Genomic DNA, 115,343 nt, shown 5'->3' with positions numbered 1-115,343 from the left:
TTCTGGCGGAAGGGTATCTGTTATGGATATGCTTCGCAATTCAGATGAAGAATTGCAGGATGATTCAGAGGAAATAGTACAGGATATTTTAAAGGGACATCAGATTAGACTAACACTTCCTCAGAATGTTACCAGTAAAGGGGTTTCAATAATTAATGACTATGTAAATCGAAATATCGCAATTACGATAAATGGAATTGGAAAAGATTATTTTTCCAAATATCCGATGCGTGGAAACGCAGATAATATTGTTGATGTTATTTACGACAGTGAAAACCTGATAGGTGTTATAGAGATTGCCCTGGATGATGTTAAAGAAGTGCAGATGACATCTGAGGGCGAGTATATTTATTTAGATTTTCTTGACCCACATGATGTATATGATTATGTAGTAGTTGTGGATGCAGGTCATGGAGGAAATGTGCCTGGTGCCACAAAGATGGGTGTAAATGAAAAGGATTTGGATTTACAGTTTGTTCTTCAGCTGAAGCGAATATTCGAACAGAGTGGTAAAAATATTGGTGTGTATTACACCAGGACTGATGACAGTAATCCATCCTTTGAAGCAAGAGTTGGTTTGGCAAATGATTCTGAAGCGGATCTATTCCTATCAATACACAACAATTCTACCGCGTCTGGTAGAATGTCTTCCATTAATGGAACAGAGGTTATGTACAAGGGCGCTGACACCACTGGTGAGTCAAGGCGCTTTGCGGCATTGTGCCTGGATAAGCTTATTAATGCTTTAGGCTCAAAAGCAAAAGGAACAATCGTGGGCGACGAAGTTTACATTATTAGAATGTCCAATGCCCCAGTAGCCTTGGTTGAGGTAGGATTCATGACCAATGCCAAGGAGCTTGAAAAGCTTCAGGACAATGAATATCAGAAAAAGACTGCGGGTGCGTTATATGATGCGGTCGTAGAATATTTATATAATTGAGGTACACATGAAAACTAAAATTATTTTTGCCACAGGAAACAAAAACAAATTAAGAGAGATTAAAGAAATTCTCGGCGAAGAAAAATATGATATCGTCACCATGAAGGAAGCAGGAATCGACATTGATATTGTTGAGGACGGCAAGACTTTCGAGGAGAATTCCTTGATTAAGTCTCGTGCAATCGCAGCAGTTGCCAAGGATGCAATAGTCCTTGCAGATGATAGCGGATTAGAGATTGATGCTTTAAACAAAGAGCCAGGTATCTATTCAGCCAGATATATGGGGGAGGATACTTCTTATGATATAAAAAATGCAAATCTCATCGAGAGACTTGATGGAGTTGAAAAGCAGGATAGAAGCGCAAGATTCGTATGCGCTGTTTCAGCAGTATTCCCTGATGGAAAAGAAGCGGTAGTCCGTGGTACAATCGAGGGGTATATTGGCTGGGAGCCAATGGGTGAAAATGGATTTGGATATGATCCAATTTTCTATCTTTGGGATAAGGATGTGAGCACAGCAAGCATCAGCCCAGAAGAGAAGAATGCCATCAGCCACAGAGGCCAGGCCCTTAGAATGATAAAGGAAGAAATAATTAAGCATGAAAATATTAGTTGTTAGTGATACACATGGACGCTCTGAAAATCTCAGGGATGCAATAGAAATAGAAAAGCCAGATAGAATTTACCATCTTGGCGATGGACAGGGCGTGGAAGACAATCTTTGGATGATGTCAGAAGCTCCTGCAGAATGTGTCTGTGGAAACTGTGATTGGGGCGGAAATCTACCAAATGAGCTTGTCCTTGAAGTTGGAAAGCATGTGATTCTCATTACTCATGGTCATTACTATGGAGTAAGCTATGGCTACGAAAAGATTGCAGAGGTTGCAAAAGCCAAGGGCTGTGACATTGTTTTATATGGTCACACACATGTTCCAACAATTGACCATTATCAGGATTTGATTATCGCAAATCCAGGAAGTATTTCATTTCCAAGGCAAAATTCTCGTGAACACACTTATATGACAATTTTAGTAGATAATAGTGGTGAGCTGACAATGGAACTGCATTCACTTGAGGAATACGATAGGACACATGGAAATTAAAGTTGTAATTGAAGATGTTGTTCCTGAGAAGGAATATATATTGATGACTAAGCCAGATGAGTCCATTACCTTTGTAGAGGTGATGGACCGTTTGGGATTCAAATATTACAGACCTTGCGGAGGCTTTGGTAAGTGCCTTAGCTGTGCTGTAAGGTTTGTGTATGGCGCGCCAGAAATGACCGCCGACGATGAACGAGCACTTGAATTTTGGGAAATGCGAAATGGTTGGAGATTAGGCTGCAAATGTGTTATCTCCCATGATTGCAAAATCCAGGTGCCAAAGAGACTTGTATCTGAAATAAATTCTATAGGAGTTCCTCAAACTACGGAGGAGCTTCCTCTTGATAAGACCAACATAGCTATCGCTGTGGATGTTGGTACCACTACACTTGCCGCTACGGCAATAGATCTTAATACTGGAAAAGTTTTGCGGCAGCATACTTGGACAAACGGCCAGACTAAATATGGAATGGATGTTATGAGCCGAATCAAGGCTGCTATAGATGGTCATGGTGAGGAGCTTCAGCAGTTAGTTGTTGGTGATTTAATGAAAATGGGTGTAAAAATCATTGGTGAAGATTTTCTTACCCATAAAGTGGTTATGTCTGGAAATACGGTAATGACTCATTTGCTTTTGAAGTACCCAGTTGATGGTATGGCTCAATATCCGTTTCATCCTTACACATTAGATGTAGTTAAATTTAGAGAAGAACATCGAGATATCTTTTTTATGCCAGCCATAAGTGCGTTTGTTGGTGGTGATATAGTGTCAGGTCTGTTTTATTTAAAGCAGCAGGCCAAGGCGAGAAAAGAGGAAGATGATATATTTATCATGGTGGACATGGGAACAAATGCAGAAATTGTATTGTTTGATGGGGAGAAATATTGGTGCTCATCAGCATCTGCAGGCCCAGCCTTAGAGGGAGCCAGTCTGAAATGTGGAGTGGCATCTGTACGCGGTGCCATCAACCATCTTTCAATACATGGTCGTGAGGTGAAATATACAACTATCGGCGGAGAGAAGCCAATTGGTCTCTGTGGAAGTGGTGTTATAGATATCATCCATGAGCTTCGTCGAAATAATATTATAGATGAAGGTGGACTTTTAATTGATGAGTATTCTGAGACAGGTTTTCCTGTGACAGAGGATATTGTTGTTACCGGAGAAGATATTCAACAGGTGATTCTTGCAAAGGCGGCAATTCGTTCTGGTATCGAGATGCTTCTTAACGCAGCAAAGCTTAGCTTGGAGCAGATTGACCATTTATTTGTAGCAGGTGGTCTTGGCTCATCAGTAAGTATTTGGGCGGCAGCGGGAATAGGTCTTTTTCCAAAGGAACTGATTCCGAAATTTGAATCAGTAGGCAATGCTTCTCTTCATGGTGATATCGCATTTATCATGAATCCAGATGAAGATGCTTTGAAAGAAATAAAGGAAAATTCGCAAATTGTAATACTTGCAACGGACCCAAAGTTCGAAGAGCTCTTTATTAATAATCTTAATCTTAATTAAGTGTGAATTAATTGAGAACAATTAGTGTATTTCCATGGATAGTGAATAATATGTGCTAAGATGACTTCATAGCCTTCCTGTGTGGGAAGAAAAAGAAAGGAGTCTAGTTATGGCAAAGTATGTATGTCCTGTTTGTGGTTACATTCATGAAGGTGATAATCCACCTGATGAGTGTCCAGTATGTCATGTGAGTGGTGATAAGTTCAAAAAGGTTGAGGGTGAAATTGCCCTTGCGGCTGAGCATGTATTTGGCGTTTATGGCGCTACAGTAAAGAACAATCCTGATATTACTGACGAAGATAAAAAGTACATCTTCGAGCAGCTCAAGGCTAATTTTGAAGGTGAGTGCTCAGAAGTTGGAATGTATCTTTGTATGGCTCGCGTGGCGCACAGAGAGGGCTATCCAGAGATTGGTCTCTATTGGGAAAAGGCAGCCTGGGAAGAGGCTGAGCATGCTTGCAAGTTTGCAGAGCTCCTTGGTTCTGACTTAGAGACAAACATGACTGATTCTACAAAGAAGAATCTGGCATGGCGAGTTGATTGTGAGTATGGCGCTACACAGGGAAAGGTTGATTTGGCAACCTGCGCTAAGAAGAATAACCTTGATGCCATCCACGACACAGTACACGAGATGGCTCGCGACGAAGCCCGCCACGGTAAGGCATTGGAAGGCTTCCTCAACCGTTACTTTAAGTAATAAATATTAATTTCTAGGACACCTAAAATATTAGGTGTCCTTTTTTGTGCAGCCTCAAAAAACTAGGAAAGCGCGAGCAAGAGGGCCCCATGAACACAACAGAGGGGACCCACGCCGGCGGGGAGTTTCTGTTGTGACCAATGGGAGATGGCTTGCGGGAGCATGTAAAGCTTAAAGGCTGCACAGAAGCTTATTTAATGTAGATTATACTTTAATGCTTTATCACTTTAGTACTTCGATTTGCATCCACTTTAAAGTGAATATATAATAGACCAAGTTGTATATTTATAAGGAGAGTAATGTATATTATGAAAGAACAATTCAAACCTTACATTCCAGCGGATAAGGTTACTCCAGAGATGACTCCTACATCTATTATTATGGGTCTTCTTCTTGCGGTAATCTTTGGCGCTGCTAACGCATATCTTGGTCTTAGAGTTGGTATGACAGTATCTGCATCTATTCCAGCCGCAGTTATTTCAATGGCTGTTATTCGCGTTATTATGAAAAAGGATTCTATCCTTGAAAGCAATATGGTTCAGACAATCGGTTCTGCAGGTGAAAGCCTTGCAGCAGGTGCTATCTTTACAATGCCAGCACTTTTTATCTGGGCTAAGGAAGGCGTTATGGACAAGCCTTCACTTATCACTATCACTGTAATTGCACTTTTCGGTGGACTTCTTGGTGTATTTTTCATGGTTCCACTTCGTAGTGCACTTATCGTTCAGGAGCACGGCGTGCTTCCATATCCAGAGGGAACAGCTTGTGCAGAGGTTCTTCTTGCAGGTGAGGAAGGTGGTTCATCTGCTAAGTCTGTATTTGTTGGTATGGGTATTGGTGCAGCTGTAAAGTTCATCGTTGATGGTCTTTGCGCAATCCAGGGCGTATTCACAATTAAGCTTCAGTCTCTTAAGACAGAGTTTTCTGCTCAGGTATATCCAGCACTCGTTTCTGTTGGTTACATCTGTGGCCCACGTATTTCTGCATATATGTTTGCAGGTGGTGTGCTTGGATGGTTCGTACTTATTCCAGCTATTGTTGCTTTTGGTGGCGATATCGTTATGTACCCAGCTAGCGCTTCTGTTGCAGAGCTTTATGCAGCACATGGTGCATCAGCTATCTGGTCAAACTACATCAAGTACATTGGTGCAGGTGCCGTAGCTTCAGCTGGTATCATTTCACTTATTAAGACACTTCCACTTATCGTTAGAACATTTGTGGATTCAATCAAGAGCATCAAGACTGCAGGTTCTACATCTACAGAGCGTACAGCACGTGATATGGACATTCGTTTTGTACTTGGCTCTATCGTAGTTCTTATTCTTGCAATTTGGCTTGTACCAGCAGTACCTGTTACACTTCTTGGCGCAATCATCATCGTTGTATTCGGTTTCTTCTTTAGTGCCGTTTCTTCACGTATGGTTGGTCTTGTAGGTAGCTCAAACAACCCTGTTTCAGGTATGACAATCGCTACTATCCTTATCGCAACAATCTGCCTTAAGGCTATGGGTGATACAGGCGTACATGGAATGACAGGTGCTATCGCAATTGGTTCAGTTATTTGTATCGCAGCTTGTATGGCTGGTGATACATCACAGGATTTAAAGACAGGTTACATTCTTGGTGCTACACCAGTGAAGCAGCAGATTGGTGAAATCATCGGTACTGTTGCAGCAGCTCTTGCAATTGGTGGCGTTATGGTACTTCTTGATTCAGCATACGGATTTGGTTCAGACAAGCTTGCAGCTCCACAGGCTACAATGATGAAGATGGTTATCGAAGGCGTTATGGATGGAAATCTTCCTTGGACACTTATTTTCATCGGTGCTTTCATCTCTATCACAATCGAGATCCTTGGTATTGCAGCGCTTCCAGTTTCTATTGGTCTTTACCTTCCACTTGAGCTTTCTGCTACAATTATGATTGGTGGTCTTATTAGAAAGTTTGCAGATGCAAAATTTGGCAACAAGGAAGACGAGTCAGGAAAGGGTATCCTCTTCTGCTCAGGACTTATCGCTGGTGAAGGTATCATAGGTGTACTTCTCGCTATTCTTAAAGTAGCTGGTATTACTGATAAGATGGATCTTAGCTCAGTAATTCCTACAGGAAATGCACCAGCACTTATTCTTATCGTGTTAATTACAGCTGCAGTATATAAGGCAGCCATGGGAAAGAAGAATGACAAATAAAGAAAACTATTTAGATTTCGTATATGCGATAAATTCTGACCTCATCTGGACTCTTTCCGAGTCCGGAGAGGTCATTGTTGAAATGGAAAATAAAGGATTCACAAACCGCGTGGCTCAGAAGTTCTTCAAGAAACCTGCAGTCAGCAAAATTACCCTGGAGGGCATGGGTTCCTTTATCTGGACCTGCATCGATGGAAAGCGTAATGTGTATGATATCGGTGGGCTTGTCCATGACAAATATGGTGATGAAGCCGAGCCCCTCTACGAGCGCCTCAGTGTCTACATGAAGCACCTTGAGCAGGTTGGGTTTGTGAAGAGAGTAAAATAAAGATGAGTTTAACTCAGAGGTTTAGTCTATGGCTAAACCTCTTTTTTATTTTCACCCTGCTTGATATAGCATATCAGCCCAGTCTCAAAGTCAATGCTCCCCTTCGGCGCTTCGCGGCATTGACTTCTCGACTTTTAGCTGATATGGGGTAATCAAGCAGGGGTGAAAATGGGATTGTGGCAGAGCCACACTACATATTTGGAACTGGGACAGTTATTTATATAAAAAAAATACAGATAGATTTTTAATTTTACTACCTATTGGTAAATATATTGATATAGGTAGTAGGAAAAAATGAGAGTTTTACTACCTGAAAAGATTTTGCTTTTAGAGATAGTAGTTTTTGCTTCATAAACTACTACCTGTGTTGATAATTTCCCTTGAGGTAGTAAAAAGTTACTACCTGTGTTCTTTTCTTTTATATAGGTAGTAGAATATCTAAAAAAAATTACTACCTTATCAAATTAGTAGGTCACAGGTAGTAAATGCAATGGGCTTTGCCACACCCTATTTTTTTTGAGCTTGTTTGCCTAGTATCTGCCAAAAGAGGCCTAGCCTTCACTGACCAAACCTCTGGGTTAAGCTAGTCTTTAATTCAATAGACTCACATATTCTTTAGTGCTATCATAGACGGGCACGATTTTTTAAGGGAAATAATTAAATGAAAAAGAAATATATTATTGGTGTATATACTTTGGCTATACTGGCTTTAGCAGGAGTTGGCGGAAAGCATGGTTATGATTATATCTGTGAGAAACAGTTGGAGGATGCAGCAAAAACAGTTGTGGATGTTGAAGCTATAAAGAATGATCCAAAGACTGTAAAGCTTAAATACAGAGAGCGCTTGAAAGTGGCAGATATTTTTGATTCGGTAGAATACAATGGCTTTTGCAGAACCACATTTGAAAGTGCTGAGGATATAGATTGGAATACTGTTTTGGCTGGTGGAGCTGGAATTTGTGAATATGAATCAGACAGAGAAACAAGGAGTCTGTATGAGCATGTTTATGATGAAGACTTTGAGGGTTATAGAGTTCTGTCTATAGATAAAGAAGAGCTGGAAAAATTTGTTTATCAAAAGTCAGGCAAGCATTTAAAGGATATTAAAGATAACTTAGATTGGTCCTACTATAAACCTACTGGCATATACTTAAGGGAAGATGACTATGACTTTGAATCCTATAATTGTATCAATGCTATAAAAAACGGAAACATTTACATCCTTGAAATGGAGAGTGTATATAGCAACTTCACTTATTACTATAGGCATCCTAACAAGGAAATTGTATTAATTAAAACTCTTAGTGGATACATGGTGAAATCCAGCAGAAATGTCTGGGAGACATCAGATCACTCTTCGAAAGAATTTGATATTGCTTTACCACTTATAGGCGATGATATAAAGGCTTATGCATATAAAAAGTGGGATAAGAATGATGAAGATACAGAAGCATCTGTTGTTCTGGTAAAAGGAAATGATAAATATGATGTTTTTGGTCTTGGTTATTCTTACAATGATGATTCAATTAGTCTTATAGAGGCAAATGCTGTTGAAGCTGTTGATGTAAATGCTGATGGCTTGGAAGATATTGTCGTTGTAGGTCCTGATAAGGATAACAATCTTCAGGCTATTATAGCTATATGTGAGAAGGACATTAACGATGACTATGTATTCTTTACATATGGAAAAGCTTCAGCATGGGTAATGGATATCCTTGATGGTGATATCGGTGTTCAAAATATAAAGAAAGCATTGAAGGTATCAGATGATGGAAAATATGATACATGGCAAGCTGCCTATAAACAATTTGTTAAGATAGATAGTTGTTATTCAGAAAAAACATATTCACTTGCATTAATTGATGAAGATGATATACCTGAATTAATTGTAGATGATGAAATGTGCGAGTATTTATATATCTACAGCTATAAGGATGGCAAGGCAAAAAATAGAGTTTGGGAATGGGATTATTGGGGTGATGGAGAGGAAGAAGTAGAGAAGAATTTGTTTGTAGATTTAAAAGGCCAGTATACAGGCGAAGAATTTATGGTAATTCTTGATAGCGAATAATAGCAAAAATCGACTGTCTATGAGATGGTCGATTTTTTTTATATTTTTCTTTATAATTTTTGTAATATACCAGATGTTTTTCCGTCTATATAGATGTAAGGCTTACAAATTCAACAAAGGGGGAATCTATGAGAGACGAAGAAATCATTGAGCTCTATTTCAAAAGAGATGAGCGTGCAATTGAGGAGACCGACAACAAATACGGGGATTATTGCGCTTCAATCGCCGATAAGATTTTGAAGAATGAGTTGGATGTAGAAGAATGTCTGGATGATACATATCTAAGAGTTTGGAATGTTATTCCACCAACAAGACCAGAAATTTTCCGCATATTTATTGGTAAGATAACTAGAAATCTTGCCTTTGACAGATATGAGAAATTTCATGCCAAAAAGCGTGGCGGCGGAAATATCGAAGAGGTTTTGGATGAATTACAGGAATGTATTCCAGCGAATCACAACGTGGAGCAGTCAATTTTAGCAAATGAACTGTCTTCTATCATCAACGATTTCGTTAAAAATCTTCCAGAGAAAGAGGCCCTCATTTTTGTAGGCAGATATTTTTATACTGAAGACATAAGTGCTATTGGTAAGCGACTTGGAATGACTAACAACAATGTGTCAGTTACTTTAAATCGCATCAGAGCAAAGCTACAAAAAAGACTTTTGAAGGAGGGGTATTTAGCATCATGAATAAAGAAGAATTATATAAAAGCATGGATGGAATTGATGACGAAATTCTCCAGAAATACTACGAATATAAACCTGCAAGTAAGATTATAAATTTCAGGAAAGCTGCAGTTATTGCTGCAAGTATTTGCCTGATAGTTGTTGCTGGAAGTGTCATAAGAATGGCAGGCAATATGACAGTTGAAGATGGTGCAACTGAGGCGATAGAAGAAGCTATGCCAGAGACTGCAGCGGAAACATATACATTAGAATCAAGCCCAGATGAAAAGGGTGATGATATGGATGAGTTTGTAGAGAGTGAACCACCCGAAGAAAGTTTTACCACTAAATTTATGGAGTTGATAGAATCATTGATAGATAAAATAAAGACATTATTGGGATTGGAAAACGACAACTAAGAATATAACGGAGGTAACCGCTATGAAAAAGAGAATAATTAGTACTTTATTAATAGGAATGCTTATGGCAGGAATGTTTGTAGGCTGTGGCAGCTCTGGTGCAGGAGGAAATACAACTCCTGTAAAAGACCCTACAGAGCATAAAAACGTAAATACGGATGTAGAAGTAATTGGTGGAATGGGTGATTTTGATTCGGAGTTAATTAAGTTCCTAGAGACAAAGGATTATGTAAATCAGAATTACATGATTTCGCCAACCTCATATAAGGCAGCTCTATGTCTTGCTATAGCTGGAGCAAATGGAGAAACAAAAGAAGAGCTTCTAAAGGCGGCAGGATTTGAAAATGAGGAGCAGATGAATACCTGGTATTCTCTTGTTTATAATTCAACTGTAGATTTCAATGATTGGCTAGCCGGGGATCAGAAGAATGTGGAAAAAGCAAAAGGAAATGATGATTATTATATAGATGGAGAAGGAACTCCAGATGGAGCCTTTAAAATTGTAAATTCTATCTGGGCTAATGAATCCCGAGGCGGAAAGTTTAGAAAAGAGTATATAGAAAAGGTTGAAAAGGAGTACGATGCCACCGCGGCATCTTTGTCAGGTGAAAAGCTCACAGATGCCGTTAATACATGGGTAAATGATTCCACAAATGGTCAGATTCCAAAGCTTGCTGATGATTTGACAGATTATAAATTAATTCTGACAAACGCCCTATATCTTAGAGCTCCTTGGATAAATGAATTTGAAGAATATCAGACTATGAAGGATGATTTCAAAACCTTCTCTGGAAATAAAGTGACAAAGGATTTCATGAATCAGGTTGATAGGTTCAGATATTATGAAGAGGATGGTGGAAAGCTTATAATCCTGCCACTTAAGTATGGAGTAAATGCTGCATTTGTACTAGGCGAAATCAAAGATATAGACAAGGCTATTGCAAATGCTGAAGTATGGGATGTAGATGTAAAGCTTCCAAAGATGGATATTGATAGCGAATTTGGAAAAGATATTATGATTGGATATCTCAATAGCCGAGGAGCTACATCGGCCTTTGATGGAAGCGCGGATTTTTCAGAGATGACAGATGATGATGTTATGATTGATGAAATTATTCAGAAGACAAAGATTAAGACTGATGAAGAAGGCCTCGAGGCAGCCGCGGTAACAGCTATCATGATGGTGGAATCAGCTATGGAACAGGAAGAACCAGAGATAAAAGAGTTTCACGCTGACGAGCCATTTAAGTTTATCGTATATACGGAACTTGAAAATTCTGAGAATGAGATTTTGTTCTATGGACAGATGGTAGAATAGGTTCAAAAAAGAATTTAAAAATTTTTTGAAATTTTTGTAACGAAAGTCACATGACTGAGTCTTATAGATATAAAACAAACAAAGGAGAAGAAATGTGTGAAGGAATTTGAGGAAATATATAAATTGTATTATCCGCAAGTCTATCGCTTTGTAATGAGTCTTTGTAGTAACTCAGACCTGGCGGAAGAGATTACACAGGAAACCTTCTTCCGAGCCCTAAAGGGTATTGATGGATATAGAGGCGACTGCAAGCTGAGTGTTTGGCTATTCCAGATTGCAAAGAATCTATATTTTACTCAAAGAAAAAAGGAGGAAAGGTTCAGCTCTGAAAACGAAACGGAACTTAGTAATACTCCCGATGTATTGAATGTTGAAGAGATAATTGAAAACAAACAATTAGCTCTAAAAATTCACGAGGTTTTACATCTTATTCCGGAGCCTTATAAAGAGGTGTTTTGGATGAGAGCATTTGGAGAATTATCCTTTGCGGAGATTGGAAAGATACATGGCAAGACAGAAAGTTGGGCCAGAGTTACCTTCCACAGAGCTAAGCTTAAGATTCAGGAGGAAATACAATGAAATATTCATGTGATGTAATAAAAGATTTGTTGCCTCTATTTCATGATGATGTGTGTAGTGATGATACAAAGAAAGTTGTTAACGAACATTTAAATGAATGTGAGGCCTGCAGAGACTATTATAAGAAGATGTGTTCATCGGATGTTGTAGAGCTAGCAGCATTTGATGAAAAGCAGGAAAAGAAAATGGCGGAGGCCATGGAGGCTTCCTGGAAGGGACTTGTAAAAAAAGCTATAAAGGTAATTTTGATTATTTTAGGAGCTATACTTGCAATCCCATCCACTGGGCTGGTTATCTTTTTGCTTGTGCTATTTTTAGTGGACGGTAGAGTACGAACGCATACAGATATTGAGGATTATGAAAAGTATCGTTCAGGCCCTAATGCAGAAGAGGAATATAGGACTCGCTGGGGTATGGATGAAGATATCTGGCCAGGAAAAATCACTGATGAGATGAATGTGGCAGACTATAAGCTGGTTTATTACAATCCATGGGATGCTCAGTATGTAGGATACCTTGTAGTAGATTATGATTCAGAGGCTTATGAAAAAGAGCTTACACGCCTGGAGTCAAAGGAACATGATGATTACTTTGGAATCTATGGTGTGACAGGAGAGAAGGATTATCAGATTCTTGCCATGGATGCTGATGATTATCACGGATTTATTTATGCCATGACAGATGGCAAGGGGCGCATAATTTATGCTGAACAGGTCTTCTGTAATTATTTCATGGATTTGAAATATGAAAAATACATTCCAGAGGAGTACCTGCTGGAGGGCTTTGATGCCTCAGCTACAAATCCATATCACGAGAAGATGAAGAATAAGACATTTGAGCCAGTGGGAACGTCAGGTGTGCATGGTCTTAGTGCCTACGACAAGCAGAAGCTAATCGATGAAAATCATTCTGATTTACATTCTTATTTCATGGTATTTCCAAAGGATGTAAAAAAGGTTCAGGAAGGCTCATATACTGAAAGACTTCATACGGATATTGCCAGCACATCTGGCATTGTGTTCTTAAATGCTACATATAGTGAGAGTGATTACGAGGCTGAGGTGGAGAGACTTTCCAAGATAAGCTGTACAATAAAAACTCAAATTTCTAAAAAAGAGGATGAATTTACTCAGGAAATCATGTATGATGATTCCATGTATAACTATCCTGCATATATTGCAGCAGATGGTAACTGTGGAACATATGAATATGCACTTCTGGATGAAGAGAATCACATGATTACCTATGTATTAGTAAAATATCCTGATGATGAGATATTAAGACGATACAAAGATTATCTGAAAAAAGATAGAAAATCATATGATGACAGTGGAACTAATACATGGGAATATTTTTCAATTTACGCTCATCAGTTTCCAGGAGAAGATGGATTATCAATTTATGGTGGAGAATAATTATGAAGCTTGAGAAATTTAAACTAAATAAAAAAATTTTTAAACAGATAATAATCAAAGCAGCTACAGTTTCAGTTGGTATAAGTTTATTTACTGTGGTAATGGATCTTATTACACAGCATAAGTTTTCATTGAATGATATAGTGATTTCTTGTTTACAAATGTTTGTGATATTGATCATACTGTACGTTGTAGCACCTTGGATGAGAAAAGCTTATGGAATTAACACAGAAAATGAAGAAAATACTTGACTCTAAACCAGGTTCATACTTTAAAATCCTCCTCAAATAGGAGGATTTTTTTATGTCAGAAAGAAAATATTATGAAGCAGAAAGCAGATTAAAAGATATTAGAAGAATGCATGACAGAATGAATTCTGGCATGGTAGATGAGATTACCTGGAACGATCTTGAAATGGATGAAGTGTTCCTTGAAGTGAATCATACAAAAAGTTTTATCGGTGAACAGCTTTTATATCACAGTCTACATTGTGGACAGAATGAATTTGCAGATGATGTGGCAGTGGAAATCTCTCAGAACACCAAATTCAAAAAGAGTCTTACTGATAAAATTCATAGAATAGGAAAATGTCGTGAGAGCTATTATCTTTATGAAATATTACAGGACAGTGAGCTGATGCTTATTGAACATGGATATGTGATTTACCTTTTGCAAGTAACGCTTTTAATATTTGGATTGCTCTCTTTAATCACAGGAAGTAGTTATTTCATTGCGGCACTAGGTGTAAATATAGCAGTGAATTTTGCCTTTTATTTTATGGTGAAGCAGAAATACGAAATCTATTTAAATACTCTTACATCCTTTAAAGACATTTACACTGTTTCAACTCAGTTAAATAAGAATCAGGAAATTCGTAAGTACGTTACTGATAAAGAACGTGAAACTATAAAAGCACTTGGTGGTATAAACAGAATTTTAGTAGGTGTTATTTCAAGACGTCGCGCAAGCATAGCGGGAGATGTAAGTTCTCTTCTGATGGATTACCTATATGGTGTATTGCTTTATGACATAGCTATTTACAACATAGTTATTAAGAAACTGGCTATGAAGAAGGAAGAGATATCCACATTGATGGGGATGATTGGAAGGTTTGATATTGCTTTATCTGTTGCAGAGTACAGAGAAGGACGTAAGTACTGGTGCAAGCCATCAGCATCTGATTACCCTGAAATGAAAAACATGGCACATCCACTTTTGGACGCACCTGTTGGAAATGATTTATCGTTGGAAAACAAGGTAATAATTACAGGCCCAAATGCAGCAGGAAAATCTACATTTATGAAGGCAGTAGCAATTAACGCTATTCTTGGACAGGCTATCAGAACCTGTATCGCCACGGAGTTTGCTATGCCCAAAATGAAGATTATGACCTGCATGGCTCTCAGGGATGATGTGCAGTCTGGGGAGAGCTATTATTACCGTGAGGCAAATTACATAAAGAGAATCATAGATGAAGTCAGGGATTGTGAGGAACCACTTCTTATAGTCATAGATGAAATATTAAAGGGTACAAACACCAAGGAAAGAATCGCCGCATCAAAAGCTATTTTGAAATTCTTGTCAGATAAGAAGGTGCATCTTCTTCTTGCAACTCATGATGTGGAGCTGACAGAAATAGAGGGATATGACAATTATCATTTTGATAGCAAAATAGAGTCTGATGAGAGATTTTTCGACTATAAGATACATTTGGGTATTTCTAGTAGCAAAAATGCCATAGCACTGTTAGAATATTTAAAGTATCCTACGGAAATAGTACAGACAGCAAGGAGTTACGTAGATGAAAATAGGAGAAGCGTCTGAAAGACTTGGGATATCAATAAGCAATATTCGTTTTTACGAAAAGAAGGGGCTTATTGATCCAGTTAGAGATAAAGAAAGTAAATATAGAGATTATACTGAAGCAGATTTAGATGAGATAAAGCAGATAATTGTTTTAAGAAAGATGGGCATGTCCATCGAGACAATTACGGATATTCAAAATGGAGACATCACTGTTGCACAGGCTTTGACAAAACAATTGGAAACACTTGATGAGGAAGAAGCAAAAATCTATGCGTCTAAAAGCCTTTGCCAGAAAGCAATAAGTGATGGAAATAAATCCATGGAGGAAATGGTTAGTCTCTTTGATTATGTAGCTGATGAGGAGAAGCAGGGCGTACAGTTCTCTCCAGCGGAGGAATTTATTGATAATCTTGCTTCGGCATTAAACTACGACAATATTGTCACCACATTACCATGGGGCTTTATGATTTATACCAATCCTGTTTTAAATAAAATAGGAAAGATTATATGGTCTGCATATTTAGTGCTTGTTCCACTTTTGGTGATAATATCTTTCATTATTGCAAAGCCAGATAGTTCTAATGGCATGGTTAAAGCGGGAATTATGGTGGTATGGCTGTTGATGGTATGCTACCAGATGTTTAAGAACTTTAAAACAAAAAGAGACTAGTTTTGATTGGGTGTAATAAATGAAAAATGTATTGATTGTAGAGGATGATGAAATAATTGCAGGGGAGGTGGCAAAGCATTTATCCCTCTGGCAGATGAAATGTACAGTGGTGGAGGATTTCGGAAAGGTCATCGAGACCTTTAATGAGTGTGCCCCTGATATCGTACTTATGGATCTTCACCTGCCGTGCTATAACGGCTTTTATTGGTGTGGAGAGATAAGAAAAATTTCTCAGGTACCAGTAGTATTTTTATCATCTGCTGATGACAATATGAATATTGTTATGGCTATGAATATGGGAGCAGATGATTTTATAGCAAAGCCTTTTGATTTGCAGGTGCTGACAGCAAAGCTTCAGGCAATCCTTAGAAGAAGCTACGGAGAGAGCATCAGTGTTCATAAGCTGGAGGTGGGAAATATTTCCTTAAATCTTGATGACACTACAGCCACCATTGATGGAGACAAGCTGGATTTAACAAAGAATGAGTATCTAATCCTTAAAGCCCTTATGGAGCGCCCAGGAAAGGTGGTATCCCGCGAGAGTATCATGGAGCGCCTTTGGGGAGCAGATGAATTTGTAGATGACAACACACTGACTGTTAATGTCACCAGAATCAGAAAGAAGATAGAGGCCGCAGGAGTTCCTGATTTTATTACTACTAAGAGAGGACTTGGATATATTGTTGGAGAATAGTTTTTGGAAGAATAACAAGACAATAATTATCGCAAATACGATATTAATTATATTATTGTGGATAATAGGTGTTCTCTACAACATAGATAGTGAATTTCTCTTCTACGAGATTGGTTTTGTATTTTTATTAGGAGTAGTTATCTGTGTTCTTAATCATAGGAAAATAATAAGAACCATACAGAATTCATGGCAACCAACAGCCGAAGATACGGATGAGAAGTGGGAAGAACTCAGAGAAAAGGAAGATTTCTTTGCTCTTTGGGCTCATCAAATCAAGACCCCAATAGCAGCTTTGAGACTGCTGCTTCAGAGTGAGGAGATTGATGCAGCAGATTGTCGTCAGGAGCTATTCAGAATTGAATCCTATGTAGAGGTGGCTCTTAATTATCTTCGCTTTGAAGAAATGTCAGGAGATTTGCTTTTGGAAAACTGTCAGCTTGAAAGCATGGTAAAGCAGGTGGTGAAAAAGTATTCCACAATTTTTATTCATCAGCATTTATCTGTAGAGCTGGAAAATCTGGATGGTACAATTCTTACAGATGAGAAATGGTTCTGCTTTGTACTAGAGCAGATTTTATCCAATGCACTTAAGTATACTAAAAAGGGTGGAGTTAAGATTTTTGCCAGAGATTTAAGTGATGCCAGAGAGATAGTCATTCGTGACACTGGCATGGGAATTAGAAGTGAAGATTTGCCACGTGTATTTGAAAAGGGATATACAGGCTACAATGGTAGAATTGATAAAAAAGCTAGTGGTCTTGGCTTGTATCTATGCAAGGGAGTATGTGACAAGCTGGGGCATAAAATTAGCATACAGTCACAAGAAAATAAAGGTACGGATGTAATTATTACAATTTACCAGGATGGACTTAAAAATTCGGACCTTACAAAAATGTAAGATTAGAGTGAGGAAATGTAAGCCAATCAAAAGGTAACGCATTTCCTTTTTTGTTATTCTTATACCATCAGATGAGACAAATAACGTATTTACGGAGGGAAAATAATGTCAGTATTAGAAGCAAATCATGTTAAGAAAGTATATAAAACAAGACTTGGTGGTGAAGGGGTAACAGCTCTTAAGGATGTACATTTCAGCGTGGAGCCAGGCGAGTTCGTAGCAATCATGGGTGAGTCAGGAAGTGGAAAGACAACTCTTTTAAATATTCTTGCCAGCCTGGATACACCAACAGCAGGAAAGGTATTGATAAATGGTAAAGATTATTCAGCTCTTAAAGATGGCGAGCGTGCTATTTTCCGCCGCAATAACCTTGGATTCATTTTCCAGGATTTCAACTTACTTGATAATTTTACTATCGAAGATAATATTAAGCTTCCTTTAGTTCTTGCGGGAGAGGATTACGAGACAATGGATGAAAAGGTTCTTCCACTTGCTAAGGAGCTTGGAATCGAATCACTTCTTAAGAAGTATCCATACGAGGTGTCAGGTGGACAGAAACAGAGAACAGCAGTTGCAAGAGCTCTTATCACAAATCCACATATCTTACTTGCAGATGAGCCAACAGGTGCCCTTGATTCAAAGGCAGCAACAAACCTTATGCATCAGCTTAGAGATATCCATAAGAGTGGCCAGACAATCCTTATGGTAACTCACAGTAATGTGGCAGCAAGCTATGCAGACAGAGTAATGTTCATCAGAGATGGCGAGGTATTTCACCAGATTTACAGAGGAGATCTTAAGAGAAACGAAATGCTTGATAAGATTTGCGATACTGTAACCGTAATAATGAGGGGAGGAGAAGACAATGAATAATCATCTTTTGTCTAAGCTCGCCGTTAGCGGAATTCAGAATAATAAGAAGACTGTATTTCCTTATATCGGAGTTAGCGCAATAACAGTAATGCTCTTTGAAATCTTACGAGCAATGATTCACAGCAGATATATTATTAACGATGGAGTGCCAGCTTTTTACGGTGCCAACTATATCGTAATCTTCCTTATGATTGGAAGCGCTGCAGTAGCTTTCTTTTCAGCAATCTTTTTATTCTACGGCAACCAGTTTGTAATGAAGTCACGAAAAAAAGAGATTGGTTTATACGGAATCTTAGGACTTAGCAAAAAGCATGTCACAGTTGTACTTTTAATTGAGTCGCTTATCGAGGCTCTGGCAAGTATTGGGCTTGGAATTATTGGCGGAGCATTTTTAAATAAGCTGATGGTGATGTTTTTATACAGACTGACACATCAGCAGCCAGCTAAGGGATTTGAATTTCCTGTAGCAGCATTTGTAGAGACATTCGTATTTTTTATGGCAATGTTTGCCTTATGTTTGATTTACAACCTTTTCACTGTCAGAGTAGGCAAACCAATTGAATTACTTAAAAGTGAGAACACAGGTGAGAAGGAGCCAAAGGTAAAAGGTGTATTACTTGTTGTGGGAATTGTTTGTCTTGTTCTTGGATATTACATAGCACTTTCTACAGAAGGTACCTTTGAAGCTATGGGAAATCTTATGAAGAGCATCGCACTTGTTATGATAGCAACATATGCTTTATTTGTAGCAGGTAGCATCTTTGTATTAAAGCTTTTAAAGAAGAATAAGAAGTATTATTTTAAGACAAAAAACTTCATCAGTATTTCAAATTTACTTTTCCGTATGAAGCACAATGCAGTAGGTCTTGCATCTATTTGCATCCTTTCAACAGGAGTTATTCTTCTTATGGTATGCTCTGGCGCACTTATGGCACTTGGAGAGCAGAATATCAATTCAATGTTCAAGCAGGATATTATGATTCGTACATACGGTGATTCTGATTCACTTTCAGAAGATTACTGCATGAATGTAATTGAAAAGGCATTTAACGCCACAGGCATCGAAACTGATGACATTTCATATAGAGAGTATGTCACTACATCATGTCCAGCAGAGACTAATAAACTTTTACCAGTTGAAAATAAAAGTGATATGTACGACTTTGAACATATGAGAGTTGTATATTTCATGACACTTGATAATTACAACCATTATGTTGGAACAAATGAAAAGCTTAATGCTGGAGAAGTGCTGAGATATAGTTCAATAGATAAGTTCGAATGTGATGATGTAGTATCTATCTTTGGAAAAGATTATGTAGAGAAGAATAAGATTGATAAAGATTCTATAGAAAATATTTTCGACCCAACAATGACATTGTTTAGCAAAGAAGTAATCGTTGTGTCCAATGAAGACGTAATGAAACAAATGTCTGAAGACAGTGGATTCTATGGAGAAGAAGGCAAATCAATTTATATGGGATTTGATACTGATGAAAAGATAACTGATTCACAGCTGGAAGTTTTTTCTAATGTAATTAATACAGATTTTGGTATTTATACTGATGTAATGTATAAGGAACAACAGAGAAGTTATTTCTATGGCATCTTGGGTGGTGCCTTCTTCGTAGGAATCTTCCTTGCAATCCTTTTCCTTATAGAGACAGTAATGATTATTTATTACAAGCAGATGTCAGAGGGCTTTGAGGATCAGAAGAGATTCAAGATTTTAAGCAATGCAGGCTTAACAGAAAAAGAAGTAAAACAGGCAATCAGAAATCAGGTAAGAATCATATTCTTCCTTCCGGTAATAACAGCAATTGTACACATGTTGGTAGCCAGCAAGATTTTACGATTATTCATGAACATGCTAGTAATTGTGGATACTCCTACATTTTTCCTTGCAACACTTGTTGTATGTTTAATATTTGTAGGAGTTTACACCTTGGTTTACAAGCTTACATCAAAGCAATATTACAATATAGTTTACGGAGCAGAGGCAGATGAAAAAAGTATTAAAGGTAATCGCAATTATAATAATAACAGTAATTATTCTCAGTGTGATTGGGTTTAATTATAAGACAGTATTAGCCAGTCACAAAATTAAGGATGTAGTTGAAGCGGGAACAACAGTAGAGGAATTTACAATCCCTTCTGATGTAGAAATTGTAGGTGTGGGAGAAGCCACCCACGGAAATAAAGAGTTTCAGGAAATCAAGCTGGAAATATTCAAAAAGCTTGTAAAGGATAATGGTTTTACAGCATTTGCTATTGAAGCAGATTATGGTGATTGCCTGGCTGCCAATGAATATATTCAGGGTGGTGAAGGTGATGCCAGAGAAATTGTAAACAATATGATGTTCACCCTATATCACACAGACGAGATGGCAGATACCTTAGAGTGGATGCGTGACTATAACATGGCTGTAAATGAGAATCAGAAGTTAAGATTCTATGGATTTGATATGCAAAATCCAGATGTGACAGTGCCATATCTTCTTGATTACTTAAAAAAGAATAATATTGATGTAGAAACTTCTGAGCTTGAGAAGTTGACAGATTATGAAGCGGTAGCTAAAGGAGAAAATGTCAAGAAAGAGCTGGCTGATATCAGAACAGAGCTTAACAAGAAGTCAAAAGAATATTTGGATTACGACTTAGAATCAGCTCTTCATATGACTACTACAATTTCTCAGTATATGGATTATGAGAAACCTGACCAGATTGAAATGTTAGATTACAGAGATAAATGTATGGCTGAAAATGTAACATGGATTTTAGATTTGGAAAAGCAAATCGGTGGCGGAAAGGTTATGTTAGGTGCACACGACGGTCATATCGGAAAGATTTCCCAGTTAGGATATCAGAAGACATCAATGGGAGGTGAACTGAAGGAAAAGTATGGAGATAAATACTATTCCCTTGGTACAGATTTCTTCAAAACTACTGATAACATTGCAGTAACCCGTGAAGATGAAAATAGCGAATCTCAGCGTAAAAATTATTCTTTAACATCAGCAGATCCTCTTGCATATCAGGCAAAGTATTTTGATGACAAGCGTTACTGCCTTGATTTTACAACTTTATCTGAAACAGAACAGAAATCAGTTTATGATATGGTTCACTCAGATGTTACTATGGGAAGTATTGGCGAAGGATTCGCAGATGTTTATTGTCTAATGCATTGGGCATACAGAATTGACAAGGTTCCAGCGGATTTATATGACGGAATGGTTTTCTATTACAAGACAAATCCAATAGAGCCAGAGAACTAATATGGAAAAGACTGTAATTGATGAGCATAAGACTCATTGGTAACAGATTTTTTGATTGTTAAAGTGATTTTAAGTCAAAAATTAGATGAAATTAGTAAAAATATGCATCCCATAATTGTTAAATAACAAAATGGGATGCATAAAGATTTTTTATATTAAGTTTTATGCATCCCTAAAAGAAAAAGTCTTGATATGGGATGCTATTTTAAATCAGCTGCGATATCGATATTTTCGCCTGTGATACCAACCCAAGCGCCATCCTTAGCTTCTGCTGACTCAGCGTGAGCAAGTAACCACTTGTTTGTTGCTGTGAGAAGCTTGTCCTCTGTGTTGGCACGAACGAAATCTGGGCAGCCTACATTTGTACCCTTTGGAAGTCCAACAAGTACCTGGAAACCAGCATCCTTGCTAGCCTGGCATGGAGCATAGTGAAGTGCTGTAGCGTAAACTTCAATCATTGTACCTGCTGGGCAAAGGAATGCCTTAACCTTGCTTGAATCAAGCTTGAAATCAACGATTTCTTCTCTCTTAGCAAGAAGAAGGATGAAATCTGTAGAACCAAGGTTGATTTCGCTTGAACGGTGATACTCAAGGCAGTTAAGCTTTGTGTTGTGACCATTGCACCATCCGAACTGCATTGGTGAGCCACCAAATAAAGAATTTGTAATCTTATCTGCAGCAGCTAAGCTCTGAAGAGCCTTCTCCTCAGATACATATTCTGTTCCCTCAGGAATAGGAGTGCTATTCTTAAGTGCCTCCACAATTTCCTTCTTTTCAGCTTCATATCCCTCAATGATTCTACCGTAGTTGGTAAATTCAGGATCTGTTACCTTTAAAATTTTCATTACATTAACCTCCTCTTTAATCGTTATACGATTTTCAATGATAAAATTATACCTTCCCAGGGGCGATTTCTTCTTCCAAATAATTAACTAAAACAAGTTAAAAAATTGCTTTGAGTAAGTATGTACAATAAAATACGCCACAATTTGTACAGTAATGTGTAGGAAATGTGTTAAAATGATAATAGTGGTAGGAATATGAGACTTGAAAATGTTGAGGTTGTTTGTCATAAGGAGGAGCCAATGAAGCTTAGGATTCTGATGGCATTTATGGTAATTGTTTTTGCATTCTGTGTAGCCTGTAGTACTCAAAATATCTCTACCGAAGAAGTACCTAAAGGCGCCCTTAGCGAAGAGGAAATACAACCTTCAAAGGGGATAACAGAAGAAGACAAAAAGCAGATTTTGGATGAATATATGAAGAATATGTTTGCCAAAGATATTACGACAATGCCAGGTGTACTGGGATGTAAGTTGGATGTGAATTTAGATGGCGAAAAAGATTCAGAAAAATCTGTAACAGTAATGTATTTTTATGACCCAGAAACAATAGAAGATGTTGCCTCGTTGGAGGATTCCATACAGGAACACATATCTTCTAGTTATCCTGAAGCAGATAATGTGTATTTAAGAGGGACACCAGTTAGTCCTGATAATGATGGAGAAGAATATGTTGGGCTTGATAATATCATCCAAACTCTACCTGCAGATTTAAATGATAACTGGAATTACATTCCAATTGTTCCTAAAAAATAAGGTTTTTAATTCAGTTTCGATAATATAGATTCAGGTATTAATATGGCAGAATATCGGCATCATGATATTTACACGGAAGATGTCATCATCAGCAGAGATGGTGATATTACCGTGATATTTTTCTACAAGATAGCGTACACTCTTTAGGCCGTAGCCGTGGAGGTGCGCTTCTTCTTTTGTAGAGGCAGGAAGTCCGTTGTGGAAATCCAGCTGGCTGTCATAATAATTTTCAATCAAAATATGAACAAAGTCGTTACGGCGTCGCAGGGTTAAGGAAATCATGCGGCGCTCTTTGTTTTCTAATGACGATACTGCCTCGATTGCATTTGATAAAAGATTTCCAAAGAGGGAATAAATATCAACGGTGTCCATGTGCTCCAAAAGCTGCCCATCCGCCATGCAGGTAAACTGGATATCATTGTTTGCACAGTATAATGATTTCTCTGTAAGAATTGTATCCAAAGCGTGGTTGTAGGTGGCGATTTCAGCATCAAAGGTAGAAAGAAATTTTTCTGCCTGTTGCTGGAAAGAGCCTACCTCATCTGCATTTCTTCTAAGGAAATATTTAAGGTCATGGCAGTACATGTTGAGCATTTCCATGTTCTGCATAGAGTCGTCATAGTGCTGTCTGTCGTTTGCAATAATCTGTTCAAGAACCAGAACTTCCTGCTCCATCTTTGTCTTTTCAAAAAGACCAAGCTGAAGTGCCAGAGAAAGGGCTGAGCAAATAATGGAGTAGATTGATGTGATGGTAATCAGTGCCTTATCTTCTGCAAAGTTCATTCTGTAGGAATTTAAAAATGTGGTGGTGAACATTGCAACAAGAGAAATGATTGTCAGATACACATAGTTCTCTTTTAATTCAAAGTCTCTTCCTAGCTTTCTTGTAAGTAAAAAGTATTCACTAATAAATACTATCGTAAATACGATAATCATAATTATAAGTGAATAAGATAGTTTTGGAACTACACCACCTACAAGAGTCATTACTGAATATCCTAAATGCTGTATTGTAAGTCCAGCTGCGCCCCAAAAAAGTGCAGACAGAAAATTTAGCTTGAAGCATGCTGCGATTCCAATAACGATTAATAAAAACTGAAGAGCGTATGCAACGGTATCAAGCTCTGGAGGGAAAAATCCCCACAGAAAATTAAGTCCTATGACACATGTCAAGGTGACAAGGAGTCTTGGCCAAAAGTAGCTTCTGCGTTCCTGATAAAACAGAAGTATGCCTGTGGTGGCAAAAAGCTGTATTAAAACTATGAAAGGTGATAGATGAAAAGCTATCATAGTTGTCCTCCTAGGTAATTGGTTAATTCATTGATAAATTCTTTCTTGCGAGGTCTGCTGATGGAAAGTACATGTGGACCAACTTTAACATCATTTCCCTGAATACCTGTTACAAATCTAAGATTTACCAGATAGCTGTTGTTGCAGCGTCTGAAATCAAATTTGTAAAGGCTTGTCTCGGCATCAGACATTGTACCGCGAACATCATATACTCCATCCAAAGTGTGATAGTAAAGTCTGTGGGAAAGAACCTCTACGTAGTAAAGTTCATCGGTAGAGAAGGTGTGCATCTGCCCCTTTGACAGAACAGTGATTGTTTTCTTTGCTTGCTGTTGAATCTGAGCCAAAACCTTTGGCATCTTAAGCCTAAAGGCATTTTCCTGAAGTGGTTTTAAAATATAATCAGTAGCATTTACTTCATAACCAGCTATAGCATAGTGCGCTAGATTAGTCAGAAAAATCAGGATGACATTGTTATCTATTTCTCTAAGCTTTCTAGCGGTGTTCATTCCATTTATGCCATCCAGCTCAATATCCATAAACACAATCTGGTACTGTCCCTGATAAGCGTCAAGGAATTCTTCACCGGCTGCAAAAATATCTATATGAAATTCTACTTTTGCATCAATGAAATATGAACTGGCAATATCAGTAAAAAGCTCAGCATCAGTATTATCATTTTCTACAAGTGCAATATTCAGCATCACGCCTCCTGAAAAAATGGCAGTTACTACTAATCATTAGTGACTTTCTAAATCCAATTATAACATATGGAAAAATCGATTTTTGACAAAACAGGGATTCTAAATGACAGGATAGGACATTTTATTGAAATGGATTTTTGCGGAGACTACAATGCAAAACATCAAAGGAATGGAGGAGAAAGATATGTTAAGTATCAACATTTCGGATGTAATCAACGTTGTAAAACTGATTACTCCGCACTTGATTGCACTTGCAGTAATTCTTGTGGCAGCAATTGTTATTACAATCGTTGCAGGCAAGAAAGAAAAGACTACACGCTTCATGATGCGCAGACAGTCTTGGATTGCATTTTTGCTTGCAGTCATCGTAATTGCAAACCTAATCTGCTTTGGCCCTATGTCAAACATGATTACACTTGCAACAGGAAATGGAGAGGTTTCTGACAAGACAATCGATGAAGCAAGAGAGCTTTCAGAAAAGATTGCAGGAGAAGGAATTGTTCTTCTTGAGAACAAAGGAATTCTTCCTTTAACAGACACAAAGAAGATAAATGTATTTGGTTGGTCTTCAACAAATCCATATTATGGTGGTACAGGTTCCGGTGGTTTCTCAGCTGATTTCGAGACAACATCACTTCTTGATGGACTTCACGAAGCAGGCTTTGAAACAAACGATGAGCTTTCAGAGTTCTACACAGCATATAGAACAGACAGACCTGAAATCGGACTTTTCGGTCAGGACTGGACACTTCCTGAGCCAGCACTTTCAACATATCCTGCAGATATGCTTGAGAACGCAAAGAACTACTCTGACACAGCTATGATTGTTATCGCGCGTTCAGGTGGTGAGGGTGCAGATCTTCCAAAGGATGCATCTGACAAGAGCTTGACTTATACACAGAACTCAGAGGATTATAAGGATTTCTCAAAGGGACAGCACATTTTACAGCTTAGCCAGACAGAGAGAGACTTATTTGATAAGGTTTGTGCAGATTACAGCAACGTAATCGTTGTTTACACAGGCGCAAACACATTCGAGATGAACTTCGTAGATGAGTATCCAAGCATCAAGGGACTTTTATGGTGCCAGGGCTTAGGTCAGGGCGGCTTCCCAGCACTTGGTGACATCCTCAGTGGTGAGGTAAACCCATCAGGAAAGACATCAGATACATTCGCTAGAAATATTGCAAACGCACCTTGGTTCAATAACTTTGGTGATTACACATTTGACAACGTTGAAGAGTTTACACTTGATTCAGGTGATCCAATTCTCGGTGTAAGCCAGCCTCACTTCGTAAACTACGTAGAAGGCATTTATGTTGGCTACAGATTCTATGAAACCGCAGCCGTTGAAGGCTTGATTGATTATGACAAAGAGGTTCAGTACCCATTCGGTTACGGCTTATCTTACACAACTTTCGAGCAGAAAATGGGAGATTTAACTATAAACAATGGTACATTATCAGTTGATGTTACTGTTACAAACACTGGCGATGTTGCGGGCAAGTCAGCTGTTGAACTTTACGATACACCACCTTACACAAACGGTGGAATCGAGAAAGCTGCTGTAAATCTTGTGGCATTTGATAAGACAGATTTACTTCAGCCAGGAGAGTCTCAGACAATCACTCTTTCTTTCACAGAGGAGTCACTTGCTTCTTATGATGACAAGAATGAGAAGTCATATGTCCTCGAGGAGGGCGACTACATAATCTCATTAAGAGAGGATGCGCACACAGTTATCGATGAGAAGACATATAAGGTAGGCTCTACAGTAGTATTTAACGATGCTAACAAGCGTACATCTGACCAAGTGGCAGCAACAAATCACTTTGAGGATTCACAGGGTACAGCTACTTACCTTTCACGTGCAGATCACTTCGCTAACTATGCAGAAGCAACAGCTGCACCAACAAATTATTCAATGTCAGACGAGATGAAGGCAAATTACATTTGCAATCTCAACTACAATCCAGAGGATTACAATGATGCTTCTGATGAAATGCCTACAACAGGCGCTAAAAATGGTATGAAGCTGGAAGATTTAAGAGGCGCTGATTACGATGATGAAAGATGGGAAACACTTTTAGACCAGCTTACAGTACCAGAGATGGTTTCGCTTGTAGGTCTTGGTGGATACCAGACAATGGAGGTACCTTCAGTAGAAAAGGCTAGAACAACAGATTGCGATGGCCCAGCTTCTATTACAAACAACTTTACAGGAAAGTTTTCAATTGGTATGCCTTCTTCAGTGACACTTGCTTGTACATTTGACAAAAATCTTGGCTACGAGTATGGCCATATCATGGGTAAGATGTGTGATGAAATGGACGCCTCAGGTTGGTATGCACCAGCTATCAACACACACAGAGCAGCCCTAGGGGGACGTGAGTTTGAGTATGTATCTGAGGACGGATTACTTTCAGGAACACTTATTGCTCAGGAAGTAATTGCGGCTAAGGAATTTGGTGTTTACAGTTATGTAAAGCATTTCGCAATGAACGATCAGGAAACAAACAGATGGAACATGGTATCAATCTGGGCGCCAGAGCAGGCTATCAGAGAAATCTACCTTAAGCCATTTGAAATCGCTATCAAGGATGGCGGCGCACAGGCAGTCATGAGCTCATACAGCTACATCGGACCACACTGGTCAGGTGCAAATGACAGCCTTCTTAATAAAGTACTACGCGACGAGTGGGGCTTCAGAGGAATGGTTATCACAGATTACTTCCTTGGAGCAAACTTTATGGATGCAGATGCATGTATCAGAAACGGTAACGACCTTATGCTTGTAGCATATGAGATGGGAGATAACACAGTTAACGACCAGACAAGTGCAACAGGAATTAAGGCACTCCGCCAGGCATCAAAGAACATTATGTACACTGTTGTAAACAGCCGTGCATACGAGCCAGAAAACCTTCACACAGGTCTCTACCCATGGCAGATTGCATTTATAGTTGTTGATGTTCTTCTTGCAGGATTACTTATCCTTCTTGAGGTTAAGACAATGAAAAAATTCAAGGAAATATAGGGAGGATTTTACTAATGAAGAAAAGAAGTATTGTTTTACTAATGGCATCTATTATGGCCATGAGTGCAGTAGGCTGTGGCGCCTCTTCTGCAAAGGCTGATGAGCATCCAAAGGAGGAGCCAGTTGCACCTGTAACAGAGCTTTCTGGTACACAGACAGTAGTTGTAATGGGTGATGATTGGGGCCCTGCAGTTACAAAGACTATTCTTCATTTAGACAAAGAAGTAGAGTCTGATTCGGTTGCAGCAGACGCTTTTAGTGTTGCGGAGACTAAGGAGCAGTTCAATTTTGCTGCATTAGCAGAGGACTCAGAGGAGGACCCAAGCAAGCACATCGAGGTAACAGCAGACAGACAGGTTACAGATGCTTACACATGCGACGCACAGGGAAATAAGTCAGATGATTCAGAGTATGTAGCACTTGAAATGTACTACAGCCCTAATGATGGAAGCCCATTCTGCTATGATATTTTCACATCACAGAATACAGTATGTGATCCATACACACTTGCTGTTTCTTTAAATGATGGAAAAACTATCTCTACAACAGATGGTTCTGAAATTACAAAGATTACTGTAGATGACAAGATTGATCTTTCACTTGATGCTGCTATTTATCCACAGCTTGAGGGTGCAGATTTGAGCGGAACATACACAGGTGAGACTGGTCACACAATCACATATGGTTCCTTCAAGCCAGCAGAGGATGGCAAGAAGCATCCACTTGTAATTTGGTTACATGGAGCAGGTGAAGGTGGAAACAAAAACGAAGTAGCTGTTTTAGGTAATGAGGTATCGGCTTTATATGGAGAGGAATTCCAGAAGGTAATGGGAGGCGCATATGTCCTCACACCTCAGACAGAGACATTCTGGCTTCAGTACAAGGAAGATGGAGAATGGGGAAGTAACCCAGGAAAAGATTCAATCTATCTTAAGGACGTAAAGGGACTTATCGATCAGTACGTTGCAGAAAACGAAGGTGTTGACCCTAATAGAATTTACATCGGCGGATGCTCAAATGGTGGTTTCATGACAATGGATATGATTCTCAACTATCCAGATTATTTTGCAGCAGCATTCCCAATTTGCGAAGCTTACAAGGATTCTGGTATCACAGATTCACAGCTTAAGGGAATCAAGGATTTACCTGTATGGTTTATCTATGCAGCAAATGATGACACTGTAGTTCCTGATCAGTTTGAGATTCCAACAATCAAGAGATTACAGGCTATTGGAGCAAATGTTCACACATCAGTATTTGATGATGTTCATGATAATTCTGGTCGCTTCAAGGGCGAAGATGGCAAAGCATATCAGTACATGGGTCACTGGTCATGGATTTACTTCTTCAACAATGAATGCGAAGAGGATGGTGTAAATCTTTGGAACTGGCTCGCTGAGCAAAGCAGATAAGATTAACCATTGATTCGAGTTTTTTCGTCTCTGTATTTTTTAGGACTCTTTCCATACTCCTTAGTGAATGCTCGATAAAAAACAGAGTAATCGGAAAAACCATAAGCAGCGGCAACAATAGAAATATCCTGACCGCTAAGAATTGCGTCTCGGCACATGTCGAGGCGCTTTTTTGTTATGTATTTGTGGAGTGGAAGACCATTTGTATCCGTAAATACGTGTGAGATGTGATACTTACTTACATGGAGTTTTTCCGCTAAAGTATCTAAGGATAAATCTTCATCAATGTGAGTTTCGATGTACTGAATGAGACTCTGATAAAGGGAATCTGTGTCTGGAGCAATCACATTTGGATTCTGATTTTCAAAAACCATTCTATTGATGCTGATAATGAAATCGCTGACGGCAAGCATAATCTTGGCATCTCGTCCAAATCTGTTGGCGTGGATTTCGTCAATCAAAGAAAACACCTTTCCCTGAATGGTGTTGAATTCAATCTCATTAAATTTATTAATTGAAAAGTTTCCAGATGACTTGGCCTTGTTTGTAAGATAAAGATAATCTTCTGAAAAATCTCCAAGTGTCTTTAAGAAATCTTCTGTAACCCAGAATACAAATCTACGGTAAGGAACATCACCATCTATCAACCTTGCAAAATGAGGCAGATTAGGTGGAATAACTATCATAGTTCCGGGTGTGGGAACAAACTGTTTTCCATCCATGTACATGATGATATTTCCTTCTATGAAGAAGAAAAATTCGAAGTAATCATGGGTGTGAGCAGTAACGTTTGGAAGGACTCTGTCACTGTAATAGTAAATCTCAAAGTCCTGAGAAAGCATATATTGTCTTGTGGTAAATTCTGTTTTTAAATTCTTTTTCATCATAATCCCCCGATAAATTATATTTCACGTATAACATAAAACCGCAACTTTTGCAATATGCACGACAACCCTCACAATACTAATCGTTAAATTACTATTTTATTATCTATGTATATTAAAGCATTTAGATTGAGTAAATTCTGACAGACTATTTACTTTGCAATGTATATAGGCTGTCAGAATTTACAGGGTAAAAAGGAGATAGTAATGTACGAGGAATTAAAAACTAAGTTTGAAGAAATAGGAATTATCCCTGTTGTTGTTTTAGAGGATGCAAAAGATGCTCACGCACTTGGCCAGGCTCTGATGGACGGTGGTCTTCCAGCAGCAGAGGTTACATTTAGAACAGATGCAGCAGAGGAAGTCATTAGGATTCTTTCACATGATTTCCCAGATATGCTTGTGGGTGCAGGTACAGTTCTTACCTGTGAGCAGGCAGATAAGGCTATTGCAGCAGGTGCAAAATTCATCGTTGCACCAGGCTTTAATCCACATGTGGTTAAGCATTGCATTGAGAAGGGATATCCAGTAACACCTGGTGTGCAGACTCCAGGTGAGATGGAGCAGGCAATGGAGCTTGGTTTGGACTTTGTAAAGTTCTTCCCAGCTGAGCCAGCAGGTGGCCTTTCAATGATTAAGGCTGTAGCTGCTCCATATACAAAATTAAAATTCATGCCAACAGGCGGAATCAATAAGGAGAATGTAAAAGACTATTTAGCATATAACAAGATCGTAGCCTGTGGTGGCACTTGGATGGTTAAGGGAGACCTTATATCTGATGGCGATTTCGAGAAAATAAAGGAATTGACACACGAGGCAGCGGAAATCGTTAAGGAGGTTAGAGCATAATGGAAATGACACTTAGATGGTACGGAAAAGATTTTGACACCGTGTCATTGGAGCAAATCAGACAGATTCCTGGTGTAACAGGGGTAATCACAACACTCTACGACACAAAGCCAGGAGAGGTTTGGAGCCGCGAGAGAATCAAGGCAATGAAGGACGAGGTTGAGGCAGCAGGTCTTAAGGTAGCAGGTATCGAAAGCGTAAATGTACACGAGGATATCAAGCTTGGAAAGCCAACCCGTGAGCAGCTTATTGATAACTATATCGAGACATTGAAGAATCTGGGTGAAGAAGATATTCACCTTGTTTGTTACAACTTCATGCCAGTATTTGACTGGACTCGTACAGAGCTTGCCAGAAAAAGAGCAGATGGTTCTACTGTACTTGCATATAATCAGGCAGCTGTTGATGCACTTGTTCCAGAGGAGATGTTTAATTCAATCGCTGGTGATACAAATGGCGCTGTAATGCCAGGCTGGGAGCCAGACAGACTTGCTCATGTAAAGGATCTTTTCGACGAGTATAAGAATATTACAGACGAGGATTTATTTGAGAATCTTAAGTATTTCTTAGAGAGAATTATGCCAGTTTGTGACCAGTATGACATCAACATGGCTATTCATCCAGATGATCCAGCTTGGCCAGTATTTGGGCTCCCTAGAATCATCATCAATAAAGAAAACATTCTTCGCATGATGAAAATGGTAGACAATCCTCACAACGGCGTCACCTTCTGTACAGGTTCATATGGTACAAACTTAGAGAATGATTTACCAGATATGATTAGAAGCCTTAAGGGAAGACTACACTTTGCACATGTTCGTAATCTTAAGTTTAATTCACCAACAGATTTCGAGGAGGCAGCTCATCTTTCTTCAGATGGAAGCTTCGATATGTACGAGATAGTAAAGGCTTTATATGATATTGGATTTACAGGTCCTATCAGACCAGACCACGGTCGTATGATTTGGGGTGAAAAGGCAATGCCAGGTTACGGTCTTTATGACAGAGCCCTTGGTGCAACATATATTAACGGACTTTGGGAAGCAATAGATAAGAGCAATAGATAAGCCTTCCCCTTGAGGGGAAGGTGGTCCGAAGGACCGGATGAGGTGTTAAAGGAGAAGAATTATGAAGCTTTCAAATGAAGGATTGAAGGATAGAAAATCATGGGAGGAGAAAGGCTACAAGCTCCCAGAGTACGACAGAGAAAAAATTATCGCAAATACGAAGGAGAATCCAGTATGGCTTCACTTCGGTGCAGGAAATATATTCAGAGCATTTCAGGCAAATGTAGTTGAAGAGCTTTTGAATCAAGGCGTAATGGACAAGGGGCTTATCGTTGCTGAGGGCTATGACTATGAGATTATAGAGAAGTACAACAGACCATGTGATGATCTAAGCATTCTTGCAACACTTAAGGCTGATGGAACTGTTGAGAAAAAAGTTGTGGGTTCAATTGTAGAATCCTGCATTTTAGATGAGGAAAACGAAAAGGAAATCTCAAGACTTCGTGAGATTTTCCGTGCACCATCTCTTCAGATGATTTCATTTACAATCACTGAGAAGGGCTATAAGACACGTGCCTACATGAATAAGGTGGTAGGACTTCTTCTTGAGAGATTCAAGGCTGGCGAATTACCACTTGCAGTTGTAAGTATGGATAACTGTTCACACAATGGTGACAAGCTTAAGGAAGCAGTTCTTGAAATTGCAAAGGAATGGTTCAAGGATGGAAAGTGCGAGATGGATTTCGTTGATTATCTTGAGGATTCAGCAAAGGTAGCATTCCCACTTTCTATGATTGATAAAATCACTCCTCGTCCAGATGACACTGTTAAGCAGATGCTTATTGATGATGGTGTTGAGGACGCTGAGCCTATCGTTACAACAAAGAATACCTATGTTGCCAATTTCGTAAATGCGGAGGAGACAGAGTACTTGGTTATCGAGGATTTATTCCCTAATGGTCGCCCAGCTCTTGAAAAGGGTGGAATCATTTTCACAGATAGAGAGACAGTAGATAAGACAGAGAAGATGAAGGTGTGCACATGCCTTAATCCGCTTCATACAGCACTTGCTGTTTTTGGATGTCTTCTTGGATATAAGACAATCCATGATGAGATGGATGATGAAGATTTAAAGAAGCTTGTTACAAAGCTTGGTAAGGAAGAGGGAATGAAGGTAGTGGTAGACCCTAAGGTATTATCACCAGATAAATTCCTTGATGCTGTTCTTACAAAGCGTCTTCCAAACCCATTTATGCCAGATACACCACAGCGAATTGCCTGCGACACATCACAGAAGCTTCCAATCCGTTTTGGTGAGACTATCAAGGCTTACAGAGGAAATTCATCCCTTACAACAGAGTCGCTTAAGGTAGTGCCAGTTGTATTGGCTGGTTACTTAAGATATTTGGAAGGCGTTGATGATCAGGGAAATGTTTTCGAGCAGAGTCCTGATCCACTTCTTAATGAGCTTAAAGAGCTTCCAGCTAAGGATGTATTAAAACGTAAAGACGTATTCGGTGTTGATTTGTATGAGGACACTATGGCAAAGCGTGTTCTTGAAATCTACTCAAATATGAAGGGTGTTGGCAATGTAAGAAAGGAATTGGAGGCAGTATGATGAAATTTATGGACGAAGATTTCCTTCTTCAAACTCCTACAGCCAAGGAACTTTTTGAGGCTGTTAAGGAAGAGCCAATAATTGATTTTCATAACCATTTGAATCCTCAGGAAATTTATGAGGACAAATGCTTTGACAATATGACTGAGGTTTGGCTTGGTGGTGACCACTACAAGTGGCGTGCCATGAGAGCCAACGGTATTTCAGAAGAGCTTATTACTGGAGATGGGGCTCCGTTTGATAAGTTTGTGGCATGGGCAGATACTGTGCAGAATTTGATTGGTAACCCTCTATACCACTGGACTCATTTAGAACTTCAACGATACTTTAATATAACCACACCATTGAGCCCAGAAACAGCTAAGGATATTTGGGAAAAGTGCAATGAGAAGTTGCACACTCCAGAGTTCTCAGTACGTAACCTCCTAAGAATGCAAAATGTATCTGTCCTTTGCACCACAGATGACCCCGCAGATGATTTAGAGTGGCATAGAAAGCTTAGGGAGGATGGATTTGAAATTAAGGTTCTTCCATCCTTCAGACCAGAGAAGGCTGTTGGTATTGAAAAGGAAGGCTTCGCTGATTATATTTTCAAGCTTTCTATGGTTACTGGCAGAAGAATCTATGATGTGAAGACTTTGCTTGAAATTCTTGGAGAGCGCCTTGAATTCTTTATTGAGAATGGATGCCGAGTTTCTGATCACAGTCTGGAAAATACATTTTATGTTCCTGCTACCTATGAAGAGGTTAATGAAATCTTCATGGACAGAATCAACGGAAAGAAGGTTTCAGAAGAGGCAGCCGGCAAGTATCATGGATATATGTATACAGAGCTTGCTAAGCTTTATGCCAAACACGACATTGTTATGCAGCTTCATATCGGTGCCATCAGAAATAATTCTGAACGTTTCTTTAAGAAGCTTGGTCCAGACACAGGCTTTGATGCACTTAACGATTTTAATTATGCTCCACAGCTTGCAGCACTTTTGTCAGCTATGGATTTAAATGACGAATTGCCAAAGACAATTCTTTACTGCCTTAATCCTAAGGATACAGAAATGCTTGCAGCAATGGCAGGTACATTCTGTAGCAATGAAAAGGGGATTAAGGGCAAGGTACAGCTTGGCGCTGCTTGGTGGTTCTGCGACCACAAAAATGGAATGGAGCGTCAGATTGAGGCAGTCAGCGATGCAGGTCTAATCGCAAACTCTGTCGGAATGCTTACGGATTCACGTAGTTTCCTGTCATTCCCACGCCACGAGCTCTACCGTCGCATCCTTTGTAACAAGATTGGTTCGTGGGTGGAAGCAGGCGAGTACCCTTCAGACTTATCGTATTTACGTAGCATGGCGATACGTATATGCGGTAAAAATGCAATAGATTATTTTAGATTTTAGGAGATATAAAATGGACTTAAAGCTTAGAGACAAAAAGGATTGTAAGTATGATGCAGTATCGTTAGGCGAGGTTATGCTCCGCTTCGACCCAGGCGAAGGACGCATCCGCACAGCCAGGGAATTTAAGGTATGGGAAGGCGGCGGAGAATACAATGTTATTCGCGGACTTCGCAGATGCTTTGGTATGAACACAGCAGTTATTACTGCTTTTGCAGATAATGAGGTTGGTCATCTTGTGGAGGATTTCATTCTCCAGGGTGGTGTGGATACTTCACTTATCAACTGGAAGAAGACAGATGGTATTGGTCGTGAGTGCAGAAATGGACTTAACTTTGTAGAAAGAGGATTTGGTATCCGTGGAGCACTTAGTGTTTCTGATAGAGCAAACACAGCTATCTCTCAGGCTACAGATAAGGACTTCGATTTTGATTATGTTTTTGGCGAGCTTGGTGTTAGATGGTTCCACACAGGTGGAATCTATGCAGCACTTTCAGAGCAGTCAGCTGAAACTGTTGTAAAGGCAATTAAGACTGCAAAGAAGTATGGCACAATTGTATCTTATGATCTTAACTATCGTGCTTCTATGTGGTCAGCTATCGGTGGTCAGAAGAAGGCGCAGGAAGTAAATAAAGAAATTGCAAAGTACGTTGATGTAATGATTGGTAACGAAGAGGATTTCACTGCATGTCTTGGTTTTGAGATTGAGGGCAATGATGCAAACCTTAAGGAGCTTAATATTGAAGGCTACAAGAAGATGATTGATGAGGCTGCTAAGGTTTATCCAAACTTTAAGGTAGTAGCTACAACACTTCGTACTGTTAAGACAGCAACAGTAAATGACTGGTCTGCACTTTGCTGGGCAGATGGACAAATTTTCAAGGCAAAGGATTATAAGGGTCTTGAGATTCTTGACCGTGTTGGTGGTGGAGATTCATTTGCTTCAGGTCTTGTTTATGGTCTTATGACTACAGGAGATGCAGCAAAAGCTGTAGAATACGGCACTGCTCATGGTGCACTTGCCATGACTACACCTGGTGATACTACAATGGCAACATGCGCTGAAGTAGAGGCCATTATGGGTGGAGCAGGCGCCAGAGTTAAGCGATAAAATAGACAACTAATATAATTATTCCATATATAAAAAGTACTTGTGTCAAAATGACACAGGTACTTTTTTAATTTATAGAAAAACAATTGCCTGAAATTAGTTTCCATTGAATGCCAGTATATCAAGCATTTGACATACTGTCAGGCGCAACCGGTTTCCGAAAACGTTTTCACAGAATTCACAAATTGTTCACAGTATTTGTATAGACAAATCCCTATTTAGCGCCTATTATAAGGATGTTCGCGGGACAACTTACATAGAATGGGCGAGCAAAATATAAAATATAACCCGGGGAGGAAGAAGAGAATGGCAATTGGTGAAATCATTAAATGTACTGGTGCAGAAGATCTGTACAGAAGAGCTGAGGACTTACAGCTTAAGGGGATTAAGACAGAGTTTGTTGCTAGAAATACATTAAAGGTTGTTGGTATTAGTTCAAATAAATAATGCTATTCGGGAGATGCCTGAAAGGGCATCTCTTTTTTTTCGGTGTAAATAATTTGATTAGTATTTAATAATTTGTTAATAAATATTTAAGGCAATTTAATTTTACAAAACCAAATTTTGATGATATACTCAAGAAGAGTTATATTTATCTTGGAGGAAATAAAAATGAAAGAATATAGACAGCAGTTTTTTAAGGGAGAACGTGCTCTTTATGCAGAGGATGGGGCTTGTATCTACGATTCGATATTTGATGAGGGAGAATCTCCTTTAAAGGAAAGTAAGAATATCGAAGTCTATGATTCTCAGTTCAAATATAAGTATCCTATCTGGTATTCAAACAATGTCAAGGTAGAGCGATGTAATTGGCTTGAGATGGGCCGTTCGGGTGTATGGTACACAAACGATATCTACGTGAAGGATTCATTTATCACAGCACCAAAGAATTTCCGTCGCTGCGATGGAGTTACGCTTGAAAATGTTCAGCTTACAAATGCTGAAGAGACATTCTGGAATTGTAAGAATATCAAGCTTTCTAATGTTTATGCAAAGGGAAGCTACTTTGCTATGAACTCAGAAAATATCGAGATTGATGGATTCAAGCTTGATGGCAATTACTCTTTTGATGGAGCAAAAAATATTACTATAAGAAATTCTGTGTTGCTTTCAAAGGATAGCTTCTGGAACACAGAGAATGTAACAGTTTACGATTCATATATTTGTGGTGAGTACCTTGGATGGAATTCTAAGAATCTTAAGTTTGTAAATTGTACAATCGAGAGCTTGCAAGGCTTTTGCTACATTGATAATCTTGAAATGGAAAACTGCAAGTTGATAAATACAACACTTGCCTTCGAATATGTTGATAACGTAAATGCGAATATTACTACAAAGATTGATAGTGTATTCAATCCAATTAGCGGCACAATAACAGCGCCTGAAATTGAGCATCTTATTGTGGAGCCAGATTTAGTTGATCCATCAAAGACTGTCATCAACTGCAAACAGATTGGAAAGACAGAAGAAATCGTCGAGTGGCGTAGAGACAGAAAATAGGAGACTGGAATTAATGGGAAAATATAATTTTGATGCAATAGTTAACAGACGTGGTACTGATTCAATGAAGTGGGATGTGGCTGAAAATGAGCTTCCTATGTGGGTGGCAGACATGGATTTTCAGACTGCCCCAGAAATCATTGAGGCACTTCAGAAACGTGTGGCAGAGGGTGTCTTCGGATATACTGATGTCAACGACGATTGGTATGAGGCATATATTAACTGGTGGAAGAATCGTCACGGCTTTGAGATTGACCGCCAGTGGTTGATGTTTTGTACAGGTGTTATTCCTGCTATTTCATCCATCGTTCGAAAGCTTACTACACCAAATGAAAAGGTGATTATTCAGACACCTGTATATAATATTTTCTTTAACAGCATTATCAATAATGGATGCAGACCTTTAGAGAACCCTTTGCATTATGAGGACGGAATCTTTAAAATGGATTTTGAGGATTTGGAAGAAAAAATGTCAGATCCTCAGGCCAGTCTTATGATTCTTTGTAATCCTCACAATCCAGTTGGTAAAATCTGGAGCAGGGAGGATTTGGCAAAGGTTGGAGAGCTTGCTGCAAAATATGGCGTTACAGTTATTTCAGATGAAATTCACTGTGACCTAGTAGAGCCAGGCAAGGAATATGTTCCTTTTGCCAGTGTCTCAGATACTTGTAAGGATGTGAGCATCACTTGTATTGCTCCTACCAAGACATTTAGTATTCCAGGTATTCAGACAGCAGCTATTTTTGTTCCTAACAGATTTTTACGTCATAAGGTTTGGCGCGGAATCAATACCGATGAGGTGGCTGAGCCAAATGTATTTGCGGCCCATGCAGCTGTTGCAGCTTTTAATCATGGTGGCCAATGGCTTGATGAATTAAGAGAATATCTATTTGAAAACAGAAGAAGAGTGGAGGCATTTGTGGATGAAAATATCCCTGAACTTCATGTTGTGAGAGGCGATGCTACATATCTTCTTTGGATAGATGTTAGTGCTACTGGTGTTCCTAGCAATGTGCTTGCAGCTAAGCTTCGAAAGGATACTGGGCTTTATTTATCAGCAGGAACAGCCTATGGCGATTGCGGAAAGGATTTCCTTCGTATGAATGTGGCATGCACAAAGGCCACCCTGGAGGATGGCCTTGAACGTTTAAAGACTGGAATTGAAATAATATCGATTTAAACTGCATTCATACAGAGTTTATATTCGTCGACTAGTTCATCAATTAAATCTTTTACAGTTGTAATTTTGTTAATGCGGAAGGCGTTTTCTCCACAAAAGAAAAGGCCTTCTTCTTTATTGCCTTCTACAGCAGCGATTAGTGCTCGGCTGATACAATAAGGGATTTTATCTCCCTTTGGACAAGCCTTTAGGCAGCCGTTACATCTTTTGGCAAAGAAGCTTTTGCCTTCCTCTAAGCTTTGAAGCATAGGGGTAAATACTGCTCTGGCAGGCATTCCTACAGGACTTTTGATAATCTTAATATCTTCTTCCTTTGCATCTACTAAAATTTCCTTGAAAGCAGTGGAAGCATCGCATTCCTCTGTGGCTATAAATCTTGTACCAATCTGAACACCATCTGCGCCGTTTTTAATGGCCTCTGCAATGTCCTTTCCAGTGAAAATTCCTCCACCTAAAAAGACTTTAATTTTCTTTTTAAACTGTTCCTCGAATGGCTTAATAACCTCTAGTACTTCTTTTAAAATATCTAAGTTTTCCTGACAGGTATCTTCTTTTAAATCATCTGCAGAAAATCCTAAATGACCTCCTGCCTTGTGGCCTTCGATAACTATAAAATCAGGAATAGACTGAGCCTTTTTTGCAAAGGTTCTACAAAGGAGCATGGCTGCTTTTGCGCTTGAAACTATAGGAGCGTACAATGTGTTACTTCCCTTCACAAGCTCTGCAAGATTAAGTGGCAGACCAGCACCTGAAATGATGGCATCTGCCCCGGCTGAGATAGCAGCCTTTACAGTCTCTTCGTAGTGGCTCACAGCCACCATTATATTTACGCCAATAAGACCATTGCCGCCAGCAATTTCCTTAGCTTTTCTAATATGCTCCTTCAAAGCTCTGATATTAGCTTCGAATGGATTTTGTAAAAAATCTGGCTCCTTAAAACCAATATTTACTGAGCTGATGACACCCATGCAGCCCTGCTTTGCCACATTTCCAGCAAGCTCCGAAAGAGATACACCTACGCCCATTCCGCCTTGTATTATCCCATGGGCTAATTTTTTTCCATTAATTTCCATGACATATTCTCCGTTTAGAAAACTGTTAGTTAAAACTGTTTAGTTAAAATATTTGAGATAATACACCTAAAATGTTGAGTTGTCAAGATAATTGGCAATAATGGACAAGTGTGGCGTAAAATTATTTAATAAATATATTTTCATTTTTAAGCTTGTATAAAATTAGCTCAAAAACATAGGGAGGCATAGCTCGTTTGGCCTGCTCCCAATCTCTCATGGTGTTATAGGGGATATGAAGATATTCACATAATTCTTTTCTATTCATGCCAGTAGAATATCTAAGTAATCTAAAAGCCTGGGCTGACTTTTCTTTGTCAGATGGAGCTTTTAAGATTTCAATTGCAAGTGTATCAAGATTTTCTAATTTATCATCCATAATAATTTCCTAATATTAAGAATATAAAGCATCATTTTTAGTAAGCAGGTATAGGCAATATTGGTTCATGCTTATGCCCTCAGCTTTAGAGTGGTCTGCAAGGGATTTGTGCAAACTTTTTGGAATTCTGAGTTTAAACTGACCAGAGTAATTGTTAATTGAGTCTGGTAAAGGGATTTCATTTCCTTCCTCAAGATTTGCATGTAGCCATTCCTTTTTTGCATCCATGGCATTTGCTATAGCTTCATCCATAGTTTCCCCCATAGAGAGGCAGCCTGGAAGCTCAGGAAAAGAAACAACAAATCCCCCTTCGTCAGTGTCTGGGATTATTTCCATTTTGTAAGGAAGTTTCATGTACTCATCAAATTTTTTCATGTTTGGATTCCTCACTTTCTATTAGTTCCTTAACTATTTGAATATAAACTTTCTTAATAGGAATATGCTTTGGAATAGTGATGATAGGATAGCCTTTCTTTCTGAAAGTAAAATGACTACTTCCAGATTTAGGAGCCTTCATTTCATATCCATAGCTTTCTAATACTTTTTGTAATTCTTCAAATCTTATGTCTGGATCTAAAGAAAGAATTTTCTTTAATAGCTTATCCCACTTAGACATATTAATTCTCCTTTATTATATAGTGGTGTCATATATGGTGTCAATATAAATTGCCGCATTGCGGTAGTAATTATAATAAATTTTAGGATGATGTCAATATATTGTTTATTAAAGTAAAGATAATTCTCCATTTTAAAAATATATGTTGCAAATTCTTCGGAGATAGGGCATTATATTGAAGAACTAAATAGACGGGAGCTTGTAGACAGGCTGAGAGGAAGGTGTGACCTTCGACCGAGAACCTGATTTGGATAATGCCAACGTAGGGATGCCGTGCGTAACGTAAATTACATGGAGACCATTTGAGAAATCAGGTGGTCTCCTTTTTTAATGCGTAACTAGCCGGAGTGGAGGGAATAATGGAATTTAATACTGAATTGTACTTTATTACAGATAGTACGCCATACGACAGGGAGGAGTTTTTGTTTCGTGTGGAGGAGGCGCTGAAGGGGGGAGTGACCCTCATGCAGCTGAGAGAGAAAAACAGAACCACAAGAGAATACATAGAGCTGGCTGAGGCAGTTCATGAAATCTCAAAAAAATATAATGTGCCTCTGATTATTGATGACAGGGTGGATGTAATGCTGGCTGTGGATGCAGAGGGCGTCCATGTAGGTGCGGAGGATATGCCTCTTGCCCTGGCAAGAAAAATCATTGGCCCTAATAAGATACTTGGAGCTACTGCAAAGACTGTGGAGGTGGCAAAGGCAGCCTATGAGGCTGGCGCAGATTATTTGGGGGTGGGTGCTATTTATCCGACTACCACAAAGGTAAAGACCATCATCACATCCACAGAGACACTGGATAAGATTTGCCAGGCGGTGCCAATTCCTGTAAATGCCATCGGTGGACTAAATCCTTCAAATATGGATGTGCTTAAGGGAATCGACATTGCCGGTGTGTGCGCAGTGTCAGCAATAATGAAAGCAGATTCACCTATGGTGGCTGCCACAGAAATGAAGAAAAAATTTGTGGAATTAAGAGCATAAGGAGAAGAAAAATGAAAGTCGTTTTATCTGTCGCAGGTAGTGATAGCAGCGGTGGAGCAGGAATTCAGGCGGATCTAAAAACAATGACAGCCCACGGCGTGTTCGGTATGACGGCAATTACAGCCATGACTGCCCAGAACACTACAGGGGTAAGTGCCATTGTGGAATCAAGCCCAGAATTCCTTGGAAAGCAGATCGATGCCTGCCTTACAGATATCCCTGCGGATGCTGTAAAAATCGGAATGCTTCCATCACCAGAGCAGGTGAGACTGGTAGCTAAAAAGCTAAAGGAGTACGGAGTCTCAAATATCGTTGTAGACCCTGTAATGGTGGCAACAAGCGGAAGCAGACTCATGGAAGAAAATACATCCCAGGTTATGGCGGACAATCTTTTTAGCATAGCCACTGTAATCACTCCGAATATTCCGGAGGCTGAATGTCTGGTAGAACGCAAGATTTTCGATAAGGCAGGAATGGAAAAGGCTGCAAAAGAATTAGGAAATGAGTACGGCTGCAGCGTACTTATCAAAGGTGGACATAGCGTGGAGGATGCTTGCGACCTGCTTTATGAAAATGGAGAATTCACCTGGTTTGAAGGAGAGAAAATTGATAATGACAACACCCATGGAACCGGCTGTACATTATCAAGTGCCATTGCATCAAACCTTGCCTTAGGATACACCCTCAAGGAATCCGTGGAGCGTGCAAAGGAATATATTACAGCTGCAATATCAGCAGGCTTGAATTTAGGACAGGGTTCTGGCCCTTTAAATCATATGGTTGGAATAAAAAGTGAAAAAGGAGAAAGAAATGGTTCAGGTAAATGGACAAGCATACGAAGTAGCAGGGAGGACTGTAGAGAGTCTTCTGCTGGAATTGGAGTATGACTTTAGAACTATAGCTGTGGAGCTAAATGAGGAAATAATTCCTAAGGCAACCCTTGATCAGGTGATACTGAAGGAGGGAGATGTGCTGGAGGTTGTTAGCTTTGTTGGAGGGGGCTGATAATTGGTTACAAAGGAAGAATTCTATCAGGCTCTGACTAATAGGCATGGTATAGAAAATCAAAAGAAATTTGATGATGCTACCGTGGCAATCTGCGGTCTGGGAGGACTTGGTTCAAACATAGCAATATGCCTTGCTAGAGTGGGCATAGGGCGTCTGATATTAATAGATTTTGATGTGGTGGATGTGACTAATCTTCATCGTCAGCAATACAAATTTAATCAGGTGGGAACGCCAAAAACTGATGCACTAAAGGAAAATCTTTTGGAGATAAATCCCTTTATCATAATAGAGACTCATCAGGTAAAGCTCACAGAGGAAAACACTCCATCACTCATTAAGGATGCAGATGTAATCTGTGAAGCATTTGATAAGCCAGAATGCAAAGCAATGCTGGCGGATATCGTATTTACGAATTATCCAGATAAATATCTGGTATCCAGCTCTGGGATGGCAGGCTTTGGAAGTGCAAATGAGATAGTGACAAAGAAAATTACATCCAGATTTTTCATCTCAGGTGATGGGGTAAGTGATGTGAATTCGGGCATTGGGCTTATCTCATCAAGAGTGATGGCATGTGCGGCTCATGAGGCCCATATGGCTCTTAGGATATTGCTGGGAGAGACTCAGCCTTAGTTTATACATAATGTGAAAGGATTAAAAATGGAAAACGACAAACTGGTAATCGGTGGAAAAGAATTTGATTCAAGATTTATTCTTGGCTCAGGAAAATATTCAATGAAGCTTATCGAAGCTGCAGTGAAGGATGCAGGAGCGCAGATTATTACTCTTGCTGTAAGACGTACAAACACTAAGGAGGAAGAAAACATTTTGGATTATATTCCAGATGGTGTAACACTTCTTCCAAACACAAGCGGAGCTAGAGATGCAAAGGAGGCTGTTAGAATCGCCCGCCTTGCAAGAGAGCTTGGCTGTGGTGATTTTGTAAAAATAGAAATTATGAGAGATAGCAAATATCTCCTTCCAGATAATTATGAAACAATCAAGGCTACAGAAATACTTGCAAAGGAAGGCTTTGTGGTAATGCCATATATGTTCCCAGATTTAAATGTGGCACGAGAGCTTCAAAATGTTGGTGCAGCTACAATCATGCCACTTGCTTCTCCAATCGGTTCAAACAAGGGACTTGCCACAAAGGAGTTTATCCAGATTTTGATAGATGAAATCGATCTTCCTATCATAGTGGATGCCGGAATAGGAAAGCCATCACAGGCATGCGAGGCAATGGAGATGGGAGCCGCTGCTATCATGGCAAACACAGCCCTTGCTACAGCAGGAGATTTGACAATGATGGCATCAGCCTTCAAGGATGCTATCGAGGCTGGACGAAAGGCATATCTTGCAGGTCTTGGACGTGTTCTAACAAGAGGTGCAGCAGCATCTGATCCTCTTACAGGATTTTTACATTAGGAGGCTGTCATGGAGAATAATTTTTTGATTGACTCAGACCTTCTCACAAAGACAGGCTTGGAGCGAAAGCATCAGATAGAGACGGACCCATCCAGCAGAATAAATCACATGGAATATCTTCCAGGGATGGATGTAATAGAATCGGATGTTCGTAAATGCGTAATGGAGCATTTTGAATCCTATGATTACAGCAAATATACAGCCAAAGATGTAAGACGTGCCCTAGAGAGCGACAGATGTACTATAGAAGATTTTAAAGCTCTTCTTTCACCTGCAGCAGAACCTTATTTGGAGCAGATGGCACTGAAGGCTCAGAAGGAGACAAGCAAGCACTTCGGAAATACGGTATATCTTTTCACACCACTTTACATTGCAAATTATTGTGAGAATTATTGCGTGTACTGCGGCTTCAATTGCTACAACAAAATAAAAAGATTAAAGCTTTCTATGGAGCAGATTGAGCATGAGATGAAGGTCATTTCTGATAGCGGTATGGAGGAAATTCTCATTCTAACAGGTGAGAGTCATACAAAATCCGATGTGAAATATATTGGTGAGGCATGCAAAATTGCCCGCAAATATTTCAAGATGGTGGGCATCGAAATCTACCCTGTAAATGTGGAGGATTACAAATATCTTCATGAGTGCGGAGTGGATTATGTGACAGTTTTCCAGGAAACCTACGACAGCGATAAATATGAGACATTGCATCTCATGGGAAATAAGAGAATCTGGCCTTACAGATTTGACTCACAGGAGAGAGCCATTATGGGTGGCATGAGAGGTGTGGCTTTTTCTGCACTTTTAGGTCTTTCAGATTTTAGAAAGGATGCTCTTGCATCAGCTCTTCATGTGTATTTCCTACAGAGAAAATATCCACATGCTGAGATGTCCCTTTCATGTCCGAGACTTCGTCCTATCATAAATAATGATACAATCAATCCTCTTGATGTAGGAGAAAAGCAACTTTGCCAGATTATCTGTGCATACAGAATTTTCCTGCCATTCTGCGGAATCACAGTTTCATCCAGAGAGACAGCAGAATTTAGAAATGGCATTGTGAAAATCGCAGCAACAAAGGTCTCAGCAGGAGTATCCACAGGAATTGGAGACCACGAGGAAAAATATACTGGTTCTCAGGAAGAGGAGTCAGGTGATGAGCAGTTTGAAATATCAGATGGACGAAGCCTTGATAGCATGTATACAGACATTACAGCAGAGGGGCTTCAGCCAGTATTTAATGACTACGTATATGTAGGATAAAATTAGATTTTTTATAAAGGAGATTATAATGAGCAATTACACAACACAGATGGATGCAGCAAGACAGGGGATTATCACACCAGAGATGAAGCAGGTGGCTTTGAAGGAATATCGCACACCTGAGGAGATAAGAGATTTAGTAGCAAAGGGCCAGGTGGCAATCCCTGCAAATAAAAATCATAAGTGTTTAAATCCAGAGGGCGTAGGCAGCATGCTTCGTACAAAGATTAATGTAAACCTTGGTGTTTCTCGCGATTGCAAGGATTACAATATAGAGATGGAAAAGGTTATGGCAGCAGTAGACATGGGTGCTGAGGCAATCATGGATTTATCAAGCCATGGTAACACACAGCCATTTAGACAGAAGCTTGTGGCAGAATGTCCAGCCATGCTTGGAACAGTACCAATCTACGACAGCGTAATTCATTATCAGCGCGACCTTGCCACACTTACAGCAAAGGATTTCATCGATGTGGTAAGACTTCACGCTGAGGATGGTGTGGATTTTGTTACTCTTCACTGCGGAATTACAAGAAAGACAATTGAGCAGATCAAAAAGCATAAGCGTAAGATGAATATTGTCAGCCGTGGAGGTTCACTTGTTTTCGCCTGGATGACAATGACAGGTGAGGAAAATCCTTTCTATGAATATTATGACGAGATTCTTGAAATTTGCCGTGAGCATGACGTGACAATTTCTCTTGGAGATGCTTGTCGCCCAGGCTGTCTTGCAGATGCATCAGATGTTTGTCAGATTGAGGAGCTTGTTCGCCTTGGTGAGCTTACAAAGCGTGCTTGGGAGAAGGATGTTCAGGTAATGGTAGAAGGACCAGGACATATGCCAATGAATGAAATCGCAGCAAATATGAAGATTCAGCAGAAGATTTGTATGGGCGCTCCTTTCTATGTACTTGGTCCAATTGTCACAGACATTGCACCAGGCTATGATCACATCACATCAGCCATTGGCGGTGCCATCGCAGCTGAAAACGGTGCAGCATTCCTTTGCTATGTTACTCCAGCAGAACACCTTGCACTTCCAAATGTAGAGGATGTAAAGCAGGGAATTATTGCTTCAAAGATTGCAGCACATGCAGCTGATATCGCAAAGAATATTCCACATGCAATGGACATAGATAATAAGATGGCTGAGGCTCGTCAGGTCTTCGATTGGGATATGCAGTGGGAGTGCTCACTGGATCCAGAAACAGCAAAATCAATTCGTGCAGACCGTTCACCAGAGTTTGATGACACATGCTCAATGTGTGGAAAGTTTTGCGCAGTGCGAAGCATGAATAAGGCATTGTCTGGAGAATACATTGATATTCTAGGATAGTGGATTTTGTGGTATCATGAGTTCATAAATAGTAATTAGAGGTGAACTCATGGAACACTACAAATTTTTTCAAAATAGGGAATGTGAATATTTCCCTTGTCATAAAACTGATAATCCAGAGGACTTTAACTGTTTATTCTGTTATTGTCCTCTTTATTGTCTTGGGGATAAATGTGGTGGGAATTTTAAATATACAGAATCAGGTGTGAAATCCTGTGTAGATTGCCTGCGACCTCATATTCGTGAGAACTACAGTGAGATTACAGGACAGCTTGGTGATGTAATGAAGCTGATAGAAAAGAATAAGTCAGACAATTTATAAACTAAATATTAAATAATTATAAATTATTAGCACTCTCTATTGACGAGTGCTAATAATGGGTGTATAACATAGTTACAACAAGGGAAGGAAAAGAAAAGCTTCCCAAACCAACCTGGCTGAACAGGAGATAAAAATCCTGTGGCAGCAACGTAACCGGGATTAAAACTATATTTCATATATAAGAGGAGGTAGTAATTATGTTAATGCCTAGTATTTTATCAAATGATTTTATGGATGATTTCTTCGGAGTACCACGTATGACAGGATTTGGTCACCACTACGACAATGATTTCGCAAGAATGATGACCACAGATGTTAAAGAAAATGAGAATGACTACACTGTAGATATGAATCTTCCAGGATTTGCAAAAGAAGATATCAAGGCTGAGTTGAAGGATGGTTATCTTACAATCAAGGCTGAGACAAATCAGAACAATGATGAGCAGGATGATGATGGCAAGTACATCCGCCGCGAGCGTTACACAGGCTCTTGCTCAAGAAGCTTCTATGTAGGAGACAATGTAACTCAGGAAGATATCCACGCAGCATTTAAGGATGGCGTACTTACACTTAGCATTCCTAAGAAAGAAGCACTTCCACAGAAAGACGAGACAAAGTATATAGCTATTGAAGGATAATAACTATTCATTTCCCAAAATTTGAATAAATAATAAGGGCATCCAGATTTCTGGATGCCCATTTCATTTTATAAATTATTATGCAAAAAAGAATAAGTAAAAAGCCTGTGCCCAAAGTGCTACGATAACAGCAACACTTAAGATGATTGCACCAACTGCTCTTGTAAGGCAATGAGAATCTTCAAGCTCAGCTGATCTTTTTGCATATGCTACGCTTGATACAATGTAATTTAAGAAAAATAATGTAACTGCAGTAAAAATAACTAATACGATAAGGTTTAACATTTCTGATATCTCCTATAAAAAACAATTCCTTAAGTCCGAAAGGTATTTTAAAGGGTCAGAGATGATTGCACAATAGTTATAATTACCATAAATTATTCGAAATGCACAAATCAATATAACGTTTTTGTACAAGATTGCCAACAAGCCTTCTTATCATCTACTTATTCAGATAATCGAATGTCCCTAAATCATAGTGTTTTGAGTACATATCCTCCAAGGATTCAATCTGAAGAGCACCGCTATATAAAAGCTTATCAAAGGAATGATTGAACTTTCCACCTAGGTGGTCGTGGTAACTCATGTATGCGAAAACGTCCATAATGGAAGCATTTGACTTATAGATTGTACTTAAATCAATAATATCTATATTAGGAAGATAGGTGTTTGTGTTCAGAGAAAAGGCTCTGACAGAAATGATAGGTCTTTCCTCGGTGCTGCTGGCATGCAAGGTGGCAGCAATCTTAACTGCCTCAGCATTTCCACCACCGACAACACAGCTTCCAATTTCCTGGAAAGTGTTAGGGGTATCTGCTACAAAATAGTTGTCATAGTCCTGAAAGGACAATACATTTCCTGCTTTTTTTTCATGATGTTCAGCAACACTCAAATTAAATTTTTCTGCGGCACTGGCAATTTTCTGAAGTTCGCTAAAGAGAGTCATATTGCCTATGGTGATTGCAGTGTGTTTAGCATAATCTATAAGCTCAGTGAAATCATATTTCTTGCTTTCAGAGAAGTCAGCAGGGGCAGGCTTTACAGCGTCAATTGTGAAATCGCTGTAATTGTAGTCTGGATTATTCTCCCTGATGTATATCATTGCCTTTTTAAAGTCTGCAAAAAGACATCTGCGAAGATCAATATGTTTTACATCTTCTATATTTAATGAGTCATCATCCTGCTCGTCTATTGCTGCTTGTATTTGATAGTTCAGCTGAGTTTTAAACATAATATCATTTATAACCATATATAGTATCCTCCACTTCTAACAGAATAATAGCATATTTTGTGGCACACTAACAGAATAATCACTATATTTAGTGATAATTTATTGAAAACTACTAAAATTGAAAGAGCATTGTTATGCAGAAATGTGAAAAAACTGTGAATAACTACACAGATATGCCTGAATAGTGTATTATAATGATTGCCTACATTGATGGTCCCGAAGTTGTTGATAATGGTAGAGATTGATTGATAGGAGGTAAGGTTTCATGAATAAAGATGATATACAGAGTATTTCTAATTTGATTAATGATTTGGATCAGAAGGCTGCAAAAGCAGTTGCAGATAAAGAATATGATGAAGCCGTTACTATTTATCAGGAGATTCTCGGTGCCTATGAAACCCTGAGACTTGAAAAGAGCTGTGGGCGCACATTATTAAATATAGCCAACGTTATGTTACTTAAGGGTGATACTGAGAAGGCAAAGGAATATATAGACATTGCTGCCGATATTAATGATTTGCAGAATGATTATATGGATTGTGTTAACATTCAGATTCTCAGATCTAACATGTATCTTCCATCAGCATATCGTTGTGTAGAGGTTTAGGGGAAGATTTATAATAAATATAAATTTGGTGCCACATCCATTTTCGGATGTGGCATTTTTCTTTATAGGCGAGAAACTGATTGAGCGAAAATTAGTTTATTGTTACAATACTATTTATCAGAAAAAATAGTATTGGAGAAGGTTGTGAAAGACTTAAAGCATTTATATTATTTTGAAAAGTTATTGGAGGATTCCTACAACGATTTGTGCAGACAGGCACAGGCTGAAGGAAAAAAGGCTATCGGTCATGTTTGCTTTCAGATACCAGAGCCACTTTTAAACCTGCCAGGTTGTTTTTCTACACGTCTACGTGCACCTCGCACAGGTTCAATTGAAATGGGTACATATTATATGAGCTCCACTTTATGTGAGGCTTGTCGTGCATATCTTGAACGTGCTCTTGAGGGTGGATTTAATTTCTTAGATTGCATTTTGGCGCCGGATGCTTGCGCTCAGATGAATCGTTGCGTGGAAAATATAGAAAAGCTTGGAACTAATCCAAAGGAAACATTCTTTGTTACATACGCAGATGTTCCTATGAAATCTGATGAAACGGCTCTAAAACACTATGTAAAGCAGATGCGCATTCGCGTGCTCGAGCCACTTCAAAAAAATTTTGGCGTCGACATTTCTGATGCTGCACTTCGCAAGGCAGTAGAGGAGCAAAATGAGATTAGCCGATTGATTACAGCAATTGGTGATTATCGTAAATGCGATAATCCTGTTATTACAGGATATGAGTTTGCTGTGCTGTGTCTTGCTACATACTGCTGTCCAAAGTATTTGATAAAAGAAAAGCTACAGGAGACTCTAGAGGAGCTAAAGACTCGTAAGTCAGATACACCTAATAAATATCGTATCAGGGTAGTAGTGGTTGGTTCTGAGGTGGATGATCCAGAATTTATCAAGCTTGCAGAGGAATGTGGTGCGCTTGTGGTGGCAGACAGATATTGTTTCGGTTCTTTGCCTGGTAGACAGGTGATTGAGCTTAATGATGAAGAAGATATCCTTACTCAGATTTGTCGCACCTATTTACAGTGGGGCAAGTGCCCTCGCTTTTTCAATCAGGACAAGATTTTTGAAAGACGTGATTATGTGGACCAGCTGGCAAAGGAATATCACGCTGATGGTTTGATATATGAGCAGATAAAATTCTGTGATTACTGGGGCTACGAAAGAGCTTCAGCTTTTCACGTTATGCAGGAGGAGTATGGCTGGCCTGTACTTTCCGTGGACAGACCATATTCAGTCCGTTCTTCCGGTCAGCTTCGCACACGAATTCAGGCTTTTGTAGAGCGTGTGGAAATGAAAAAGATTGCAGAGAAAAAAGCTGAAAGGAGGGCGAACTAATGGGAAAAGAATATGGAAGTGAGCCACTTGGAAAAGTGCTTTATTCAGGACGTCGCCCTCGCCGCCGCAGAGAATGGCGTGGTTTTAGAGATACCTGGTACGATTACACTCGCTGGCTTTACTACTTATCTGTACTAGCCAGATTTATGATGAAGCCAAACAATTTCAAGGGCTTCTTTAGATATCGTTGGATGAGCAATTATCTTGCGGTTCCAGATTTTATGGACCGCCACACAGAAGGACTTCGTGGAACAGCACTTCGTCTTGCACACGAAGGAATCGGTCTGATTGTTATCGATATGACATTATCTCTTACAGATATGTTTAAGGCTGACCCTGAAATTGGAAATGATACAGAGCTTTCAAAGAAGATGGTTATCTTCGATGAAAATATGATGAGCACTATTATGGGTGGCTTCCGTAATCTCAAGTGGGTCAGCTACGAGGTTCCTGCCATCTACGCCAGCTCCTTTATGTGTCAGGAAGGCGTAATGCATTATGTGGACAAGACTCACGAATATGGAGTTCCTACAGATGTTTGCCCAATGCCTGCTGCGGAGCTTGGAGCCGCCATTGATGATGATTTACCAAAGATAGGTGCATGTGCAGTTCAGTGTAACACTACCTGTGACGGCAGTCTTATGGGCGGTGGCCTTATGGCCAGAAGTATGGGTATACCTACATTCCAATTGGCTTCACCAATCCGTCATCGCCAGGAGAGTGTGCAGGAATATGCAGGTGAGGAAATTTTAAATGCCATTCACTTTATCGAGGAGCAGACAGGGGAGAAATTCGACTGGGATTATCTTTTTGAAAATATGGCTCGCTTCAATGATGAAACAAAGGAATTTTTAGAGTGGCTGGAAATCAACAAGACTCCTTATCCACAGCTGCTGGGAGCTACACTTGGTTTCTATAGATATGGTGAATATATGGCAGCCGGTGGACGTAGTCCGCTCTTTTTAGAGACAAGTAAGAAGATTACAAAACTTGCAACTGAGGCTTATAGGAATAAGGAGATGGCTTGCAAAGAGTATCGACATCGTGCAATCCTTTGGGGTGTGCAGGCTGCGTACTATACCGCATTTCCGAATTGGCTTATGAACTGCTGGGGAATCGTGCCAATCAATGACATGCTTTGCTGTGTTTCTACAGAGATGGTCAGCACCACAGACAAACATCAGGCACTTTTAGATTTGGGCTATCTCTATGAAAACATGATTATGAGAAGCCGCTCTAATGGTGGCTACGAAACTGGTGTGGAGGACCTTTTCAGAATCTGTGAGCAAATGAACGCAGATATGGTCATTATGTATGTGCACATTGGTTGCAAGTCCATGGCAGGCTACCATGGCCTTTTTGAAGAAGAGGCCAGAAAGCGCGGTATTCACTGGATTTGGGTAAATCACAATCTGATGGTACCTTATGACGGCACCCGACGTGACATGCGCACCGAGGTAAATCGCTACATGCGCACCATCCTCAAGGAAGAGCCTGTGGACCCAAGCCTAGAGGACTTTGATGATTCACTCTGTTGGTAGTTTTTATAAAATATGGTGTTTGCTAAGGTCTAAGCTTTCGGCTTAGGCCTTTTTATCGCGTGAAAATGCTATTGGGCATAGCTTGGCGCTGCTTTTATCGCGGGAATACGAAGATATGCAGGCTCGCAGCAGGCCTTGTGATAAAAATTCAGTTGTTTTTTGAGCATTTTATCAATGGAATCCACACAAAGCTTAGGTTTTCGTTTTGCCGCGATAAAGATATTCAACAGAAGATTGTAATAGTGTAAAATTCTAGTATTATTTATCGCAAGAACCATAGGAATAGGTATATCTTCGTTTGTTTGTGATAAACAGGAAAATGCCTGAAAAAGCTTGAAAAATGTACTAGTAAAAATACTTAAAAATAATTCCAACAATATATGCTTAAACCAAGATTGAATGCAAAGAGGAGTATCATAGGAAACCAAAAAATGATTCCAGGATTAATTGGTTTTACACCAGTTCTTTTGGCTACATATAAGACTTCATCACTTGCTAGACTGATAAAAAAAGCTTTAATAAATCTAGGCAAAAAAAGGCCAGAGGCAACCTTTACTACATCTCCATAAGAAGAAACATACTCATTATTGGAGCGTGAGAGGGCTTCTCCAATGCTGTAACTGGTAGCTAGATTTCCAGCAGTACGCGAAATTGCTTCGCTATTTTCAAAGTCTCCAAGAGTGATTCGTGGACCTCCACCAAGCTTTTTTCTGATTATAAGCCACTTATGAGTATTCATTAATATGCCAGGAATAAATATCATCAGGATGCCAATAACAATAAAAGCCAGAACATATATAGAAAAATCTGTAGCATAGTTTGGTCCTTTATATTCATAAAGAACATAGCCAAACATATCCAAAAAGGTTACGAATAAAAAATTAATTAAAGGTACGACAATCAGTGTAATGTATATTGTTGGATATGATAATAGTCTTTTTATTAATCTGATTTCACTGTTTGTTAATTCATTCATGTTTATAAAATACCATCAGCTTTCTCAATAATATTCTCATTGGTAAGATTGTCTGGGGAAGATACCCAGCAATCAAGATTGTAAAGACCTGTATCCCTAACTTTAAAGTGTGTCATATATACTGATTCTTCAGATTCTCTGGCAAGGACTATGATAAGAGTGGACTCACCTAAGTAATCTTTTTCACCGAACACGTAGTAATAGGTTTTCTCATCATCAAAGTCTTCACGAAGTTTATCTAATGCAGCATCGAAATTTCCAGATTCCTTATTAGCTTCTTTGAGAAGCTCTGCCTGTGCAAGATGCTTTTGGAGTGACTTATTTCTGGAAGCCGAAATATTATCCGCCAAGTTGATAGCAAAAGGACTGACGAGTGCTATTACAGTAAAACCTACACATACTATGGTCGTTATCAATGATTTTAGATTCAAGTCAAGATTAGAGGAGTTTAAGATATTCATGATTAACTGGGCTTTTTCTGGCTGGATATAATTGGGGGATAGAACAACTTGTCTTATTTCAGCCATACGTCTTCCTGACTTACATATAAAGCCTAAAGTTAGAGCTGCGGGCAAACAAATTATCATAAGCCCTGTTGACATCAAAATAATAAATAGAGAAGAATCTGCATCACAAAAGTTTAGTAGATATGCCGCTCCGCCAATAATACATGCTAGTAATGGCATAAAAAATGGTAATAGCTGGATAAATAGCATAATCCTTTTATTTTTTAAATATTTTTTGAAGTCATCAATAGTGATGTAATCAAATACATATAAATTTCTAAAGAAAGCATCTAATTTTAAATAATAGAGCATATTTCACACCTTTAAATTCTAAATAAAAACTCGCTCCATTATACATTGATTCTAGGTTTTTGCAAGCTCAAGGGCAGGTATAGTTTGATTTTGGCAAAGAAATAAGAGAGCATATGCGCTCTCTTGATAAATGTCTTGTGACATAGGCGTAAAGAAACCAGATCGAAAGATATATGAGATATGTGTTGAAAAACTAGGAGTTCAGCCAGGGGAATGCCTTTATGTAGGTGATGGCGGAAGTCATGAGCTTGAAGCAGCACAAGACTGTGGGATGATTCCCTTACAAGCGACATGGTATCTAAAAGATGGTGTGGATCAACCTTGTGGTAAGATGGAACAGTTCAATCAGGCTACTAATCCAATGGATATATTGGGGGGAATTTAAATAATTATTCTTCCAATATCAGCCACTGATTCATTCCTGCACCAACTTCTTCATTCGGCCGTTCTATGAATCCGAGTTTTGCATAGAATGGTTCTTTTCCTTTGGCAGAATTAAGATTAAGATTAACCATATATCCAGGCTTCATTTCGCTCTTAATTCTGTTAATCACAGCTTCAACTAGCTTTTTTCCTATTCCCTGTCCTTGATATTCAGGGATAACGATAACATCTGATATAAAAGCTACATATCCGCCGTCCCAAGACAATCGTACTACACCTATGGCTCTTTCATCATCCCTGACACAAAGAACCATATAAGCTCTTTCAACACAATTCTTTGCTTCCTCGAGTGGGAAAAGCCTCCATCCGACTAATCTACGTAATTCTAAATATTCTTCAGGTGAAATATTTTCCTCGTATCTAATCACTTGTTTTCTTTCCTCCAATCCTCGATTTGCTGATTTTTATTTGCTAGAATCATCTGTTATTAATTTAAGGCAGCGTTCCAATGCTGTCTCATTTTTAATTGTTACAACATCAGGAGTGGTTCCCAAAATGGCATTCATACTACCATCGGTGTTTTCTCCAGCAGTGCAGGAAAAACGAATAAGTAATCCAGAATCAGGTAAGATTATTAAAATTGGAGTGGAACCTAGACCATCACCACCTGTTTGAGCACCAACAAGAGTAGCCCATCCAGTTGATTTACAGAAATATGCAAATTTATCTGATGCAGAATAGACTTTTGGGCCGGTTAACACCCATCTTTTAATGGTAGCTGGTATTATCATATTATCAGTTGGTTCATTAGGTACATTAAATTTCGAAACAAAAGATTTATCTAATCCTAATGAATTGGCCCATTCAGGAGCATTTTTTAACCTATTGGTAGGACATGATTCTACAATGTTTATATACTTATCAGTTGTAGAAGATGTCTTGAAAAAGTTCCTTATATTTAGTTCGTAGCTTCCTCCAAATGGAGCAACAATGTTATCCATCCAATAATAGTCGCTTCCGCCACTATTTCCAGTGATATCAAAAATGACATTCTCAACTTCTGGATATTTTTCTATTGCATCGCTAATCACTTTTTCATCATGCTCTTTCAATTCGTGGGAGAAAGAGGGAATTTTAAAGTATATAGCTTTCAGATCAAAGTAATATTGTATGAAAACCTCTTGATTAGAGATTTCTTCTCCTTCGAATGCCTCTATACTTGTCGGCTTTGTATAAATTTCTGCAATCCTATCGTCTTGCAAGACTTCGGAATAAGGTGTTGTATAGTCGTTTGATGAAATCTTATTTAGAACATAAAGATAATAATATTCCTGGTACATATCCTGAGACAAGACGTCTAAGTGAGCCAGGTTATTCATTTCGCTGAACATACGCTGGAGGAGATTTGCAAAATCATTTACATCCTGAACAGAATCCAATTCCAGCGTATATCTGGTGCGTAATTCATCTACATCTATTATATTTTCATCAATATATGTGAGATATGGGTAGCTGTTTTCTAGTTCATCCCAAAGTAAATCAAAATCATTCTTATATTGGTTATTATTGTGAGAAGAGCAGCCTGTTATTAGCAAAACGGTGCTAAATGCAAGCATCAGAAGTAAACAGTAGGTCTTTTTTGCGATGTTTTTCATATAGAATCAATAGTCCTCAAAAATAGTATATTGTTGAAAACAATTGTACTTTATTGTGAGATAAATATCTATTATGTGGGGGCAGAAAAGCGAGATTATGAAAGAAAAAACAAGAGAAATATTGACACGCGACACGTTACAAGTTACAATTTATATATGATTAAATCATTTGCACATAAAGGACTTAAAGAGTTCTTTGAAACAGGATCTAAAAAGGGAATACAGCCAGATCATGCACCTAAATTGGCTAGAATGTTAGACAGATTAGACGCAAGCGTGACACCACAAGATATGAATTTGCCTGGATACAGGTTACATCCGCTTAAAGGCGATAAACAAGATATGTGGTCAGTTACAGTAAACGGTAATTGGCGTATGACATTTTATTTTGAAGGTCACGATGCTCATCTAGTTGACTATATGGATTACCATTAAGAAAGGAGGCTGCTATATGACAAGAAAACCAACACATCCAGGAAATGTATTTTTAGAAGATGTAATGAAACCACTTGATTTAACTATTACTGATGCTGCAAAAATGCTTGGCGTTAGTCGCAAAGCTTTATCTGAGTTTGTAAATGAGAAGGCAGCATTAAGCCCTGAGATGGCTCTACGTATCAGTAAAGCAACAAACACTTCAGCTGAAAGTTGGCTTAATATGCAACAGAAGTTAACACTTTGGAAGGCTGAGCAGCATGCTCCAACAAATGTTATTCCGTTTCCATTGCCAGCTGTTATGGAAGGGTAGTATCTGATATTTTCATAAAGAGTATTTTAACGTCTACTGCACGAAGGCAGTAGACGTTTTTTTTACAATATGTGAATATATTAACTATTCAATAATCTTTAAAATTCTTTGTCATTACATCATAACAAAGATAATCACCATCACAAGTCTCAATAATATTGTAGTCCATCTCAATATAACCACGCCTCTTGTATATTTTCTTTGCAGGAAATGATGCATCGATAATAACTGAATCATACTTCTTCGCAATTTTCTCCTCTGCAAAATCAAGAAGGTACTTTCCTCTTTTATAGAAAGCCCATACCTTGTTTCACAGTGTTTGTTTTTTCTTTACCAAGTAACACCTCTAATAATTTGAAAGCTACTTCGGCAGCCGTCTGAGGGCAATAAGATGAAATGACATTACTATCAATGACAACCGGTTTATCTATTACGTTTACCCCAAATTCAGCTAGCTGTTTTTGTCTATATCCATCCATCAAATGATAAGTAGTAGCTTTTCTTCCTTTCAGAACACCGCTTTTTCCTATAGGAAGAGCACCAACACAGATACTGGCAATAGTTTTGTTAGCGGTATCAAAAGCTCTTATCAGCTGAAGGAAATTCTCATCATAAGCCTCTTCAAAATATCCGTATATGTGGTCGCCTCCAGGAATAGCAAGAGCATCATAGTCATCAACACATACCTTGTTAATAATTTTACCAACCTTTATTTCGGTATTCCAAAATGCGCTTGGAACTGTATGACTAAATCCGCAGGTTTCTAATTCTATATCGAAGCCATATTCACTTTTGGCCCAGCCTATTACATCATAGAATGGCGCAAACTCCATCATTTCAAAGCCTTTACAACAAAATAGAAGTACTTTCATAATAATATCTCCAACATAATCTAAGAAAAAAAATTAGTGTGACAAACAATAAATCAATATCGCTTGCTGTATTCTTAAAAGATTATTTTTAAATGCATACCCAACGAAGAAATCTGAATCAATTACATTTTCAGAGACTTCTTCACCGCGATAGAATGGTGGGCAAGGATTTAGGATGGCACCATCATTTGCCTGCGTCATTATATCCTTTGTAATTTGATATGATTTAAAGTCATTAAGTATTTCTTGTGGAATAGAATCTGTGCATATTATATCTTTCCCACTAATGAGCTTTGATAAATTAGTACCATGCTTAACATCTGGAATTGCATATTCAGATGGGCTGCATTGAGATAAAGAAAAACCAAAAGCTTCGGAAGCTTCTTTCCAAGCTTTGCCTATATTTCCTGCAGCTCCAACAAATAAATATTCATCTTCCAGATATGAAGATCGAAGCTTAGAAATTGAATATAAATCTGACATCATTTCGCAGGGATGATTTTCATCGGTTAATGCATTTATAACAGGAATATCAGTGACAGTTGATATTTTATCAAGAAGGTTGATATCTTTATGTCTGATGACAACAGCATCAGCCCAATTCTGGAGGTAACCAAAAACATCTTTGATATCCTCTTTTTTATCTAATGTGGCAGGATCAAATAAGATTGATTGACCTCCCAGGAGATATATTCCTTTTTCGAAAGAAACGCGAGTTCTTATACTATTTGAAGGAAAGAACATTACAACGGTTTTATCCTTGAGAAAGTTCGGATACTTATCAATATTCTCTGCAATCTCGAATATCTCTAGTAAATCTGAAATATTGAAATCCGTTAATCTAATGAATGAACGCATTTTAACCTCTACACATTTGATATTTTGGTAATAATTGTACTTCATTGAAGGATAAATAGCCATATAAAAAGAAAAAACTCCGTGGAAAAGGATCCACGGAAGAAGAATAAAAATGGAAATATAGTTGTAATAGTTGATCCCAATTCTCTTGAAGATGTAAGAACTGTTGTAAATAATAACGGAATGTATTGTGTCAAGGATAATGTAATTCTTAAATATTTATAAATTATTAGCACTCTCTCTTGTAGAGTGCTAATTTTTGTGTTAGAACATAATTAGATAAAAAGAACACCTCATCCACCGCTAAAGCGGTCCCCCTTCCCCTCAAGGGGAAGGCAAAGGGGAGAAAGGAGAAGATTTATGAATATCCAGAAATTTACACAGAAATCAATAGAAGCCATAAATGGCTGTGAAAAGATAGCAATGGAGTATGGTAATCAGGAGCTGGAGCAGGAGCATCTTTTGATGGCGTTGATGCGTCAGGAGAATGGTTTGATTCCTTCGCTGATTAGCAAGATGAATATCGACACTACTCAATTCGTAAATGCGATAGATGCAGCTCTCAGTGCCAGAGTGAAGGTGCAGGGAGGTCAGCTAAGAGTTGGTCAGCAGCTTAATTATGTGCTTACCTATGCCGAGGATGAAGCAAAGGCTATGCGAGATAGCTATGTTTCGGTAGAGCACCTTATGCTTGCCATGATTAAGAAGCCAAGCACTCCAATAAAGAACATATTCAAGCAGTTTGGCATTACAAGAGACAGCTTCCTTGCAGTCCTTGCTACAGTTAGAGGAAACCAAACCGTAAATACGGATAATCCTGAGGCTACCTACGATACACTTGAGAAGTATGGCTACGACCTGGTAGAAAGAGCACGCGATAACAAGCTTGATCCTGTAATTGGTCGAGATGAGGAAATCAGAAATGTCATCCGAATCCTTAGCCGAAAGACCAAGAATAATCCAGTGCTTATCGGTGAACCAGGTGTTGGTAAAACAGCAGTTGTAGAAGGCTTGGCACAGCGTATTGTCCGTGGTGATGTGCCAGATGCACTTAAGAATAAAAAGGTATTCTCACTTGAAATTGGTTCAATGATTGCCGGTGCAAAATATCAGGGTGAATTCGAGGAAAGATTAAAGGCTGTTCTTGATGAGATTAAAAACTCAGATGGTGAAATCATCCTGTTTATTGACGAGCTTCATACTATTATCGGCGCAGGCAAAAATGGCAGCGGCGGACTTGATGCAGGCAACATGTTAAAGCCTATGCTTGCCCGTGGCGAGCTTCACTGTATCGGTGCCACAACACTTGATGAATACAGAGAATACATTGAAAAGGATGCTGCATTAGAGCGTCGTTTCCAGCCAGTTATGGTTGACGAGCCAACAGTTGAAGATACCATCTCTATCCTTCGTGGTCTTAAGGAACGTTACGAAGTATTCCATGGAGTTAAGATTACAGATGGCGCGTTGGTCTCAGCAGCTACGCTTTCAAACAGATACATCTCAGACAGATTCCTTCCAGATAAGGCAATCGACCTTGTGGATGAGGCCTGTGCACTTATTAAGACAGAGCTTGATTCAATGCCAGCAGAGCTGGATGAAATGAACAGACGTGTAATGCAGCTGGAGATTGAAGAGGCCGCTCTTAAAAAGGAAACAGACAAGCTTTCTCAGGATAGACTTGCAGACCTTCAGAAAGAACTCTCAGAACTTCGAGACGAGTACAACACAAAGAAAGCTGCATGGGATAACGAGAAAAAGCTTGTTGAGGATGTTACAAAAATCCGCGAGGAATTAGATGACGTTCAAGGCCAAATCAAAATTGCTCAGCAAAAATATGACCTTGAAGAGGCGGCAAAGCTACAGTATGGCAGACTTCCTGAATTGGAAGCTCAGCTTGCTGACGCCGAAGAAAGACTTAAGAGCAGAGATGCAAATCTTGTTCACGAAAATGTTTCAGAGGATGAAATCGCAAGAATCATTTCAAGATGGACAGGCATTCCTGTGGCAAAGCTTAACGAGAGTGAGCGAAGCAAGACACTTCATCTTGATGAGGAATTGCACAAGAGAGTCATGGGGCAGGATGATGCTGTAAAGCTTGTATCAGAAGCCATCATTCGTTCAAAGGCTGGTATCAAGGACCCTACAAAACCAATCGGTTCATTCCTATTCTTAGGACCTACTGGTGTAGGTAAGACAGAGCTTGCAAAGACACTTGCACAGGCACTTTTTGATGATGAGAACGCAATGGTTCGTCTTGATATGTCCGAGTACATGGAGAAGTTTAGCGTATCTAGACTTATCGGAGCGCCTCCAGGATATGTAGGCTACGATGAGGGTGGCCAATTGACAGAAGCGGTGAGACGCAAGCCATATTCTGTAGTACTTTTCGATGAGGTTGAAAAGGCTCATCCAGATGTATTCAACGTACTTTTACAGGTGCTTGACGATGGCCGTATCACAGATTCTCAGGGACGTACAGTGGATTTCAAAAACACAATCATTATCATGACCTCTAACCTTGGTTCACAATATCTGCTTGAGGGTATTGATGAAGCAACTGGCGAGATCACCGACGCGACAAATGAGATGGTAATGAGTGAGCTTAGAAATTCATTCCGACCAGAGTTTCTTAACAGACTTGATGAAATTATTATGTTCAAGCCTCTTACAAAGGATAACATCGGAGGTATCGTAGATCTTATTCTTGAAGAACTTAACCAAAGACTCGAGGACAGACAGCTTAAAATTGAGCTTACCTCAGCAGCTAAACAATTTGTAATAGACCAGGGCTATGATCCAGTATATGGTGCCCGTCCACTTCGTAGATTTATTCAAAAAAATGTGGAAACTATGGCTGCAAAAATCATCCTTGGTGGAGATATTCATGAGGGAAGTACCATTACAATTGATAGCGATGGAACTCAGCTAACAGCGAAATAGTGACAATTTGACAAATATAATCAATGGACTCTGTGGATATTTTACCACAGAGTCTATTTTTATGTAGATAAGGCAATAATTGATAAATACGCCGCAAGAATTGATAATGTGTGAAATTGTTAATTATGTTACGATATTATTACAAGCAGGGGAGACGAGTTAAATAATATTTCATGGGGGATAATGAAATGAAGAAAAAATTGTTAAAGAGTTTCGCATCGAAACTCCTTGCTGTTGCTTGCGCATTTACAATGCTTGCATCAGCACCAAGCCTTACTGCAAACGCAGCACAGGCAACACTCCTTAATACCTATGGAAGCACATATGGTTATTCAGGAACATGTATTAACCTGTATCAGCTTAGAGATGCAGGTCAGCTTAATTTCTTAAAGCAGCATTACAACAGTATTACTCTTGAAAACGAGATGAAGCCAGACGCATTACTTGGCGGTTCTGCAAGACTTATCTCAGTTTCACAGGCTAAGAATCAGGGCTACTATATCCCAGATAATTACAGAGAGCAGTACGTACCACAGATTAACTTCAGCACAGTTGATGAGGTTATGAAAATCTGTTACCAGAATGGTCTCAAGATGAGAGCTCATACATTAGTATGGCATTCACAGACACCTTCTTGGTTCTTCCGTAGCAACTATAGCGGTGGAGCAGGTTTTGTTAATTCATCTGTTATGGATGCACGTCTTGAAATGTATGTAAAGACAGTTATGAACCATGTATACACAAACCAGTATGGTAGTGTTGTTTATGCATGGGACGTAGCAAATGAGATTTTACATGCAAATAACTCAGGTTGGGAAGCAGTTTATGGAAATAACAGAAAGAATGCTTCTTATGTAAAGAAGGCTTTCAACTATGCTTACGACACACTTGAGTATTTCAAGCTTACAGATTCTGTAAAGCTTTTCTACAACGATTACAACACATATATGGAAGTTAATGATGTAATCACACTTGTGAACTATATCAACCAGGGCAGAAAGGTTTGTGCAGGTGTAGGTATGCAGTCTCACCTTGGAACAGGCTTCCCTTCAGTTGATTACTATACAACAGCACTTAACTCATTCTTAAGAGCAGGTTTTGAAGTTCAGATTACTGAGATGGATATTACTAACAAGGGCGATAATGATATGGCAAATTATGCTTATCAGCTCTTCAAAAATATCAACACAGCTAAGAAGAACGGTGGCAAGATTACAAGTATTACTTGGTGGGGACTTTCTGATCAGACAACATGGATTAGCAATTCTGCTCCATTATTGTTCTCTAGACCAGGCCAGGCAAAACAGTCTTACAATGCAGTTATCAAGGCTTACACAGATGTAATTGGTCAGCCAGGTTCAAACCCAGGTACTAGACCAACACCAACACCAACTCCAAATCCACAGCCAACACCAACTCCATCACAGAATGTAGATAAGAACTCTACAGCAAATATTGCAGATGGATGGTACTACCTCAAGAATACACTTTCACAGAAGTACCTTACAGTTGAAGGCAACTCAGCTAAGGCTGCTACAAATGTATGCATCAGCAAGGGTACAGGTGTTGATGGCCAGAAGTGGTATGTTCAGAATCTTGGAAATGGATACATCTCACTTAAGTCTGGTCTTGGCGATTTCATGCTTGATGTAGCTAATGGCAAGGATGAGGATGGTGCAAACCTTCAGATTTACAATGCTTACGCTCATGATCCACAGCAGTTTATCGTAAAGAATACAAACAAGAGCGGCGTATACACAATCGCTACAAAGACATCTAATGGTTCTAAGTATGTTGATGTTTACGAGCACAAGACAGCTGATGGCACAAACGTATGCCAGTGGACATATTACGGAAATCCAAATCAGCAGTGGCAGTTTGAGAAGGTAAATGGTGGATCACAGGCTCAGCCAACACCAACACCAACTCCAAAACCACAGCCAACACCAACTCCAGCACCACAGCCTTCAACAGGAGCAGGCCTTACAGCAAAGGCTACAATCAACAGCTGGGGCAGCGGTTACACAGCAAACATCAAGGTTTCTAACAACACAGGAAAGACTGTAAATGGTTGGACACTTAAGCTTAAGAAGAGCGAAGTAAAGATGGATTCTAGCTGGAATGTAAATGTAAAGGAATCAGGTGATTCTTATGTACTTACACCAGTTGATTGGAACTCATCTATTCCTAACGGTGGAAGCGTAGAATTTGGCTTCAACGGCTCAGGAAATGTTGGAAGCATTAGCATTGATGTTCAGTAAGAAGATTATACTTAGTAATTAAAAATACAGATTCTCCCCCTGCTTGTACTTATAACTCAAATTAAAAATTTCATCGAGGGATAATGTATGAATAAGTATATCAAGAAGTTCTTTTGTGTAGCTGTTACTGGCGCAATGCTTTTTAGCACAGCGGTAAGTGCAGAAGCTGCAACAGTAGTTAACGGCAGCTACGTTAAAGGAGATAATGAGAATAATCCTCTTGTAACTCAGAACTATGGAGCAGATCCAGCAGTTTTGGTATACAACAATAGGATTTACGTTTATACAACAAACGATAGCCAGGAGTATGATGCTACTCATGGCAAAAATACATATGGAAAAATTAACCAGTTAAACTGCTATTCTTCATCAGATATGGTTAACTGGACTGACCATGGTCAGATTAACGTTGCAGGACGCGACGGCGCAGCAAAATGGGCAAGCAATTCTTGGGCTCCTACAATTTGCTGCAAGAAAATTAATGGAAGAGATAAGTTTTTCCTTTATTTTGCAAACAATGCAAGCTCTATTGGCGTTCTTACAGCAGACAGCCCAACAGGTCCATGGCGTGATCCACTTGGACATGCTTTCATAACAAAAGCAACTCCAAACTGTAATGTAGAATGGCTTTTTGATCCAGCTGTTTTAGTAGATAGCAATGGAACAGGATATCTTTACTTTGGTGGTGGCGTTCCAGCAGGACAGGCTGCTCACCCAAGAACAGCAAGAGTTATCAAGCTTGGAGGCGATATGATTAGCACATCAGGCACAGCTGCTATGATTGATGCTCCATATCTCTTCGAGGATTCTGGAATTAACAAGATTGGTAACACATATTATTATTCATATTGTACAAACTGGAATTGCAGCAACGGATATCGCAATGCTACAATCCACGTTATGACAAGCTCTAACCCAATGGGACCATTCACATATCAGGGTGAAATTATGGCAAACCCAGGCTCATTCTTCAATGGTTCGGCTGGTAACAACCACCATCAGATTTTTGAGTTCAAGGGTAATTACTACATTGCTTATCATACAATGACAGTACAGAATGCCGTAATGAGCAATCTTGGCTACAGAACAACTCAGATTGACAGAGTTAACGTTTCTGGTGGAAGAATCCAGACAATCAAGCAGACAATGTCTGGTGTTCCTATGAATCCTTCAGTAAACCCATACGAGTGGGTACAGGCTGAGACAATGTTTACACAGGCTGGAATCAAGGTTCGCGGTAATGGCGATGGTTCTGCATGGGTAACAGATATTAACAATGGTGATTTCACAAAGGTTAAGGGGGTACAGTTCTCTAAGGGTGTTAAGTCTATCACAGCTACAGTTCAGAGTGGCGGAAATGGAAGCATCGAGGTAAGAGAGGGCTCACAGTCTGGTACATTACTTGGAACAATCAATGTTTCAAATACAAGTGGTTCCTTCAAGGATTTCACAGCTAACGTAAGAAATGTAAACGGAGCAAAGGATATCGTTTTTGTATTCCGTGGCTCATTTGCATTTGATAGATGGAAGGCAAACACAGATAACGGCGGAAGCGAAGCTCAGCCTACACCAACACCTACACCAACACCAACACAAACACCATCACAGAATGTAGATGCAAATACTACAGCAAACATTGCAGATGGTTGGTACTATCTCAAGAATACACTTTCACAGAAGTACCTTACAGTTGAGGGCAACTCAGCTAAGGCAGCTACAAATGTATGTATTTCAAAGGGTACAGGCGTTGATGGACAGAAGTGGTATGTTCAGAACTTAGGAAATGGTTACATTTCACTTAAGTCAGGACTTGGAGATTTCATGCTTGACGTTGCAAATGGTAAGGATGAGGATGGCGCAAATCTTCAGATTTACAATGCGTATGCACATGACCCACAGCAGTTTGTAGTAAAGAATACAAACAAGAGTGGTGTATACACAATCGCTACAAAGACATCAGCTGGTACAAAGTATGTAGATGTTTACGAGCACAAGACAGCTGATGGCACAAACGTATGTCAGTGGACATATTATGGAAATCCAAATCAGCAGTGGCAGTTTGAGAAGGTAAATGGTGGTTCACAGGCTCAGCCAACACCTACACCAACTCCAGCTCCTACAGCACAGCCAACTACAACACCTACACCAGCTCCACAGCCATCTACAGAAAGTGGTCTTACAGCTAAGGCTACTGTTAACAGCTGGGGAAGCGGATACACCGCAAACATTAAGGTATCTAACAATACAGGTAAAACTGTAAATGGTTGGACACTTAAGATTAAGAAGAGCGAAGTAAAGATGGATTCTAGCTGGAACGTTAACGTAAAGGAATCAGGTGATTCATATGTACTTACACCAGTAGATTGGAACTCATCTATTCCAAATGGCGGAAGCGTAGAATTTGGATTTAACGGCTCAGGCAATGTTGGAAGCATCAGCATTGATGTTCAGTAAAAATAAGGGATAGTTACTTATTGTAATTTGTATTGTATAATAAGTGGAGGAGCGTAGTGCTCCTCCATTTTTTTGTAACTGATGAGGTGTTAAATATATGAATCTATTTGATATTATAGGTCCAGTAATGGTAGGGCCATCCAGCTCTCACACAGCAGGCGCAGCCAAAATCGGTAACGTGTGCCACAAGCTGATGGGAGAAAAGATAGAAAAGGCTCAGATATATTTACATGGTTCATTTGCAAAAACAGGCAAAGGACATGGTACAGATAAGGCTCTTGTGGCAGGATTGATAGGACTTGATGTGGATGATATTCGCATTCCTGAAAGCTTCGAGCTGGCAAAGGAATATGGTCTGGATTATTCAATCGATACTATCGACCTTGGAGATGCACATCCAAACTCAGCGAAGATTATTATGTATGGAGTCAGCGGAGCAAAGGTAGAAGTAATCGCTGCTTCACTTGGCGGAGGCAGAATAGAGGTGTGCAACCTTGATGGTGTGGAGGTGAACTTCTCAGGTGAAAGCCCTACTCTAATCGTCCATAATATTGATCAACCAGGCTACATTACTGAGGTTACAAGCCTTCTTGGAAAACAGGGAATCAATATCGCTACAATGCAGCTTCACAGAAAAAATCGTGGAGGCGAGGCTGTCATGGTAATCGAATGCGATGATGAGGTCCCAGTGGAAACAAGACAGGAGCTTGAGGCCCAGGAAGGTATAATGAAAGTCTCGTATTATTCACCAAAGTAATTACAGTCCCAGCTACATTTTTGTGGCTGGGACTATTTACTTTGTACCACACAAATGCTATAGTGTCCTTCGGATGGTATTCGAAAGAAACTATACCTTTTAGCTTCTAAATTTTAAAAAGGTGCGCCCGATGGCATGCTCGTATCATTTTGAACGAGACTGTATCACCCCCGGATAAATAAGGAGGTGTTGCCCATGAAGGTTGGATTTGTAGGTGCTGGAAAAGTAGGCTGTTCTCTTGGCATGCTTTTTGAAACAACACAGCACAATCTTGCAGGCTATTACAGCCGCACGTCTTCATCCGCGGAAAGTGCAGCGGATTTTACCAAATCAAAACATTTTCAGAATTTAGAGACATTAATTGAAGAATGTGATACGGTGTTTATCACTGTTCCAGACGATTCTATTTCAACAGTTTGGGATAGCATAAAACACATGTCTATTGCTGGAAAAATGATATGTCATTGCAGCGGTTCTTTATCTTCGAACATCTTTAAGGATATTGAAGAGACTGGCGCATACGGTTTCTCGGTCCATCCACTACTGGCTGTATCAGATAGATACAGATCATACCAGGAGCTTCCAAAAGCATTATTTACAATTGAAGGAGATGCAACCCACATCGCTGATATTAAGGCCCTATTAGAGAAAAGTGGTCTTAAATATTCAGTTATAAATGCAGATGTGAAAACACGTTACCATGGGGCAGCTGTTATGTGCTCAAACCTTGTGGTTGCACTGATTCAGGCTGCAGAAGATGAACTTCGTATATGCGGATTTTCAGAAGAACTATTAAGTGATGCTATTGCGCCACTTTTGACAGGTAACGTAAACAAGGTTCTAAAGGTGGGAACCAAGGATGCATTAACCGGTCCTATCGAGCGAAATGATATGAGGACAGTGGAAAAGCATCTTGATACCTTTGAGGGAATAGATAGGCAGGTGTATAAAACCCTGTCACTTAAGACCCTAGAGGTGGCAAAGCATAAGCATCCCGAAAGTGATTATAGTGATTTGGAGCTTCTATTAACAACCCAGGAGGATTAGGAGAATAATGAAAAACACAGTAACAACTCTTCAGCAGATGAAGAAAGACGGAGAAAAAATAAGCATGCTTACCTGCTATGATTACTCAACAGCATGTCTTATGGAGGAATCAGGTATTAATGCCATTCTTATCGGCGATTCCCTTGGAATGACAATGATGGGATATAGTGACACTCTTCCAGTTACAGTTGATGATATTATTCATCACTGCGCTTCGGTTTCAAGAGGTCTTAAGGATACATTTCTTGTGGCAGATATGCCATTCATGTCTTATCAGACATCAGTTTATGATGCAGTAAAAAATGCAGGACGTCTTATCAAGGAAGGCCATGCACAGGCTGTAAAGCTTGAGGGCGGTGCATCAGTTTGTGAGCAGATTCGTGCTATCGTAAATGCGGATATTCCTGTTGTAGCACACATCGGTCTTACACCACAGTCAATCAATGCCTTTGGTGGCTTCAAGGTACAGGGAAAGAATGTAGAGCGTGCAATCCAGATTCTTAAGGATGCAAAGGCAGTAGAGGAGGCTGGTGCATTCATGGTTACTCTTGAGTGCGTTCCAGAGGAGCTTGCTACTCTTATTTCTCAGGAGCTTACAATTCCTACAATCGGAATCGGCGCAGGCAATGGCTGTGATGGTCAGGTTCTTGTATATCAGGATATGCTTGGAATGTTCACAGGCTTCAAGCCAAAGTTTGTAAAGCATTTTGCTAATATCGGTGAGGAAATGAAGCGTGCTTTCAAGGAGTATGATTCAGAGGTTAAGTCTAAGGCGTTCCCATCAGCTGAGCACAATTTCAAGATTGATTCAGAGGTTATGGAAGAGGTTCGCAAGGCTGCAGCCACAAAGGAATTTACAGTAACACTTGAGGATGAAAGGGTAAAGGCATAATTATGATTAAGGCAGCAACAATAAAGGAAGTTAAGGACAATGTTAGAGAGTGGAAAAAGCAGGGCTTAACAATTGGTCTTGTTCCTACAATGGGGTATTTACATGAGGGGCACGCAAGCCTTATTAAACGCGCACGTGGGGAGTGTGACAAGGTAATCGTTTCTGACTTCGTAAATCCGATACAGTTTGGACCAAAGGAAGATTTAGCTACATATCCTAGGGATTTCGACGCTGATTGTGAATTATGCGAAGGTCTTGGTACTGATTTAATTTTCCATCCAGAACCATCTGAGATGTATCTTGAGGGCTTCCATTCTTATGTTGGTGTGGATACATTATCAACAGAGCTTTGCGGAAAGAGCCGTCCTATCCACTTTAATGGCGTATGCACTGTTGTTAGTAAGCTTTTTAACATCACAGAAGCTGATAAGGCATACTTCGGACAGAAGGATGCTCAGCAGCTTGCAATCGTAAAGCGTATGGTTCGCGACTTAAATTTCAACATCGAAATCGTTGGATGTCCAATCATCCGTGAGGAAAGCGGTCTTGCAAAGAGCTCACGTAATACATATCTTTCTGAGGAAGAAAGAGAGAAGGCACTTGTTCTTCACAAGGCTCTTACAGTAGGTGAAGAGATGGTTCGCTCAGGTGAGAAGGATGCAAACGTGGTAAAGAAGGCTGTTACAGATATCATCGAGTCTGAGCCACTTGCCAGAGTTGATTATGTGGAAATCGTAGACTGGAACGAGCTTCAAAAGGTGGATAAGATTGATGGTCCTATCCTTACAGCAGTGGCTGTTTATTTTGGAGATAAGGTACGTTTGATTGATAACTTCATCGTGGAAGAAGCAGTAAAGTAAGAAAGGTATTAAGAATATGAATTTAACAATGCTTAAAGGCAAAATACACAGAGCAACAGTAACACAGGCAGAGCTTGACTACGTGGGAAGCATCACAATCGACGAGGATTTGCTTGATGCGGCAGGTATCCTTGAATACGAGATGGTGCAGATTGTTGATGTGGAGAATGGAAACCGTTTTGAAACATACACAATAGCAGGCGAGCGTGGAAGCGGTGTTATTTGCCTTAATGGTGCAGCAGCTCGTTGCGTATCAGTAAACGACCATGTAATCATCATGTGCTATTGCAGCATCCCAGCCGAAGAAGCAAAAGGCCACAAACCTAAGGTCGTTTTCGTAGACGACAACAACAAAGCTGCTCGCATCACAAACTACGAGAAGCACGGAAAACTCGGCGAGCAGTAGCCCCATTACCATTCACAGCCTATAGTGTGCATTTTCTTGCATGCCCTACAGGCCCCGCCGCCCACCATGGGCTAGGAAAACGATTTCGCGAATATTATAGTTTTCCAATATGCAAACAGGGAGCATTCGCAAGTGTCTTTTGAAGTATGAACTATTTTGAGAAATGTAGAACAAGGGGCGGACAATCCTAGTTTAATTATATTTGGATTTTCCAGTTCAATGAGCACTTGTGTTCCTGCTCCATTCACTAAGAAAAATTAAAAGAGCAGGTTTTGTATGTATAGTCACCGTGGCACATTCAACATCGTGTTTCAAGTGACCACTGCAGCCGCCGTCCTAGCGGCTGCTGCCTATACATTACAAAACCTGCTCTTTATTTTTCTAAGCTCATTCCAAACTCACACAAGTTGCTCATTAAACTAGAAAATCCAACTCAGTTAATTTATTGTCCGCCCAGTGGCTACATTTCTCAAAATTGTAAAGACTTACAAAAGACACTTGCAAATAAGAATGCGAGTCTTTGCATATATGGAAAACATAATATTCTTGCGATGTTTTTCCTAGCCCATGGTGGGCGGCGGGGCCTGCAGGGCATGCAAGAGAGAGTTATCAATAGGCTGTGAATGGTAACTACAGCTTATTAGATTGAGTTGGCGATTTTGATTCCGGTAGGTGTGGCGGCTACGCCACCTGTGCCGGTTTCTTTTATGTCGGGATTCATGCTTTTTCCGATGGCACTCATTGCGTCAAAGACTTCGTCGGCAGGAATGCGGCTTTCGATTCCAGCCATAGTAAGCTCTGCAGATGTCACTGCATTCATGGCGCCACATACATTTCTTTTTACGCATGGAACCTCCACAAGGCCAGCAACCGGATCGCAGGCAAGTCCCAAAAGATTCTTAAGGGCAAGTGAGGCTGCATTGGCACTTTGTCGTCCTGTGCCGCCTTTTAGATAAACAAGGCCGGCTGCTGCCATAGCGGAAGCTGAGCCAATTTCGGCCTGACATCCACTTTCTGCACCTGCAAGGGATGCACGCTTTGCAATGACTGCACCTACACCGGCTGTAACAAAAAGTGCTTCGGTCATTTTTTCATCTGATAGGCCAAGCTTTTCCTGTGCGGCGATGAATACTGCAGGTACAACACCACAAGAACCTGCTGTTGGTGCAGCAACGATACGCTTCATACAGGCATTGCCCTCGGCTACACGAAGTGCAAGCTCCATAACACGCCCTGTGAATTCTCCAACTAAAGGCTGACCTTCATCTAAATATTTTCTAAGAAGTCCAGCTTCCCCGCCAACGAGTCCACTGTTACTTCGTATATGCGAATCATAGTTTAAGGCAGATTCCTTCATGGCTGTGTACATAGCCTTCATAGCCTGAAAAGATTCCTCCAAGGAAACAGCACGCTCCTTGCAATCATCCTCCTGAACTATTTTCCAAAAAGGAATATGAGATTCCTCTTCAATTTTGCAAATATCTTCTATTGAATCAAACATAAGTAAAGCTCCTATTATCATTAAGTTTTTGTGAGTCGGTAGAAAACCAGACTACAAAAAACAGTTCTTCCATTGTATCACATAATTATCTAGATGAATCCCTGTAAATAATATCTGTTTCAATATAAGTTTTCTTAAAAGGAATATGTGGATTAGCAATACGTGAAAGTAGTAGCTCTGCAGCAGTGTATCCCATAGAGCTGCTGTGGATTTTTACAGTGGTAAGACTAGGCTCTGTGAGAGTAGATTCTGGTGCATCATCAAATCCGCATATACGAATTTCTTCAGGAACATTTTTACCAAGTAATCGTAGCGCCTTAAGCACTGACATAGCAAGGAAATCGTTGGCACAGAAAAATAAATCTGGCATAGAAGGCAGGGCTGCAATCTGTTCGCTTAGCCAGTTGGCATCAGAATATGGTGCGCTGTCTTCGGCAAGAATGCAACAATCAGTATCTAATGTAAGTCCTCTGTCTGCAAGGACAGAAACATAGGCCTGCCATCTTTCGTAGAAGGACTGGCAGTGGAAACGATCACCTACAAAGGATATTTTTTTGTTGCCTGCTTCCACCAAGGAATCCAACATATGGTATACACTTGAAAGATTTTCCATGAGTAAAACATCCGCATTTATAGTGCTCTTTTGTGTGATAGGTGTATCCACGAAGAGAAGCGGAATACCCTGCTTGCACAGAAATTCGCAATATGGGATAGAAAATAATTCCATACAGATTATGCCTGCGATGTTTTCTAAATTTATATTTGCTGGGAAGCATAGATTACTTATTTCGTAATCACGAATTATGTTTATAGAAAGCTTGTAGCCTAATGCATCAATTTTGTGATGGAAGGCTTCTAGCATTTTTGTTCCAGAATGGGAATTACCTGGAAATGCCTGTGTGAATAAAGCAATTTCAGATTTGGCACCAGGTGTAAGGCTTGGTGATTCTGAAAGTGGTGCAATTGAATCGGCTGATACAAACTGCTTGTAGCCCATAGCAAGTGCGGCCTGGCAGATTTTATTTCTGGTGTTGGCAGATACATTGCCTGTGTTATTTAAAGCTCTTGAAACAGTATTTCTTGATAGTCCAAGTGAATCTGCAATTTCCTGAAGGGTAACACGGTTACTCATTATATTCTCCTAAGTATTTTTAGTTACATTTATAGTACAGGAATATCAAAAATGTGTCAAATGCACCATTCTGAAAAATACTAGTGTGCATTTTATACAAAATCAAACCTTGAAAAATCAATGGTTTCTACAAAAATGTGATACATTTGCACAAACTAATTGATACATATGCACCATAATGATAGTATAAATGTAACATTCGAAGGTGCAGTAGCACCAAAAGGAGGGTATATGAGGAGAATAATCGTTATGCTTTTGCTTGGCACCCTTAGCCTAAGCTGTATTGGCTGTTCTGCTGGGACATCAGAAGCAAAACAGGAATCGGAGGAACAGTATTTGGGAGAGAGCATAGATAACCATGTAGTTTTTCCTGCGTCAGTCGAGGGATTCGTAGGTGATACAATGCCATTTTATGATGATGGTACCTACAATATTTTTTACCTGGCAGATCAAAGAAATGGTAAGCAGGGATATCATCCTTGGGCAATGATGCAGACAAAGGATTTTGTTAATTATGATGACAAGGGAGTTGTAATTAATTACGGAGAGACTATTAAGGACCAGGATATTGCACTTGGTACAGGTAGTGTAATCAAAGATAAAAATGGAAAGTATCACGCTTTCTATACAGGTCACAATGATGCATATGAACCAAAGGAAGCTGTGATGCATGCCATTAGCGATGACCTTGAAAATTGGGAGAAGGTACCTGAGGATACTTTCTACGCAAACGAGAATTATGCAAAAAATGATTTCAGAGATCCATACGTTTTATATATGGAGGATGAGGATTGTTACTGGATGCTTGTTACTACCAGAAGCAACAATACTGGTGTAATTGCAAAATACACATCTAAGGATTTAAAGACCTGGAATGATGATGGCGTTTTCTTTGAAAATGATATGGATACAGATTCAAACATGGAGTGCCCAACACTTCTTAAGTATAAGAATAAATGGTATCTTTCATTTTCTGATCAGTGGCCAAACAGAATTGTTCACTATAGATTTACAGATGATTTAAAGGCAGGCTTTAAGAAGCCACAAAGGGATTTCTTTGATGGAAATGGTTTCTATGCCGGAAGAATGGAAACAGACGGAGAGAGACTTTTTATAGTAGGTTGGAACGGCACAAAGGTAGGACATGCTGATGATGCTGAATACGACTGGGGCGGCAACATGGTTACTCACGAATTAATCCAGGCAAAGGACGGAAGCCTTAGCCCTGTGATGGTAAATGAAGTGGAAGCCAGCATGACAAATAGTCTTGCAGTAGCTCCTGAAAAGATGACTGAGTCAATAAAGTCTGATGATAATACTTTAAATTTTGCCGGAGAAGAATACGAGGTGGCAGGCTTCAAGAAACTTCTTGGAAGCTACATCGTTAGTGGCAAATTTAAGAACTTTGATGAAAATGGAATGTTTGGATTTGCCTTTAATTTAGATAGCGAAAATGTAGGCAAGCTTAATATCGTTTTCAATGCTGCAAACAAGCGTATCGAATTTTACAACACAGACAATATCATGGCCGAGGTTCCACAATCATATGTTGATTATGATTTTGGAAAAATGGATGAGCTTGATGTAAAAATGGTTATCGCCGATGGTGTTGTTTCAATGTATGTAAATAACGATATCGTATTTACGGAGAGAATGTATCTTTCACAGGGAATGGAATGGGGCATCTTTAGTGTAAAATCAAAGGTTTCTGTGGAGGATTTGAAGGTATATAAGTAAGGGGGGATTGAAATGGTTAATAATGTGGTTAAAAAGCTAATCACAAAAAAGGCGCTTATAGCTTTGGCTGGTGTCGCTGTTGTAGGAGGCGGCGCAGCAGCGGGAATACATTTGGCAGGGAATCTTAGCGAAGATGGAATGCTAGAGGAAACAGGACTTACATTTTTATCTGCAAAATGGCCAGAGGTTTTTGATGTAGAAGGATATGTTGAGCCAGAATTTGTGGATGTTCCAAATCGTACAAATAACGCATTCAACGTAAGTGATTTTGGCGAGCAGGGAAAGAATGGCTGGTTTTATCGATATGGTTCTGCACAAAATCCTAGTCGCTCACAGCGCCTGGAAAATTTTGATGGAGAGAAATATTCACAGCGCGGTGTAAGCGGTCTTGAGGTTAAAAATAATTTCATCCATACTTCTGAAGCTGCTGCTCCTATTTTAGAGTGGCGTGCTGCAAAGGATGGAAAAGTAAATGTTAGTCTTACATATGTAAAATCTGTAAATGGTGATAAGAATCCATCATATCCTGACGGCGTTACCGTATATGCGTATAAAGGTGACGAGATGCTGGGAAGATATGATGTGGATGTCAGCACAGAAACAGAAAAGGTTCTGGAGCAGGAGCTAAAGGAACTGGATGTAAAAGAGCTTGAAAGCCTTTATTTTGTAGTAGATGCAAAGGCAAATAATGCTTATGATGGTGGCTCACTTTATGTATCAATAAATGATGTTGATAATAAGGGATTACAGGCAACTGTTGACCATGAAAGAAAAAATAATAATGCTAATAACTTTGAGGACTTTGGTGCTGAGGGCCATAGAGGCTGGACATATCTTCACGGTAAGAGCGTTAAAGATGCAAGCCTTGTTTCTACATTTAATGGTAAAGAATATTTAAATGCCACATCACCAAATCTCACAATGAGTGAAGGCTTTATTCATCCATCTATAAATGACAATGCGATTCTTTGCTGGCAGCCAGCTGTGGATGGAGATATAGAGCTTAGGATGAAATATTCAAAGTTCGAGCAGAACGATGGAAATCCTAAGTATCCAGATGGTGTTACCGTCTCTGTTTATAAGAATGGGGAGAATTTATATACAAAGAAAGTAGCTGCTCCTTCATCAGGAACTAATGAAATCAAGTTCCGTGATAAGGACATAAAAGTAACGACTGCGGATAAGTTATATTTTATGGTGTCAGCTGACGGTAATGCATCCTATGATGGTGGTGCCTTTGATATTAATATTTTAGATAGAAAAGGCATCTCCACCGAGAAGGATGTGGCAATTGATGAAACCGAAACAAGGCAGAATTTTGCCGATGTAAAATACGATTTCGGTGAGCAGGGTAATAATGGTTGGTTCTTCCAGGAGGGTTATGAGGACGACCCAACAGATACCCTGAATATGACAAACTTCGAAAAAGACGAAGAAAGATATTTTGATGAAAGCTATCTTGAAATAAAGCGTGATTTCGTAAACACAGGCAAGGGACGTTCTGCTGTAATCAAGTGGAAGGTGGCTCAAACAGGAAAGGTTAAAATCGATGCTTCTTACACAAAGTTTAAGAACGAGGATAAGAATCCTAGCTGGCCTGATGGAACAAAGGTAACTATTTTCCATAATGATACACCTCTTGTTTCAGAGGAATTTGCACCAGACCGTATAAACGAAGTGACAAAGCGCCTTGATGTTGCAGAGGTGGATGTTGCAAAAGATGATTTCATCACAATGGTTGTAAATCCAAAGGAAAACAATGCGTATGATGCTGGTAAGTTTGAATTTTCAATTAAGGGAATCACTCCACTTACCGGTAAAACAGAAAAGGATGTTGTTTCTTATTCAGATAGCAGAAGCAACAACTGCTCAACAGTTGAAGATTTTGGCTCACAGGGAGCAAACGGATTGTGCTATCAGTCGGGATATTATCTTGATCCTGGCTATGCAGTAAATCTTGAAACCTATGCCAAGAATGAAAAGTACACAACAAAAGATGGCGTAGAAATTAAGCGTGACTACATCATGCCTGGCAATAAGGGACGCTCAGCCATCGTAAAATGGGTTGCAAAAGAAGAGGGCAGTGTCGATGTATTAACTACATATACAAAGCACAAGAATCTTGATAAAAATCCTGAGTGGCCTGATGGTGTAAATGTTTTTCTGATGAAGAACGGACAGGTTCTCAAAAAGGAAGAGTTTGCTCCTGAAGTATCAAAGGAAGTTACAAAAGATTTGAGCTATGAAGGTCTTTGGGTTAAGGCTGGAGATTGCATTTCACTTATGGTAGATGGCAAGGAAAACACTGCGTACGATGGTGGAAATTACACATTCGTTGTTGAGGATGCTGATTACAAGACCACAAAAATGGTGAATAATAGCGGTAGCAACTATGCAAACCTCAAGGTTGATTTTGGTGAGCAGGGCAACAATGGCTGGTATTACTTAGAAGGACGTTCAATTAAAAAGGCAGAAATACTTACAAAGAAAACTGACGATGGAAGCGGTTATGTTTCACGAAAGGCAAAATGGCTCGAAGTAAAGAGAGATTATGTACAGCCTAGATTAAACGCTCATGCAATGTATAAGTGGGTAGTAGCTGTTGATGGAAATATCGATATCAACGGAAGCTATGCAAAACATGGTAACGAAGATCCAAACATGGACTGGCCAGATGGTGTTGTTGTTTCGGTTTACAAAAATGACAGCGAGCTTCTCAAAGAGGTTGTGACTTGTCCAAGAGGTGAGAATAATAGAACTGTTAAAAATATTCAGTTCAACAAGCTTGCTGTAAAGGCTGGCGATATCCTTACCTTTGATATTGGCTGCAATAAAAACAGTGCATGGGACGGCGGTTGTCTTGATATTGATATAGCAGATTCTGAGATGCTTAGAGTGACAGTTGGAGATGAGGAGCGTTCAAACAATACTTCACTTGGTGCGCTTACAACTCCACTTGCACAGGGCCAAGACGGCTGGTGGTTCCTTGAAGGAAAGAGCATTGATTCAGCCAGATGCTTGATGAAGACAAATGATGACAGCTCAGCATTCCTTTCTTCAAAAAATGAAGGTCTTGAAATGAAGAAGGATTATGTACATCCAGCAAAGGATGCAGCAGCTATTTATCAGTGGGTTGTCTATGAGGATGGCAAAATAGACGTTCTTGGAAACTATGTAAAGTATGGACAAAATGATGGAAATCCAAGCTGGCCAGATGGCGTAAAGGTACTTGTTTATGTAAATGATACTGTTCTTGTAACAGAGGATGTAGAGGTGTTCCAGGGAGATGGAAATGACAACTCTGTAAACTTTATGTTAGAGGGGCTTAATGTATCTAGAGGAGACAAGATTTCCTTTGTAATTGATGCTAAGGATAATAATGCCTGGGATGCCGGTAGATTATCTGTAAACATCTACGATGCAAGTGACATTCCAGAAGAGGAAGCTAGAGAAAACAATACAACTCTTGCAGATGACTTTACTGGTATTCAGGGAGAAAATGGCTGGTACTACGGTATGTGCGATTGGGATGGAAAGAATTTTGAAAGACTTCCATTTGATGAGGAAAACAATCGTTACTACAATAACGGAAAGCCAGAACTTAAGCCTGATTTTGTAGAGCCAGGTAATGGTAGAAATGCAGCCTACATGTGGATGGCTGCCAAAAATGGAAGAATTGTTGTGGATGGAAGCTACACTAAATTTGCAAACAGCGCAGATCCAAATGCAAATGGTGTTTGCATGAGAATCTTCATTAATGGAGAGGAAAAGAAATGGATTGGTGGCGATATCCAGGGTAACTTTGGCGAGGAACGTACAGTTTCTTTCAAGGAAATTTATACTGTTCATAAGGGTGACTCTGTAATGTTTGCAATCGACCCTGATGGCAATGACAGCTATGATGGTGGTCGTCTGGAAGTAAAGATTTACGATGCAGACATACCTGAGGAATCAGAAGAAAATACTTCTGAGGAAAATGAACCAGGCACTCCTGATTCAGATGATTCTGATAAGAAATCTGAGGATGAGTCGGAGGAAGAATCTGAGGGTGAGTCAGAAAGTGAGTCTGAGGAAGAATCTGGTGAAAAAACCGATGATAGTATTAATGAGAATTCCGAGGATAAGCCAGAGGAAGAATTATAATTTATAGTAAAAGAAAATGCAATGCTTTGAGGGCTGCCTTAAAGCATTGTATTTTTTTGTATGGGAACCTGTTACAATGAATTAGCGAATTCCATTTTATGTGAGGCTGGTGGATTTTTAGCGTAACAAATGATATAATATACCAAAATGTTGATGAAATATACATTTTAACTTTCTAAAATGTTGATATAAGCACAATTATATTGTTCTAAAATGTTGATAAGGGGTATATTTTATGCTAAGAAGAAAAGCAACAGACCAACTAAAATACTGGGTGGAACACAAGGATAAAAAATGTCTGGTTGTTCAAGGTGCCCGTCAGACTGGAAAAACATATATTATTGAAAGATTTGCAGAAGATAATTATGAGGAAGTAGTTGAAATAAATTTTAAGGAAATGCCTTCCGCAAAGACAATATTTGAGGGAGATTTAACCGTTGATAATATGGTTATGGCACTTCGCTTTCGTTTCCCAGAAATAAAGATTATTCCTGGTAAAACACTAATATTTCTTGATGAGATTCAGGAATGCGAAGAAGCCATTACTGCATTAAAGTTTTGGGCAGTTGATAATAGATACGATGTTATAGTATCAGGTTCGCTTCTCGGAATTGATTATAAACGTGCATCATCATATCCAGTAGGCTATGTTGATTATCAGAGAATGTATGGTTTGGATTTCGAAGAATTCCTCTGGGGAATAGGGATTACTGAGGAGATGATTGATTCTCTAAAGGCATGTTTTGATAAGAAGCAGCCTGTTCCTACAGCAATTAATGATCAGATGTTTAGCTATTATAGGCAATATATTGCCACTGGAGGAATGCCTGAAGTAGTTCAAAAGTATTTGGATACAAAGGATTATAGAGAAGTTGACACTATCCAAAGAAGTCTTCTTCAAGGCTATTTATATGATATTGCTCATTACGCAAATGCTGAAGAAAAAGTAAAAGCAGAAAAGTGTTATCTCACGTTAGGTAAGCAGCTGCTTGATAAAGAAAATCATAAGTTTCAATATAAAGAGATTGAAAAGGGCGCTAGGGCGCAGAAATATTATAATAGTATCGATTGGTTGCTTAGAGCTGATATGGTACATTTAAGCAGGATTGTAACAGATATAAGATATGATCTGGATGATTATGCTAGAAATGATTTCTTTAGAGCTTACACAACTGATTTATCGTTATTAGTTGCAATGAAGGATTTTTCTCTTAAGCAACACATAGTAGAAAATACACTTGAAGGTAATACCAAAGGTGGAATATATGAATGTGCTGTAGCAGATGCATTGCATAAAAAAGGATATACATTGTACTTCTACAAAAATGAAACTACGAAAAAGGAACTGGATGTGATTATCCAAAAAGATGGACAGGTTATTCCTATAGAAGTTAAGGGCGGAAAAGCAAACGCAAATTCAATTAAATCAGTATTAAAAAAATATGATGATATTACGTGTGCCTATAAATTTATTGATGGTAACGTAGGGGTGAGTGACAACGGACTAGTGACTCTACCATTATATATGGCGGCATTTGTATAAATTGATAGATTCACTCATAAAATTGTTAAATTGCCTAGATATTTCCCTCGTTTTTTTGTTCTATAGCCTTGATAATTCGCTCATAAAATTGTATTCTATCTATAGATATTCGCTCATAAAAATGGAGGGTCATATGAAAAGACAAGTATATTCACAGCTTTTAGCATGGAAAAATGATAAAGACAGAAAGCCATTAATACTAGATGGTGCTAGACAGGTTGGAAAGACCTGGATTTTAAAAGAATTTGGGCGTAATGAATATAAAAATGTTGCATATATAAATTGCGATGATTCTCCAGAGATGCTATTGCTATTTTCAGATTATGATACAAAACGTTTATTACGTGGATTCTCTTCAATTTCAGATGAAGAAATTCAACCCGGAGAGACACTAATAATTTTGGACGAAATACAGTCAGTACCACGTGGAATAACTAGCCTTAAATATTTTTGTGAAAATGCTAATGAATACCATATTGTTGTCGCAGGTAGTTTGTTGGGGGTAAGACTTCGTACAAAGAAAAGTCAAAATAACAACGATGAAAATACAGGGACAGGATTTCCAGTAGGTAAAGTTGATGAAATAAATATGTATCCTATGAACTTTCTAGAATTCGTTGAGGCAACCGGTAATAGTATTTTAGTGGATCAGATTAGAGAACACCGTTGGGAAGAACTCGCAACATTTTCATCAAGGTTAACAGATTTACTTCGTCAATATTATTATGTTGGAGGTATGCCTGAAGTTGTTAAAAAATATTTGGAAGAAGAGAATCTAAAACAGGTCAGAAAAATCCAGCAACGAATATTAAGCGATTATGAGAAGGATTTTTCGACACATGTGCCAGATGAGCTATTACCTAAAGTTATAATGGTTTGGAATAGTATAACCTCACAGCTAGCAAAAGAAAATAAGAAATTTGTTTATGGTGTAGTAAAAAAAGGTGCTCGTGCCAAAGATTTTGAAGATGCAATCCAATGGCTTGTTAACGCAGGATTGATTCATAAAGTTGTAAGAGTTAACAAAGTACAGAGACCGTTAAAATTCTATGAAGACATGAGCGCTTTTAAACTTTTTCTCTCGGACTTAGGCTTATTGGGAGCAATGGCTGATGTCACAGCAAAAGAGGTTTTAACTGGAGAAAACTATTTTGAAGAATATAAGGGGGCATTTACAGAGCAATTCATTGCGCAGGAACTAATATCTCTTGGAGAAAAATTGTATTATTATTCTAAGGAAAATTCTACGTTGGAATTAGATTTCTTAGTTCAAAAAGATGCAGTATATCCTATAGAAGTGAAGGCCAAAGAAAACCTAAGATCAAAAAGTTTAAAAACTATTTATGATGACAATAATGAATTAAAACCAGTTAGATTTTCTATGTCTGGATACAAAGACCAAGAATGGATGGTAAATGTGCCACTTTATTTAGCTGCCGAATGGATAAATTCAATAGAGTAACTTTTTATAATAGGGAACTTTATAACCGTATAAGAACAAAAAAGTTCCCTAAAGGAGATTTTAGATGGATAGTAATTTTAATGTAATCCAAAAGTTGTTACAGGAAAGAGCTGATTATCAGGCACGATTGAATTTGATTCCATACGATGGCTCGCCTGAAGTAAAAGAAAATAGTAGTGGCAAATACTTATATATTCGTAAAAGAGTAAATGGCAGATTAACCTCTACGTATGTGGATGTTTATTCTGATGATTTGTATCAGTTATTGCTTCGTAATACAAAAGAAGCTAGAGAACTCAAGAAGCAGATTCGAAGAGTTGATAAAGAGCTAGCTGCAAATGGGTATACTCAGAATGAACTTTCGCCTGAAGTGATTTCAAATCTTGATTTTGCACGAGCGAATATGAAGTCCAATATATATGATCAGGCTGTATTGGAAGGTGTTGCCACAACATTTCAGCAGACGGAAGAGATTATTGAGAATGGTACAGTTAATGGTATGACAGCTGACGATGTACAAAAAATTCTTAATTTAAAGCATGCGTGGGAATTTATTCTTGATAATGACGTGATTCAGGCTGATAGTAATTATTATTTATTGTGTCATATAGCAAAGCTTGTAAATGGAGGATTTTTCCATGATGGTGGAAGAATAAGGGGAGTACCAGTTTCTATTGGTGGAACTAAATATGTACCGCCATTACCAATAGAATCGCAGGTAATTGAAAGAATAAATGATATTCTTAAAAGTGGTATGAATCCGTTAGATATTGCTATTGAATTGTGCATGTATTGCATGAGAACTCAGATATTTGTGGATGGAAACAAGCGAGCTTCAGTAATATTTGCTAATCACTATATGATAAGTCATGGCTTGGGCTTAATTGTCATTCCGGAAAATTACGTTCCAGAGTTTAAAAAGAAACTTGTTGCTTTCTATGAAAGTGCAGACATTACTGAAATTAGTGATTTCCTAAAAAAATACTGTTGGAAAAAGATGAAATAAGTAAATCGTAGTTGTAGGGGGAAGATAATGTTAGAAGTAAAATGTTCAGATGATTATTCAGTTATTAAAAATCTGTTTACTGAGTATTCCCAAATAAAAGGAGCAGAGGGATGTTTTGTTTCCTTTGATAAGGAATTGGCAGATTTAGCAGGATTTTATAAAGATGGTGCAATCCTTGTTGGATACGAAGGTGGTGAAGCAGTAGGATGTGTTGCTATTAAGAAAATAGATGCAAAGACATGTGAAGGTAAACGATTGTTTATTAGACCAGAATACCGCGGTAAAGGTTATGCAAGAATCTTCCTTAATTCTATGATAGAACAAGCGCGTATATTAGGTTATGAGTTGTTGACATTTACTACTAGGCCAGATGTAATGAAGACGGCATATGAACTATATAAGCGCATGGATTTTGAAGAAACAGGAAATGACAATGGCGTTGTATCGATGGAAATGTCATTGTAGGTAACAAGAATAACCAAAAAATCGGCCTTGTGGAGGTATTAGAAAAAATTTTTCCACAAGGCTTTTTAAATACGCAGAAAAAAGATATAGTAGATAATATGTTTTTTAGGAGGAAAGAAGTGACATGAAGGTTGAACACAACATTGAAACGCCAAGAATGATTATTAGATCGTATCAGGACGATGATAGAGCGTTTTGTATTTCTCTATGGTGTGACCCAGTAAATGGGAAATATATGAGTGACCCGTCTGTAGATTGTTTGAATGAAAAATATATTAAATGTTTTGAGGGTATGGAAGATGAAGACGATGCTTATTATTTAATCGCAACTGATAAAGAAACAGGAGCGGCGATAGGAACTTGTTGTCTGTTTCCAGAAGAAGATAATTATGATATTGGGTATTGTATAAGCAAGCACCTTTGGAAGAAAGGTCTTGGTAGTGAGTTAATTCAAGCTATTATAGAGTTTGCCAGGGAGTTAGGGGGACGAACTTTGACTGCTGAGGTGGCAGATGAAAATATAGCTTCAGTTAAGTTACTTAAGAAGTTTGATTTTGAATCGTACAAGGTTGCAAGTTACAAAAAATGGAACAGTGAAGTAGTATTTGATTCACAGTTTTATAAATTGGCTTTATAAGCTTAAGAAGGAGTAGACCTAATGTTAGATAATAAAGGATTTGATTTATGGGCGGATGGTTATGATAAAGCAGTAGGCATCTCAGAGGAGGCAAATGCATATCCATTTGCTGGATACAAGGACGTTCTTGGTGGGATTTTTCAAGAGATATTGTCTATTGAAAAAGCAAAGGTTTTAGATATTGGCTTTGGTACAGGAACTCTTACCACAAAGCTTTATGAGAACGGTTGTGAAATATATGGTCAGGATTTCTCTAATAGAATGATAGAACTTGCAAAAGCAAAAATGCCAAATGCAAACTTATATCAAGGTGACTTTATCAAGGGATTGGTACCTGAATTGAGCACCTGCAAGTTTGACTATGTAATTGGTACTTATTCCTTACATCATTTATCAGATGAACAAAAGAAGGTCTTTTTTTCAAATTTATTAAATCAACTAAGTGAAGGCGGCAAGCTAATCATTGGTGATGTAGCTTTTAATACTAGAGATGAACTTGAAAAATGTAAATTAGAAGCAGGTGGCGATTGGGATGATGATGAAATATATTTCGTAGTTGATGAATTAAGAAAAACATTTCCAACTCTTTCTTTTGAGCAAAAGTCTTATTGCTCAGGAATTATTTCCATCCAGAAGCCCTAGGCAGATAACTTGATATCATACAAACAACCTATATTCCATGATGAATGGATGGAGGTTGTTTTTTCTTACGGTTATACCGAGGTTTCAGAAATGGAAGATTAAGAATTCACCTCAATCTCAAGCACTTTTGAGATGAGGGTGAGTTCTATTTCAAGTATTCAGAATTATAATCCACACCCTTAACAAGTCTAAAAGAGGGGGTTATACAATTATCTGAATAGGGAATGGTACACCTATATACATCGCCAATTTGTGATTTACTATAATAAATAGTCAATCCGTTCTCATCCATTGTCCATGCCACCTTATCTGATATAGGTACATCTTTACTATAAAAAGCATTATCAATAAAAGAACCGATGTAATCTGGATTATCACTATAAAATATACTTGGTGGATCTGTTATTACTTTTTCAATAACTATACTTCTTAATGAGTCATAATCATCTACGACATCATTTAGAGTGAGTTCGATTTTATTTTGAATATCATAGTTAAAAGCATAGAAATCACAATATCCAGAACCACCATATGACCCATTACTAACAACCAAAGAGCTGAAAATAATCATATCATTTCTTTCTATATACTCTTTGGTATGATGCATTTCATTATTCCATCCAATTGCAGAATCTAAATCATCATAATAATCGGATTGCAAAAAGTCTTCAAATGATTGTTTTTTCTCTAGCTGAAACATAGAAATCTCTTCAAAAAATTCATCTCGCTCTTTTAAAAAGTCGCTAGATACGTCCCCTGATAGCTTATAGTATTCCAATAACAAATCAGCATAACTATCTCTAGGTGCAGGGCCTGTTTTATTATAGTTATTATCGATAAGTTCAGTTTTTATAGATAGTTCTTTTAAATCAGAAGAGCTTTGTCGTTCATCGATATTTTGTTCAACTGTTGAATCAACCCCAGATTCTTGTTCGATTGATGCCGTAGTGTCCTCGATATTATATGTTTCTTTTTGGGATGAACATCCGGCTATCAACACGGATATGATTATAATGGGGATAAATAATTTTGTTTTTTTCATTGCTGCAACCGGCTTTCTGTATGATTAAACGTCTATCTGTGATGATACTACAATTGAGCAAACCATCCAAATCTATATTGATATTATGTATATGAAGTCAACAAAAACTCGGATTTTAAAAGGTTGATGTGGAAGCATTTTTAGCATAAGAATCGAGATTTGAAAACAACCTCTTGCATTAGAGGTTATTTTATGCGTTTACGGTTATGTTCGTGGAGTTATACCTAGGATTTGAGGATTGTTTGGAGTTGCAATGCTGTGAAAAGATTGTGGAGTGAACAGATTAGTCACAATGTGATGCTATAATTCAGCTACAAAAAATAGCTGGGTTTTAGAGGAATTCACATGCTAGATGCAAAAAGATGGATGATTGTCATCAAAGATGAAATCAAAACCAATCAAATCGCGAATTACAATTGGAATAAAGCAACGAATAAACATGACATTACCTTTTCAAATGGAAAGACTTTTTCATATTTGCCGGGTAATGTTGTTGTTATGCGCGAACCTAAAGTTTTAAAGCCGGAAAACTTTATCATATGGACAACTGATGGTCAGGAACTCTTTGATATTGATTGGATTTACGAATTTTCTGATGGCAACGATAAGTACTGGCATATAGAATTTAAGACCTATGAATATAGTTATAAAAAATCAGATTTAATTGTTAGGGAAAACTGTTTAGCAACTCCAAAAACTGCAAGAGTATTTGATTATTTAAAAGATGTGTCCGGCCTCAGTAAGCTTCCAGGCAGTGAGGGCGAGGGGAAAATACTTAAAAAGTACTACGAGAATATTAATTTCGTAAGTGATTCATCTGCGCTTTACTATTATCTGAATGGAGATAATAATCTTCATAAATATAACGTGGAGCATATCATATTTCCGTTTGGCTGTAATAAGAGTCAATACAAGGCAGTTAGAAATGCTCTTGAGAATCAGATTAGTGTTATTCAAGGCCCTCCAGGCACAGGAAAGACTCAAACAATTCTAAATATCATTGCCAATTTGTTGTTGGCAAATAAATCAATAATTGTCGTTTCAAATAATAATTCTGCAACTGCCAATGTTTTAGAGAAGCTTGCTAAAGAAAAGTACGGTATGGATTTTTTAGTTGCTTCTCTTGGAAGTGTAGAGAATAAGACTGCTTTTATAGAGAGCCAGACTGGTAAGTATCCTGATTTGTCTTCATGGAGAAAAGATGTATCAGATAGAAATTTGTTGCGCGAGATAGATTTTATTGCTACGCAGCTTCAGAAAGTCTATCAGTTAAAAGAGGATATAGCTAATCTCAAGTTAGAAAAGCACGATGTTGAGTTAGAGGCAAAGCATTTTGAAGAATTCTACGATGAGAATGTAGATGATTTCAATGCTATAAAAATACGCGGGAATATTCCTTCTGAAAAGGTTATGATGCTGTGGCTTGAGATTCAAGACAGAGCAGATAGAGGAAAGAATCTGTCATTATTCCAGAAGTTAAGAAGTGTTTTTGTTTATGGAATTGCTAATTGGGATTTTTACAAGCAGGATTTATCTAAAATCATTTCTGTTCTTCAGAGGCTATATTACAAAAACAAACTAATAGAGCTAGAAAACGAATTGAGCAATAAAGAACATGAACTAGAAAACTCAAATGCTGCTGATGAAAATATTTTAGAGAAACAGTCATTAGAATATCTAAAATCATTTATTGAAAAGAAGTACGACTGGAAGAAAGCGCGTGTTCAGTTTGATTCCGATGATTTGTATAAGAACTCGGAGAGTGTACTGAGAGAGTACCCAATTGTGCTTAGCACGACATTTTCGGCTAGGAATAGCTTGAATTCTAGAACCACTGAGTATGATTATGTGATAATGGATGAGGCATCGCAGGTAGATGTTGCGACAGGTGCCTTAGCGTTATCGTGCGCAAAAAATGCGGTAATTGTTGGAGATCTTAAGCAATTATCCAATGTCATAACTCCAGAGGTTAGCAAACAATCAGATGTAATTTTCGAAGGTTATTCTATCAATGAAGCATATGACTTTGGAAAGAACAGTTTTCTGAAGTCCGTTACAAGATTGTTGAAAAATGTACCTTCGACGCTTCTAAGAGAACACTATAGGTGTAATCCATTAATCATAGAATTTTGTAATCGTAAATTCTATGATAATGAGCTGGTAATCATGACTGAAGATGATGGAGCTGGAAAGCCTTTAAAAGTTTATAAAACTACTCCTGGTAATCATACAAGAGAAGGTGGATTGCTCAATGAACGTCAAATAGATGTAATCAAAGAAGAGGTTCTTCCTGAACTGAACATGGATTTAAAAGATATTGGTGTAGTGGCTCCTTATAATAAACAGGTAGATGCTTTGAAGGCAGCTATACCTGGTATTGATGCGGCAACAGTGCATAAATATCAAGGTAGAGAAAAAGATGCCATTATTATTTGTGTAGTTGATGATTATAATCAGGGATTTATGGAAGATTCAGATCTTCTGAATGTTGCCATTTCTAGAGCAAAAGATAATCTTGCGATTGTTATTTCTGGAAACACAATGCCAAAGACGGGAAATATACCTGACTTGGTTTCGTATATTCAGTACAACAACATGGAAGTAGTAGAGAGCAAGGTCTATTCGGTTTTTGATTATTTATATAAGCAATATGCAGAGAAACGTTGGCAGTACTTAAAGAATCGAAAAAGAATATCGCAGTATGATTCTGAAAATCTTATGTATGCTTTGCTTCAGGATATTCTAAAAGACTATACCTTCTTAGATGTTAGCTGCTTTACTCATCTTTATACGGTCATTAAGGATATTTCAAAACTTACGGATGAGGAAGCTAGATATGCTTTTAATCCAGGAACTCATCTTGATTTTTTACTATATAAAAAGCTAGGCAAAGATCCGTTCCTTGCGATTGAAGTTGATGGTTTTAATTATCATAAAGTAGGTACAGCTCAGCATGAGAGAAATCTCAAGAAGAATTCTATTCTTGAGAAATGCGATTTGCCATTACTTAGATTACCTACAAATGGAAGTGGGGAACGTGAAAAGATTATAGCGGCTATAGAAGCGGGAATGTCTTAGAAATGGTAAGTCATATAAAAGAATAATAGATGTGTGATAACACCTAATCTTAGTAATAAGGTTGAGAGAGCTGATAATGTGATAACTATGGAAGCGCTATTTGATTGTTGATTTTCAGCCTGTAAGATAGAGCTAATGCTATTATAGGCTGAAAATCAACAATACAAAACGACCTATGTTTGAGTCGCTATGCAAAAGAGCAGGACATAGAATATCTGGTTGAGTTTACAGAAGAGAAGTCTGCAAAGAATTTTACTGAGAGACCTCAGTTCCAGAAGCTGGATAGAGCAGAGCAGCAGCGCTTATATATTTCCAAAGCAATCAAGGATGGTATTGCTGCAAGTAATAAACGTAGTGGAAGAAAGCTTGGGCAGTTTGATAAGCTCACACCTGAGCTAAAAGCAGATATTCAAGCATACCTGCATGACCGTTCAATTAAGCAGGTTGATATGATGAAAAAATATGGAATTTCTAGGAATACGCTGAAGAAATATATTGAGAGTGAACAGAAGCACTAGGATTCCTAGTGCTTCAAATTTGTATTCATATTTAGAATTTACAATTCTAATCTATATTATTTAAAAATCTTTATCTTCATGCAAGTACATTGTCTAACCTCAATTCATAATAGTATTTAAATGCTGTAAGTGGATAGTTTCTAATATATTTATCAATATCGCTCCGCTTGATATTATGAGCTTCTATAAACTTTATGAAACACTTCCTAGCTTCTTCGTAATCGTAATCTAAGTAAGAATCTAATTCTGAAAGAAGATCAAGCATTTGAAGAACATAAACATTGCTTTCATCTATTGAAACTATAGGCTTTTTTACGCTAAATTTTCTGCTGCCAATGGTGACTGTCCTAGGGGCAGAATTGGTATTGTTACTAACAATTTCGACCACGTATGGAACCTGTGTCGAAATACCTATCTGATTTGCAAAGGTATTCCCTGCATAAAAGCCATCAATCTTTCCATTCTTCATAATGAACCTGTATTTAGCAACAGTATCAGCAGTAGGACCTACAGCTGATTTCAGTCTTGTCTTTTTAGGAATATAATAAATGCCATTGTCATACTTAGCCAACATTCCTTTCTTACAAAGAGTGGCTAGCTGTTGAGTCAAAGCAGGCTTTGAAATAGTTCCATCGTAAATGTCTGAGAAGAAGATTGGTTCCCCTTCTTTATAATGTTCAGTTAAGTATGTGTATATCATATAATCACCGCCTTAACAAAATAATTTATCTCATATAATTTGTTAAGTACATTTTAGCATGGATTAACTATGTACTCAAGCAATTGACTAATGTTTCCAAATAAGAAAATATATTTATTCGAAACTAGAAAAATAGTATATTATATAATAGTAGAGAGGTTTCTATAATGCTATTATCAGGAGAAAGTAATTGGAGGAATGCATTATGGAAACACAGGGAAAAATAAGTTACTTAACAGTTTTAAAGCAAACAAATATAAGACGATTGCTAATTTCATCTGTAATCAATCGATTTGGTGATTGTGTAGATGCTATTGCTTTTACATGGCTAGTGTATCAGATTACGGGAAGCGCTACTTGGACTGCCGTAATATTTGCAATGAATCAATTGCCTGGAGTGGTGCTTTTGCCCTTTGCTGGAGCGTGGGTAGAAAGTAGAAACAAGAAAAAGATTATCGTATATACGGATTTTATTAGGGGCCTTATAATAGCAGGATTTGTCTGTTTGTTTTTTCTTGGCAAAGCTAATCCGTATTTGATGATTTTATTTACTGTGCTAATTACCACAGTTGAGTCTATAAATCAACCAGCAGAATCAGCCTTCGTACGAGAGCTTGTATGTCCAGAATACTATCCTACTGTGCAGAGTTTAAGAATGGTGGCGGGCCAAATGGCTACAATCATGTCAACAGCGAGTGCAGGCGTTATAATTGCGAAGCTTGGCGTAAATGTTGCAATGCTAATAGATGTTGCCACATTTTACATCTGTGGATTTATCATCCTTTTCATCAAATATCAGCAGAGAGAATTTGATGATGAAAGTATCAATGAGCAAAGCTATATGACTAAGCTGGCGGAAGGGCTTAAGTACATTAAGAGAAAAAAGATGGTTATCTATTTGTGTGTTGTTGCAGTGGCATATAATTTTTTCTTGTCGCCATATAATTGTTTGCTTACACCACACATAATTGATTTCTATAGAAGAGATGCGGATTTTCAAAGCTTTTGTTTGAGTTGGAATTGGACTGCGGCGATAGTTGGTTCGTTAATTGTTGCAAAGGTAGCAAAGAAATATCGTTTTAAAATAGTGAATGCCATAAGCGGGGTGTTTATTGGAGTTGCGCTAGTTTTATTTGCCATTGGAGGAAGTGTAGGGGTAGGAAGATTATCACCATTTGTTTTTGCATTGACATCCATGGTTTTGATTGGAACCTTTGGTTCAATTACATCAGGAGTGCTTAATATAGAATTTGCGACTAATGTTGAGCAGGATTATGTGGCCAGGGTCTCATCAGTATTTAATGCATTTGCATGCGCATCAATGCCAATAGGTTCAGGGATAGTCAGCCTTTTTACATTAAAATTCAATTCCTTACAAATTATAGAGTTTTCAGGAATTGCTTGTGGAATGTTTTTTGGAGGCTTGTTGGTTTTGGCGTACATAGAGAAAAATAAGGAGAAGAATTATGCAACATCGATTACCAGAGAATATCAAATCATGCAGAAAGAAAATGGGGTTAACTCAGGAGCAGTTGGCTGAGACAATGGGAGTTACAGTTGGCACAGTTTCAAAATGGGAAAATGGAAACTGTATTCCAGATATAAATATGATTATGGATTTAGCTGATTTTTTTAATCTTTCTATGGATACTTTGGTAGGGTATGACTTGTCCTCTAAAAAAGTAGATGATATTTTGACAAGCATTCAGGAAGAGCTAAGCAACCATAATAATGAGGTAGCCTTGGATATGGCGGAGAAGGCGGCAAGAAGATATCCCTTAAATGTGAAGCTTATGCAGAAGTGCGCATTGATATACAAAATAATGTACATGGATGACAAGGATGATTTATATAGACTGAATGCGATTGAATATTTAGAGAAGGCCCTGGAGGTCGTAAAGAATTCGCCAGATAACAGAAGAGAGGAAAGTGAAATTATCCTGGAAATGGCAAACCTTCAGAAGGATGACGAGAAGGCCCTTTGGCTACTACAATCAATAAATGTAAAAGGTGTATTTAATGATTTGGTGGGTGATAGACTTTATAGTCTGGGGAGAAAAGATGAAGCACTGGACTATTATGATAAGGCAATCAATTTGGGCGTGTTTGATATTTATAGTGCAGTAGCCCAATTAAATGCGCATTTGATAAAAATGAAAAAATATGGCGATTCAATAGAATTACTATCATGGCTGGTTTCAATAATCAAGGGGATGATAAAAGGTAATAGTGTGTGTTATTTTCATCGCACACTGGCAATGATGCATTTGCAAACAGCTCTCGACTATTGTTTGCTAAAAGATAGAGAAAACATGATTTCTTCTTTGGAACAGGCAAAACAATACGCTAAGCTATTTGACTCAAATCCTGTTTTTGAAATATATACAGGCACAAAGTTTGTATATGGTCCGATGAGTGATAAGCCTGTTGCATATGATGACATAGGTGGTGTTAGCATCTTGAATGGACTTCAAACAATAATTATGAGCTATGTACAAAGCGATAATATGGATTTTGATAAATCGGAAAAAGAATCAATTAGTAAGATGCTAGATTACTTTAAATAAAAGATAAATTACTAAGTCTCACAGAGCCTATAAAATAAGGCTTTTTGGGAAGTAGGATTTGATGGGATATTTTAAAGTGAAAATTCCTTAAATTCTACTTGGTTGCCACCTTCAAAATAATGAAGTGCAGCACCGCCACTACCGCCTAAAGTAACAAAAAAAGGTTGCTCACTATCAAAGTGGACAACCTTTTTTGTTATGTGAATATTAATCTTTGGTGGAACCTCTTAAGATAAGATTTGCCTCCGTATATACGGTACGATAGTTCAAATCTGGCTGCTCAATTCTTGATACTAAAAGATTTGCAGCAGTAAATCCCATAATCTGGGAATGAATGTGGCAGGTGGTAAGAGCAGGAGTCATTACCTTTGATTCAGCAGAATCATCGAAGCCACAAATCATAACATCCTCTGGGTATGAATGCTTTTGAATTTTGAGACAGTTTACAAGATCAATAGCAACGAAATCATTTGCACAGATGAAAAGCTCAGGCAATTTCTCGAGCTTTGATAGCTCTTCGAAAAGGCAAGCAAAATATTCTGGTCCATGCTTATGGATATCTGTGAGACAGTATTTCTCGTCAATCTCAAGACCATTTAAAAACATGGCGTTTCTAAAGGCTACATATCTTTCAAAGAAAGAACGGCAGTGGTTTGACTCTCCTATAAAGCCAATCTCCTTAATTCCACGCTTTTTCATTTCAGCAATTAAAGTGAAGATGCCAGTGGTGTTGTCCATAAGAAGAACATCACCAGCAAGCTGATGGCTGTAGCTTCCTACGGGAGCATCTACAAATAATATAGGAATGTTTAAATCGCAAAGCATTTCACAGTACTTTTGATTAAACATTTCGACACAGATGATGCCTTGAGTTCTTTCCTTATTAAAGCTGGCTGGAAGACTAAGGTTTTCTACATTCTCAGGTGTGATTCTCTGCATTGTAAGTCCATAGCCAAGCTGTGTTATTTCATATTGAAATTTATCAAGCATAGTAGATGCAAAATGTGAATTGTCTAGAAATGAGCCACTGAAAAAAGCAATATCTCCAGTTGCTAAAGGTTTTTTTGCTGAGGCCTTATCTAGGAAATCTTCCATAGAATTAGCATATGAGAATTGCTTATATCCCATCTCAACAGCTTTTGCTAAAACCTTTTCTCTGGTGGTATCTGCTAAGATACCTGTATTATTGATAGCCTTTGAAACTGTATTTCTAGATACCCCGAGGGCATCTGCAATATCTTGAATGGTGACTTTATTCGCCATAATAATCCCCCAAACGTAGTTGATTTTTATTGTCCTAACTATCATAAAATGTAAAAATCATTTTGTCAAATGTAAAAATGTGAAAAAATTATGATACATTTGAACAAAAGTAAACAGCCCATTCTGTATACTTTACACAAACCTGAAATAACAATTGCGACATATGTAAAAATGTGCTATATTTAACACATCGAAAAACTTGTGCAAATGCACAAATGCACAAACAAGTGCAACATAAGGAGGAGAAATGAAGACGAAGGCGAAAATGCATAACACTTGGTTGTATGTGATGCATCATTGGAGATTATATGTGTTCTTTTTAGGACCAGCATTATTACTGACTATAATTTTCAGATACTTACCAATGGGTGGTATTCTAATTGCTTTTGAAAAGTATAGTCCATTCAAAGGATTCTTAAATAGTGAGTGGGTTGGTTTTGAATATTTCAAGCAATTTCTTACATCACCAGATTTTATGACATATCTGGTAAACACTTTGAAGCTTAGTGTGTTCGGATTATTGTGGGGATTCCCAGTACCAATTATCTTAGCACTGCTACTTAATAGAATAGAGAGCGCACGAATCAAACAGAAGATTCAGTTGGTACTCTATATGCCAAACTTTATCTCAGTTATCGTACTTTGCGGTATGGTTAGAATTTTCCTTTCAGTAACAGGACCACTTAATATGTTACTTGGAACTACAATCAATTTCCTAACATTACCAGAAGCGTTCAGACCAATTTACATTATATCTGGTATCTGGCAGGGTGCAGGTTGGGCATCAATTATGTACACTGCAGCACTTGCAAATGCAAGCCAGGAACTTAAAGAAGCTGCTCAGATTGATGGAGCAAACATCTTCCAGCAGATCAAAGCAGTTGAGTGGCCAGCAATTAAAGATATGGTAGTTATCCAGTTTATTCTTCAGGCCGGAAACATCATGAGCCTTGGCTTTGAAAAGGCATACGCATTACAGACAGATTTGAACTTAGGTGCATCAGAAATCATTGCTACCTATGTATATAAGAAAGGTCTTCTGGATGGAAACTATAGTTATTCAACAGCCGTTGGTTTGTTCAACACTGTTATCAACCTTATCTTATTAATAGTTGTTAATAAGGTGGTTGAAAAGATGAATGACGGACAGGGACTTTAATTGGAGGTTATGATGGAAACAAAGAAGAAAAAAAGTAAATTCGCCAAGTATTCACTAGGCGATAAGACATTCTTACTTATTGGATATATACTTTTGGGTCTATTCGTTCTTGCGATTATTGTACCTATGATTTACATCGTTATCGCATCATTTATGGATCCAATCACTCTTCAGAACAAGGGTCTTACATTTGATTTAGAAAAATGGACACTTACCGCTTATGAAAGAGTAATTTCAAATGCACAGATTTGGGTTGGCTTTAAAAACTCAATTTTATATTCAGTTTTATTTACATTTTTATCAGTGTTTATCACAATGCTTTGTGCTTATCCAATGTCATTGGAAGAGTTCAAGGGAAGAAAATTCTTTAATACCATTTTTATGATTACTATGTTCTTTGGTGGTGGATTGATTCCTACATATTTGTTGATAAGCAAAATGGGCTTGCTTGATAGCATGTGGGCAGTAATCCTTCCTGGAACATTTTCAGTTTGGAATATGATTATTGCCAGAACATATTATAGAGGTATTCCTTCAGAGTTAAGAGAAGCTGCAGAAGTAGACGGAGCTAATGAACTAACCTTTTTCTTCAAAATCCTTTTGCCAGTTTGTGCTCCTGTAATTGCTGTTCTCTGTCTATGGCAGTTCGTTGGAATGTGGAATAGTTATTTCGACGCTATGATATATCTTAATTCTGCTTCAAAACAACCTTTGCAGTTGGTTTTAAGATCTATACTGATTCAAAATCAGCCAGATCCGGGAATGATTGCTGATATGCAGTCGACAGCTCAGAGAGCACAATTGGCAGAACTACTTAAGTACGCAACCATCATTATTTCAAGTTTACCACTTTTAGTAATGTATCCATTCTTCCAGAAGTACTTCGATGCAGGTATCATGGTTGGTTCAGTAAAGGGTTAATAAGTAAATAGCAGCAAAAGCTGTTATATAAATAGGAGGAGAACAAGAAAATGAAGAAGAGAAATGCAAAACGTATTGTAGCTGCAGCTCTTGCAATGACAATGGCTTCATCAATGTTTGTCGGCTGTGGCAAGGGTGGCAACGGTGCCAGCAATGCAGATAAGGTGGATGCAAGCAACATCACTTGGCCACTTGCAGAGCAGGTAACAATCACAGGAACAATTAGCTATCCTGTAGGAACAGAGGAGAATCCTAACAACCGTACAATCTTCAAGAGACTTGAAGAAGAGACAAACGTACACGTTGATTGGACAGCAATCTCATCTGATCAGTGGGGTGATAAGATTTCCCTCAATATGTCAAATGTAAACACACTTACAGATATGGTATTTAACGCTGGTTTTGGCGACAACGACTTAATCAGATATGCAGATCAGGGCGTTATCGTTCCAGTTGAGGAATACATTGATAACAACATGCCAAATCTTAAGGCAGTATTTGATAAGTACCCAGAGTACAGAACAATGTGCGAGGACGAGGATGGACACATTTGGGCACTTCCTTGGATCGAGCAGCTTGGTAGCGAAAAGACAGCTATCCAGACAGTTGGTAACAATATGACATTCATCAACCAGAAGTGGCTTGACTTCCTTGGACTTGAGACACCTACAACAGTTGATGAGTTCGAGCAGGTACTTTTAGCATTCCAGGAGCACGCTTCAGAGCTTCAGAAGGAATTCGGTATTGATGGTGACATCATTCCTATGTCTTGCATCGTAAACGATCAGGATCCAAACCTTCTTACAAACGGTTTTGGCGATGGTATCGGTGATGTAGATATGGGTCAGCATATTGCAGTAACAGATGACAAGAAGGTTATTTGTACAGCAACAACAGATGGTTTCAGAAAGGGTACAGAATGGCTCCACAAGCTTTACGCTGAAGGCCTTATCGACCCAGAGTGCTTTACTCAGGACTGGGCTACATACGTAGCAAAGGGTAAGTCACACAGATATGGTGTTTGCTTCTCTTGGGATGTTGCTAACATCGATAACATTACAGACTATGTACCACTTAAGGCTTTAAAGGCTGATACAGTAAACGTTACACCACAGAACGGTTCATTCACATCAGGTTTCGACAGAGGTCGTTGTGTAATCACTAGCGTATGTAAGAATCCAGCATTCGTTTGCGCTTGGCTTGACAAGATGTACGATCCATTCCAGTCTCCACAGAACAACTGGGGAACATATGGTGAGGACGATGATTTCGATATCTTTGAATTAGGCGAGAACGCTGATGGCGAGAAGATGCTTAAGCATGCACCACTTGGCGATGCTTCTCCAGTAGAAGTACGTGAGGCTGAGTGTGTTGGTGGTCCTCTTGCAATCTTAGATGAGTACTACGGAAAGTATGTAACTTGCCCAGATGATGCTCAGTATCGTCTTGATTGGATCAAGGATTACTATACAGATGATATGCACGGCAAGTATGTATACCCACGTGTATTTATGAACTCTGAAGATACAGAGAAGCTTTCAGCAATCCAGGCAGACTTAGTAAGCTACCTTAACTCAAGCAAGGCTGAGTTCATCAGAGATGGTATCACAGATGATTCTTGGAATGCTTACCTCAAGCAGGTAGATGATTATGGTGTAGCAGAGTACCTTGATATTTATCAGAAGTACTTTGATGATTTCTACGCTAACTAAAAGTATTTTGTGGGCGCTTTTATAAGTTGCCCACAAAGTTTTTATAAACAAGCTATAACTTAGGAAGGAATTTAATTAACTATGAACAGTCAGACTCTTCGCGAAGCAAGAAAATACGAAGAAGCACAGGAAAAACTTATTGCAAAAGAAACCCGACCAAAGTTTCATTTAACACCACGTGTTGGTTGGATGAATGATCCAAATGGTCTTTGCTATTATGAAGGCAAATATCACATGTTTTATCAGTATCATCCATATGATGCCCACTGGGGCCCAATGCACTGGGGTCATGCAGTAAGTACTGATTTACTTCATTGGGAGTTCCTTCCTGCAGCTTTAGCTCCAGACGAATTCTATGATAAGGATGGAGTATTTTCTGGAAGCGCTATTACACTTGAGGATGGTAGACATCTTCTTATGTACACAGGTGTTATGAAGCGCACAGTAGAAAATGGACAGATGAAAGAATTCCAGACACAGTGTGTTGCTGTTGGTGATGGAATTGATTATGAAAAATACGAAAACAACCCAGTAATCAATGCTGATTTGATTCCAGAGGGATCTAGCAAAACTGATTTCAGAGATCCAAAGATTTGGAAGAAAAAGGATGGCACATACAGAGTATTAGTTGCTAACCGTGCAGCAGATGGCAGCGGACAGCTCTTATTATTCAAGAGTAACGATTGCTTTAAATGGGAATTTGAAAAGGTTTTCGCGTCTAATAAAGGCAGATATGGTCTTATGTGGGAGTGCCCTGATTTCTTTGAATTAGATGGCAAGGGAGTACTCCTTACAAGCCCACAGGATATGCTTCCAGAAGGCTTCGAATTCCATAATGGTAATGGAAATATCTGCATTATTGGTGGATATGATGATGCTACCGATTCCTTTACAGAGGAAAAGGTTCAGGCTGTAGATTATGGTATCGATTATTACGCTATGCAGACTGTTGAAATGGTAGATGGCAGACGTGTAATGATTGGTTGGATGCAGAACTGGGATACAGCAGGTGCTCACGACGCCAGAGAGCCTTGGTTTGGACAGATGGCTCTTCCAAGAGAAATCTCTATCAAAGACGGAAGATTACGCCAGTGGCCAATCAAAGAATTAGAGGACATGAGAAGCGGCAAGGTTGAGTACAAAGACTTTGAAATTTCAGCAACAACCGATTTAAAGGACAGAGATAGCGAGTCAATTGATGGAGCAATTTCTCTCGAGGGAATCAATGGTCGTTGCTTAGATATTGAGCTTGAAGTAAGACCAAAAGATGTTGATGCAATGTTTGACAAGTTTGTCATTTCTATTGCAGCAGATGAAAAATATCATACAGATATTGTTCTTAGACCTAAGGAGAATATCGCAAAAATCGATAGAAAGTTCTCTGGTAGCAGACGAGCAATAGTGCACCAGCGTAGAGCACATATTCCTTGGAATAAGGATTCTATCAAGCTTAGAATTGTTATGGATAGATACAGTATGGAAGTATTCTTTGAGGATGGTCTTTATGTAATGACAGCTTCACTTCCTACAGATGTATCATGCGATGGAATCTTCTTCAATACAAATGAAGATGCAATTCTTAACATTGTTAAATACGATTTATAAAAAGCGCTTAGGGAGATTATTAAATGGTTGATGTAGTTGCATTAGGAGAGCTATTAATAGACTTTACTGAAAATGGCATAAGCGAGCATGGAAATCCACTGTTGGAGGCAAATCCAGGTGGAGCTCCTTGTAATGTGCTTGCAATGCTCCAAAATTATGGCAAGTCTACAGCCTTTATAGGTAAGGTTGGAGATGATAATTTTGGTCATATGCTTTCAAATACTGTAGCAGGTCTTGGCATTAATGTAAGTGGATTAAAGTATGACAAGGATGTTCATACTACTCTTGCATTTGTTCATACCTATGAGGATGGTGACAGAGATTTTTCTTTCTATAGAAATCCTGGAGCAGATGTTATGCTCTCAGCTGAAGAGGTAGATACTGACCTTATTAAGAGTGCCAAGATTTTCCATTTCGGCACCCTTTCTATGACACACAAGACTGTGGAAGAAGCAACTATTAAGGCTTTGGATACTGCAAAAGAAAGCGGTATCTTAGTAAGCTTTGATCCTAATCTTAGACCACCACTTTGGTCAGATTTAGAAATCGCTAAAGAAAAAATGGATTTTGGATTCCGTAAATGCGATATTCTTAAAATCTCTGATAATGAAATAGAGTTCTTTACTGGAGAGACAGATATCCTTAAAGGGGCTCAGATTATTAAGGAAAAATATGGAATAAAGCTTGTATGTGCCACACTTGGTAAAGATGGCAGCTATGCTCTTTACGGTGATACTGTTGTAGAGTGTGCTCCATTTTTAAATCCTAATACTATTGAAACAACAGGTGCAGGAGATACATTCATGGGGTCAGTTATCAATTCTGTTCTTGAGGTTGGAATAGACAATTATGATGAGGCTTCTCTTAAAGAGATGTTAACAACAGCAAATGCAGCAGCTTCTCTTATTACTACGCGACGTGGAGCTCTTAGGGTTATGCCTTCAGTTGAGGAAATACATAACTATATAAAAGCTGCAAAATAGAATTATTAGAGATGAAAATTTGTGCACTACGGACAAATGTCTCCCGGAGACAAACTTTTTATTGTAATATGGATTGAATTATAGTATAGTATCAAAGGTGATTACTTTAGCTTGCTAAAGTGAAAGCTTTTGATACTATTTTTATTTTATGAATAGAACGTTTGTGCTATAATGTTTGTGCTAATAATTCGAAAAAATAGGAAGGTATCACATGGATCTTTTTGATTATATGAGGCAGGAAGCCAAGAAAAAGGAATCTCCACTTGCAGCTCGTCTTCGTCCTACCACCCTGGATGAGGTAGTAGGGCAGCAGCACATCATTGGCAAGGATAAGCTCCTATATCGTGCCATCAAGGCAGACAAGCTTTCTTCTATCATATTTTATGGGCCTCCTGGCACAGGCAAGACTACTCTTGCTCAGGTTATTGCCCATACCACAGCAGCGGAATTTACATCTATAAATGCCACCACATCGGGAAAGAAGGACATGGAGGCCGTGGTGGAGGCCGCAAAGCAAACGCTCGGTGCTTACGGCAAAAAGACCATCTTGTTTATAGATGAGATTCATAGATTCAACAAGGGACAGCAGGATTACCTGCTTCCATTTGTTGAAGATGGCACTATCATCCTTATTGGTGCCACCACAGAAAACCCTTATTTCGAGGTTAACGGAGCTCTTCTATCAAGGTCTATCATCTTCGAACTGAAGCCACTTGAGGCAGATGACATTAAGACTTTGATAATGCGAGCAATCACCGACAGCGAAAAGGGACTGGGAAGCTATGATGCAGTCATTGATGATGACGCACTTGATTTCCTTGCAGACATCGCAAATGGCGATGCCAGAAGTGCCCTTACAGCAATCGAGCTTGGTGTGCTCACTACAGACAGAGCCGAAGATGGAAAAATTCATATTACAATAGATGTGGCCAGCGAATGTATTCAGCGAAGAGTTATAAAATACGACAAAGATGGCGATAACCATTATGACACCATCTCTGCTTTTATAAAGAGTATGAGAGGCTCGGATCCTGATGCAGCAGTTTATTATCTAGCTAGAATGCTATACGCAGGAGAGGATCCAAAGTTTATTGCCAGACGTATTTGCATCTGCGCATCTGAGGATGTAGGAAATGCAGATCCTATGGCGCTTGTAGTTGCTACAAATGCGTTTCTGGCAGTTGAGAGAATCGGAATGCCAGAATCACGTATTATTCTTTCACACGCAGCCACATATGTAGCCTGCGCACCAAAGTCAAATTCAGCCTACGGAGCTATTGATTTGGCTATGGCAGAGGTGAAGAATAATACCACGCGACCAATACCTACTCACCTTCAGGATGCCCACTACAAATCAGCTGGAAAGCTGGGGCACGGCATTGGCTACGAATATGCACACGATTTTCCAAATCACTTTTCACATCAACGCTACTTGCCTGACGGTTTGGAAATCGGTGATTTCTATCGCCCAGGAAATCTGGGATATGAACAGGTTATCAATGAGTACTTGGATAAAGTACGTAATGATAAATAAATTAGGTAATAAAGGAAGGACCATGCAATGAAAAAGTACAGCGAAATGTCATTACAGGAATTAGAAGCAGAGAAGGAGCAGCTCTTTAGTCAGTACAAAGACTGGCAGCGCAAAGGCCTTAAGCTCGATATGAGTAGAGGAAAGCCATCAACAGAGCAGCTTAATCTTTCTATGCCTCTTTTAGATATTCTCGATGGCAAGTCTCTTATGAAGTGCATGAACGGAGTAGAGACTAGAAATTACGGACAGCTTGAGGGCATCGTTGAAGCACAGCATCTTATGGCAGAGATTATGGATTGCCAGCCAGAGCAGGTTATCGTAGGAGGAAACTCATCACTTAATCTTATGTTTGATGCAGTGGCTCGCGGTTACATGTTTGGTTTCGGTGGATGTACACCATGGTGCAAGCTTGAAAGAGTAAGATGGTTATGCCCAGTACCAGGTTATGACAGACATTTCGCTATTACACAGCATTTTGGTTTTGATATGATTAACGTCCCAATGAACGAGGACGGTCCAGATATGGATGTTGTAGAAGGCTTAGTTGCAGCAGATGACAGCATCAAGGGTATCTGGTGTGTACCTAAGTATTCTAATCCACAGGGTATCGTATATTCTGATGAGGTTGTTAGACGTATGGCTAATCTTAAGCCTGCAGCTAAGGACTTCAGAGTATTCTGGGATAACGCATATGCGGTACATCACTTATATAAGGAAAAGAAGAAGATTTTAAATATTCTTCACGAGTGTGAGGAAGCAGACAATCCAGACTTAGTATTTGAGTTTGCATCTACTTCAAAGATTACATTTGCAGGGGCTGGAATCGCTGCTATCGCTTGCAATCATAGAAATCGTGAGGAGCTTAAGAAGACACTTACAGTTCAGACAATTGGATTCGATAAGGTAAATATGATTCGTCACGCAAGATATTTTGCAGATGTAGAATCAGTTGATAAGCACATGGAGAAGCATGCTAAGATTCTTCGTCCTAAGTTTGAGCTTGTAATCAAGACAATGGAAAGAGATTTGGCTGAGCCAGAGTGTGGTAGCTGGATTTCACCAAAGGGTGGATACTTCATCACATTTGAGGCACCAAAGGGAACAGCTACACGTATCGTAGATTTGGCAAAGGAGGCAGGCGTTGTTCTTACACCAGCAGGCGCTCCATTCCCATATCACATGGACCCTAACGATTCAATCATCCGCTTTGCTCCATCTCTTCCACCAATCGAAGAGCTTGAGCAGGCAGCAGATGTATTTACAGTATGTGCAAGAATCGCATATGTAGAGAAGCTTATCAATATGAAGGCTGTATAAGGTGTTGCTATGAAAGAAGTCACATTAGGACGCACTGGTATTAAGGTTCCACAGAACGGTTTTGGAGCTCTTCCAATCCAAAGAGTTTCAGTTGAAGAAGCAGTAAGGATTCTCAGAAAAGCTTATGATGGAGGTATGCGATTTTTCGATACAGCCAGAGCATATAGCGATAGTGAGATAAAGCTGGGAGAGGCCTTTGGAACAGGCTATGTTAAAAGGGAAGAAATCGTAATTGCTACAAAAACAGCAGCAAAGACTCCAGATGATTTTTGGAAGGATTTGGATACATCCCTTACAAATCTTAAAACTGATTACATTGATATTTATCAGTTTCATATGATGGGACAGTGCTACAAGCCTGGAGATGGAACTGGAATGTATGAGTGTATGGAAGAGGCTAAGCGCCAGGGAAAGATACGCCATATTGCTGGAACCGCACATAAGCTTGGTGTTGCTAAAGAGCTTATTGAGTCTGGCTTATATGAAACAGTTCAATACCCTATGAGCTATCTTGCATCAGATAAGGAGATAGAGCTTCTAAAGCTTTGCAATGAAAACAATGTGGGCTTCATTGGGATGAAGGGCTTGGCTGGAGGATTAATTACAAATTCTAAGGCTGCTATGGCTTTCATCAGCCAGTTTGATGGAGCAGTTCCTATCTGGGGAATACAAAAGGAATCTGAGCTGGATGAATGGCTATCATATATGGATAATACACCAGAATATGATTCTGAAATAGCCAAGTTTATTGCGGATGAGAAGAATGAGCTTAGTGGAGAATTCTGTCGTGGATGTGGCTACTGCATGCCTTGCACAGTTGGTATCCAGATTAATCAGTGTAACAGAATGATTCTTATGCTTAGAAGAGCAACTAGTGCCGGATGGCTCAGCGAGCACTGGCAGGCAGAAATGGAAAAAATCAACGACTGTATTGAATGCGGAAAATGCATGACACACTGCCCATATGAGCTGAATATTCCTGTGCTTCTTAGAAAGAACCTGGAGGACTATAAAGAGGTTCTTGCAGGAAATAGAAAAGTGCAGTAATCAAATACGTAAGATGATGAGTTTAGTCAGCCTGAACATACAGCTGGCTAAACTCTTTTTTGTCCAGGTATACAAGCATCAGTGCTGCGATGACAGCAACCATAGTCATGGCGATGGAGAATGCCCAGGCGTAGGCAGGGCCGAAGGCGTCAAACATTCTTCCGCTGCCGAACTGTGTGATGCCCTGCATAAAAGCACCGGCGAAGTTTGTCGCACCAAAGATTCGTCCGCGGTGGCTCTCTGGTACACGTTCGGCTAGGAATGCGCCCATCATAATGGTGGTAAGGATTTCACCGAAGGTGAAGAGGGCGATAGAAATATAGTATCCTCCGATGATACCGAAGGACATTAAAAATGCTGCAAAGCTGATAGCCTGAAGGATTACACCTAAGGCAAACTTTTTGGTCAAATCTACTTTTTCAAATACCATAGTGATAATAGGTGTAAACAAAACTACTAAGAAGCAGTTTACACTAGTGATAGTTCCATATATTACAGAGCCTTTCTCCGGAAAGGCTTTTGCTATGTCTAAAGGCATCAGGTATCCAAACTGGGAGTAAGCACCCTGATAGAATGCCAACGAAATAATAAATGCAATCAATGCGCCGCTATTTCTGATAATACTCCAGATGTTTAGGCCATCGTCGGCGGATTCTTCTACATCCTCTGTAGGAGCTTCATCCAGCTTTTCATCTTTTACGAACAGTCCAATTAATACTGTTGATACACTGATAGACAGACCACTGATTACAAAACACAGCCAGAGATAATTATTGAAAAGCAATCCAGCTAATGTAGGCGAAAGGATAAGTCCGATATTGGCTCCTAAATATAATAAAGAAAATGCTTTTTCTCTTTTTTCTGCAGGTGTAATATCAGCAACCAGAGCCTGATATGCAGGGCCTTCCAAAGTCTGGAAAAAAGCGCCTACCAACAGTACGCAGATAGAGAATATAGAAAGGGGCAGGAAACCACTGATGACAAATAAAGCAATAGACACAATGTCACAGTAAATAATGACTCGCTTCTTATTGAATCTGTCAGCCACATGTCCACCCAAAAGATTTGCAGGTAAAAATAAAATGCCAGAGCAAATAGTAAAAAGCGCAGTTTCAGTGGCATTGAACCCTATTTTCTTATTAAGAATAAGTGTTAGCATAGGCCAAATCATGGCACCCATATTTGTGACGATTCGACCTATAAACAGTATGTAATTAGCTCTACGTAAACCCTTATATTGGCTGAATAATTTCATCTTGTCTCCTATTTGTGCTTCGTATTTACGATATTTATTGGATTATATCTGATAAAAAGCTTGATTACAAGTAGTGCCAGTGGGGGAGCAAGAATATAAAAGATATTATTGAAAAACAAAAGTATCTCCCAGGTTCAAAAAAACTTGGGAGATACTTTTTTAGTATTGTTATATTTTACTGGAAAACATATTCAATAACATCGCCAATTTCACCTGATCCCTGGAATCCAAATGTGGTGTTACCATTAGCACCAATGATTGCATTCCAATTTTCAGGAGTGAGTACATAGTAATCACCGTCTTCGTTAACTTTTACGCACCAGCTAGAATCGATTGTGACCTCGCTCTTCTTAAGCTTAAGTGTCCAACCGTTCAATTGCTGATTTGAATTATTAGTTAATGTGAAGTTTACATTATAACCAGAATCCCATTTCTGAATGCTGTAATCTAGTCCTAGTTCCTCTTCCTCAGCAGCTACAGGTTCTTCAAAAACATATTCGATAGTTTCAGCAAGCTCCCCAGAACCATTGATTCCAAACGCGATGCTTCCATATGCAGGAACAATTGAATTCCAATCTAATGGAGTAATTACATAGTAATCGCCGTCTTCTTTTATATTTACGCTCCAACTAGAATTGATAGGACAATCAGACTTTAAAATCTTTAAAGCCCAGCCTACGATATCTTCATCTGTGTTGTTAACTACGTTGAAATCTACATTGTAACCTGAACCCCAGTTGTTTACTGTGTATTCAAGTGTTAAGTCGTCAGTAGGTTCTGGCTCAGGAGCTTTTGTAGCATACCAATAATCCACTTGTATATATTTTTTTGGAACTGAAGCGGGGAAAGTAAAATATACATCATGTATTCCAGTAATTGGCTCATCAAGTTCTAGAGTGTTTTCTACAAAATTCGAAGAGCCTTTTGTATCGAAATCTATGCGACCTATAGGCTCGCTGTCACGTGAATCAAGTTTTATATCAAGAGCAGAAGGTGAAGTTTTATAAGTACTTGCACAAATTGTTACTGAAACTGCACCATCTCCAAAATCTACATTCTTATATCCTAGATAGCTACCATCATATATATACATCCATACATGGTCACGATTAGAAAAAGTAGTATGATCCCCTATCATATCTGCATTTGCAGATCCAAGGTGTTCATATGGATTTCGTGTCTCGGCAGCATATAATTTTGTACTGCATGTAAAAAATAATCCTGCGATAAGACACGCACTTAATAATCTTGCAATAAATTTCTTCATAGTACCTTTATTACCTCCTGTTCTGTCGGTTAAAAGTCTTAAACGTTTTCGTGCTCGAGCAACTCCAATAATAGCAAAAAACAGATGGACAGTTGTGAATAGATGGTGAAAAGATTATTTTGCATAACGCTTTGGATAGGCGTGAGCTCAGTAAGGGTGGGGACTGAACAGTAGGTTTCCAATTTTTGGAGGGAAATTTTATATATTTTGCTACTTGATTTGCTCTACTACCTACAAAACCGCGGGATTTTCTAGGTAGTAAATATTGTCCCATTATACTACTAGCAGCCATGAAACAAGGAAAAATGAATGTACAGAATAATTCTAAAATGATACACTTAGTGTGTTGTTATAGGGCTTTTTTGATTGCAAGGAGGAAAACATGAAGATAGGTTTTATTGGTGCTGGAAACATGGGTAGTTCCATGATGGGAGGAATCATCTCATCAGGTACAGTTGAGGCACAGGACATAATGGCAAGTGATATTTTCCAGGCCACATTAGATGAGCTTAGTGGTGAGCTTGGTGTAAATATAAGTATCAGTAATAGGGACGTTGTAGATTTTTCTGACATCATTATTATTGCAGTAAAACCACAGTATCTTCCTGATGCAATTAGTGGAATAAAGGATATGGATTTTAGTGACAAGGTTGTTGTTAGTATTGCTGCAGGACAGTCACTTGCACGTTTGAAAGAATTATTTGGCAAGGATTTAAAGCTAATTCGTGTTATGCCTAACACACCAGCTCTTGTTGGAGAGGCAATGAGTGCTTTAAGCCCAAACGAGCTAGTAACTGAAGAGGATATTGAAATAGTTGTAGAGCTATTTGAGTCCTTCGGAAAGGCTGAGATTGTTCCTGAAAAATTGCAGGATGCAGTTGTTGGTATCAGCGGCTCATCTCCAGCTTATGTATATATGTTTATTGAGGCACTTGCAGATGGTGCAGTTGCAGAGGGCATGCCAAGAGCACAGGCTTACAAGTTTGCGGCTCAGGCAGTTCTTGGTTCTGCAAAGATGGTTCTTGAAACAGGAGAGCATCCAGGAGTGCTAAAGGATAATGTTTGCTCACCAGGTGGCACCACTATAGAGGCTGTTGCAGCTCTTGAGGCCCTTGGTTTCAGAAATGCAGTAATCGAAGCAGAGCGTGTCTGCATAGAAAAATCCAGAGAGTTGTAAAAGCATCTCATAGCCTTCCCCTTGAGGGGAAGGTGCCCGCAAGGGCGGATGAGGTGTTTCTTTATGTTTAGGAGTATAAATGGAAACAATAAGGAATTTTGTAAAAAATGAAATAGTATTAGTGGTAGCCTTTGTTTTGGCAGTGGTGTCCAGCTTTGTTGTACACCCAGATAACAAGTACATAGATTACATTGATTTTAGAACATTGAGCATTTTACTTGCCTTGATGATCACCATGGCAGGCCTTCAGCGACTGCAGGTGTTCAGACAGATAGGTGAGCTTTTAGTTTCAAAAATGAACTCCATCAGAGGAGTAGTTCTGGTACTCATTGGCCTATGTTTTTTTTCAGCCATGTTTATTACAAATGATGTGGCGCTCCTTACCTTTGTGCCATTTTCTATAGTCACTTTGTCTATTTCTAATCGTAAGGATTTGTTCATCATAGTAATAGTACTTGAAACAATAGCAGCTAATCTTGGCAGCATGCTTACACCTCTAGGAAATCCGCAAAATTTATATTTGTATTCTCTGGCAGGCATGAGTCTTGGAGCATTTATAAAGCTGATGCTTCCATATAGTGTGGTAGCACTTGCCCTTTTAGTTTTATGTGGATTTGTCTTTGTAAAAGCGGCACCAGTTGTCTTGGCAGAAAAGCATATATACGAGCGTTCAAAACGAGACAAGAATATGATAGCTATGTACGTATTTACGTTTTTAGTATCTATCCTTGTAGTAGCCAGAGCCTTAGATTATAAAATTGGATTAGTGATAGTGGTGGTGCTTACTTTGATATTTGATAGACGTGTACTTAGAAAGCCGGATTACTCACTTTTGTTTACATTTATTTTCTTATTTATTTTTATAGGAAATATTAAACGCATCCCTGCGCTTTCCGATGCTATAGGAAGCTTTTTACAGATTAACGAGGTGGGTGTATCAATCTTCCTAAGCCAGTTCATCAGTAATGTTCCAGCAGCAATTCTCTGTTCAGGATTCACAAATCATGTTGATAAGTTGATTATCGGAACAAATCTTGGTGGACTTGGTACGCTGATTGCATCTATGGCTAGCCTGATTTCCTTCAAACAGTATGGGTATATCGATGGGGCTGATAAGAAAAAATATATGGGGGTTTTCACAGTAGCAAATATTATTTTCTTAATTGTTATGAGTTTAATCTACATTTTATTGTAAATTAATAAAAAAATTATTATTAGGGACTTCTTCGGAAGTCCCTATTTTAAAGGAAAATTTAGAATATTCAGAAAAATATATTACGAAAAAATTCAAATATATAACAAAAATATTACAAAAATGTTTACATTTATTAAAGCTTATGTTATAGTGTACAGGCAAACGAAAATAAACAGTTCTTTTGAATTGTTTATTAATCTTCAGAAAGGGCAGAATATGTAATGAAAAGAAGAATAAGACTTATTACTTCATGTGCATTAGCTATGGCGTTGGCGGTTAGCGGGCCGGTATCCATTCCAAATGTTAATGCAGCAAACGTTACAGTACAGGCGAACAACGTGTCTGCATCTCAGACTCCGGTTGGACAGCATGGCGCTTTATCAGTAAAAAAGACATCAGGGTACGCTGCACCAACTATCGTAGACAAGAATGGTAAGCCGGTACAGTTACATGGAATTAGTACACACGGTGTACAATGGTTTCCACAGTACATTAGCAAGGATAGCTTTAGGAGTCTGAGGGATGATTGGGGAATCGACACAGTAAGACTTGCAGTATATGCCAGAGAGAATGGCTACACTCAGGGAAACAAGGATTTAATGGACAAGAAAATCGATGAGGCTGTTTCAGCAGCAAAGGATTTAGGAATGTATGTAATCATCGATTGGCATGTTCTAAGCTATAACCCAAACGAGGACATTGATGCAGCTAAGACATTCTTTACTAAATATGCGGTAAAGTACAAGAATGTTGATAATGTAATCTTCGAAATTGCCAACGAACCTACTGGTACTAACTGGTACGATGGCAGCGGCAAAGATTTGTACACATATAGTAAGACAATTGCTGGCATCATCAGAGGTACAGGTGCTAAGAATATCATCATCTGTGGTACAAACGACTGGTCACAGAGAGTAGATCAGGTCGCTGATAAGCCACTTAAGAATGATGGTTTTGAAAACATCATGTACACAGTCCATTTCTACGCGGCAACACATTATGACAATATTAAAGACAACGTAAGAAAGGCCGTTAAGGCAGGCACACCAGTTATCTGTACAGAGTTTGGTGTATGCGATGCTTCTGGTAACGGCGGATACGATTTCAGCAATGCTGATGATTGGATGAAGCTTTTCAAAGAGAACAACATCAGTTTTGCATTATGGAGCTTATGTAATAAGAATGAGTCTGCTTCAGTTATTTCTTCTTCTTGTAATAAGACTAGCAACTGGACAGAATCAGATCTTACAGAGGCGGGTAAGTGGCTCGTTAAGACATGTAAGGAGCTTTCAGGAAAGAGTGGTAGCGTAAACCCAACACCTACACCAACACCTACACCAACACCAAAGCCAACACCTAAGCCTACAGTTAAGCCAACACCAAAGCCAACCCCAACCCCAGCACCTACCTCAAAACCTACCCCTACTCCTACTCCTGAGGCAGGTACAACAACAGGTGGAAGTGTTACTTTTGACATTCCATCTGATTGGGGCACAGGCTTTTCAGCAAATAACACTGTTAGTAACAACACGAACAAAACCCTTAATGGATGGATAGTTGAATTCGATAGTGATGTTGAAATCACAGCAATCTGGAATGCTAAGATTTCATCTCATAAGGGTAAGCACTACGTACTTACGAACGAATCTTATAACGGTACTGTAGAGGCTGGTCAGACTGTTTCATTCGGCTTTAATGGAACTAAGAAAGATGGTTCTAAGGCTACATTCACAAACGTAAAATTACGTTAATGTTTATATTATTTTGTAAAACCCAACCTTTTTCATATTTTTATACTCCCTAATATATATAGATGGTCGCAATGGCAAGTGCTGTTGCGACCTTTCGCTTTTTTGCTTGCAATTTTTTATTTCAGGTTGTATTATAGTCAGGCAATTAAAAAATGAAATTCACTCTTTTGAGTGAGAGACAGTTCGTTTGTACCATCCTGTCTATAAACAAAACTCGGACTTGCGTTATTTATCTATGTGATTTTCGAGGCTGCCGGTGCGCAGTCTTTTTTATTTCTGAGATACTCTAGGTCCGGTTTCATAGGAGATTTTCGATGTATTATTTAACTGCAGAGGCTTCATTTGATGGAGCTCATTTTCTAGCTGGCTACGATGGAAAGTGTTCCAATTTACATGGTCACCGCTGGAGAGTAATTTTAAAAATTAAGACAGATAAGCTGCAGAGCGAAGGGCAGCAGCGCGGAATGGTAGTTGATTTTGGCGATGTAAAAAACGCTCTTAAAAAGGAAACAGATTTCTTTGATCACAGCTTTATATATGAAGAAGGTTCTCTTAAGGAGGCTACAGTTGCAGCCCTTTTGGCAGAGGACTTCGAGATGCATGTAGTGCCTTTCAGACCTACAGCAGAGAATTTCGCAAGGTACTTTTTTGATAAGTTTAAGGATTATGGTTTTACAGTTGCAGAAGTGACAGTGTATGAGACTCCAAATAACTGTGCAAGCTATTCGGAGGATTAATAATGGCAACATATTTTGTAGTAGAAAAGTTTGTAAGTATAAATGGTGAAGGTCAGCATGCTGGTGAATTAGCAGTATTCATCAGACTTCGAGGATGCAATCTTGCTTGTAGCTATTGCGATACAAGATGGGCATGTAGCTATGAGGCTCCAGCTGAGCAGATGACAGAAACTGAAATTATAGATTATGTAAAATCAACAGGTATTAACCGTGTCACACTTACTGGTGGTGAGCCACTGAAGGCAAGGGATATCAAAGACCTCTTGAGAGCTTTTGCAGCAGAACCAGATATAAAGGTAGAGATTGAAACAAATGGAAGTGTTAACATCGTTCCATTTGCGGCCATACCAAATGCTCCAGCATTTACACTGGATTACAAGCTTGCTGGCTCTGGCATGGAAGATAAGATGGATTTATCCAATTTTGCATTCCTTCAGCCAAAGGATACAGTTAAGTTTGTATGCTCAGACGTAAGTGAGCTTGATAAGGTATGCGAGCTTGTTGATACTTATGGTTTGGCAATGAAGTGTACAGTTTTAATCAGCCCTGTATTTGGACGCATCGATCCAGCTGACATGGTTGATTATCTTATAAAGCATAAGCGCAACGACATTCGTTTACAACTCCAACTTCACAAATTTATCTGGGACCCAGAAAAGCGCGGAGTGTAAGAAAGAGGATAGTATGGCAATTAATAAGGATTTAATAAAAGAAAGCATTAGAAATATTATCATTGCCCTAGGGGATGATCCTGACAGAGCAGGTCTTATTGAGACTCCAGACAGAGTTGCCCGTATGTACGAGGAGGTTTTCGAGGGAATGAATTACAGCAATCAGGAGATTGCTGATATGTTTAACAAGACCTTTGACGAGGACTATTATGATGAGAACAGCCAGGACCTTGTATTCGTAAAGGATATCGAGGTGTTCAGCTACTGCGAGCATCATCTTGCACTTATGTATGATATGAAGGTCAGCGTAGCATATATTCCAAATGGAAAGGTTATCGGTCTTAGCAAAATTGCACGTATCGCTGATATGGCTGCAAAGCGTCTTCAGCTTCAGGAGCGTATCGGAAATGATATTGCTGAGATTCTTCAGATAGTTACAGGTTCAGAGGATGTGGCAGTATTTATTGAGGCAAGCCACTCTTGTATGACAGCTCGTGGCATCAAGAATGCAGGAGCCCGCACTCAGACTCAGACTTTGCGTGGAAAGTTTAAGAATGATAAGGACTTGCTTGCAAGACTAAGATAGCCTTCCCCTTGAGGGGAAGGGGGACCACTTTAGTGGTGGATGAGGTGTTAAGGAGACATTTATGAAAGCATTAGTTTTAGTCAGTGGTGGTGTAGATTCTACCACTTGCCTTGGAATGGCAGTAAAGGAATATGGCAATGAGAACGTAGTGGCTCTTTCGATTTTCTACGGCCAGCGCCATGATAAAGAAATTAAAGCAGCAGATGCTGTATGTAATCACTATAATGTGGAGCATATCACTCTCGATTTATCTACAATGTTCCAGTTTAGTGACTGTACACTTTTACAGCATTCAGATGGAGAGATTCCAGAGGAGTCTTATGCTGAGCAGCTTGCAAAGACAGACGGAAAGCCCGTAAGCACATACGTGCCATTTAGAAATGGTCTCTTCCTTTCTAGTGCCAGCGCAATAGCACTTTCAAAGGGGTGTTCAAAGATTTATTACGGAGCTCACAGCGATGATGCAGCAGGCAATGCTTATCCAGATTGCTCCGAAGCATTTCATAAGGCAATGAATACAGCTATCTACGAGGGTAGTGGAAAGCAGCTTGAAATCGTGGCACCATTTATCAGCCTTACAAAGTCACAGGTTGTAAAGAAGGGGCTTGAAATTGGAGTTCCTTACGAGCTTACATGGAGCTGCTATGAAGGCCACGAAAAGGCTTGTGGAAAATGCGGTACATGCATCGACAGAAAGGCAGCATTTGAATTGAATGGGGTAACAGACCCTATCCCTTATGAAAATTAATTATCGTATATACGATATCGCAAATACGGAGGTAAATAATTATGGCAGATAGAGCAGCCGAGGGTACACTTACCCTTCTTGGAAACAAGAACAATACATATCCAGATAACTACGCACCAGAGATGCTTCAGACATTCCTAAATAAGCATCCTGAGAATGATTACTTTGTAAAGTTTAACTGCCCAGAGTTTACATCACTTTGTCCAATTACTGGTCAGCCAGATTTCGCAAATATCATCATCTCCTATGTTCCAGGTGAAAAGATGGTAGAGAGCAAGTCATTAAAGCTTTATCTTTTCAGCTTTAGAAATCACGGCGATTTCCATGAAGATTGTGTAAACATCATTATGAAGGATCTTATCAAGCTTATGGATCCAAAGTACATCGAAGTTTGGGGTAAGTTCACTCCACGAGGTGGCATATCCATTGACCCATATTGCAACTATGGTAAGCCAGGTACAAAGTGGGAAGAGGTAGCTTTCAATCGTATGGCAAACCACGATATGTATCCTGAGAAAGTAGATAATAGATAAAGATGAGTTTATCGCAGAGGTTTAGTCTTTAGCTAAGCCTCTCTTTTTTTTCACACTGCTTGATATAGCATGTAAATTTTTAATGTAAATGCAAACTTTTAATATTTAATGCAAAAATCCAGAAGTTAATGCAAGCTTTTGAGGAGCTTTGCACTTACCTCTGGATTATCATTTTAAAAATAGATTTCAGTAAACTAGAATTTATCTAAACACTAATTCAAATATTCCTCCATCAAAATAAATATCGTTTCCGTACGCATCTTTGTAAAAAGACACTTGTTCTGATCCGACTTGTACAAAACCCAATGAGTTTAAGAGTTTAATTGACGGTATATTCTTTATCGCAGTGCCTGCTATCAATCTACTAACTCCAATATTTTGTAAATACGAAATCACAGATAGCATGCTCTCCTTTGCATAGCCCTTTCCATGATAATCCGAATGAAAACAATATCCGATTTCATATGCATTATCGCACCTATTAGCAGATATGTATCCGATAATATCTCTATTTAAACAAACCGCAAAAAATATATGTTCATCCCTGTTAGCTTCCTGTCCCCATCTTTCAATCCGTTTAGAAACAGAGATATCATCCAATTCCTTTATGTTATCATACTGAGCATACGGAGATTTAGCCTCATCCTTCCAAATTTTCTGAATAGCCTTCCAGTCATTCTTTTCAATTCGTCTTAACAATAATCTTTCTGTCTCAATCATCAGTCTTCCTTCACAAATTGCGATTTTCTATTAATTATTAATTATTTTTAATAATAAACGCAAACTAGTGTTAATTTATATATTTTCTTGCATTTACTCTTGGAAATAATACACATAATACAATATAATGTAGCTGTTCTGCAAGTCGATTACCGATTTCTGGAGGTAATCAAAATGAAAAATAAACATCTTACTTTTGAAGAAAGAATTGTTATTGAAGAACAATTAAATAAGGGAGTT

Annotated in this window: 107 protein-coding genes and 1 riboswitch (1 of these 108 running past the window's edge); of the genes, 83 read left to right on the top strand and 24 right to left on the bottom strand. The window is 38.8% G+C overall.

Going from position 1 to position 115,343, the window contains the following annotated elements:
- The 21 genes from BUA88_RS08070 to BUA88_RS07970 all read left to right on the top strand — a co-directional run.
- Window positions 1-940, top strand: the 3' portion of a protein-coding gene (locus BUA88_RS08070; RefSeq protein ID WP_072915679.1) for an N-acetylmuramoyl-L-alanine amidase family protein. The gene continues 125 nt to the left of window position 1, outside the view; the window shows 940 of its 1,065 coding nt (coding positions 126-1,065); its start codon lies off the left edge, out of view; the stop codon is at window positions 938-940.
- A gap of 7 nt (window positions 941-947) precedes the next feature.
- Entirely contained in the window at window positions 948-1,559 is a 612-nt protein-coding gene (gene rdgB, locus BUA88_RS08065) for an RdgB/HAM1 family non-canonical purine NTP pyrophosphatase (RefSeq protein ID WP_072915675.1), read from the top strand.
- Window positions 1,540-2,043: a metallophosphoesterase family protein gene (locus tag BUA88_RS08060; RefSeq protein ID WP_072915671.1), complete on the top strand. Its 504-nt coding sequence runs from the start codon at window positions 1,540-1,542 to the stop codon at window positions 2,041-2,043. The genes rdgB and BUA88_RS08060 overlap by 20 nt, the downstream gene beginning before the upstream one ends.
- Window positions 2,033-3,556, top strand: a complete 1,524-nt coding sequence (locus tag BUA88_RS08055; RefSeq protein ID WP_072915668.1) for an ASKHA domain-containing protein — start codon at window positions 2,033-2,035, stop codon at window positions 3,554-3,556. The genes BUA88_RS08060 and BUA88_RS08055 overlap by 11 nt, the downstream gene beginning before the upstream one ends.
- Before the next feature lie 109 nt (window positions 3,557-3,665).
- The gene (locus BUA88_RS08050; RefSeq protein ID WP_072915663.1) at window positions 3,666-4,253 is read left to right on the top strand and encodes an NADH peroxidase; all 588 of its coding nucleotides are present in this window, start codon (window positions 3,666-3,668) and stop codon (window positions 4,251-4,253) included.
- A 308-nt stretch (window positions 4,254-4,561) separates the two neighbouring features.
- Window positions 4,562-6,442 (top strand): OPT family oligopeptide transporter, encoded by a 1,881-nt coding sequence (locus BUA88_RS08045; RefSeq protein ID WP_072915826.1) that lies wholly within the window; start codon window positions 4,562-4,564, stop codon window positions 6,440-6,442.
- Window positions 6,432-6,770, top strand: coding sequence for a PqqD family protein (locus tag BUA88_RS08040; protein WP_072915660.1), 339 nt, complete (start codon window positions 6,432-6,434; stop codon window positions 6,768-6,770). Before BUA88_RS08045 ends, BUA88_RS08040 begins: the two co-directional genes overlap by 11 nt.
- 661 nt (window positions 6,771-7,431) lie before the next feature.
- Window positions 7,432-8,841: a hypothetical protein gene (locus BUA88_RS08035; RefSeq protein WP_072915656.1), complete on the top strand. Its 1,410-nt coding sequence runs from the start codon at window positions 7,432-7,434 to the stop codon at window positions 8,839-8,841.
- Between the two features lie 128 nt (window positions 8,842-8,969).
- Window positions 8,970-9,533 carry an RNA polymerase sigma factor gene (locus BUA88_RS08030; protein WP_072915651.1) on the top strand — a complete coding sequence of 188 codons (564 nt, stop codon included), beginning with the start codon at window positions 8,970-8,972 and terminating at the stop codon, window positions 9,531-9,533.
- Window positions 9,530-9,928: a hypothetical protein gene (locus tag BUA88_RS08025; protein WP_072915646.1), complete on the top strand. Its 399-nt coding sequence runs from the start codon at window positions 9,530-9,532 to the stop codon at window positions 9,926-9,928. The genes BUA88_RS08030 and BUA88_RS08025 overlap by 4 nt, the downstream gene beginning before the upstream one ends.
- Before the next feature lie 22 nt (window positions 9,929-9,950).
- The gene (locus BUA88_RS08020) at window positions 9,951-11,246 is read left to right on the top strand and encodes a serpin family protein (RefSeq protein ID WP_072915642.1); all 1,296 of its coding nucleotides are present in this window, start codon (window positions 9,951-9,953) and stop codon (window positions 11,244-11,246) included.
- 96 nt (window positions 11,247-11,342) lie between these two features.
- Window positions 11,343-11,825: an RNA polymerase sigma factor gene (locus BUA88_RS08015; protein WP_028246170.1), complete on the top strand. Its 483-nt coding sequence runs from the start codon at window positions 11,343-11,345 to the stop codon at window positions 11,823-11,825.
- Window positions 11,822-13,240, top strand: coding sequence for a zf-HC2 domain-containing protein (locus BUA88_RS08010; RefSeq protein ID WP_072915638.1), 1,419 nt, complete (start codon window positions 11,822-11,824; stop codon window positions 13,238-13,240). The genes BUA88_RS08015 and BUA88_RS08010 overlap by 4 nt, the downstream gene beginning before the upstream one ends.
- 2 nt (window positions 13,241-13,242) lie before the next feature.
- Window positions 13,243-13,491, top strand: a complete 249-nt coding sequence (locus tag BUA88_RS08005) for a hypothetical protein (protein ID WP_072915635.1) — start codon at window positions 13,243-13,245, stop codon at window positions 13,489-13,491.
- Window positions 13,492-13,543: 52 nt separating this feature from the next.
- Window positions 13,544-15,064: a MutS-related protein gene (locus BUA88_RS08000; protein WP_072915630.1), complete on the top strand. Its 1,521-nt coding sequence runs from the start codon at window positions 13,544-13,546 to the stop codon at window positions 15,062-15,064.
- Window positions 15,042-15,716 carry a MerR family transcriptional regulator gene (locus tag BUA88_RS07995; protein ID WP_072915625.1) on the top strand — a complete coding sequence of 225 codons (675 nt, stop codon included), beginning with the start codon at window positions 15,042-15,044 and terminating at the stop codon, window positions 15,714-15,716. The genes BUA88_RS08000 and BUA88_RS07995 overlap by 23 nt, the downstream gene beginning before the upstream one ends.
- A gap of 19 nt (window positions 15,717-15,735) precedes the next feature.
- Complete coding sequence (locus tag BUA88_RS07990) at window positions 15,736-16,410, top strand: response regulator transcription factor (RefSeq protein ID WP_072915622.1); 675 nt, start codon at window positions 15,736-15,738, stop codon at window positions 16,408-16,410.
- Window positions 16,388-17,308: a sensor histidine kinase gene (locus BUA88_RS07985; protein WP_242939598.1), complete on the top strand. Its 921-nt coding sequence runs from the start codon at window positions 16,388-16,390 to the stop codon at window positions 17,306-17,308. Before BUA88_RS07990 ends, BUA88_RS07985 begins: the two co-directional genes overlap by 23 nt.
- A gap of 105 nt (window positions 17,309-17,413) precedes the next feature.
- Window positions 17,414-18,181: an ABC transporter ATP-binding protein gene (locus tag BUA88_RS07980; RefSeq protein WP_072915618.1), complete on the top strand. Its 768-nt coding sequence runs from the start codon at window positions 17,414-17,416 to the stop codon at window positions 18,179-18,181.
- Window positions 18,174-20,255 carry an FtsX-like permease family protein gene (locus BUA88_RS07975; RefSeq protein WP_072915613.1) on the top strand — a complete coding sequence of 694 codons (2,082 nt, stop codon included), beginning with the start codon at window positions 18,174-18,176 and terminating at the stop codon, window positions 20,253-20,255. Before BUA88_RS07980 ends, BUA88_RS07975 begins: the two co-directional genes overlap by 8 nt.
- The gene (locus BUA88_RS07970) at window positions 20,185-21,456 is read left to right on the top strand and encodes an erythromycin esterase family protein (protein ID WP_072915609.1); all 1,272 of its coding nucleotides are present in this window, start codon (window positions 20,185-20,187) and stop codon (window positions 21,454-21,456) included. The genes BUA88_RS07975 and BUA88_RS07970 overlap by 71 nt, the downstream gene beginning before the upstream one ends.
- A gap of 200 nt (window positions 21,457-21,656) precedes the next feature.
- Here BUA88_RS07970 and BUA88_RS07965 read toward each other — a convergent pair whose 3' ends face one another.
- Window positions 21,657-22,301 (bottom strand): DUF4867 family protein, encoded by a 645-nt coding sequence (locus BUA88_RS07965; RefSeq protein WP_072915605.1) that lies wholly within the window; start codon window positions 22,299-22,301, stop codon window positions 21,657-21,659.
- A 195-nt stretch (window positions 22,302-22,496) separates the two neighbouring features.
- Between BUA88_RS07965 and BUA88_RS07960 the strand changes: the two genes are divergently transcribed.
- Complete coding sequence (locus BUA88_RS07960; protein WP_072915601.1) at window positions 22,497-23,054, top strand: hypothetical protein; 558 nt, start codon at window positions 22,497-22,499, stop codon at window positions 23,052-23,054.
- Between the two features lie 30 nt (window positions 23,055-23,084).
- On the opposite strand, the gene BUA88_RS07955 is transcribed toward BUA88_RS07960, so the two are convergent.
- Together BUA88_RS07955 and BUA88_RS07950 are read right to left on the bottom strand one after the other, a co-directional pair.
- Window positions 23,085-24,344, bottom strand: a complete 1,260-nt coding sequence (locus BUA88_RS07955) for an ATP-binding protein (RefSeq protein ID WP_072915596.1) — start codon at window positions 24,342-24,344, stop codon at window positions 23,085-23,087.
- Window positions 24,341-25,048 (bottom strand): LytR/AlgR family response regulator transcription factor, encoded by a 708-nt coding sequence (locus BUA88_RS07950; RefSeq protein WP_072915592.1) that lies wholly within the window; start codon window positions 25,046-25,048, stop codon window positions 24,341-24,343. Before BUA88_RS07950 ends, BUA88_RS07955 begins: the two co-directional genes overlap by 4 nt.
- A gap of 184 nt (window positions 25,049-25,232) precedes the next feature.
- Between BUA88_RS07950 and BUA88_RS07945 the strand changes: the two genes are divergently transcribed.
- Window positions 25,233-28,085, top strand: coding sequence for a glycoside hydrolase family 3 C-terminal domain-containing protein (locus BUA88_RS07945; RefSeq protein ID WP_072915818.1), 2,853 nt, complete (start codon window positions 25,233-25,235; stop codon window positions 28,083-28,085).
- 14 nt (window positions 28,086-28,099) lie between these two features.
- Window positions 28,100-29,497 carry a prolyl oligopeptidase family serine peptidase gene (locus BUA88_RS07940; protein WP_083572437.1) on the top strand — a complete coding sequence of 466 codons (1,398 nt, stop codon included), beginning with the start codon at window positions 28,100-28,102 and terminating at the stop codon, window positions 29,495-29,497.
- 2 nt (window positions 29,498-29,499) lie between these two features.
- Here BUA88_RS07940 and BUA88_RS07935 read toward each other — a convergent pair whose 3' ends face one another.
- Window positions 29,500-30,381: a helix-turn-helix domain-containing protein gene (locus BUA88_RS07935; RefSeq protein ID WP_072915587.1), complete on the bottom strand. Its 882-nt coding sequence runs from the start codon at window positions 30,379-30,381 to the stop codon at window positions 29,500-29,502.
- Window positions 30,382-30,588: 207 nt separating this feature from the next.
- On the opposite strand from BUA88_RS07935, the gene BUA88_RS07930 reads away from it, so the two are divergent.
- The 8 genes from BUA88_RS07930 (at window position 30,589) to BUA88_RS07900 (ending at window position 39,040) form a co-directional block, all read left to right on the top strand.
- A complete protein-coding gene (locus tag BUA88_RS07930) occupies window positions 30,589-31,230 on the top strand; it encodes a bifunctional 4-hydroxy-2-oxoglutarate aldolase/2-dehydro-3-deoxy-phosphogluconate aldolase (protein WP_072915582.1) in 642 nt (213 codons plus the stop codon).
- A complete protein-coding gene (gene uxuA, locus BUA88_RS07925; protein ID WP_072915579.1) occupies window positions 31,230-32,297 on the top strand; it encodes a mannonate dehydratase in 1,068 nt (355 codons plus the stop codon). Before BUA88_RS07930 ends, uxuA begins: the two co-directional genes overlap by 1 nt.
- A 61-nt stretch (window positions 32,298-32,358) precedes the next feature.
- Window positions 32,359-33,855 (top strand): mannitol dehydrogenase family protein, encoded by a 1,497-nt coding sequence (locus BUA88_RS07920; RefSeq protein WP_072915575.1) that lies wholly within the window; start codon window positions 32,359-32,361, stop codon window positions 33,853-33,855.
- A complete protein-coding gene (uxaC, locus tag BUA88_RS07915; RefSeq protein ID WP_072915571.1) occupies window positions 33,852-35,252 on the top strand; it encodes a glucuronate isomerase in 1,401 nt (466 codons plus the stop codon). Before BUA88_RS07920 ends, uxaC begins: the two co-directional genes overlap by 4 nt.
- 10 nt (window positions 35,253-35,262) lie before the next feature.
- Window positions 35,263-36,360, top strand: a complete 1,098-nt coding sequence (locus tag BUA88_RS07910; protein ID WP_072915567.1) for a sugar kinase — start codon at window positions 35,263-35,265, stop codon at window positions 36,358-36,360.
- A 306-nt stretch (window positions 36,361-36,666) separates the two neighbouring features.
- Complete coding sequence (locus BUA88_RS16340; protein ID WP_200798854.1) at window positions 36,667-36,807, top strand: hypothetical protein; 141 nt, start codon at window positions 36,667-36,669, stop codon at window positions 36,805-36,807.
- A gap of 165 nt (window positions 36,808-36,972) precedes the next feature.
- The gene (locus BUA88_RS07905; RefSeq protein WP_028246151.1) at window positions 36,973-37,860 is read left to right on the top strand and encodes a DUF3737 family protein; all 888 of its coding nucleotides are present in this window, start codon (window positions 36,973-36,975) and stop codon (window positions 37,858-37,860) included.
- Window positions 37,861-37,873: 13 nt separating this feature from the next.
- Window positions 37,874-39,040: a MalY/PatB family protein gene (locus BUA88_RS07900; RefSeq protein WP_072915559.1), complete on the top strand. Its 1,167-nt coding sequence runs from the start codon at window positions 37,874-37,876 to the stop codon at window positions 39,038-39,040.
- On the opposite strand, the gene BUA88_RS07895 is transcribed toward BUA88_RS07900, so the two are convergent.
- The 4 genes from BUA88_RS07895 to BUA88_RS07880 all read right to left on the bottom strand — a co-directional run bounded on the left by BUA88_RS07895 (window position 39,037) and on the right by BUA88_RS07880 (window position 41,105).
- Window positions 39,037-40,113 carry an NAD(P)H-dependent flavin oxidoreductase gene (locus tag BUA88_RS07895; RefSeq protein WP_072915555.1) on the bottom strand — a complete coding sequence of 359 codons (1,077 nt, stop codon included), beginning with the start codon at window positions 40,111-40,113 and terminating at the stop codon, window positions 39,037-39,039. The genes BUA88_RS07900 and BUA88_RS07895 overlap by 4 nt on opposite strands.
- Before the next feature lie 121 nt (window positions 40,114-40,234).
- Window positions 40,235-40,489: a hypothetical protein gene (locus BUA88_RS07890; protein WP_015550141.1), complete on the bottom strand. Its 255-nt coding sequence runs from the start codon at window positions 40,487-40,489 to the stop codon at window positions 40,235-40,237.
- 15 nt (window positions 40,490-40,504) lie between these two features.
- A complete protein-coding gene (locus BUA88_RS07885; protein WP_015550140.1) occupies window positions 40,505-40,864 on the bottom strand; it encodes a type II toxin-antitoxin system HicB family antitoxin in 360 nt (119 codons plus the stop codon).
- Window positions 40,851-41,105: a type II toxin-antitoxin system HicA family toxin gene (locus BUA88_RS07880; protein WP_072915552.1), complete on the bottom strand. Its 255-nt coding sequence runs from the start codon at window positions 41,103-41,105 to the stop codon at window positions 40,851-40,853. The genes BUA88_RS07885 and BUA88_RS07880 overlap by 14 nt, the downstream gene beginning before the upstream one ends.
- 184 nt (window positions 41,106-41,289) lie before the next feature.
- Window positions 41,290-41,391: riboswitch (TPP riboswitch) on the top strand.
- Window positions 41,392-41,464: 73 nt separating this feature from the next.
- Here BUA88_RS07880 and thiE point away from each other — a divergent pair.
- The 9 genes from thiE (at window position 41,465) to BUA88_RS07835 (ending at window position 48,089) form a co-directional block, all read left to right on the top strand.
- Window positions 41,465-42,094: a thiamine phosphate synthase gene (gene thiE, locus BUA88_RS07875; RefSeq protein ID WP_072915548.1), complete on the top strand. Its 630-nt coding sequence runs from the start codon at window positions 41,465-41,467 to the stop codon at window positions 42,092-42,094.
- An 11-nt stretch (window positions 42,095-42,105) separates the two neighbouring features.
- Window positions 42,106-42,981, top strand: coding sequence for a bifunctional hydroxymethylpyrimidine kinase/phosphomethylpyrimidine kinase (gene thiD / locus BUA88_RS07870; protein ID WP_242939597.1), 876 nt, complete (start codon window positions 42,106-42,108; stop codon window positions 42,979-42,981).
- Window positions 42,905-43,099 (top strand): sulfur carrier protein ThiS, encoded by a 195-nt coding sequence (gene thiS / locus BUA88_RS16715; protein WP_028246147.1) that lies wholly within the window; start codon window positions 42,905-42,907, stop codon window positions 43,097-43,099. Before thiD ends, thiS begins: the two co-directional genes overlap by 77 nt.
- A gap of 3 nt (window positions 43,100-43,102) precedes the next feature.
- On the top strand, window positions 43,103-43,735 hold the full coding sequence (gene thiF / locus BUA88_RS07860; protein WP_072915545.1) for a sulfur carrier protein ThiS adenylyltransferase ThiF: 633 nt from the start codon (window positions 43,103-43,105) through the stop codon (window positions 43,733-43,735).
- A gap of 27 nt (window positions 43,736-43,762) precedes the next feature.
- Window positions 43,763-44,530 carry a thiazole synthase gene (locus BUA88_RS07855; RefSeq protein ID WP_072915543.1) on the top strand — a complete coding sequence of 256 codons (768 nt, stop codon included), beginning with the start codon at window positions 43,763-43,765 and terminating at the stop codon, window positions 44,528-44,530.
- A 9-nt stretch (window positions 44,531-44,539) separates the two neighbouring features.
- Window positions 44,540-45,793 carry a 2-iminoacetate synthase ThiH gene (thiH, locus tag BUA88_RS07850; protein ID WP_072915540.1) on the top strand — a complete coding sequence of 418 codons (1,254 nt, stop codon included), beginning with the start codon at window positions 44,540-44,542 and terminating at the stop codon, window positions 45,791-45,793.
- Between the two features lie 28 nt (window positions 45,794-45,821).
- A complete protein-coding gene (gene thiC / locus BUA88_RS07845) occupies window positions 45,822-47,129 on the top strand; it encodes a phosphomethylpyrimidine synthase ThiC (RefSeq protein ID WP_072915537.1) in 1,308 nt (435 codons plus the stop codon).
- 49 nt (window positions 47,130-47,178) lie between these two features.
- Complete coding sequence (locus tag BUA88_RS07840) at window positions 47,179-47,451, top strand: cysteine-rich small domain-containing protein (protein WP_072915536.1); 273 nt, start codon at window positions 47,179-47,181, stop codon at window positions 47,449-47,451.
- A 197-nt stretch (window positions 47,452-47,648) separates the two neighbouring features.
- Window positions 47,649-48,089 (top strand): Hsp20/alpha crystallin family protein, encoded by a 441-nt coding sequence (locus BUA88_RS07835; RefSeq protein ID WP_072915534.1) that lies wholly within the window; start codon window positions 47,649-47,651, stop codon window positions 48,087-48,089.
- 78 nt (window positions 48,090-48,167) lie between these two features.
- Here BUA88_RS07835 and BUA88_RS07830 read toward each other — a convergent pair whose 3' ends face one another.
- Complete coding sequence (locus BUA88_RS07830) at window positions 48,168-48,374, bottom strand: hypothetical protein (protein ID WP_072915531.1); 207 nt, start codon at window positions 48,372-48,374, stop codon at window positions 48,168-48,170.
- Between the two features lie 157 nt (window positions 48,375-48,531).
- Window positions 48,532-49,338, bottom strand: a complete 807-nt coding sequence (locus tag BUA88_RS07825; protein WP_072915527.1) for a hypothetical protein — start codon at window positions 49,336-49,338, stop codon at window positions 48,532-48,534.
- 247 nt (window positions 49,339-49,585) lie between these two features.
- Between BUA88_RS07825 and BUA88_RS07820 the strand changes: the two genes are divergently transcribed.
- The 3 genes from BUA88_RS07820 to BUA88_RS07810 all read left to right on the top strand — a co-directional run bounded on the left by BUA88_RS07820 (window position 49,586) and on the right by BUA88_RS07810 (window position 52,818).
- Entirely contained in the window at window positions 49,586-49,927 is a 342-nt protein-coding gene (locus BUA88_RS07820; RefSeq protein WP_072915522.1) for a tetratricopeptide repeat protein, read from the top strand.
- 144 nt (window positions 49,928-50,071) lie between these two features.
- Window positions 50,072-51,277, top strand: coding sequence for a 2-hydroxyacyl-CoA dehydratase family protein (locus tag BUA88_RS07815; protein ID WP_072915518.1), 1,206 nt, complete (start codon window positions 50,072-50,074; stop codon window positions 51,275-51,277).
- Window positions 51,277-52,818 (top strand): 2-hydroxyacyl-CoA dehydratase family protein, encoded by a 1,542-nt coding sequence (locus BUA88_RS07810; protein WP_072915514.1) that lies wholly within the window; start codon window positions 51,277-51,279, stop codon window positions 52,816-52,818. The genes BUA88_RS07815 and BUA88_RS07810 overlap by 1 nt, the downstream gene beginning before the upstream one ends.
- A 358-nt stretch (window positions 52,819-53,176) precedes the next feature.
- Here BUA88_RS07810 and BUA88_RS07805 read toward each other — a convergent pair whose 3' ends face one another.
- Together BUA88_RS07805 and BUA88_RS07800 are read right to left on the bottom strand one after the other, a co-directional pair.
- Entirely contained in the window at window positions 53,177-53,794 is a 618-nt protein-coding gene (locus BUA88_RS07805) for a hypothetical protein (protein WP_072915510.1), read from the bottom strand.
- Window positions 53,795-53,796: 2 nt separating this feature from the next.
- The gene (locus tag BUA88_RS07800) at window positions 53,797-54,612 is read right to left on the bottom strand and encodes a hypothetical protein (protein WP_072915506.1); all 816 of its coding nucleotides are present in this window, start codon (window positions 54,610-54,612) and stop codon (window positions 53,797-53,799) included.
- A gap of 130 nt (window positions 54,613-54,742) precedes the next feature.
- Between BUA88_RS07800 and BUA88_RS07795 the strand changes: the two genes are divergently transcribed.
- A complete protein-coding gene (locus BUA88_RS07795) occupies window positions 54,743-54,997 on the top strand; it encodes an HAD family hydrolase (RefSeq protein WP_072915502.1) in 255 nt (84 codons plus the stop codon).
- A gap of 4 nt (window positions 54,998-55,001) precedes the next feature.
- Here BUA88_RS07795 and BUA88_RS07790 read toward each other — a convergent pair whose 3' ends face one another.
- Together BUA88_RS07790 and BUA88_RS07785 are read right to left on the bottom strand one after the other, a co-directional pair.
- Window positions 55,002-55,424 (bottom strand): GNAT family N-acetyltransferase, encoded by a 423-nt coding sequence (locus BUA88_RS07790; RefSeq protein WP_072915498.1) that lies wholly within the window; start codon window positions 55,422-55,424, stop codon window positions 55,002-55,004.
- Window positions 55,425-55,460: 36 nt separating this feature from the next.
- The gene (locus BUA88_RS07785; protein ID WP_072915493.1) at window positions 55,461-56,651 is read right to left on the bottom strand and encodes a S41 family peptidase; all 1,191 of its coding nucleotides are present in this window, start codon (window positions 56,649-56,651) and stop codon (window positions 55,461-55,463) included.
- Between the two features lie 75 nt (window positions 56,652-56,726).
- Here BUA88_RS07785 and BUA88_RS07780 point away from each other — a divergent pair, with 75 nt between their 5' ends.
- Both BUA88_RS07780 and BUA88_RS07775 read left to right on the top strand, forming a co-directional pair.
- Window positions 56,727-57,086, top strand: a complete 360-nt coding sequence (locus BUA88_RS07780; RefSeq protein ID WP_242939596.1) for a type II toxin-antitoxin system RelE/ParE family toxin — start codon at window positions 56,727-56,729, stop codon at window positions 57,084-57,086.
- Between the two features lie 16 nt (window positions 57,087-57,102).
- Window positions 57,103-57,399, top strand: a complete 297-nt coding sequence (locus tag BUA88_RS07775) for a HigA family addiction module antitoxin (protein ID WP_072915488.1) — start codon at window positions 57,103-57,105, stop codon at window positions 57,397-57,399.
- Window positions 57,400-57,686: 287 nt separating this feature from the next.
- Here BUA88_RS07775 and BUA88_RS07770 read toward each other — a convergent pair whose 3' ends face one another.
- Window positions 57,687-58,271 (bottom strand): DJ-1/PfpI family protein, encoded by a 585-nt coding sequence (locus BUA88_RS07770; protein WP_072915483.1) that lies wholly within the window; start codon window positions 58,269-58,271, stop codon window positions 57,687-57,689.
- Between the two features lie 33 nt (window positions 58,272-58,304).
- The gene (locus tag BUA88_RS07765; RefSeq protein WP_242939595.1) at window positions 58,305-59,192 is read right to left on the bottom strand and encodes an ornithine carbamoyltransferase; all 888 of its coding nucleotides are present in this window, start codon (window positions 59,190-59,192) and stop codon (window positions 58,305-58,307) included.
- Between the two features lie 297 nt (window positions 59,193-59,489).
- Between BUA88_RS07765 and clpB the strand changes: the two genes are divergently transcribed.
- The 8 genes from clpB to panD all read left to right on the top strand — a co-directional run bounded on the left by clpB (window position 59,490) and on the right by panD (window position 70,749).
- Entirely contained in the window at window positions 59,490-62,072 is a 2,583-nt protein-coding gene (gene clpB, locus BUA88_RS07760) for an ATP-dependent chaperone ClpB (protein ID WP_072915479.1), read from the top strand.
- A 188-nt stretch (window positions 62,073-62,260) separates the two neighbouring features.
- Complete coding sequence (locus BUA88_RS07755) at window positions 62,261-64,333, top strand: endo-1,4-beta-xylanase (protein ID WP_072915475.1); 2,073 nt, start codon at window positions 62,261-62,263, stop codon at window positions 64,331-64,333.
- An 87-nt stretch (window positions 64,334-64,420) separates the two neighbouring features.
- Window positions 64,421-66,787 carry a family 43 glycosylhydrolase gene (locus BUA88_RS07750; RefSeq protein ID WP_072915471.1) on the top strand — a complete coding sequence of 789 codons (2,367 nt, stop codon included), beginning with the start codon at window positions 64,421-64,423 and terminating at the stop codon, window positions 66,785-66,787.
- A gap of 97 nt (window positions 66,788-66,884) precedes the next feature.
- Entirely contained in the window at window positions 66,885-67,544 is a 660-nt protein-coding gene (gene sdaAB / locus BUA88_RS07745; protein ID WP_072915467.1) for an L-serine ammonia-lyase, iron-sulfur-dependent subunit beta, read from the top strand.
- 195 nt (window positions 67,545-67,739) lie between these two features.
- Complete coding sequence (locus BUA88_RS07740) at window positions 67,740-68,591, top strand: Rossmann-like and DUF2520 domain-containing protein (RefSeq protein ID WP_072915463.1); 852 nt, start codon at window positions 67,740-67,742, stop codon at window positions 68,589-68,591.
- Window positions 68,592-68,598: 7 nt separating this feature from the next.
- On the top strand, window positions 68,599-69,483 hold the full coding sequence (gene panB / locus BUA88_RS07735; protein WP_072915460.1) for a 3-methyl-2-oxobutanoate hydroxymethyltransferase: 885 nt from the start codon (window positions 68,599-68,601) through the stop codon (window positions 69,481-69,483).
- 2 nt (window positions 69,484-69,485) lie between these two features.
- Window positions 69,486-70,343 carry a pantoate--beta-alanine ligase gene (gene panC / locus BUA88_RS07730; protein ID WP_028246126.1) on the top strand — a complete coding sequence of 286 codons (858 nt, stop codon included), beginning with the start codon at window positions 69,486-69,488 and terminating at the stop codon, window positions 70,341-70,343.
- Between the two features lie 16 nt (window positions 70,344-70,359).
- Complete coding sequence (panD, locus tag BUA88_RS07725; protein WP_072915455.1) at window positions 70,360-70,749, top strand: aspartate 1-decarboxylase; 390 nt, start codon at window positions 70,360-70,362, stop codon at window positions 70,747-70,749.
- A 640-nt stretch (window positions 70,750-71,389) separates the two neighbouring features.
- Here panD and sdaAA read toward each other — a convergent pair.
- Together sdaAA and BUA88_RS07715 are read right to left on the bottom strand one after the other, a co-directional pair.
- Window positions 71,390-72,250 (bottom strand): L-serine ammonia-lyase, iron-sulfur-dependent, subunit alpha, encoded by an 861-nt coding sequence (sdaAA, locus tag BUA88_RS07720; RefSeq protein ID WP_072915452.1) that lies wholly within the window; start codon window positions 72,248-72,250, stop codon window positions 71,390-71,392.
- 85 nt (window positions 72,251-72,335) lie between these two features.
- Window positions 72,336-73,382: a LacI family DNA-binding transcriptional regulator gene (locus BUA88_RS07715; protein WP_072915449.1), complete on the bottom strand. Its 1,047-nt coding sequence runs from the start codon at window positions 73,380-73,382 to the stop codon at window positions 72,336-72,338.
- A gap of 231 nt (window positions 73,383-73,613) precedes the next feature.
- On the opposite strand from BUA88_RS07715, the gene BUA88_RS07710 reads away from it, so the two are divergent.
- From BUA88_RS07710 to BUA88_RS07675, 8 genes are all read left to right on the top strand, one after another.
- Window positions 73,614-75,119 (top strand): glycoside hydrolase family protein, encoded by a 1,506-nt coding sequence (locus tag BUA88_RS07710; protein ID WP_242939594.1) that lies wholly within the window; start codon window positions 73,614-73,616, stop codon window positions 75,117-75,119.
- A gap of 12 nt (window positions 75,120-75,131) precedes the next feature.
- Window positions 75,132-79,262, top strand: coding sequence for a hypothetical protein (locus tag BUA88_RS07705; protein ID WP_072915443.1), 4,131 nt, complete (start codon window positions 75,132-75,134; stop codon window positions 79,260-79,262).
- A 235-nt stretch (window positions 79,263-79,497) separates the two neighbouring features.
- The gene (locus BUA88_RS07700) at window positions 79,498-80,805 is read left to right on the top strand and encodes an ATP-binding protein (RefSeq protein ID WP_072915440.1); all 1,308 of its coding nucleotides are present in this window, start codon (window positions 79,498-79,500) and stop codon (window positions 80,803-80,805) included.
- A gap of 133 nt (window positions 80,806-80,938) precedes the next feature.
- A complete protein-coding gene (locus BUA88_RS07695) occupies window positions 80,939-82,267 on the top strand; it encodes an ATP-binding protein (RefSeq protein ID WP_072915437.1) in 1,329 nt (442 codons plus the stop codon).
- Between the two features lie 64 nt (window positions 82,268-82,331).
- Window positions 82,332-83,273, top strand: coding sequence for a Fic family protein (locus BUA88_RS07690; protein ID WP_072915428.1), 942 nt, complete (start codon window positions 82,332-82,334; stop codon window positions 83,271-83,273).
- A 27-nt stretch (window positions 83,274-83,300) separates the two neighbouring features.
- Window positions 83,301-83,738: a GNAT family N-acetyltransferase gene (locus BUA88_RS07685; protein ID WP_072915422.1), complete on the top strand. Its 438-nt coding sequence runs from the start codon at window positions 83,301-83,303 to the stop codon at window positions 83,736-83,738.
- Between the two features lie 124 nt (window positions 83,739-83,862).
- Complete coding sequence (locus BUA88_RS07680) at window positions 83,863-84,375, top strand: GNAT family N-acetyltransferase (RefSeq protein WP_072915417.1); 513 nt, start codon at window positions 83,863-83,865, stop codon at window positions 84,373-84,375.
- A gap of 21 nt (window positions 84,376-84,396) precedes the next feature.
- Complete coding sequence (locus BUA88_RS07675; protein ID WP_072915413.1) at window positions 84,397-85,017, top strand: class I SAM-dependent methyltransferase; 621 nt, start codon at window positions 84,397-84,399, stop codon at window positions 85,015-85,017.
- A 145-nt stretch (window positions 85,018-85,162) separates the two neighbouring features.
- Here BUA88_RS07675 and BUA88_RS07670 read toward each other — a convergent pair whose 3' ends face one another.
- Window positions 85,163-86,059: a hypothetical protein gene (locus BUA88_RS07670; RefSeq protein ID WP_072915410.1), complete on the bottom strand. Its 897-nt coding sequence runs from the start codon at window positions 86,057-86,059 to the stop codon at window positions 85,163-85,165.
- A gap of 345 nt (window positions 86,060-86,404) precedes the next feature.
- Here BUA88_RS07670 and BUA88_RS07665 point away from each other — a divergent pair, with 345 nt between their 5' ends.
- Window positions 86,405-89,137 (top strand): AAA domain-containing protein, encoded by a 2,733-nt coding sequence (locus BUA88_RS07665; RefSeq protein ID WP_072915406.1) that lies wholly within the window; start codon window positions 86,405-86,407, stop codon window positions 89,135-89,137.
- 179 nt (window positions 89,138-89,316) lie between these two features.
- Complete coding sequence (locus BUA88_RS07660) at window positions 89,317-89,655, top strand: hypothetical protein (protein WP_200798853.1); 339 nt, start codon at window positions 89,317-89,319, stop codon at window positions 89,653-89,655.
- A gap of 76 nt (window positions 89,656-89,731) precedes the next feature.
- Here the strand turns inward: BUA88_RS07660 and BUA88_RS07655 are convergent, their stop codons facing one another.
- A complete protein-coding gene (locus BUA88_RS07655) occupies window positions 89,732-90,355 on the bottom strand; it encodes a DUF6088 family protein (protein WP_072915403.1) in 624 nt (207 codons plus the stop codon).
- 205 nt (window positions 90,356-90,560) lie between these two features.
- Between BUA88_RS07655 and BUA88_RS07650 the strand changes: the two genes are divergently transcribed.
- Both BUA88_RS07650 and BUA88_RS07645 read left to right on the top strand, forming a co-directional pair.
- On the top strand, window positions 90,561-91,895 hold the full coding sequence (locus tag BUA88_RS07650) for an MFS transporter (protein ID WP_072915400.1): 1,335 nt from the start codon (window positions 90,561-90,563) through the stop codon (window positions 91,893-91,895).
- Window positions 91,822-92,922 (top strand): helix-turn-helix domain-containing protein, encoded by a 1,101-nt coding sequence (locus BUA88_RS07645; protein WP_072915397.1) that lies wholly within the window; start codon window positions 91,822-91,824, stop codon window positions 92,920-92,922. The genes BUA88_RS07650 and BUA88_RS07645 overlap by 74 nt, the downstream gene beginning before the upstream one ends.
- Window positions 92,923-93,129: 207 nt before the next feature.
- On the opposite strand, the gene BUA88_RS07640 is transcribed toward BUA88_RS07645, so the two are convergent.
- Complete coding sequence (locus tag BUA88_RS07640; protein ID WP_072915392.1) at window positions 93,130-94,185, bottom strand: LacI family DNA-binding transcriptional regulator; 1,056 nt, start codon at window positions 94,183-94,185, stop codon at window positions 93,130-93,132.
- A gap of 247 nt (window positions 94,186-94,432) precedes the next feature.
- Here BUA88_RS07640 and BUA88_RS07635 point away from each other — a divergent pair, with 247 nt between their 5' ends.
- The 8 genes from BUA88_RS07635 to BUA88_RS07600 all read left to right on the top strand — a co-directional run bounded on the left by BUA88_RS07635 (window position 94,433) and on the right by BUA88_RS07600 (window position 104,463).
- Window positions 94,433-95,344 (top strand): ABC transporter permease, encoded by a 912-nt coding sequence (locus BUA88_RS07635; RefSeq protein ID WP_028246113.1) that lies wholly within the window; start codon window positions 94,433-94,435, stop codon window positions 95,342-95,344.
- Window positions 95,345-95,356: 12 nt separating this feature from the next.
- Complete coding sequence (locus BUA88_RS07630; protein ID WP_028246112.1) at window positions 95,357-96,265, top strand: carbohydrate ABC transporter permease; 909 nt, start codon at window positions 95,357-95,359, stop codon at window positions 96,263-96,265.
- A gap of 50 nt (window positions 96,266-96,315) precedes the next feature.
- Window positions 96,316-97,977, top strand: coding sequence for an ABC transporter substrate-binding protein (locus tag BUA88_RS07625; RefSeq protein WP_028246111.1), 1,662 nt, complete (start codon window positions 96,316-96,318; stop codon window positions 97,975-97,977).
- 81 nt (window positions 97,978-98,058) lie between these two features.
- A complete protein-coding gene (locus tag BUA88_RS07620; RefSeq protein WP_072915388.1) occupies window positions 98,059-99,582 on the top strand; it encodes a glycoside hydrolase family 32 protein in 1,524 nt (507 codons plus the stop codon).
- A gap of 23 nt (window positions 99,583-99,605) precedes the next feature.
- On the top strand, window positions 99,606-100,565 hold the full coding sequence (locus BUA88_RS07615) for a carbohydrate kinase family protein (protein ID WP_072915385.1): 960 nt from the start codon (window positions 99,606-99,608) through the stop codon (window positions 100,563-100,565).
- A 211-nt stretch (window positions 100,566-100,776) separates the two neighbouring features.
- A complete protein-coding gene (locus BUA88_RS07610) occupies window positions 100,777-102,099 on the top strand; it encodes a replication-associated recombination protein A (RefSeq protein WP_072915382.1) in 1,323 nt (440 codons plus the stop codon).
- Between the two features lie 27 nt (window positions 102,100-102,126).
- On the top strand, window positions 102,127-103,416 hold the full coding sequence (locus BUA88_RS07605; RefSeq protein WP_072915377.1) for an aspartate aminotransferase type Ic: 1,290 nt from the start codon (window positions 102,127-102,129) through the stop codon (window positions 103,414-103,416).
- Between the two features lie 9 nt (window positions 103,417-103,425).
- Window positions 103,426-104,463, top strand: coding sequence for an aldo/keto reductase (locus tag BUA88_RS07600; protein WP_072915374.1), 1,038 nt, complete (start codon window positions 103,426-103,428; stop codon window positions 104,461-104,463).
- A gap of 22 nt (window positions 104,464-104,485) precedes the next feature.
- Here the strand turns inward: BUA88_RS07600 and BUA88_RS07595 are convergent, their stop codons facing one another.
- Together BUA88_RS07595 and BUA88_RS07590 are read right to left on the bottom strand one after the other, a co-directional pair.
- Entirely contained in the window at window positions 104,486-105,718 is a 1,233-nt protein-coding gene (locus BUA88_RS07595; protein ID WP_072915371.1) for an MFS transporter, read from the bottom strand.
- A 175-nt stretch (window positions 105,719-105,893) separates the two neighbouring features.
- Window positions 105,894-106,985, bottom strand: a complete 1,092-nt coding sequence (locus BUA88_RS07590) for a cellulose binding domain-containing protein (RefSeq protein ID WP_072915367.1) — start codon at window positions 106,983-106,985, stop codon at window positions 105,894-105,896.
- Between the two features lie 382 nt (window positions 106,986-107,367).
- Here BUA88_RS07590 and proC point away from each other — a divergent pair, with 382 nt between their 5' ends.
- The 8 genes from proC to queF all read left to right on the top strand — a co-directional run bounded on the left by proC (window position 107,368) and on the right by queF (window position 114,383).
- A complete protein-coding gene (proC, locus tag BUA88_RS07585; RefSeq protein ID WP_072915363.1) occupies window positions 107,368-108,162 on the top strand; it encodes a pyrroline-5-carboxylate reductase in 795 nt (264 codons plus the stop codon).
- 79 nt (window positions 108,163-108,241) lie between these two features.
- Window positions 108,242-109,357 carry an SLC13 family permease gene (locus tag BUA88_RS07580; protein WP_072915359.1) on the top strand — a complete coding sequence of 372 codons (1,116 nt, stop codon included), beginning with the start codon at window positions 108,242-108,244 and terminating at the stop codon, window positions 109,355-109,357.
- Between the two features lie 221 nt (window positions 109,358-109,578).
- Window positions 109,579-111,108 (top strand): cellulase family glycosylhydrolase, encoded by a 1,530-nt coding sequence (locus BUA88_RS07575; protein ID WP_072915356.1) that lies wholly within the window; start codon window positions 109,579-109,581, stop codon window positions 111,106-111,108.
- Window positions 111,109-111,422: 314 nt separating this feature from the next.
- Window positions 111,423-111,845, top strand: coding sequence for a 6-pyruvoyl trahydropterin synthase family protein (locus BUA88_RS07570; protein WP_072915354.1), 423 nt, complete (start codon window positions 111,423-111,425; stop codon window positions 111,843-111,845).
- Between the two features lie 2 nt (window positions 111,846-111,847).
- Window positions 111,848-112,516: a putative 7-carboxy-7-deazaguanine synthase QueE gene (queE, locus tag BUA88_RS07565; RefSeq protein WP_072915352.1), complete on the top strand. Its 669-nt coding sequence runs from the start codon at window positions 111,848-111,850 to the stop codon at window positions 112,514-112,516.
- Window positions 112,517-112,529: 13 nt separating this feature from the next.
- Entirely contained in the window at window positions 112,530-113,102 is a 573-nt protein-coding gene (gene folE / locus BUA88_RS07560) for a GTP cyclohydrolase I FolE (protein ID WP_072915349.1), read from the top strand.
- A 61-nt stretch (window positions 113,103-113,163) separates the two neighbouring features.
- Complete coding sequence (gene queC / locus BUA88_RS07555) at window positions 113,164-113,850, top strand: 7-cyano-7-deazaguanine synthase QueC (protein ID WP_072915346.1); 687 nt, start codon at window positions 113,164-113,166, stop codon at window positions 113,848-113,850.
- Between the two features lie 41 nt (window positions 113,851-113,891).
- On the top strand, window positions 113,892-114,383 hold the full coding sequence (gene queF / locus BUA88_RS07550) for a preQ(1) synthase (RefSeq protein WP_072915344.1): 492 nt from the start codon (window positions 113,892-113,894) through the stop codon (window positions 114,381-114,383).
- Window positions 114,384-114,584: 201 nt separating this feature from the next.
- Here queF and BUA88_RS07545 read toward each other — a convergent pair whose 3' ends face one another.
- On the bottom strand, window positions 114,585-115,103 hold the full coding sequence (locus BUA88_RS07545; protein WP_072915339.1) for a GNAT family N-acetyltransferase: 519 nt from the start codon (window positions 115,101-115,103) through the stop codon (window positions 114,585-114,587).
- Window positions 115,104-115,343 lie beyond the last annotated feature (240 nt).

Origin of the sequence: Pseudobutyrivibrio xylanivorans DSM 14809 (assembly GCF_900141825.1) — a bacterium.
Lineage (GTDB): Bacteria > Bacillota > Clostridia > Lachnospirales > Lachnospiraceae > Pseudobutyrivibrio > Pseudobutyrivibrio xylanivorans.
Note: the sequence above shows the minus strand (reverse complement) of the source record. Positions and strands in the feature narration are given on the sequence as shown.

What these genes read in the sequence shown, in the direction of transcription:
- BUA88_RS07910 (WP_072915567.1), top strand. Translation starts at nt 35,263, where the DNA reads ATGGACTTAAAGCTTAGAGACAAAAAGGATTGTAAGTATGATGCAGTA.
- thiC (WP_072915537.1), top strand. Translation starts at nt 45,822, where the DNA reads ATGAGCAATTACACAACACAGATGGATGCAGCAAGACAGGGGATTATC.
- BUA88_RS07655 (WP_072915403.1), bottom strand. Translation starts at nt 90,355, where the DNA reads ATGATATACACATACTTAACTGAACATTATAAAGAAGGGGAACCAATC.
- BUA88_RS07785 (WP_072915493.1), bottom strand. Translation starts at nt 56,651, where the DNA reads ATGAAAAACATCGCAAAAAAGACCTACTGTTTACTTCTGATGCTTGCA.
- BUA88_RS07965 (WP_072915605.1), bottom strand. Translation starts at nt 22,301, where the DNA reads ATGAAAATTTTAAAGGTAACAGATCCTGAATTTACCAACTACGGTAGA.
- BUA88_RS07615 (WP_072915385.1), top strand. Translation starts at nt 99,606, where the DNA reads ATGGTTGATGTAGTTGCATTAGGAGAGCTATTAATAGACTTTACTGAA.
- BUA88_RS07570 (WP_072915354.1), top strand. Translation starts at nt 111,423, where the DNA reads ATGTATTATTTAACTGCAGAGGCTTCATTTGATGGAGCTCATTTTCTA.
- BUA88_RS07900 (WP_072915559.1), top strand. Translation starts at nt 37,874, where the DNA reads ATGGGAAAATATAATTTTGATGCAATAGTTAACAGACGTGGTACTGAT.
- BUA88_RS07680 (WP_072915417.1), top strand. Translation starts at nt 83,863, where the DNA reads ATGAAGGTTGAACACAACATTGAAACGCCAAGAATGATTATTAGATCG.
- BUA88_RS07955 (WP_072915596.1), bottom strand. Translation starts at nt 24,344, where the DNA reads ATGATAGCTTTTCATCTATCACCTTTCATAGTTTTAATACAGCTTTTT.
- BUA88_RS07990 (WP_072915622.1), top strand. Translation starts at nt 15,736, where the DNA reads ATGAAAAATGTATTGATTGTAGAGGATGATGAAATAATTGCAGGGGAG.
- BUA88_RS07685 (WP_072915422.1), top strand. Translation starts at nt 83,301, where the DNA reads ATGTTAGAAGTAAAATGTTCAGATGATTATTCAGTTATTAAAAATCTG.
- uxuA (WP_072915579.1), top strand. Translation starts at nt 31,230, where the DNA reads ATGGAAATGACACTTAGATGGTACGGAAAAGATTTTGACACCGTGTCA.
- BUA88_RS07935 (WP_072915587.1), bottom strand. Translation starts at nt 30,381, where the DNA reads ATGAAAAAGAATTTAAAAACAGAATTTACCACAAGACAATATATGCTT.
- BUA88_RS07665 (WP_072915406.1), top strand. Translation starts at nt 86,405, where the DNA reads ATGCTAGATGCAAAAAGATGGATGATTGTCATCAAAGATGAAATCAAA.
- BUA88_RS07640 (WP_072915392.1), bottom strand. Translation starts at nt 94,185, where the DNA reads ATGGCGAATAAAGTCACCATTCAAGATATTGCAGATGCCCTCGGGGTA.
- BUA88_RS07675 (WP_072915413.1), top strand. Translation starts at nt 84,397, where the DNA reads ATGTTAGATAATAAAGGATTTGATTTATGGGCGGATGGTTATGATAAA.
- BUA88_RS07670 (WP_072915410.1), bottom strand. Translation starts at nt 86,059, where the DNA reads ATGAAAAAAACAAAATTATTTATCCCCATTATAATCATATCCGTGTTG.
- BUA88_RS07905 (WP_028246151.1), top strand. Translation starts at nt 36,973, where the DNA reads ATGAAAGAATATAGACAGCAGTTTTTTAAGGGAGAACGTGCTCTTTAT.
- BUA88_RS07690 (WP_072915428.1), top strand. Translation starts at nt 82,332, where the DNA reads ATGGATAGTAATTTTAATGTAATCCAAAAGTTGTTACAGGAAAGAGCT.
- BUA88_RS08030 (WP_072915651.1), top strand. Translation starts at nt 8,970, where the DNA reads ATGAGAGACGAAGAAATCATTGAGCTCTATTTCAAAAGAGATGAGCGT.
- BUA88_RS07840 (WP_072915536.1), top strand. Translation starts at nt 47,179, where the DNA reads ATGGAACACTACAAATTTTTTCAAAATAGGGAATGTGAATATTTCCCT.
- BUA88_RS08020 (WP_072915642.1), top strand. Translation starts at nt 9,951, where the DNA reads ATGAAAAAGAGAATAATTAGTACTTTATTAATAGGAATGCTTATGGCA.
- BUA88_RS08000 (WP_072915630.1), top strand. Translation starts at nt 13,544, where the DNA reads ATGTCAGAAAGAAAATATTATGAAGCAGAAAGCAGATTAAAAGATATT.
- sdaAB (WP_072915467.1), top strand. Translation starts at nt 66,885, where the DNA reads ATGAATCTATTTGATATTATAGGTCCAGTAATGGTAGGGCCATCCAGC.
- BUA88_RS07810 (WP_072915514.1), top strand. Translation starts at nt 51,277, where the DNA reads ATGGGAAAAGAATATGGAAGTGAGCCACTTGGAAAAGTGCTTTATTCA.
- BUA88_RS07975 (WP_072915613.1), top strand. Translation starts at nt 18,174, where the DNA reads ATGAATAATCATCTTTTGTCTAAGCTCGCCGTTAGCGGAATTCAGAAT.
- BUA88_RS08025 (WP_072915646.1), top strand. Translation starts at nt 9,530, where the DNA reads ATGAATAAAGAAGAATTATATAAAAGCATGGATGGAATTGATGACGAA.
- BUA88_RS07645 (WP_072915397.1), top strand. Translation starts at nt 91,822, where the DNA reads ATGCAACATCGATTACCAGAGAATATCAAATCATGCAGAAAGAAAATG.
- queF (WP_072915344.1), top strand. Translation starts at nt 113,892, where the DNA reads ATGGCAGATAGAGCAGCCGAGGGTACACTTACCCTTCTTGGAAACAAG.
- queC (WP_072915346.1), top strand. Translation starts at nt 113,164, where the DNA reads ATGAAAGCATTAGTTTTAGTCAGTGGTGGTGTAGATTCTACCACTTGC.
- BUA88_RS07980 (WP_072915618.1), top strand. Translation starts at nt 17,414, where the DNA reads ATGTCAGTATTAGAAGCAAATCATGTTAAGAAAGTATATAAAACAAGA.
- BUA88_RS08010 (WP_072915638.1), top strand. Translation starts at nt 11,822, where the DNA reads ATGAAATATTCATGTGATGTAATAAAAGATTTGTTGCCTCTATTTCAT.
- BUA88_RS07775 (WP_072915488.1), top strand. Translation starts at nt 57,103, where the DNA reads ATGACAAGAAAACCAACACATCCAGGAAATGTATTTTTAGAAGATGTA.
- BUA88_RS07825 (WP_072915527.1), bottom strand. Translation starts at nt 49,338, where the DNA reads ATGGTTATAAATGATATTATGTTTAAAACTCAGCTGAACTATCAAATA.
- BUA88_RS07835 (WP_072915534.1), top strand. Translation starts at nt 47,649, where the DNA reads ATGTTAATGCCTAGTATTTTATCAAATGATTTTATGGATGATTTCTTC.
- BUA88_RS07830 (WP_072915531.1), bottom strand. Translation starts at nt 48,374, where the DNA reads ATGTTAAACCTTATCGTATTAGTTATTTTTACTGCAGTTACATTATTT.
- BUA88_RS07755 (WP_072915475.1), top strand. Translation starts at nt 62,261, where the DNA reads ATGAAGAAAAAATTGTTAAAGAGTTTCGCATCGAAACTCCTTGCTGTT.
- BUA88_RS07750 (WP_072915471.1), top strand. Translation starts at nt 64,421, where the DNA reads ATGAATAAGTATATCAAGAAGTTCTTTTGTGTAGCTGTTACTGGCGCA.
- BUA88_RS07820 (WP_072915522.1), top strand. Translation starts at nt 49,586, where the DNA reads ATGAATAAAGATGATATACAGAGTATTTCTAATTTGATTAATGATTTG.
- BUA88_RS07710 (WP_242939594.1), top strand. Translation starts at nt 73,614, where the DNA reads ATGAGGAGAATAATCGTTATGCTTTTGCTTGGCACCCTTAGCCTAAGC.
- BUA88_RS07595 (WP_072915371.1), bottom strand. Translation starts at nt 105,718, where the DNA reads ATGAAATTATTCAGCCAATATAAGGGTTTACGTAGAGCTAATTACATA.
- BUA88_RS07545 (WP_072915339.1), bottom strand. Translation starts at nt 115,103, where the DNA reads ATGATTGAGACAGAAAGATTATTGTTAAGACGAATTGAAAAGAATGAC.
- BUA88_RS08045 (WP_072915826.1), top strand. Translation starts at nt 4,562, where the DNA reads ATGAAAGAACAATTCAAACCTTACATTCCAGCGGATAAGGTTACTCCA.
- BUA88_RS07625 (WP_028246111.1), top strand. Translation starts at nt 96,316, where the DNA reads ATGAAGAAGAGAAATGCAAAACGTATTGTAGCTGCAGCTCTTGCAATG.
- thiD (WP_242939597.1), top strand. Translation starts at nt 42,106, where the DNA reads ATGAAAGTCGTTTTATCTGTCGCAGGTAGTGATAGCAGCGGTGGAGCA.
- BUA88_RS07650 (WP_072915400.1), top strand. Translation starts at nt 90,561, where the DNA reads ATGGAAACACAGGGAAAAATAAGTTACTTAACAGTTTTAAAGCAAACA.
- uxaC (WP_072915571.1), top strand. Translation starts at nt 33,852, where the DNA reads ATGATGAAATTTATGGACGAAGATTTCCTTCTTCAAACTCCTACAGCC.
- BUA88_RS08005 (WP_072915635.1), top strand. Translation starts at nt 13,243, where the DNA reads ATGAAGCTTGAGAAATTTAAACTAAATAAAAAAATTTTTAAACAGATA.
- BUA88_RS07695 (WP_072915437.1), top strand. Translation starts at nt 80,939, where the DNA reads ATGAAAAGACAAGTATATTCACAGCTTTTAGCATGGAAAAATGATAAA.
- BUA88_RS07945 (WP_072915818.1), top strand. Translation starts at nt 25,233, where the DNA reads ATGTTAAGTATCAACATTTCGGATGTAATCAACGTTGTAAAACTGATT.
- BUA88_RS07920 (WP_072915575.1), top strand. Translation starts at nt 32,359, where the DNA reads ATGAAGCTTTCAAATGAAGGATTGAAGGATAGAAAATCATGGGAGGAG.
- BUA88_RS07600 (WP_072915374.1), top strand. Translation starts at nt 103,426, where the DNA reads ATGAAAGAAGTCACATTAGGACGCACTGGTATTAAGGTTCCACAGAAC.
- BUA88_RS07880 (WP_072915552.1), bottom strand. Translation starts at nt 41,105, where the DNA reads ATGTCTAAGTGGGATAAGCTATTAAAGAAAATTCTTTCTTTAGATCCA.
- BUA88_RS08055 (WP_072915668.1), top strand. Translation starts at nt 2,033, where the DNA reads ATGGAAATTAAAGTTGTAATTGAAGATGTTGTTCCTGAGAAGGAATAT.
- BUA88_RS08050 (WP_072915663.1), top strand. Translation starts at nt 3,666, where the DNA reads ATGGCAAAGTATGTATGTCCTGTTTGTGGTTACATTCATGAAGGTGAT.
- BUA88_RS07930 (WP_072915582.1), top strand. Translation starts at nt 30,589, where the DNA reads ATGTACGAGGAATTAAAAACTAAGTTTGAAGAAATAGGAATTATCCCT.
- BUA88_RS07705 (WP_072915443.1), top strand. Translation starts at nt 75,132, where the DNA reads ATGGTTAATAATGTGGTTAAAAAGCTAATCACAAAAAAGGCGCTTATA.
- BUA88_RS07895 (WP_072915555.1), bottom strand. Translation starts at nt 40,113, where the DNA reads ATGGAAATTAATGGAAAAAAATTAGCCCATGGGATAATACAAGGCGGA.
- BUA88_RS07630 (WP_028246112.1), top strand. Translation starts at nt 95,357, where the DNA reads ATGGAAACAAAGAAGAAAAAAAGTAAATTCGCCAAGTATTCACTAGGC.
- BUA88_RS07885 (WP_015550140.1), bottom strand. Translation starts at nt 40,864, where the DNA reads ATGAAAAAATTTGATGAGTACATGAAACTTCCTTACAAAATGGAAATA.
- BUA88_RS08040 (WP_072915660.1), top strand. Translation starts at nt 6,432, where the DNA reads ATGACAAATAAAGAAAACTATTTAGATTTCGTATATGCGATAAATTCT.
- BUA88_RS07770 (WP_072915483.1), bottom strand. Translation starts at nt 58,271, where the DNA reads ATGAAAGTACTTCTATTTTGTTGTAAAGGCTTTGAAATGATGGAGTTT.
- BUA88_RS07715 (WP_072915449.1), bottom strand. Translation starts at nt 73,382, where the DNA reads ATGAGTAACCGTGTTACCCTTCAGGAAATTGCAGATTCACTTGGACTA.
- queE (WP_072915352.1), top strand. Translation starts at nt 111,848, where the DNA reads ATGGCAACATATTTTGTAGTAGAAAAGTTTGTAAGTATAAATGGTGAA.
- thiS (WP_028246147.1), top strand. Translation starts at nt 42,905, where the DNA reads ATGGTTCAGGTAAATGGACAAGCATACGAAGTAGCAGGGAGGACTGTA.
- BUA88_RS07620 (WP_072915388.1), top strand. Translation starts at nt 98,059, where the DNA reads ATGAACAGTCAGACTCTTCGCGAAGCAAGAAAATACGAAGAAGCACAG.
- BUA88_RS07610 (WP_072915382.1), top strand. Translation starts at nt 100,777, where the DNA reads ATGGATCTTTTTGATTATATGAGGCAGGAAGCCAAGAAAAAGGAATCT.
- BUA88_RS07590 (WP_072915367.1), bottom strand. Translation starts at nt 106,985, where the DNA reads ATGAAGAAATTTATTGCAAGATTATTAAGTGCGTGTCTTATCGCAGGA.
- BUA88_RS07635 (WP_028246113.1), top strand. Translation starts at nt 94,433, where the DNA reads ATGAAGACGAAGGCGAAAATGCATAACACTTGGTTGTATGTGATGCAT.
- folE (WP_072915349.1), top strand. Translation starts at nt 112,530, where the DNA reads ATGGCAATTAATAAGGATTTAATAAAAGAAAGCATTAGAAATATTATC.
- BUA88_RS07995 (WP_072915625.1), top strand. Translation starts at nt 15,042, where the DNA reads ATGAAAATAGGAGAAGCGTCTGAAAGACTTGGGATATCAATAAGCAAT.
- BUA88_RS07805 (WP_072915510.1), bottom strand. Translation starts at nt 53,794, where the DNA reads ATGAATGAATTAACAAACAGTGAAATCAGATTAATAAAAAGACTATTA.
- BUA88_RS08060 (WP_072915671.1), top strand. Translation starts at nt 1,540, where the DNA reads ATGAAAATATTAGTTGTTAGTGATACACATGGACGCTCTGAAAATCTC.
- rdgB (WP_072915675.1), top strand. Translation starts at nt 948, where the DNA reads ATGAAAACTAAAATTATTTTTGCCACAGGAAACAAAAACAAATTAAGA.
- BUA88_RS07960 (WP_072915601.1), top strand. Translation starts at nt 22,497, where the DNA reads ATGAGACTTGAAAATGTTGAGGTTGTTTGTCATAAGGAGGAGCCAATG.
- BUA88_RS07950 (WP_072915592.1), bottom strand. Translation starts at nt 25,048, where the DNA reads ATGCTGAATATTGCACTTGTAGAAAATGATAATACTGATGCTGAGCTT.
- BUA88_RS07605 (WP_072915377.1), top strand. Translation starts at nt 102,127, where the DNA reads ATGAAAAAGTACAGCGAAATGTCATTACAGGAATTAGAAGCAGAGAAG.
- panC (WP_028246126.1), top strand. Translation starts at nt 69,486, where the DNA reads ATGATTAAGGCAGCAACAATAAAGGAAGTTAAGGACAATGTTAGAGAG.
- thiH (WP_072915540.1), top strand. Translation starts at nt 44,540, where the DNA reads ATGGAGAATAATTTTTTGATTGACTCAGACCTTCTCACAAAGACAGGC.
- clpB (WP_072915479.1), top strand. Translation starts at nt 59,490, where the DNA reads ATGAATATCCAGAAATTTACACAGAAATCAATAGAAGCCATAAATGGC.
- BUA88_RS07855 (WP_072915543.1), top strand. Translation starts at nt 43,763, where the DNA reads ATGGAAAACGACAAACTGGTAATCGGTGGAAAAGAATTTGATTCAAGA.
- BUA88_RS07795 (WP_072915502.1), top strand. Translation starts at nt 54,743, where the DNA reads ATGTCTTGTGACATAGGCGTAAAGAAACCAGATCGAAAGATATATGAG.
- BUA88_RS16340 (WP_200798854.1), top strand. Translation starts at nt 36,667, where the DNA reads ATGGCAATTGGTGAAATCATTAAATGTACTGGTGCAGAAGATCTGTAC.
- sdaAA (WP_072915452.1), bottom strand. Translation starts at nt 72,250, where the DNA reads ATGTTTGATTCAATAGAAGATATTTGCAAAATTGAAGAGGAATCTCAT.
- proC (WP_072915363.1), top strand. Translation starts at nt 107,368, where the DNA reads ATGAAGATAGGTTTTATTGGTGCTGGAAACATGGGTAGTTCCATGATG.
- BUA88_RS07700 (WP_072915440.1), top strand. Translation starts at nt 79,498, where the DNA reads ATGCTAAGAAGAAAAGCAACAGACCAACTAAAATACTGGGTGGAACAC.
- BUA88_RS07580 (WP_072915359.1), top strand. Translation starts at nt 108,242, where the DNA reads ATGGAAACAATAAGGAATTTTGTAAAAAATGAAATAGTATTAGTGGTA.
- BUA88_RS08035 (WP_072915656.1), top strand. Translation starts at nt 7,432, where the DNA reads ATGAAAAAGAAATATATTATTGGTGTATATACTTTGGCTATACTGGCT.
- BUA88_RS07970 (WP_072915609.1), top strand. Translation starts at nt 20,185, where the DNA reads ATGAAAAAAGTATTAAAGGTAATCGCAATTATAATAATAACAGTAATT.
- BUA88_RS07940 (WP_083572437.1), top strand. Translation starts at nt 28,100, where the DNA reads ATGAAGAAAAGAAGTATTGTTTTACTAATGGCATCTATTATGGCCATG.
- panB (WP_072915460.1), top strand. Translation starts at nt 68,599, where the DNA reads ATGAAAAACACAGTAACAACTCTTCAGCAGATGAAGAAAGACGGAGAA.
- BUA88_RS07740 (WP_072915463.1), top strand. Translation starts at nt 67,740, where the DNA reads ATGAAGGTTGGATTTGTAGGTGCTGGAAAAGTAGGCTGTTCTCTTGGC.
- BUA88_RS07575 (WP_072915356.1), top strand. Translation starts at nt 109,579, where the DNA reads ATGAAAAGAAGAATAAGACTTATTACTTCATGTGCATTAGCTATGGCG.
- panD (WP_072915455.1), top strand. Translation starts at nt 70,360, where the DNA reads ATGAATTTAACAATGCTTAAAGGCAAAATACACAGAGCAACAGTAACA.
- BUA88_RS07890 (WP_015550141.1), bottom strand. Translation starts at nt 40,489, where the DNA reads ATGGATGATAAATTAGAAAATCTTGATACACTTGCAATTGAAATCTTA.
- BUA88_RS07765 (WP_242939595.1), bottom strand. Translation starts at nt 59,192, where the DNA reads ATGGCTATTTATCCTTCAATGAAGTACAATTATTACCAAAATATCAAA.
- thiE (WP_072915548.1), top strand. Translation starts at nt 41,465, where the DNA reads ATGGAATTTAATACTGAATTGTACTTTATTACAGATAGTACGCCATAC.
- BUA88_RS07800 (WP_072915506.1), bottom strand. Translation starts at nt 54,612, where the DNA reads ATGCTCTATTATTTAAAATTAGATGCTTTCTTTAGAAATTTATATGTA.